This window comes from Subsaxibacter sp. CAU 1640 (assembly GCF_023156585.1).
GTDB lineage: Bacteria > Bacteroidota > Bacteroidia > Flavobacteriales > Flavobacteriaceae > JBPOFM01.
In genome coordinates, this window is sequence record NZ_JALNMI010000003.1 from 57,672 (window position 1) to 173,014 (window position 115,343).

A 115,343-nucleotide genomic window follows, 5' to 3' on the forward strand; every position below is an offset into this window, starting at 1 on the left:
GAGGTAAAACAAAGTGCAACAAATGCCACGGAAAACGTCTTCGACCTGAAGCCAATTATGTGAAAGTTGGTAATGCGACCATCACCGATTTGGTGGGAATGCCATTGGATAAATTAACAGCATTCTTCAATCAGTTGGAATTAAGCGACCACGATACAAAGATTTCAGAGCGTTTACTTAAAGAAATTACCAATCGTTTGAGTTTCTTGTCAAATGTTGGTTTGGATTATTTAACACTGAATAGAAAGTCGAATACCTTATCAGGCGGTGAGAGTCAGCGTATCAATCTTGCTACATCATTGGGTAGTAGTTTGGTGGGCTCAATGTATATCTTGGATGAACCAAGTATTGGCTTGCATCCTAAAGACACTGAAAAGCTGATTGTAGTCTTGAAAGCTTTGCGCGATTTGGGTAATACGGTGATTGTGGTAGAACACGACGAAGATATTATGAAGGCTGCCGATGAAATCATTGATATTGGTCCAGAAGCTGGAACGTTTGGTGGTGAAGTCGTGGCTGCTGGAACTTATGAAGACATCTTAAAAGCAGATACCTTAACAGCCAAATATCTCAACGGAGAGATGGAAATCACAGTTCCTAAAAAACGTCGCACTTCCAAATATCAAATAGAGATTGTTGGCGCACGCGAACACAATCTTAAAAACGTTGATGTCACTTTTCCTTTGGAAATGTTGACGGTCGTGACAGGTGTTTCCGGTAGTGGGAAGAGTACTCTAGTAAAGAAAATCCTCTATCCTTCCATTCAAAAGCACTTAACTGGTTTTAGTGATAAGGCTGGACAGTTTTCTGAAATTAAGGGCAATTACAAAAACATTCAACAGATTGAGTTTGTTGATCAAAATCCAATTGGTCGCTCATCGCGTTCCAATCCGGTGACGTATATCAAAGCTTACGATGATATTCGTGCATTGTTTGCTAATCAGAAGTTGAGCAAGATTCGGAATTATCAAGCAAAACATTTCTCTTTCAACGTCGATGGGGGGCGCTGCGAAACTTGTAAAGGTGATGGTGAAGTCACCATTGAAATGCAGTTTATGGCAGATGTGCATTTGGTGTGCGAAACCTGTAACGGCAAACGTTTCAAAAAAGAAATCCTTGAGGTTACTTTTGAGGATAAAAACATTGACGACGTTCTCAATATGACCATTGATGATGCTGTGGCGTTCTTCGACAAGCACAATCAATCGAAAATTCAATCAAAATTGCAGCCTTTGCAAGATGTTGGTTTGGGTTACGTCACGCTTGGACAAAGCTCTTCTACCCTTTCTGGTGGTGAAGCGCAGCGTATCAAGTTGGCAACGTTTCTTGGGAAAGGTTCAAAAAGTGATAATGCCTTGTTCATTTTTGATGAGCCTACCACTGGTTTACATTTTCACGATATCCAAAAGTTATTGAAATCCTTTCAAGCCTTGATAGAACAAGGTCATTCAATTATCGTGATTGAACATAACCTCGACCTAATCAAATGCGCCGATTATATCATCGATTTAGGTCCTGAAGGTGGTGAACGTGGCGGACACCTGGTAGCAAGCGGCACACCAGAAGAACTGGTAAAAAACAAGAACTCTGTTACTGGGAAATATTTGAAGGAAAAGCTGTAAAGCTTTAAGCGATATGCTTAATGCAATAAGCATCCATTCTTGATCTTTAACCTTTGCGTCTTTGTGAGATACAATCTAAAAGCTAAAGGCTAACAGCTAATAAAACAAAAACGCCATGATCCCCACAATTACGGCTGCAGATGGAATGACAAACGACAGAAACAAAAACGAAATCACGCTACTCTTTATAAAACTCAAAAAGATACCTTGCTGATAGAAGTTTTTGACACCTATCAACAAATAAAAGAAGGTGGATAGCATCGTAATTGCAATGATCCAAGAGGGAAATTCATCCCACAGTAAGGATAAGGCAACCAACAGAGAAAACACCGTAAACAAAAACGAAAAGAAGTAAAACGTAAACACCAAATGGTAGGCAAATCGGCCTTTGTTGAAATAAAAGATCTTCAATATCAATGCAAATATTGGCAACAGAATAAACATTGCAATCGGTATACTGCTGTAAAAAGCCTGTAAGATAGAACCACCGCTTTTGTTTTTGTAAAACTTCAATGCCTGACGGTAAAAGCGCTTTTTAATAGCTCCTGCATCATCCTCCATACCAATATGCTTCAAGATATCATCATCGGTAGCACCAGTTTCTAAAAGTGAGTCTATTTCTGTTTGATTAAAATTCAATCCAGCGATCGAACTGTTCATTCCTCTATCTTGTTTTTTTTTGGCTTCAACCAACGAGGAATCCACTTGCATTATTTGTTCATCTGTAAGCCCCAACTGCTTCTGATTCTTCTTTAAAGGACTTGTTATATTTGCATCTATAATAGAATCTTGCAGATGCTTCAACGAGTCTTGCTCACGCTCTTGAATGGAATCCCTAACAGCCTCTACTTTATCAAACTGCTCTTTTAAGCCTGTGTCAATACTTTGCGCCTGTTGCCTCGAAATGAATGACAACAGAAAGAAAAACACCACCGAAATAAACAGATACATCTGTGCAGGATGTAGATATAACAAGCGCTGACCACTCACAAAACGTTTCGGCAAATAGCCTGGCTTCGTCATCAACGGAATAAAGCTTTTGAAAAATCTGGCGTCTACAGAAAAGTAGTTGGCAATGGTATTATGAAACAGTACGCCCAGCGTCAGCTTGTCTTCTGCCTGCTGTCCACAATACGGACAGTACGGATAGTGTGCCTCAAAGCGCTGATTGCAATTGGAACATTCGATGGTTGGCTTTCGCATAGCGGTTGGTCAGTGATTGAAGATATAAATGTACTAAAAATCATCAATAGTTAGAATCGCCTACAAAATTCTTTCAAATTGAATAACTAATTGCTACACAGGCGCCAACATCACACTTCTACCTTCTCACTTTGAGGCATTTACATTTTTGGCACGCATATTGGATACTCATAGTAGTATAGCGTAAGCCGAAAAGCTTTTAACCAGAGTAGGCACAATCTTAAATCCTTTAATTATGAAAACAACAGTACTTTTTACAGCAATGGTGTTAATGGGATTAACATCTGCTAACGCAACAAAAACCAACGTTGCACCACAAGGTGAAGATTTCAATTATTCAACACGCTATCACTATGCAGAACCTATCTTGTTTATGGAGCGCGGTGTTGAATTCCTAATCTTTCCTGACGGAAGTTTTGATTTCAATACCAATGCCGGCAATTCTGCAAACTCGTACAATGATGATAGCTATTACTATTACAGAGGCAACAGCGCTGTACGTGGCGGTGTCAACACCACACAAGGTGCGCCTGGTACCGTAAGCAGAAGCAATTACTACACACCTAGCTATGGTGGCGTGCTGATACAACACGACTTTGATGGTAAGGTAAGACGTATCGGTAACGTGTTTATCAACTATGATAGCGTAGGCCGTGTAAAACGTGTGGGCTCTGTATATATGAGCTATAACCGTGGCGGTATGCTTACCCAAGTGGGTGGCTTGCGAATCACTTATAACAGCTGGGGCGAAATTATGCACAGCGCTGGTATGGTGAACCACAGCAATAGCCAGTATAACATACAGTTAGGTCAAAACTATGGCAACAGTTATAACAACTATGGTGGTTTTGATGATGCTGATGACTATTACTACTACCGTCAAGGAGATAAAGTAAAGAAACAAAAGAAAATAAAGAGATAACATCTACTTATTGTTGAACCGAAAACCCTGAAGTCCTTCCCCAAGGCTTTGGGGTTTTTCAATTTTTATGTTGAAGTAATAAAACCAAAAAACCACCTCCTATTAAATAAGAAGTGGTTTTTTCTGAATATCAACACTACTTGTCCGAAAGCCTGATCAGTCCAACTCTCCAACAAGTCTAAAAGCTAACAGCCATTAAAGATATTTATGGTTAGGGCATTTTCTAAATGATAAACCACTGATTTCTTTATACTGAAAACTTCTACTACCGAATAATGATAAAAACACATTCTTCACCGCGTAAGCCCTATCCACTAATCCTGTGATATCCTTATACATAATCACATCACGCGCTATACGTGCATTTCTAGTTTCGGTACGCATCATCTCCACAGCACGATATTTATCTACCATTCGTGTATGCTTGTCTCTCAAAGCATTTGGTTTCAATTTTATCGCACCAGGAGTGTAAGCGGTTTGCTGTTCTAAAAACTGTATAAACGCTTCAAAGTAAATAGCCAACTGGGCATAACTTTGGTGGCTCACACTATTAAGGTCTAAATCATCAGCTTTCGCTTTAATAACACGATACCCTTGTATCACAGCGTTCAAGTTCTTTAATTGTGCGATGGCCATTGCAGACACACCACAAGTTGTAAAAAATCTCACCGCTTGCGTACAAGTTGTTTTCAAATCAGCATACTCACTCACCTGCGCTTCAACAGCTACATCCAGCAACGCTTGTTTGTTAGACAATGTAGAGATAGACTGTGTAGCGGCGTCATAAACGTCGTGCAAAGCATCCGGGTCTAGCAATGGGTTGGTGTTAATGTAGTCGTCTCCTTGCGCATCAACAGCGTTAGAGATACGCCCAAAGTTTCGTAGATTGATACCATGCCCAGTCTCCTCGGTACGGCCTTTCTTTTTCGCTTTAGGTACATCCGCTTCCTGTTTGGCAGCAGCAACTTTTTGAGATTGAACATTCACGTTTGGTTCAACTGTAGCCGGTGCTACAGGAGCCTGTTTCACAACGGCATTCTGCCCGTTGTGTGGTACAGAGCCATTAAGCACTGCACCGTTAGTAGGATATGGATTGTCGACCATATTGATTTGGAATAAATTAATAAATAAAACGTTACCCATAATGCACTTACATCACATACACATATAGTGTAACTATCGGCATTATTTATTGAATCCCTACGGGACTATGGACAACCGTGTCCATCACTCAATAAAAAATAAAATTGAAAATCACTCTACATAAATCGGAACTCGAAGTCATTTGTCCCTTGAGCGAGCTACTGATCATTTAGCAGCTTGTAGCCATTTGACTATCATGTCACTGATATAGCATCAGTTACACAATGCAATACTACAAAATATTTCAATACATCCGACAAAGCGCAATAAAATCCGATAAAAAACATTCAAAAATAAGAAGAAACTGTAATACAACCACTTATCGCAACACCGCGCCACTGCTCACAAATCTTGACATTTTGATGATAGAAAAATATTTTGAAAAAATTTTGAAAATAATTAGTGATAGATACTTTCTTTAACATAAAAACTTATCTTTACCACAAGCCGTAATAAGTCAGTGAGGTTGGGCCAACCCTGTGGATGAATGGTAGCGCAACCGTCTTTAAAGAGCGTTATTTTTTACGGTCAGTCCATAAAACCCTAACATTAATTTGGTAGGGTTTTTTAAATAGGAATATACAAAGCGGAAAATCTTAAAAGCAGGTTACTCCAAAGAGCATAAATAAAACACCAAAGCCATTGCCTTGACGGATTCAGTCCGTTAGGAACTACACTTTGGTGCACTCGGTGATTAACTTTGTTACGGATTGTCAATGCCACCGAATTCATAAAGGTATCAAAATTAATATAATATAGATAATTTGTCCCTTTACGGTTTTCCACATTCACATTATCAGAAATATCCCTACATTTACAAACACTCCAAATCTCTTTGGCATGCTGAATTTATTTCAGCATCTCATAAATCAAATTCTTAATATTAAACCTTTAAAACAAAATTCATGAGATTCCGTATCATAACTATTACGTGTCTATCAATTCTAATTTTATCCTGTGGTAAGACTAAAGAAGAAATTAAACTGGAACAACTACAGACTGAACACAATAAAGAAATCGAAAGGATTCATTTGGAAAAGATTGAGGTGGGAAAGTCAAAGATGAAAATGGAATTAACCAAGGAGTTGGAAAGATTAAACAAAATAATGGAGCAAGAAAACAAAAAGCTTGATGAAATTAATGAGTTTAAATTAGGACGTTCTAGCTCTACAAAAGACAAAGAACTTTCCGAACAGAATAAAAGAATATACTTTTTAGAAACAGTTATTTCTAAAATAGAAAATGAAATTTCAGAGCTTAATTTAACTCAAACATATGATTTTCAAGATAGTCCAAAACAATTAGTAAATTATCTATTTGAAATGGCTCAAAACAAAGATTTCAGTAAGATGAGACATTTGTGTGACCCTTATGGCGAAGGCGACAATGAATCCAGATCTCTGTGCTTGTTAGAAATACATGAAGCGGGTTCACAACAGAGATATATAGAAACCTTTCAGAATGGCAGAATTATTGGAAACCCAATACTTGAAGATAATGAAGCGATTGTGGAAATTGCCACAGGTCCAAACTCTGACAGGTTGATTAAAATAAATTTAATTAATAGAATGGGTAAATGGTATGTTTATAGTCTTTAACTAACCTTTATAATGTCAGGAAATTATCAAGAATTATTTAATAGAGATAATCTTGAGCTATCAGAAAATGAGGCTATTGATTTAATAATTGATTGGCGCGATAAATCGAAAAAATTAGATTTAAGACACCTAACTCATTTTGTAACTCCTGATTTAGAATTAGAAGAATATTTTGAAATTAAAGGATTATACATTGCTACTAATATATTGCGACAAGAATATGATTTTGAAAAAGATAGTAAACCAGGAGATTTTGATGTTGTCGTAATACCATTTTCAGACTCGAACATTCATTTTGAAAGAACGGGTGTATTAGAGGTTAAAATTGTTAGGCCTACTAGAAAAAAACCTTTAAAAAATTCAAATTCTCTAGGCGTTACTCAATTAAAAGGCTTGATCAATGATGGTTTTCCATTTGTAGGTCTCATGCATCTATCACTAACAGAACCGTTGAATGACAATGAAAAAGGGATAATTGATTTTTGCACTTTACCGGTCGGAGATAATGTAAAATTTGAGAAAGGAAAAAAATTTGAAGATTATTTAGTCAAAATTAAATTTGATGGTTTTCAAGGGTTTTCGGTCGAAAAACAAATTCAACGATTGATTTCAAATGATATCCCAAAATATGCTGCATTAATATGTTTAGGGATAACTCAAAAGCCTGATAAATCAATTTGGTTAGAGACCGTCTCACGCAAATATTCATGTTTTGAAACAGGTTATTTTAATCCGCACGCTAAAAAAGAAACAATCCAAAAAGTTAAGAATCATTTCTTGGTAAATCAATCAAAATATATCAAAAAATCATTCAAATAAAGTATAAATCTTAAGAAAACGGTATGTCTAATTTGTTAAAATAAATGAAATCAGAAAGTCCTATTTAAACATCGGTTAAGGGTAAATCCTACTGTTTATAATTACATTGATAGCATCGGTGAAGATGGAACATTATCCATTGAGTGAAATAAACATAAAAAACTGACTTTTCCCAGCATATTTGACTATGAGACAATTTATATTTTATGAGATACAAACTGCAGCAATTTGTCCATATAAACTTCTTTTTTTTGATCAATTTATAGTACCTCTAAAAGAATCAAATCAATTCAAGTTTTCTAATATTTATGCTTTTGCAAAAGTCAAAAAACTGCGATTTGATTTGACAAATACTTTTGTGAAAAACAAAAGACAATTAACCACCACGGTTGTATTTGATGACAACTTAACAAAAGAACTCACCGTATCATTTTTTGACACGGCACCTATTTTTAAATCAGTTTACAAGACTCGTGAAAATTTTGAAGACATGCTTTCCGATGAAGATGATTTTTGGAGTTGTGAGTTAGATAATGAAAGATCTTCTAATGAGAAATTGCATTTTTTTCAAAAAGCCAAAACGGGGCAAGTCTTTGAGTTTTGGATGACACCCGAAAACATTGAAAGTGCTTCAGAAATAATTGATGATATCAAATTTGATAATCGTCCAGAGATTGTTTATATAGGTCAATCTTTTAGAATGATAGATAGAATTTCTTCACATAAAACTCTACACAAAGCAGTTTCTGAATTATCAGATTCGGAAGATCTTCGTATTTATTTCTTGACTTTCAAGTATGGTTATGGAGGCCATAAAAAATATGCTGATTTGTTAGGAAAAGTAAGTCAAACTTGGTTAAGCAAGCACGGTAACTCTAAAGAATATAAAAGTAAAATAAATCTTGTTGAAAGATTTCTAATACATTTTTTTCAACCAACTTATAATACTCAACACATACATACGGAAATTCAAAATGATAAATATGTAAATGAAATTATACACAAAAATAACATCGATGTTATTTCTATTAATTATGGGATACATGGTAAAGCATTTGAATTTTGGTCACCAAATCAAAAACTAAATTCAGAAATAGTTTCATTCAATTTTTTTAAGCCTGAAGATGGATATCAAACAGGATTAGTAACCAATCTTCCATAAAATGGATAATTAATAATCTTTATACAATAAAAATTTTTCATCCAAAATATGTCATTTGAAAGGACAATAAAGGTTGCGTTTGATAAAATATCAGGAATGATTCTTGAGGCTAATGAAGTTTTTGAAACTTATGAAAGTGCATTTGAAATTCGGAAGCAATTTCATAAAGACGAAGTTGAATTATATTGCTGCGAATGTTCACAAAAGCTAAATGTTTCCACAAGTAAATATGATAGGCTTCATTTTAAACATCAGCCAAATGCTGAATATTGTCTTTTAAAAGACTCAAAACTGTTGCCAAAAGAAACAGATGAATTAATTCGAATTTATAAGTCAAAAGAAAGTAATAGACATAAGGAGTTAAAAAACAAAATTGCTCGAACCCTTTCAAAAGTAAATGACATTTCATCAATTAATTTAGATGATAGATATATTATTGATGAAAAACACAAACGTAAACCAGATGTTTTTTGTATTTATCAAGACAAAAAAATAGTTTTTGAAATCCAACTTTCAGATTTATCTTTAAGATATATAATTAGTCGTTACGAGTTTTATAAACGTAATGGAATTTATCTGATATGGATATTGGATAATTTTGACGTACAAGGTCAAAATCAAACCGAAAGAGATATAAAGTATTTGACCGAATATCAAAACTTCTTCAAGTTGGACGAGGACACAAATGATTTTAGACTTGTGTGTACCTATAAATATCCTTTTTTAGTTAATGAAAATATATTACTAACTAAATGGATCGAGAAATCAATCGGTCTTACTCAATTGAAATTCGACAATGAACTATATCAAGCATATTTTTTCGACTATAAAAAGAAACTTGATCAAAAAGAAAAAGAAAGATTTATCAAAATTGAGAAAAGTAAGAAATTAGAAAAAGAAAGAATTAAAGCAAGAAAGTTAAATGACGCATTAGAAAAAACACAAGAAATAATTGAAGATTTAAGAAATTTATGGAAAACTAAAGCTCTTAATTTCAACCCTGTAAAAAACAAGATTTCAGAACTGGATGAATATGAGTTAAAAATACTTAATGAATCAAAAGCATTTGAAGACGAAGAAAATGAACCTAAAATTCACAAATGGTTTTCAATTGCAAAAAAAAATAATTATGCATTTTTGGAATTTATGCTTAATTGTCACTCAATTGAATTTGACGTTAATAAAAAATCTAAAAAACAGAAAAGTCTTTTTCAAACCATATTTAATAATAAAGAATTGGAATATGGAAAATATTTAACAAGACTAATACTTAAAAGAGGTTATATTTTCACCAAATTAGACGAGGAAATACTTCAAGAATGGTATCCAATAAAGAAGGAAAAGCAATCCGAAATATTACTTCATTATTTATCTAACAAACTTAACAACAGACATCTGATAGATAAATTATTTGAACATCGTAATTTAATATGCACAATCGAAAGTGCAAAAAAAAATGAAATTATAGGATTCGGATATAAATCAAATCAATGGCTTGCCTTTGCAAACAATGCAGTTCATTCATATAAGGAATATTGGGATTATATAGAATTGGCATTTAAACATTACAACATTTGGAATAAATTAATTGAGTTAGATAAAAAAGGAACATTTAGGAAAAAAGTAACCGCTTTTTATAAAGAAAGGCCTCATGCTAAATATGATTGTGATTTATTAATTAAAATTCTATATCCAGAATTGCATGATGAAAATTATTGTGTCTAAAAAATTTCATGATTCCAAATCGGGCAGATTTAGCTTTGCTTAATTCGGCTTTCAGCCTCAAGCGTAATCCCTTCTCTTAACCTCAAGCTCTTTTCTCATAAACAAAATCTTCCAAGATCGTAACAAAATCTCTCGAGGTCGCAACATATTCTTGCATGGTCGCAACATATTCTTGCATGGTTGCAACATATTCTTTCATGGTCGCAACAAATTATGGCATGGTCGCAACAAAATATGGCTCGGTTGCAACAAATTATGGCATGGTTGCAACAAAATATGGCATGGTTGCAACATATTCTTGCATGGTCGTAACAAATTATGGCTCGGTTGCAACAAAATATGGCTCGGTTGGAACAAATTATGGCTTGGTTGCAACATATTCTTGCACTGTATAAACACAAAACCCCAAAAGCTAACAGCCAAAAGCCAAAGGCCAAACACCCACCACAGACACTAAAACCAACTTTGGCACGTTGTTTGAATACTAACAATACATGTTAAATATAATTCAAGCACTCATGAAAAAATTAGCTTTATTTTTTACTGCAGTGTTCCTTGTAGGGACCACGGTAAACGCAAAAACCACCAACGCTCTTAAAGATAATTCATCTGCCAATGCTTTCAACAGAGGCTATGGCAACTCCTTCATCTTTACAGAAGGTGGTATTGAGTTTTCTGTATTCCCAGACGGTCAGTTCGACTTCTACGCTCCTAATTATGGGCCAGACGTCAACGTATCTGTCAATACCCCAAATGTATCCTTCAGTTTCAACACAGGCTATGACTATAATCCGTACGTACAGTACGATGATTTTGGTGCCATCATTCAGATAGAGAACATTCCTATCTATTATGACTTCTATGGCCGTGTCACGCAAATAGGCAATGTAGATATCAACTATAACAGTTATGGTCGTGTAGCACGTTTGGGTGGACTTTATGTGCACTATAACAGCTACCGCACATTTACGCACTGCACTGGGTTTATCAATGTGTATAACCGCCACTATGTGTACCGTCCTTGGCACGTGTATTACGCAGTGCCAGCACCAGCGTTCTGCATCGTGTATGCACGTCCGTACCGCCAGTACTACACACCAGTGAGACATCACTATTACAGACCTTACGTCAATAATTATAGAGCACCTGTAAGATATACCTATCACAGCTCACCACGAGCTACATCAGGACGTCGTAATACAGGAGTGGCCACAAATAGAGCCAGCGATAGATATCGTCAGGATGCGTCGCCTAGAGCCAATAGTTCTGTTGCTACTAATGGCAACGGACGTAACACACGTAATGCAACCACAAGAAGCACTACAAGACAAGACAATGTAGGACGCCCTGCAGGTAATGCCAGATCTACTGAAACCGTAAGAAACTCTAATGGCAGAAATACTACAAGAGCAAACAGTTCAGTAAACCAAGGAAGCAGAGCTGTTTCTAATGATAGAAATGTACGTAGCAATACACAGCGAAGCAACGTTAGAAATGAAGGAGTTCGAAATAATTCAAGTTCTAATGTGACCCGTAGCACCAAAGCTGTGTCTAACAATACGAGAAGTGTTAAATCTATGCCAAAAGGAAAACCGAGCGCTTCAAATACACGTATATCTAATACAAAGCAACAACAACGAAGTAGTGCTCAAAGAAGTAGCACTTCTAGAGCAAGCAAACAACCAAGTGCACGCTCTAGTTCCAGAAGAGGAAACTTGTAAACATATATAAATTTTTGGTTGGTTAGTTGGAAAGTCCCGCTCTTAATATGCCTCAAAGCATCTTGCGGGGCTTTTCTTTACATCCCCACGAAAGTGGGGATCTCTATTTGATCACTAACTCAAATTTAAACCTCATAAGAAACCTACGGCAAACCGCCCACTGCTCAAAAAACATTAAACAATCTTCAAATACTTCCTGATCATCACAGAAATATCTTCGGATACATTCAGCTTTAGAATCACAAGCACATAAAAAACAGTCAGTAAGATGGATTTAAGGGCAATGTTGACAATTGGATGAAACGGAAACTCCCAAAAGTAGAAGATGCCGACACTCACGATAAGAATAACCAATACTTTACCCGTCTCTACATTAAATGGCATCATATTGAACTTTCGCTTTACAAAGTAAATCTTGATGGTATTATAAATAGAAATCGCCAAAAATGTCGCTAATGCCGACCCGTTGATGCCATACAAAGGAATCAAAAGGATGTTGAGAATCACAGCAAGAATGGTCAACATCACACCAAACACCAGCACCATTCGATAATAATCACTGTTAAATAGTACCACATTGTTGCAACCCATAAGATTGTCGTACAGTTTCGCAATACTCACTAAAAACACTACAATCAAACCACCGCTAAATTCTTCTGGAATCAATAAGTACATTTGGTTGATGTTCAAAACAATCAACAAGAAGATAAAACCACCAATGACAAATAAGGTCTGTGAACTTCGGATGTACAAATCCTTGAGCGCTACCATATTTTTGGCATTGAGAAAATTGGCAGTCAAAGGTTGAAGAATCTGCTGCATAGCCCTTGAGGGCACAGCAATAACCGTCGCAATATAAATGGCAACGCCGTAATACGCCACCTTTTCAATATCCATATAAAAACCAAGCATAAACGAATCGATATCCAGAATCACTGTGGCAATCGAACCTGCAATGATAATCAATGAGGAATACTTAAGGATGGCACTTACATTCTCAATACGGTTGAATTTAAAGACAGGCAAGCGCACACTAAAGGCGTATAACATCATCACAACCATCCGAAGCACATAAACCAGCACCACACCCACTATAAACTCCTGAACGTCAATCCAACCAAAGTTGACCGTAAACAACAACACCATCACTCCCACTCTATGAAAAACTTCCTTCATAAAATTGCCAAAGACCGTAAGCATTTGAGTCTTTGACCAAGCAAAAAACAGCTCGAAATATGCCATTGCAATCGCTGATGCATAAATGTACCAAACATAATCTGCAATGATATCATTCTTTTTTGAAAGCAATTCGCCAATGACATCATAAGAAAACACACCAACAATCCCAACAGGAATAATGAGTGCCAAAGGCAAAAAGAGCATCAAGGTGAGAAAGCTATTAAGAGAATTTTTAGTCTTGAATGTGGAATAAAACTTCACCAAGGTATTGTGAGCTCCAAAGGCCATCAATGGCATCATTATGTTTGCCGTTGAAAGAATGTAAGCCACGAGCCCATAATATGTATCTGAAATAAAATATGTGTAAAGAAATAAAGTATTGATGGCACCAATGCCAAAACCTAGATAGGTCGTAATCGTGTTCTTAAAGGATTGGCTGGTAACAATTCCCATTAGATGAGCTCTGACAGTGTTTTGGTTAGTTCTTTTCTGCTGTAAGGCTTTAAACCGATTGGATACGATTGTAAATTGCCCTGTTTATACGCCTCAAAATACGTCAAAATTTGCAATTTCAGTTCCTCTGCCGCATCATAATAGAAATAATACCCTGTATTGGTGGTTTTAATAATATGTTCCACATCACTTTCTCGAGGACCAATGGCGAGTATAGGTGTTTCCGAAACCATATATTCAAATAGCTTCCCAGGTATGATGGCTTTGGTGTCTTCAGAATCAATTTCGACCAACAAAAGCACTTGCGATTGTCTTTGTTGCATCAAGGCCTCGTCGTGACTCACATAACCCACAATGTTGATATACTTTTTTAATTGATGTGCGTCGATATCTTTCAAAACATCTTCGCTTACCACACCTATCAACTTCAATTGAAAATGTGCTGCAAAATCAGGATGGCTTGCAACCAATTCTTCCAATACCTTCCAAAGATTTTTAGGATTGCGTTCTGATAACAGCGAACCAATATGCGACAAGGTGAACTTATCATCTTTGTGAGCCTTTGGTAAGTGCTCTATGTCATAGCCGTTTGTAATAACTTTGATGGATTGATTCGTTTTTTCAACAAACTCTTTCTTGGTATTGTTGCTAGTCACAATGATGGTGTCAGCAGTTTCCAAGACTTGCTTTTCCAAATTCTTATGTTTTGTTGCAGACGATTTTGTGAGCTTCAACTTTTTATGATAACCGATGGTCGTCCAAGGATCTCTGAAATCTGCAATCCATTTAATAGTTAAGGTTGCTTTTAACCGCATACCAATCAAGTGCAAACTGTGTGGAGGTCCAGTAGTGATGACAGTTTCAATATTTTCCTTTTGAATATAATCAGATAAATAGCTCACCGAAGGTGCCACCCAAGCTTTACGTGCATCTGGAATGAAATAATTGCCCCGTACATACAGCATCAACCGTTGAATGAGCGTTTGCTTTTTTTTCTTCGGAATCACACCAGAACTAATGGCATTTGCAGACTTCTTTGATAGGAATTTCGCCAATCCGTAAGGCTCCTTTATCTTCTGACTAATGACAGTAACATCCTTCGGAATCTCTGACTTCAAGCTTAAATCAACAATAGGATAACTGGGATTTTGTGGAATATAAACAACAGGATGAATATCAAAATCAGGAAGATACTTCACAAATTTTAGCCAACGCTGCACTCCAGGACCTCCTGCTGGTGGCCAATAATAGGTAATGATGAGCACTTTTTTTGGCATTTTTGACTGTATTTCCGTTGGAAGAAATTTATTCTTTAGGAGAAACCTTTTTCTTTTTGAATTCAAAAAACAATCCAGCAAGTATCAACAATCCAAAAACAACTGAACTTGCCAAAGCTATTGAGCTTCCTGTTTTGATGACTTCAGGTTCAAATTTAAATTCAATGGTGTGTTGACCTTTTGGAACTTCCATTCCTCTTAAAATATAATTTACGCGATAGTGAGGTGCCTCTTGTCCATCAATAAAAGACTTCCATCCTTGACCATAATACACTTCAGAAAAGACTGCAAAACCATCATTTTTATTGTTCGATTGATACTTCAGGTAATTTGGTTTATACACTGAAATATTGATAGTTGCAGTTGAGTCAATAGTATAATTTTCATTTGAAAGAGATTGAGTAGTTATCGCCTTTACTTTGGTATCTAAACTATCCAATGCTTTGATTTCTTCATTGGCAGAATTCAGTTTTTCAACCTTGCCTACAAACCAGGCATTGCCATTCGCATCTGTGTTTTCATACGGAAAGATGTTGCCTTGATCATCATCTGCAATGATGTATTTTGTGTTCAGCATATTGAGCACGTTCATATTGTTTCTTGCGATATGAAAATCAAAAAGTTCGTCATATCTCCCCAATTTTGCAGCGTGGTATCCAGACAACGAATTATGATAATAGGCCGCTTTACCTGGTTCTCTAGAAACAACATCAAAAACCCTGAAATGTGTGGTATCCTTTAAGATTTCTAAATCGGCACCATTAGGTTGATAAGGTTTATTAACTTGAATAGATGGAATGAAGTTGTCATTATTGACATAACGTTTGTTGACACCGATTAGATCAAACAAAATCAAAGCCGCAAAAACGACTAAAACCAACTTTTCCGATAGTTTTTTCTTTAAAAGCATAAACAATGCTCCAGCTGCGAGAAGCACTAAAATGAGACTTCTTAAAGTATCTTGCGTGAAAAATGCCTTTCTATCTTCTTTTACAGCATCAATAAAATTTGGTCCGTAATTCTGACGATAGAATCCATCATTGACGCCAACAAAATCAAAAGAAGACTTAAACAATAAAAACAACAGCGCCAATCCACCAACAATAAGTGTTGAGAATTTTAAAGCCTTCATCTTCTTCTCCTCTGATTCAAAATCATTAAACATTCTGTACAATCCAAAAATGGCAAGCACAGGAATACAAAGTTCCAGAATGACCTGAATAGAACTAACTGCTCTAAACTTGTTGTATAATGGCACAAAATCAATGAAAAAGTCTGTCAGAAAACCTAGATTTTTTCCATAGGATAACAACAAGGATAAAATTGTACCACCGACAAGCCACCATTTGAGTCTACCCTTAACCAAAAACAATGCGAGCACAAATAGAAAAATAATCACTGCACCGATGTAAGCAGGAGCTTCTACAATCGTTTGGTCACCCCAATAAGTCGGCGTCTGTTTAACTTCCTGCATTGCTTGTACTGGAGTTGCTCCCATAGCAATGTAAGCTTTATATATAGCCGAATCTTTGCCGACATCTTCATAACTGCCACCACCTAAAAAGCGAGGAATGAACAAATTAAATGTCTCTAAAACACCATAACTGTACTCTGTAATATATTCTTTGCTTAAACCTGTCGTGACCTCTTTTGGAGTTCCGTCAGCGTTGATAGTCAGTTCACTTTGACCACGCGTGCTTTCCTTGACATACTCTTGCGTTGCCATAATGTTGGTGGCGTTCAAACCAATTGACAACACTACTGCAAGCACCAATAATCCCACTGATTTAAAATAATGAGGAAGCAATTTCTTTCTAAAAGCATCAATCAAATACGCAATGCCCAAAACCATCACGAGCAACATCAAATAATAGGTCATCTGAAAATGATTGGCACCAATTTCCAAAGCCATTGCCACTGCTGTGAGTAAAAATCCGGCAATATATTTCTGCCGAAACGTGAGAATGATACCACTCAACACCAACGGCATATAAGCGATGGCGTGTGCTTTGCTGTTATGTCCAACGCCAAGAATGATGATGAGATAGGTCGAAAAACCAAAGGCTAATGCACCCAAAGCCGCCAGTTTAAAATCAACTTTTAAGCACAACAATAAAATATAAAATCCGATGAAATAAAGGAACAGATAATCAGCAGGTCTTGGTAAAAATCGTAGAACAGAATCGAGTTTTTTAATGTAATTGTGTGGGTAATGCGCGCCTAATTGGTACGTTGGCATACCTCCAAAGGCACTATTGGTCCAATAGGTTTCTTCACCTGTGGTTTCCCTGAAATCATTTTGCTGTTTTGCCATACCAATATAGTGTTTGATATCGCTTTGGAATATCTGTTTTCCGCTCAAAACAGGACTAAAATATAACAGAGAAATCACCACAAAACCAATAACCATCAGTAAGTGTGGAAGAATTTTTTTTACAGACAAGTGCATTTAGTTAGTTTCTAAAATTGATTTGGAAAATTAATCAATTTCTTCGTAATCGATGTATTCGCCTACGGTTTTATCAGAAGATTTTTGTTGTTTCGGCATTTTGTCGATGACTGTTTCACCCACTTCAGGCTGATTTCGACCAGGCCTTTGAGGCTGTTGGTATTGTCCGCCAAAACGTTCCTGCATTTTCTTTGACATATACTGAACCAGATAAGGAGCCAATAGTCGCATCAATATTTTAACACCATAATAAACCAATAAAATGATCAATATGGTTCTTAAAAACCCTTGAAATGATGCCGTTTGTAACATTTAAAAATAATTTTTCCAAAAATACAATTCTCACAGCTTAAAAACAGTTATTAATACTTAAAAAAAATATAAAATCTCTATATTTGATGCTTAATTCACCACTTATGAAGAAGATGAAAATCTATTTGCCCTGCCTTATTTTTATGCTTTCATTTACAGCATTTGGCCAATATACAGACGTAATCAATAGCAATCGTCCTGGCCAATCACAAAGTGCTTTTGCAGTGGGACCTAACGTCATACAATTGGAGGTTGGTCCCAACTATATCAAACAAGAACACACACCTTTAAAATATGAAGTCAACGGGTTTGGTGTTGATTTTGCCGCTCGTTACGGATTGCTTTTTGAACCATTGGAGATTAGTGTCATTGGTTCATATCAAAATGATAAAATCACAGATAACCGTTCTGCCATTCCTATTGAAGACAAACGTGCTAACTTTAGAAATCTGACTGTTGGAGCAAAGTATTTGATCTATGATCCTTATAAAAATGCTGAAGATGATAAACCGAATCTTTACAGTTGGAAAGCTAACCATTCTTTCAAATGGAAATATTTGATTCCTGCAGTCGCTATTTATGCTGGTGCTAATTTTGATATCAAAAACAATCCTTATACAGGACCAGGAATTGAAGGATTCAGTCCAAAAATCGCAGTGATTTCACAAAATAATTTCTCTGGTGGATGGGTTTTTGTCATCAATCTGATTAAAGACCGCATTGGTACTGATTATTCGGACTTCCAGTACATTTTGACATTGACACATTCATTTGACCCAAAATGGTCATTGTTTGCAGAAACACAAGGCATACAGAGTGATTTTTATGCTGATAACCTTATCCGTTTTGGAGGTGCTTATTTGTTTGGCGATGATTTTCAATTGGATGCAGCTTTGACGTTTAATACCAAGGATACTCCTTCGGTATTCAACTTTGGAATAGGCGCTTCTTATCGTTTCGATTTTCACGAGGATACTATTATTGAAGATGATGGTACTTCTGCAAAAGAAGAAGGCAAACGTAAGGAACGTGCCAGCAAAAGCAAGAAAGACGTCAATTTTGATGATGGCAATGATGATGGTTCCAACTAAACACACTTTATGATTACAATAAAAGAAGCTGTTACGAAAAGCGAACTCAAAACGTTCGTGAAGTTTCCGTTTAACCTTTATAAAGATTCCAATTACTGGGTGCCTCCTATCATTTCGCAAGAACTGGAGACTTTCAATAAAAAGAAAAACCCAATTTTCAACGATGCAGAAGCCAGATTTTTCCTGGCATATAAAAACACAGAAGTCGTAGGTCGCGTGGCTGCAATCATTAATTGGCTCGAGGTCAATAATCAAAAACAGAAAAAGATGCGCTTCGGATGGTTTGATGTCATTGATGATATCGACGTGACAAAAGCACTGCTTGATAAAGTTCACGAAATAGGCAAAGCGAATAATCTCGATTATGTTGAAGGTCCAGTTGGATTTTCAAATCTAGATAAAGTAGGTGTTATGACCGAAGGTTTTGAATATTTGGGCAATATGATTACTTGGTATAACTATCCTTATTATGTCGAACATTTTGCAGAATTGGGTTATAAAGATGAAAAACTATACTCCGAAAGTCGATTTCCATTCTCTAATGTGGAGCCGGATTTTTTCTTAAAGGCAAATGAGCTGATTAAAAAACGTTATGGATTGAAATCTTTGGGTTTTAAAAAAGCTTCAGAAGTGATGCCTTATGCAGATAAAATGTTTGATTTGTTCAATGAATCCTATTCATCTTTGTCGTCATTTGTGGCGATTACAGATATCCAAAAGGAATATTTCAAGAAAAAGTTTATTCCATTCGTGAATCCAGAGTACATAAAGTTTGTTGTGGATGCAGATGATAAGCTAATTGCATTTGCTATTGTGATGCCATCATTCTCTAGAGCATTACAGAAAACAGGTGGTAAATTGTTTCCTTTTGGTTTCAGACATATATTGCACGCCAAAAAGCATAGTAAAGATGTTGTTTTTTATCTTATTGGAATACATCCAGAATATCAAAATAAAGGGGTTACTGCAATGATTTTCAATGAATATTATGATGTTTTCAACAAAAAAGGAATTCAAAACTGTATTAGAACTCCAGAGCTTGAAGACAATGTCGCGATTCATCAAATTTGGAAACATTTTAAACCAGAAGTTTTCAAACGAAGAAAAACGGTAAGGAAAAACATCGAATAGCTATAAAATAAAAAATCCCAAACTCCAATTGAATCTTGGAATTTGGGATTTTTAATAACTTGAACTTTTTACTATTGTCCCATAGCTGCTGCTACTGCTGCAGAAAGACGCTTGTAAGTTCCGTTTTCCAAACGTGTTCTAATGGCATCGAAAGCATCCAGTGTTTCGTTGACATCTTCCATGGTATGTGTTGCTGTAGGAATCAAACGCAACAAAATCAATCCTTTAGGAATGACTGGATACACTACAATTGAGCAGAATATCCCGTAATTTTCACGTAAATCTTTCACTAAAGCCATTGCTTCAGGGATACTTCCTTTCAAATACACAGGTGTAACACAACTTTGTGTAGTTCCAATATCAAATCCTCTCTCTTTTAATCCAGATTGAAGGGCATTGGTGTTTTCCCAAAGCTTTTCTTTCAATTCCGGCATTGTTTTAAGCATCTCTAAACGCTTACGAGCACCTACCACCAATTGCATTTGCAATGATTTTGCAAACATTTGGGAACGTAGATTGTATTTTAAATAGTCAATGATTTCTTGGTCTGCTGCGATGAATGCACCTGTACTTGCCAATGATTTAGCAAAGGTTGCAAAATATACGTCAATTCCATCCTGAACACCTTGCTCTTCACCTGCTCCAGCACCAGTTTTACCAAGTGTACCGAAACCATGAGCATCATCCACCAAGAAACGGAAATTAAACTTTTTCTTCAATTCAACTATTTCTTTAAGCTTTCCTTGTTCGCCACGCATTCCGAATACACCTTCTGAAATCACAAGAATTCCTCCACCTGTTTGTTCTGCCATTTTTGCAGCTCTTTCCAAATTTTTCTCAAGACTGTCGATATCATTATGCTTGTAGGTGAAACGTTTTCCCATATGAAGACGCACACCATCGATAATACAAGCATGTGCATCGACATCATATACGATGATATCATCTTTAGCCACCAAAGCATCGATTGTTGAAACCATACCTTGATAACCAAAATTCAATAAGTAAGCTGCTTCCTTTTGTACAAATTCGGCCAATTCTTTTTGTAGTGTTTCATGCAAATCTGTATGGCCAGACATCATACGGGCTCCCATTGGGTAGGCAGAACCATAATCGATTCCAGCTTGTGCATCCGTCTTGCGGATTTCAGGGTGATTAGCCAACCCTAAATAATCATTAATACTCCAGGTGATAACATCCTTACCCCTAAATTTCATTCGGTTGGAAATCTGTCCTTCCAATTTAGGGAACACAAAATAGCCTTCGGCTTGTGAAGCCCATTTACCAAGTGGCCCTTTGTCTTTGTAAATCTTATCGAATAAATCCTTCATGCGTTACATTTAAAATTTTAGGCGGTCGCATGTCACTACAGCATCCTCTTCATCATTCCGACGGTCTTTGCAGTAGGGCATTTAACTTGAATTAGTCTTATTAGTTGGGGCAAAATTAATTAATTATCCGTTGATAGCATAATTTAATTATAAACCAATGTTTATAACATTTTAGCCCACAAAAAAGTCCTATTGTATCATCAAAAAGACACAATAGGACTAGTATTTTTAATTTTATTTACTTTATATACTCTATGGTCTCGATCTTTGCCGTGCTTTTACTGTCAAGAAATCCTTGCTCTTCCATCCACTTGTCGCTGTAGATTTTACTCATATATCTTGAACCATGATCTGGGAAGATAACCACAACTCTATCCGTAATTTTAAACTCCCCTTCTTCATTCAACTGTTTCACAGCTTGCATGGCAGCACCACTTGTATAACCTACAAAAAGACCTTCTGAACGAGAGATCTCTCTTGCGGTGTGTGCACTATCTTCATCTGTAACTTTGATGAATTTATCAATAAGATCGAAATCTGTAGCTGTAGGGATTAAGTTTTTACCCAGACCTTCAATTCTGTAAGGATAAATTTCCTTTTCATCAAATTCTTTGGTTTCATGAAACTTCTTCAACACAGAACCATAAGCATCTACACCAATAACCTTTATATCAGGGTTTTGTTCCTTTAAAAACTTCGCAGTACCAGAAATGGTACCACCTGTTCCACTACAAGCGATTAGATGTGTGATTTTGCCATCAGTTTGAGTCCAGATTTCTGGGCCAGTAGTGTTGTAATGTGCATCAATATTCAATTGGTTAAAATATTGATTGATGTAAATAGAACCTTTTATTTCCTCGTGCAATCGTTTGGCAACTTGATAGTAAGACCTAGGATCATCCGCACTCACATGGGCAGGGCAAACGTATACCTTTGCTCCCATCGATTTTAGCATATCTATCTTATCGGCAGAAGATTTTGAACTCACAGCCAAAATACACTCATAACCTTTGATTATACTAACCATAGCGATACTAAACCCTGTATTGCCTGAAGTGGTCTCAATAATAGTATCACCTGATTTTAGAATTCCTTGCCTCTCGGCCTCTTCGATAATGTGTAACGCAATTCTATCTTTTGAAGAATGACCTGGATTGAAACCTTCCACTTTTGCGTAAAATTCACCATCGAAACCAGAGGTCATTTTGTTTAATTTGATAAGAGGGGTTTTGCCAATAAGCTGCAAAACATTATCAAATACCTGAATGTTTTCTTTCATAAATGCTATTTATCAGTTCCAATTTAAAAAAATGTAACCTAAAACCTCGCAAAAATACAAGAAATTTTTGAATTAGACAGAAATATTCTCCAAGTCTAGTAAAAACGCATATTCTTCAGCATCTTCGCGCAATGCTTCAAAACGTCCTGAAGCGCCGCCATGACCAGCTTTCATATTGGTTTTTAGTAACAACTTATTAGAATCAGTTTTGTAATCACGTAGTTTTGCCACCCATTTTGCAGGTTCCCAATATTGTACTTGAGAATCATGAAGACCGGTCGTTACCAAAATATGTGGGTAATCCTGTTTTTTTACATTGTCATAAGGTGAATACGACTTCATATACTCATAATATGTCTTGTCATTCGGATTTCCCCATTCGTCGTATTCTCCTGTGGTCAATGGAATGGTATCGTCCAACATGGTGGTCACAACATCAACAAAAGGCACCGCCGCGATGACACCGTTAAACAGTTGAGGTGCTTCATTGATAATAGCTCCAACCAATAGTCCACCTGCGCTTCCTCCAAGGGCATATAAATGTTGGGCAGATGTGTACTTTTGTTCGATCAAGAATTTTGCACATTCAATAAAATCGGTAAACGTATTTTTCTTTTTAAGAAGTTTTCCATCTTCATACCATTTCCTGCCCAAATACTCGCCGCCTCTAACATGGGCAATAACATAAATAAAACCTCTATCCAATAGACTCAATCGAATACTTGAAAAATATGGGTCAATGGTATGTCCGTAAGAGCCATAAGCATAGAGCAGCAATGGATTTTCACCATTTTTTCTGATGCCTTTTTTGTAAACCATAGACATTGGTATTTTAGTACCATCAGAAGCTGTTGCCCAGACACGCTCGGACTCATAATTATCCTTATCAAAATTTCCACCCAAAACTTCCTGTTCCTTTAAAACTGTTTTTTCTTTAGTCACCATATTAAAATCTATGGTAGAAGCAGGTGTGGTCATGGAATTATAACCATAACGAAGAATTTCAGTATCGAATTCCACATTAGTACTTGTGTAAGCTGTGTACGTTTCGTTATCGAATGGCAAATAATAATCATCCCTTCCATCCCATCGTTTGATTCGAATGAGATTTAAACCATTGTTTCGCTCACTAATCACCAAAAAATCTTTAAAAATGTCAATATCCTCCAATAAAACATCTTCTCTGTGAGGAAGGACCTCCACCCAATTATCAACTTTTGTTTGACTTTCTGGAGTTTTCATTAATTTGAAATTGGATGCTCCGTCTAAATTGGTAACGATATAAAAATGGTTTTCAAAATGAGAAATACTATATTCCAAGCCTCTTATACGCTCTTGAAACACATTAAAAGATTGGTCAGGAGTATTAGCATCTAGGATATGATATTCATTGGTAAGCGTGCTGTAGCAGGCAATAATCAAGTACTTTTGGGATTTTGATTTATAAATGGCCACACCAAACGTGTCATCCTTTTCATGAAAAACCACCTTGTCGCTTTTATTACTAGCCCCAAGTTTATGCTTGTAGATTTTGTCTGAACGCAGGGTTTTTAAATCCTTTTTTGTGTAAAATAGCGTTTTATTATCATTGGCCCATGTTGAAGAACCCGTTGTATTCTTTATGACATCTGTCAAAATTTCTCCTGTGATTAAATTCTTAACCTGCAATTGATAATTTCGCCTTCCCACAGTATCTACACCGAAGGCTATCATTGTATTATCTGGACTCACGCTTAAACCGACCAATTTGAAATAGTCATGACCTTCCGCCATTCGGTTGCAATCAAAAAGCAACTCTTCTGGATTGTTCAAGCTATCCTTTTTTCTCACATAAATAGGATAATCCTTGGCGGTTTCATACTTTACGATGTACCAATAACCGTTATATTTATAAGGAACAGATTGATCATCTTCCTTGATTCTAGCTTTCATTTCTTCAAAAAGAGAATTTTCAAAAGCCTTGTATTTCGATGTCATTTTATCATAATATCTGTTTTCTGATTTTAGATAATTAATGACTTCTTTGTCTTTTCGGTTGTTTAACCAGAAATAGTCATCAATCCTTATATCATCATGAGATTTAAGCTCAACAGGGACTTTATTAGCTTTTGGAAGTTGAATTTCTTTTGCCATGGAATCGTTATTTTAAACGGATTGCAAAATTAAGGTTTATTTAGATATGAGAACGCTTCGCTTTTAGAATCAAGAATAAAGAATTTTTAAAAGCGCCAAAATTAATTCCTTGAACTTTATTAATATTGTATTGTAATTAGAAAAAACAAGAACTATGTTTGGAGATATGATGGGTATGATGAACAAGCTAAAGGAAACCCAAAAGAAAGTTGAAGAAACAAAAGAGCGTCTGAATCACGTTTTGGTTGATGAAAAAAGCAGTGATGGAAAGCTTCAAGTGACGTTAACAGCTAATAGAACCATCAAATCGATTGCCATTGATGATGAATTAATGAATGATAAAGAAATGCTTGAAGATTATCTGATATTGACCTTAAACAAAGCGATTGCGAAAGCCACAAACGTCAATGAAACCGAACTTGCCGCAGTTGCTAAAGATGGTATGCCCAACATTCCTGGATTGGATATGTTTAAATAAGGATTTATAATCCCTGTCGATTCGAGCGCAGTAGAAAACTTTTTTTATAAGAATTTCTCAACTACGCTCGAATCGACTGGGCTAAAATGTCCTTTTTTTCAATTCTTTCAATAAAAACTCATGCATCGCATCTGAATAATCCAAGTGTGTGACCATTCGGAGCTTTCCGCCACCCATACTGATGATGTGGATATGCTTTTCGTTTAAACTGGTCAAAAATACTTTTTCATCAACATCTTTGTTCAATTCAAAAATGATGATATTCGTCTCGATTGGTTCCACTTTTTTAATAAATGATTGTTTTTCAAGAACTTCACCTATTTCTTTTGCCTTTTGATGATCTTGTTTTAATCTCAAGATATTATTATCCAAAGCATACAAACCCGCTGCCGCCAAATAACCCACTTGACGCATATTGCCTCCGAAAACCTTGCGGTAGCGCACAGCATTCTTCATAATCTCCTCATCACCAATCAGCACTGAACCAACAGGACAACCCAGACCTTTGCTCAAACACACGGAAATGGTATCAAAAATACTATATTGTTCTGTCGATTCGTTCTTTGCAACTAAAGCATTCCAAAGTCTGGCACCATCAAGGTGAAAACCCAGTTCATGCTCATCACAGATGTTCCTAATTTTCTTGATTTCATCGAAGTCCCAGCAGGCACCTCCACCCTTATTGGTAGTGTTTTCAATTTCTACAAGCCTTGATTTACTGTAATAAAAATCACTAGGATTGATGGCTTCCAGCACCTGTTCCGCTTTAAACATACCTCTTTGTCCATCAATCAATTTGCACGAAACACCACTGTTGAATGATGCACCTCCAGCTTCATAATTATATATATGGGCGTATTTATCGCAAATTACCTGCTCACCTGGTTGCGTATGAAGTTTGATAGCCGTCTGATTTGCCATGCTTCCAGATGGAAAAAACAACGCTTTCGGCTTTCCGAACATGTTTGCCAACCGCTCTTGCAATAAATTTACCGTTGGGTCTTCACTAAAAACATCATCACCTACTTCAGCAGACATCATTGCCTCCAACATTGGTTTTGTGGGCTTTGTAACCGTATCGCTTCTTAAATCTATTATCATTCAATTATATTTAGGCTCTAAAACTAATCAAATTTGCAAAAAAATTGATACATTTGAGCGTTGACGACTTCTAATTATTATTCCTCATGATAAGCTTCAAGAATACCTGCTAGTCAGCACTAGCATAATTCAATGTGACCTTTTTACATTTTTTGCGTCCATATTGTTAAATAACCCTAGAATTTAATAGTGAATATAAAATCTCCCATCACTCGTTTCCTAGAGAAATTGAGTGTTATAGCACTGCTTATAAAAACTGGATACATTAAGACAATCTTCATTGCCTTAAATACTCGTTTCTATTCCGACAAAACCTCATTGGGTGTGATTAGAAATCTTAATAAGGAATTTTCTCCTTTAAAAGCTAGGATTGAATTAGAAATTAGATTGTTCGAAGATGCCGATTTGAATGAGATGAATGAAAAATTTAGGCATATTGGATTTATAAAACAAAATATACCTCATTGTTACACTGGCGTCACTGTAGATAATATTCCTTGTTTTAGAACCTGGTTTATGAAATCAGAACAAAATGAACAAATACAGAATTATTTCGGTGATTTATTTCCGTTACTTAAGGAAGATGAAGCACTTATTGAAGGTGTTTTCACAAATCCCAAGTTTAGAGGACAAAAAATTATGCCATATGTTATTGATAAAATATCGAAACAAGAACATTTCAATGGTATAAACAAGGTCATGGCCTTCGTTAAAATATCCAATGTTCCCTCATTAAAAGGATTCAGACAAGCCGGATTTTCACCGTTTATAATTAGACATGAAAAATGGAGATTCTTCAAGAGGACTATCATTTTTGAACCGTTGAACGAAATCTTTAAGACGGAATATGAGCAAAAAACAAAAAAACATATTTCATCTATAGCAGTTGATTCTGAAGGTGTGTTTTATCTGTAAAAATAGTTTTAGCTAATAATTAAAAGTAGTATTTTCGCATCAAAATTAACTACTATTATGACTACATCTGATCAAATCAAGGATCTAGTAGAACGCCTTGGAGCGTTGAGGAGGTATCTTTGACGTTGATGCCAAAACTATTGAAATAAGAAACGAGGAAGAAAAAACCTTCGACCCAAATTTCTGGAATGATCCCAAATCGGCCGAAGCCACCATGAAATCCTTAAGGGAGAAAAAAAGTTGGATTGAAGGCTACAATACTGCCAAGACACTTGTTGAAGAACTGGAAGTTTTTCAAGAATTTTATAAAGCTGGTGATGTTTCTGCGGAAGAATTGGACACTCAATATGATAAAGCTGAAGAACAACTGGAAAATCTTGAGTTTAAAAACATGCTTTCTGATGAAGGTGACAACTTAAGTGCGGTTTTGCAGATTACCGCTGGTGCCGGTGGAACAGAATCTTGCGATTGGGCAAGTATGCTGATGCGTATGTATCTAATGTATGCAGAAAAAAGCGGCTTCAAGGTCAAGGAATTGAACTATCAGGAAGGTGATGTCGCTGGTATCAAAACAGTGACTTTTGAAATTGAAGGTGATTTTGCTTTTGGTTGGCTCAAAGGAGAAAATGGTGTGCATCGCTTGGTGCGTATTTCTCCATTTGACAGTAATGCAAAACGTCATACAAGTTTCGTGTCTGTCTACGTATATCCTCTGGTAGATGACACAATCGAAATTGAAGTCAATCCTGCCGATATTGAAATCACAACAGCGCGTTCAAGTGGTGCTGGAGGGCAGAATGTCAATAAAGTTGAAACAAAAGTGCAATTATACCATAAGCCAACAGGTATTCAAATTTCCTGTTCAGAAACTCGTTCGCAGCATGACAACAGAGCAAGGGCTTTGCAAATGTTGAAATCTCAATTGTATGAAATTGAACTTCAGAAACAATTGGCGCAACGCGAAGATATTGAAGCAAGCAAGATGAAAATTGAATGGGGAAGCCAGATTCGCAATTATGTGATGCATCCTTATAAATTGGTGAAAGATGTTCGCACTGGACACGAAACTGGTAATGTGGATGCTGTAATGGATGGTAATATTGATGAGTTCCTGAAATCATATTTAATGATGATGGGACAAAAAGAAGAAAACAACAATGAACTCTAACAATATTGAAAACATCATCTTCGACCTTGGAGGTGTTTTGATTGATTGGAACCCAGAATACGTATTTCTTGATGTTTTTGACGGAGACCGTCAAAAAATGAAATGGTTTTTTGATGAGATCTGCACGAATGATTGGAATGAAAACCAAGATGCAGGCTACCCCATTGCAAAAGCCACCGAAGAACGCATTGAAATGTTTCCGGAACACGAAAAATTGATTCGTATGTATTACGGACGCTGGGAGGAAATGCTTGGAGAGGCAATCGATGGTACCGTGAAAATATTGAAACATTTGATTGATTCCAAAAAATACAGAATTGTTGCATTGACCAACTGGAGTCACGAAACCTTTCCAATCGCGTTACAACGTTTTGAATTTCTCCATTGGTTTGAAGGAATTATTGTTTCAGGCGAAGAAAAAACGAGAAAGCCATTCAAAGAGATTTATGAACTCACATTGAATCGTTTCGACATGAAAGCTGAAAACTCACTTTTCATAGACGACAATTTGAGAAATATTGATGCCGCGAAGAAATTGGGAATTCAAACCATTCACTTCACGTCTTCCGAAAAACTCAAAAACTCATTGATTTCATTGCATATTTGTTAAGCCTTTATTTTCTATTAATCAACTTTACTTACTATGGTTGACATGTAATCGATTAAATTGTTGTACTTGTCATAAAAAATAGTAGATTTGGGCATCCCAATAAATTAATAGCAAGTAAATGATCGTTATTTACCATAACCCTAATTGTAGTAAATCTCGCGAATCACTAGAAATTCTCGAAACAAGCAAAGAAGACATCCAAATCATCAAATATCTCGACGAGACCCTTAAAGTTGAGAAATTGAGAAAAATTGTCAAATTACTCAATATAAAACCCATTGAGCTTGTTCGCCAAGATGAAACGCTCTGGAAAGAAAATTTTCAACATCTTGAATTCTCTGATGAAGAGTTAATTGAAGTGATGACAAACTATCCACAGCTCATTGAAAGACCAATTGTCATCAACGGTGACAAAGCTGTAATAGGTAGACCTCCTACAAAAATTCTTGACATTTTGTAGTATTTACCTTTAACAGAACTTTAACCATTAGTGCTTAAACCTAGACTTACTTTTGTAGTCTTAAAACCGTAAAGCACTAACTATGTTTTTTAGAATCTGTAAAATTGCTCTACTCTTTTTGATATTTTCGACGCCTGTTTTATCCCAAACACAGGATGATGTTGAAAAACAAAGGGCTGAATATGAAAAAAAAGCACTTGAAGAATTGGAAAAAAGAGTTCAAACTTTTGTTTTCGATCTAAAAGCAGATGATTTTCAAAAAGAAATTATCAAACAAAAGCTCTACTCCTATTTTGAGAAAAAAAAAGAACTTTACCTCAATCAGGATTTAAAATATTTTGAGCGAGACGAACAACTCCTAGTCCTTAACAATTCCCATTTTACAGATTTAAAGCAAATGGTCTCTGAAGAAACAATGGAGCAAATAAACACGTTCATAAAAGATGCCGGTACCACGTTAGCAAAACAGAAGAAGAAAGAAAAAAAGAAAAAGAAAAAAAACTAAACTATTAATTACCAATGAAGCACTTTTTAACGTTAACAACGGCCTTAATACTATTTACATTTTCAACCGCCTTTTCGCAAAAAGAGGTTACCATAACCGGGAAAGTAATCGACAAAGATGTCAATCAGCCATTAGAATATGCTACCGTCGCATTTTTCAGTAAAACAGAGAATAAAATTGTGACCGGAGGCATTACCGATCTAGAAGGGAATTTTTCCATTGCAGTCCCAGTAGGAACTTACGATATAACTGTAGAATACATTTCCTATAAGAAACTAACGCTTACTGACCGCAATCTAGATAAAGATACAAACCTCGGCACTTTAGGAATTGTAATTGATGCACAATCCTTAAATGAAGTTACAGTTGTGGCTGAACGTACCACAGTTGAAATAAAACTCGACAAAAAAGTTTACAATATTGGTCAAGACCTTACAACTTCTGGAGGAACTGTCAGCGATGCTTTGAACAACGTTCCATCGGTATCTGTCGATATTGAAGGAGCCATAAGTTTAAGAGGTAATGAAAATGTAAGGATTCTTATCAACGGAAAACCTTCTGCAATGGCTGGTTTTGGAGATACTAACATATTGAGCCAATTACCTGCCGAGGCTATTGAGCGCGTCGAAGTCATCACCTCACCTTCTGCCAGATATGATGCTGAAGGAACAGCTGGTATTTTGAATATCATTTTAAGACAGAAAGAAACTCTTGGTTTTAATGGCTCTTTGAATATAAATATCGGTGACCCTGACAATTATGGGGTTTCTGCAAATTTAAATTTACGCAAAGAAAAGTATAATCTCTTCACTAATTTAGGATGGAGGTATTTTGATGCACCTCGTACAAGTTTCAGTGATGCCAATTACTTTGATCGCATCAACGACGATGGTGAATTGGTTACTCCAGAATTTGAAAGAATTCGGGAAGATCAATATGTAGAAAGACTAAACAGAAATTACAATGGAAACATTGGATTGGAATATTTCATCAACGATAAATCCTCCATTACTGGTAGCCTTTTTTATAGATACGGTGAGGATGCTGATTTGTCTTTTAATAATAGCGACCGATTCAATAGTGGTTCTTTAGTTGAACAAACCTTCAGACGTGAAAAACAAACTGAAAAGGATAACAGCTATCAGTTTTCATTGAACTACATTAATAAGTTTGATGATGCTGGACAAGAACTTAAGGTTGACTTTCAATATGGTAAGGATAAGGAGATTCAAGAAACCGGTATTTCAGAGGATTATTTGTTAACCCAGCAATCAAACCCTGACCCTTTCCAAAGAGAAGAAGTGTATACCACCGAAAAACAAAACGAATATCTTTTTCAAGCAGATTATGTTCTTCCAATAGGTGAAGACAGTCGCTTTGAAGCTGGATATCGTGATAATTACGAAAGACAAAAAACAGATTATGACCTTTTTCAAGAGGAAATCGCTACAGGTAGTCTTTTCTTGAATGATACCATCTCAAACTTATTTGATTACACCGAGCACGTAACTGCCATCTATTCTCAATACGGAACAAAATGGGGTAAATTCTCTTTCTTGCTTGGTTTAAGACTTGAAAATACCCGATTGAAAGGTGATATCGATTCTAGATTGACAGAGGAAGAATTAAATGATGCCTTTGGTTTTCCCATCCAAACAGATTTTGATAATAATTATTTAGGTCTGTTTCCAACAGTGAATTTAATCTACAATCTTGCTGGTGAAGACGACAAAGAAGAAAGTGTAACCTTTGGTTATAATAGAAGAATCAACAGACCTAGAGGATGGTTTATCAATCCATTTCCTTCACGTTCTAGTCGTACAAATGTTTTTCAGGGGAATCCTAATTTGCAACCTGCGTTTTCAAGTGCATTTGATATCGGGTACCTCAAACGTTGGGATGATCTTACCTTGACAACTTCAGTATACTATCAACACGAAACGGATTCATTTGAGCGTGTAGAAGAAAATACAGGTCAACAAACATCTGATGGAATTGACATCATCAGAACAATACCTGTAAACTTATCTACCAATAAAAGAACTGGTGCCGAACTAGGTCTTTTGTATAATCCTGCAAAATGGCTTCGTTTGAACTCAAGCTTCAACTTCTTTCAGTTTAAAACAGAAGGAGATTTCAATGGTGTAGATTATGGTGCAAAAAACACAAGCTATTTTGCGCGTTTTAGCTCTAAAGTAACACTTCCTGGTAAAATTGATTGGCAAACAAACGCGAACTATAATGGTGCTCGTGAAGATGCCCAGACTAAAACCGATGGCATCTTCTCTATGGATTTGGCATTTAGTAAAGAAATTTTCAAAGACAAAGCAACGGTTTCTTTAAATGTCAGAGATGTCTTCAATTCAAGAAAAAGGCAATCTCTTACTACTACAGAGTTTTTTAGTCGATACAGCGAAAATCAATGGAGACAAAGACAAATCACACTTTCTTTAATGTTCCGTTTTAATCAGCAAAAGAAACAGCAACGCGACCGTAATCAAAATGGTCAAGGTAATGGTGATGAAATGGAATTTGAAGGATAAATTAAGCTTGAAGTGGCAAGTTTAAAGCTTGAAGAATAGAAATAAAAAAGCTGTTTCATTTGAAACAGCTTTTTTTATATATAACTTAAATGCTACTATTAGTGAGCACTTGCTTGTCTTTTTGCCTTGCGCTCTTCTCTTATTTCTTTGAGACGCTCCATTGAAGAACCGAAAATCCAATAAGGGATTACGAATGTGATTAAAAATATCATCAACCAGAAACCAATGGTCAAAATGGTTAAAAACGCTAAAAATCCTAAATATTGGTCAAATTCAAACATATTGTATGTGCTTTGTTCTTAATTATGGCAAAGATAATAGAATCGTTTTTGTTACACAATACCAATATTCACATTTATTAACAGGGTTTTCAAGAATTAAAAACTCCTAATTCTCCTCAACATGCTTCTTGTAATTGTCTAGTATCGCCTGCCACCCTCCTTTTTGCATCTCTACAGGATTTTGATTTTCAGCATCAAACACGGTTGTAATCGTTGTTTTACCTTTTTCTTCTTTAAAATCTGTTCTTACCTGTCTTCCATCTGGCATTGTGTAGACTAATGCTTTTTGATTTTCGACCTTATCATAGGTAGCTTCAAAATCAAAACCCATACTGCCATCTTTGGCTTCCATCCTCGATTTCATCTTTCCGCCTACACGCACATCGTTTTCTGCTTTAGGGCAGCACCAATCATCACTGGCAAAATTCCATTGGGTGATGTGTTCTGGCTGTGTATAATAATCCCAAGCTTTTTGTGGCTCGGCGTTTACAGTTGTTTCTACAGTTACTTTTGTTGTTTCCATTTTATTTATATGTGTTGTTATTCTAATACTTCGCAATAAAATCCGTGTTGTGTGACCAGTTGAACGACTTTATGACTTTCAACCTTGCAGTTTTCAATTCGCAAAATGTTATCGCAGTCTTCTAAATCAAAGTTAATGATTGATTCCGGTAAATGCTGCATCAGTTGCTGCAACAAACCTTTGGCAGTGCTTTCTTCTGTGATATTGGTCTTGAAAACTTCAATCATAACAGCGAGATTCTATGAGCTTACTTGCGTTTTATGAGCTTGAAGCTTATGATAATATACGTATGAAATCATCAAAACTGCCAAGACTATCAATGGAAAAAACGTCATACCGCTCAAACCATCTACTGCCCAAATGCTGATAAACGCAAACAAGAAATCAAAAGTAAATCCTGCGTAGGCCCACTCTTTTAATCGTTTTGGTACTTGCGGAATGATAAGCAGTAAGGCGCCTAATACCTTAAACACTGCCAAGGCGGTTCCAAAATAATCCGGGTACCCTAAATGCCTGATGCCTTCTTTCGCCATTTCACTTTGAGACGTCAAGGCTGGCATAACACCTTCAAATAAAAAGATAAGGCCTGTGGCAATCCAATAAATGATTTTGTGTGATTTCATAGTGACTGTTCGTTTATGATTGTTGCTGAAATTTACTAATATCGCTGAAGAAGACTTCCCATTGGTGACCGTCTAAATCTTCAAAACCATGCTGATACATCCAGCCGTGATCTTGTGGTTCCATGTAGGTGTTGCCACCTGCCTCCACCGCTTTTTTGACAATAGAATTCACTTTTTCAATAGATTCTACTTCTAAAGCCAATAATACTTCGGTAGATTTTTTAGCATCGGCTACTGGTTTTTTTGTAAACCCTTGAAACATCGGTTTTGTGAGCAACATTGCAAAAATGTTGTCGCCTATCTCCAGACAAGCTGCCTTTTCATCCGTAAATTGCTCATTGAACGTAAAACCAAGACTTTTAAAAAAGTCCATAGATTTCTTTAAATCTTCTACAGGAAGATTTACAAATATTTGCTTCACCATTGTGTTTGCTGTTAAATGTTATTCTTTTCCGATAGCTCTTTGACAATGCCTAAAGCTTTCGGGAAGGTTTTATCAAAATACTCTTTGTGCTCATCAGTACTGTCTAATGACACATGTACTTCAGTAACGCCGTTTTGCTCTTTCAATTGGTAATCTTCAATAGAACCACTCCAGGATTCTGTTTTGTCATCTATCGGAAGTTCCTTGCCGTCTTTGAGCATTCCCATGTGTTTAAACGTCATTTGCTCATTCGGTTTGTTTTTGGCAATCTTGCCGTACATGCCACAATCTGTGCCATCGGTAAACCAAACGGAACTTCCCTCCTGCCAATCGGTTTTTACGTTAGAATCTGGGCTGAAGGGCTTTGTCCAAGCTTTGTAGCTTTCATCTCCCCATAAAACATCCCAAACACGTTCTTTTGGTGCGTTTATTTTCTGTGTGAATTTTAGTGTTTTCATTATTGTAAGCTTTATGCCTTAAGAGTTATTCTTTAGGCGATTTGTTCTTTAAAAGTAGTGAAAGTTTCTTGTTTTTACTTCATCGAATGGACTCCAAACATCGTTCCTTCTGTGTCATAAGCAAGAACAATAAATCCGTAGTCACCAATTGGGAATTTCGACTTGAAAATTTTTCCGCCGGCCTTTTCTATTCTGCTTTCTTCATTGGCGCAATCCTCACTACTAAAATATATAATAGTGCTGCTCATTCCTGCTTCAAAACCTTGCATATATACTAGACTTCCGCCAGCACCTGGTTTATCTGGATGTCCTGGGAACATCACCATCTTTAAACCCCCTTCCATATTGTCGGGCGTTGGTAATGGTTCCATCTTTATCTGTAAAACGGTTTCGTAAAATTGTTGAGCTCGGTTTATGTCTTGTACATAAATTTCGAACCAACCTACTGCATTTCTTTTATCCATGATTTTTAATGTTTAATTGTTTATTCCAAAGATACTCAACGTTTTTCGTTTGATAGATGTGCAAATACGTCATAGTAAAGGGTTGATTGCGACATTATAATGGCGTACATTTACATCAAAAGATATATCATGAAAAAAGTAGCGATTTACGTCCCAAAAGGACATTATAGTATGGTGAATATTGAAGGGACGCACCATATGTTTAGTTGGGTGAACGGGTATTACCAACAGATGGGCAAAGAACCCTTATTTGATATCACGCTGGTGGGTATTGAAAACGTGGCGACACAAACCAATGGCCTGTTTAGCATTACACCGCAAAAACATATCGATGATGTCCATGACACCGACCTTATTGTGGTGCCAGCGGTGCATGGCGATGTGCATCAAAACCTTAAGAATAACGAAGCGCTACTGCCTTGGCTGGTAAAACACTATAAGAATGGTGCCGAACTCGTGAGTTTGTGTATCGGTGCCTTTCATCTGGGCGCTGCGGGCCTTCTGGATGGCAAACCGTGCAGCACGCACTGGGGCTATGCCAATGAGTTTAGGGCGATGTTCCCCAAGGCGATTTTGATGGACAATAAAATCATGACCGAGAGCAACGGCATCTATACCAGTGGCGGTGCCTACTCCTTTACGCAACTGCTCCTCTATCTGGTAGAAAAGTTTGCGGGCCGCGAGGTGGCTATTATGGCGGGCAAAGGCTTTATGATTGATATCGATAAGAGTAGCCAGTCGCCTTTTATCATCTTTACGGGGCAAAAAGCACATGAGGATATTGAAATACTCGAAGCACAGCAATATATAGAAGACAATTTTGCCGAAAAAATAACCGTTGATGAGCTGTGCGACCATAGCAAAGTGGCGCGCCGCACCTTTGAACGCCGCTTTAAAAAAGCCACCTCAAACACGGTGCTTGAGTACATACAACGTGTGAAGATTGAGGCCGCCAAAAAAGAACTGGAGAAAGGCCGCAAGACGGTGAACGAGATTATGTACGAAGTGGGCTATAGCGATACCAAGGCGTTTAGGGATGTGTTTAAAAAGATTACTGATATGACGCCTATTGATTATAGGAATCGATATACGGTGGAATTAGCGTCATAATTAATAATGAATAATTAATGATGAACGATTAGTGATTAATGATTATTGATGAAGAATTACATACTACAAATGATTGACTTTTGAGAGTGTGTTTTTGATGCCTTTTTTGGAGTGTTTTTGAGGTTTTACTGGGGTTTCAGAGTGTTTTCCTAGACTACAGTTTACTACTGTTAGGCCACAGTTTACTACTGTTAGACTATAGTTTACTATTGTTAGACTACAGTTTACTACTGTTAGACTACAGTTTACTACTGTTAGACTACAGTTTACTACTGTTAGACTACAGTTTACTACTGTTAGACTACAGTTTACTACTGTTAGACTACAGTTCACTACTGTTAGGTGACAGTTTACTAGTGTTAGGTGACAGTTTACACTTATTTGGCAGGAAAAAACCATTGATTGGCAGAAGAAAACCATTGCTAGATGACATTTTACAACTGTTTGTCATGACTTTACAATTGTTAGGCTATAGAAAACTTTATTTGGGATTGGAGATACTGCTATTAAAAAAGAGCACGGATTATAAATCCGTGCTATCGAGGTAGAATATTTTAAGTTCTAAATATATAGACTCATCTACTTCGTCAACTCATCAAGATACCCCTGCAAGTCCTGCATGTTATAAGCGACTTCACCGTTATTGATAACCACTGGAAAAGCAAAACTCTGAAGCATAGGAGTGTCCTTTCTTAAGATTTCCCATAACAGTTGGTCATGTTTGGCATCCCTACTAATGTTCACAATTCTAAAATCTACACCATTCTCAATCAAGTGCTTTGCGGTCAATTGACTCCTAGGACAACCGTCTTTAATAAACACTACCAAGCCTTCATTATAGTCACCTACATCCCTAGTGGTTTTTTCTATCATCAACCGCTTTAGCATATTCATATCCGTAATAACAATGCCATTAGGTTTCGAATCATCGACAGAAACAGGTTTATACGTATAGTTGGATGTATAAGAGTACTTCTTGTTCTTCACTATCAAAACTTTCACCATTTCCAGCGTGTCATTGGCAGGCACCGTTTTGGTTACGGGTCGTGTATAGCCTCTTAAGTTTAGAACCTTAAGCGTCAAGGTCACTTCTTGGTCCACATCGCTATGGTTTATGGCATTAAACGCAATGTCGCTGTCAGTTTTCACGGTAGCGATTTTCACATCTTTTTGTTGAGCTTGACCTATGTAAATGGAAAGTAGCGCAAATAGAAATAAGATTTTATTTTTCATAAAGTATGATTCAATTTTATAGTTTAGACTTTATTCTTTGCCTGCATACGACAAAAAAACTTCCTTAATAATAATTAACCCATCTTTGGAATCATCTTTGTCTATCATAAATATATGCTTCGCCTTTTTGAATATACTCATTGTTTTTTCAAAACCTAAATCCTGCATATCATTCAAATCAATAATAATTCCTGCATTATTTTTAAGAAACTTTTCATTCACTCTAAAGGATGGAATTGGATTATCCGAATTCATATCATCAAAATCCCTGTAATTACGATACGAAAAGGAAATCGATTCGTTCAATTGCGGGTATTTATTTGAATCATGAAGTAAATACTGATAAATGGCAATCGAATAATTTAAAGTATCTTTAATCGGCAACCTTATTTGATTAATGCCATCTTTTTCAAAGTAAATTAAAAGAGTCTCATCCTGTTGATAAGAAATATTCTGTGCCTTACAGCTCAATATCATTATCATAGCTATGATGGTCATTCTAGCAATCATCTTCTTGTGCATTTTCAGTATAATCTTGTTCATTAAAGCATAAATTATTTAGTCCTTCAAAATCATTTCCCTTCTGCCGCTGCTGAAAGTCGATAGCCACCATCCGATAGAACCTCCAATATCATGCCGCCATGAATGTTATAAACCTCATCTCTAAAATTACTGTCATCAATAACCACTTTTCCGTTAGCGTCTTTTGCAACAACATGCTCTTTCGGACTTAAAAATTGCTCTATTTTCTTTATAAGCATTTTTTTATCCTTTTCTGAAATTTGATGATTCACATTTATAACATCAGAGTAGATTAAAACCAATTTATTAGATACATAAGCATATAATGAGGGGAATGTATGGGACGACTTTAAGCCAACAAATTGCTCTTTTATCCTGTATTTTGATTTTGTGTCAGGATTGGAACTATCAAATGAAAGTAATCGAATTTCGACATACCCATACCTTGAAAATTTCTCATTCTCAACTTTAGTTTTTTGTATAAACTCCTCTATGCCGTTGTGTAATGTTGTTTCACTTAAGTCTATTTCTTGAATCTTAAAGTTTTGCGCGTTACATGATAATACGCATAAAAATGCTATTAGAAATATTGGTTTCAAAGTTTGAATAATCATTGTTTAATCATAAGGTATTCCCCATAGGGTACTCTTAAACTAGTTGGAGAGTTGTCGTCCGGTATGATGACACCTCCATTAGATTTAATAGTTGCAGTCATTTTTTCAGGATTTGCTTCATCCGTGAGATATCTTAACACTAATGAAACAGAAAGATATTTTCTTTCTGAATCTGTAATGAACAGTTTGACTCTTCTCTCACTTGGTAAACAGTCATCGCACTTAACATACATATCATTTGCGATTATTCGCCTTCCATATATATTGTGTTTGGCAGAATTTGAGTTGTTTATATTTGCTAATGTATTTATTACTTCATTACCATTTTCCACATACTTATACTCTCCGATTAAAATGTCTTCATAGTCCTTTCCATTGAATACCATAGTTTTCTTCAATATTTTAATTGTAAAAGTCATACCTGAAATATTGCAAACCCAAGTTCCTTCAAATTTATTGAGTTCATTATTAAGGTCTTTAAAATATGCTCCATCTACAGTATTATGCCTGTAAGCATCTAAACCTACTACTGGGCTTTGCGATTTGCATGACAACACGGTAAAAAATGCTATTAGAAATATTGGCTTCAAAGTTTGAATAATTATTGTTTCGTCATTAAGTAACTACCCAATGGTACCCTGGGCGTTGTTGGTGAATTTTCCGATGGCACTATCCCACCATGTCTTGAGTAAATAATAACTTGTATCTGTTCTGGGCTACTTCCTACCATATATCGTATCACCATATTCAGGTTTAGATAGTCTCTTTCAGGATCCTTAAAAAATAATTTAATTCTTCTCTCATTGGGGCTACAATCATCACAGGATAAGAAATTATTATCATCAATAATATAAGAACCACCTACATTATTGTCATTTGATGAAAGATTTAAAGGCAATGTATTAACCAACTCTGAACCATTTTCAATATAAGAGTATTCTCCCTTTAAATAATCCCTATAGTCATTCATTATCTCCATCTGTTCAATTTTTCCCAAAACCATGTTGAATTCAGAATTATTTCCAGTAAACTTCCAAGTGCCCACAAATTTATCCAGCTCGTTGTTTAAATCTTTATAATAAGCACCATCTGGAGTATTATACATTCTTGCGTCTAAACCCACTATTGGGCTTTGCGATTTACATGATAATATGCAAAAAAATGCTATTAGAAATATTGGTTTCAAATTTTGAATACTCATTGCTTAATCATAAGATATTCCCCATAGGGTTTTTCTCTGTTTTACATTTTAGTCATCTCGATATTATTGCTTAATAAATAAAATATTGTGCATTTGGCTAGGCATTGTTGGTAGAGGCGTTGGGACACCCTCATAGTTTTCCCCAATATAACCAATGTCAATCATTGCTTTTAGGGCCTGTTGCCCACTGACCGTTCTTTTGTGCAAAATTATATTACCACTGTGATTATTTGTCACTGGGTCGAAGATTGCCAATATCAATCTTTTCTCTCCAAGGACACAGTCGTCAACAGGTATATAAAAACAATTATTGTGTATGCTATTTCCCCAGATAGAGCCACTATATCCAATGTTCAGATTATTTGCATCCGAAAGGGTGTTTATTTTCTCAACGCCATTCTCTACGTATTGGTAACCACCTACCATTAAATCTTCGTAGTAGTCACCATTATAGAACATAACGCTTTTTACCAGGACAATTTTTAAGGAAGTATTGCCACTGGTATATAGCCAAGTGCCTTCAAATCCGTTCAGATCATTATTGATATCTTTGTAATATGCATTGGGAGTTTTATGCATTCCCAAACTGTCCATATGTATGATTGGAGTTTGTGCCCTACAGTTGTATAAACAGAAAGCTAAAAGTGTTATTAGAAATATTGGCTTCAAAGTTTGAATAATCATTGCTTAATCATGGGGTATTTCCCATAGGGTTTTTCTCTGTTTTACATTTTAGTCATCTCGATATTGTTAGGGACACTAAAATAAGGCTCGTTGGGGTGCTGGTCGTGATAAGTGTTTTTGGTCTCAAACTTACTCAATTCAAATTTCAGTTTATTGTGCTCATTTACACCAGTAGACACCAACTTGAGATCCAAACTAAACGACGAATCGTTACGCTGGTAATCAGTAAATGATATCTGCAGCTTGCCGAATTCCTTTATTACGGAAGCTCCTTTCTTGACACTAGAATTAAAAATCAATACACCATTCTCATATTTTTGGTATTGAATGGTTAGATCATCTGTATAATAATCTATGTTTGCTCCAGGAAAAACCACATGGTCCATCGTAATTTTAGCCAATGATATCCTAAATTCATTGTCACTATCTATGTATCTCCAGGTGCCAACATATGGCTGCATATAATTGTTGATATCCTTTGTGTAGTATTGACCGTTCTTTGTCTCGTTTAGCACAGATGTTCCGGCCATATCAATGGTAGTTTGGGCTGACACCCTTAAGCAGAGCATTAAGAATAAAAATGTGGTATATATATATTTCATGATTTCCGGTATTGTTGGTGTTTTTTACGAAAAAAACATTAACAAAATTCAAACTACAATAAAAAACTAATATTCAGGACATCCTTACGGAAATCCTCAATTTGGTAAAATTTTTCAATAAAAAAACCACAACCCATTTAAGAATTGTGGTTTTTAAAGCCCTGCCACCATAACAGAACCAAATCATTAAAATTCTAATCCTCCGATATTCCAAAAACTGTTTTATGACATACAACTTTCCACGTGCCATTTAATTTTTTAGCAACGATTATAGATTCGCCTTTTAATCCACTTCTTTTAATAATAGCGTAATTGTTGATGATAATTGGCTGCGAAATAGAACTAACGGTTTTGTAAGATTTACCTATCGGCTCAAAAGAATCTTCTAAAGTAATATGAGCATTCAACCTCTTTCGGTCGAGCTCTAAAGGTGTTGAATTAATAATTTTTTCGATGATAGACTTAAAATCTTCATCAGAAAAAATTTCAGACCATTTTATTAGCTTATTACCGTCATTGCATGGAGGCCCCATCAAATTATCCAATTGGTTCGGACTCATCAAATACATCCATGTTTTTGAGAAGTCGGTAAGTTTGTAAATTCCAACATCATCCTTGGAATCAAATAAGTTATTGATCAATTCGTACGCCTCATCACTCATAACATTTTGATTTTCATTCTGTCCAATCAATCTGTTGCTTATAACTAATAAGCTCAAAACAATATAAACAAACTTGATTTTCATTTTAATTACAGTTTTTTTGACCTTTTGCTGTTATTGCATTATAGCCTCCATTATTTCCAGCCTGACCTTCAGCAGCATTAGCATTGAACACATTTTGTTGGAAAGATGCTGATTTATTCATAAAAGTTGTTGTTGATGTCATCCCTCAGGACCAGCTAATATAATCATAATAGTTCCAATCTGTGATTGAATTTTCGTCCCAATTTCTCAACGAATTAGACATTGCATTCACAAATCTATCTACCATTAGTTGATGCTGCGCTGGATTATCATCTTCAGGCATACCCGCTGCCGTTAATAAGGTCATGAATGCTTGAGATAAATCAGAGAATATCTCTGTTTGATAGGTATATAAAATATAAGCGTGAACGGATTCGTGAATTATAGTTCTAGCTATCGCCAAATCTGTTGCATTTGAAATATAGCTTGAATCAATTGTTATATTTATGAAAAAGTTACCTGGACTTCCATAAATAGGACCTCTATCAGTTTTAGCATTAAGAATATCACCATTTGCATTTGGAGGAATATTTTCTGTTTTAAATGTAAGTTGAAAATTTTCCGAATTATTAAACAAATCTAATATATACCCTGAAAGATTTAATTCTTGTTTAACCTCATCTGGCATATCGCCTAAATCTAAATAAGCATTATCGTTTAATAGATCAGTTATAATGGATTTAACACAATCGGGAACAGTATTGCCTATGATTATTTCTCTTTCAAAATCCACCTCACCGCCATCCTCTAAAGCCTCAATAGCAGCTATGGCAAATTCCACAGCTTCTGCACTGTACCCTTCAAACTCACCGTCAATATCATCACTTGTCAGAGTACTTTCAAGATAATCAATTATCGCCTGCTGATCGTCAAGATGCAACGCTAGAAAATGAGCTCTTTGAGTATCTAAAAGTTGATTTCGCTTAAAATATTTTCCTCTTTGATATGCGGGCGACGTGTTATCTGTATAGTATGTTACGTTTGAATTTTCGCCTGGCGTGTTAGAACCGCCTGTATTGCTTCCGTTAGCACCACAATTATTGCAGTTGTTGTCAGGATCCCCATCAGGATTGGTGCCACCAGTATCTTCTGGCCCCGCTGGGTCAGTATCTGCCGGAGGCCCTGAACCGGCTGCCGGAGGACAATATTGAGTGTACGTCATTTGGTAGCCCGGACACTCCGCTCCACTATATTCATGCCCATCTGGGTGGTTGTCGTTTCCGTAGGAACAACTTTCTGTAAAAGACCAAGTGCACTCTGCCGACTGTTTGCTCATTACATTATCAACGAGCTGCTCGGCATTTATTTCTGTAGAGATAAAGCGACCATCGATATTAACGTAAAGACCATTGTTAAGGTCATCACGCTCCTGCTCGGTGAGGTCATAAGATACAATAAATGTTTTGTAGGTACCGTCTGGTTTCAAAGAGAAAAGAATGTTCTCAAACAATCCATTATCCTCAAGTCGCCATATCGGAAATGTATAAGAATGATAGGTGCCGTCTTGGCTTTCAATGTACGTAGCGTAATCTGTTTCTATAAAAAAGTCGTGCTGACTTGAGTAAATGGACTTATTCTGAATATTGCCTTTAGCGGACTCTTGTTTTTGGTTGATATTATGTATTTTATTCAACAAGGAATTGTTTGTTGATATTTTATCCCTACCAACTTTCGCAATAATAAATGGATTTTGATGAATCTCTATTGATTCTTGTTCTTCAATGACTAGGTTTTAATCTAACGATGCATTGCTCCTTTTTAATTTAAGCTTAAACTCTATTAATCTTTATTAATTATGTTTAACAAAAAGTTAAATAGGTTAAACAAAATGATTTATTAATGTAACTTTATGTTATCGAAACAAATAAAACAAAAACGTTATGAAAAAACTGATTCTTATTCTGACCATTACAATGTCTGCCGCCCTGTCGCAGCAAGCCATTGCACAAAAAACAATCGTAGATGTTGCTGCAGGCAATGACAACTTTTCAACTTTGGTAACGGCTGTAAAAGCTGCTGATTTGGTAAGTGCCCTGCAAGGCGATGGGCCTTTTACTGTGTTCGCTCCTACCAATGATGCCTTTGCAAAAGTGGATAAGGCCACCTTAAACACATTGTTACAACCTGAAAATCAAAAGGCACTTTCTAATATACTTACGTATCACGTAGTGTCTGGTAAGTTAACAGCAAAGGATGTAACAGCGGCTTTGAAAAAAGGTAACGGTAAAGTAGAATTGACATCTCTGAATGGTGAAACATTAACAGTGATGCAAAAAGATGGTAAAATTTGGTTAAAAGACCAAAAAGGAAATTATAGTGAAATTACTGCCACCGATGTTATGGGCAGCAACGGTGTGATACATGTGATTGATAGTGTAGTGATGCCGAAATAGTGATTGTGAATTGCTATGAAAAAGAGAAAAAGCATCTACTTATTTAGGTGCTTTTTCGATTATTATCAATACACAATAGAAAACCCCTCGTAAATACGAAGGGTTTTTGTTTAAATTATTATTTCTATTTAATCTTGAATGCACCTAATAGCACTTCCCACAGTTCTTGAATTTGAACCAGTAGATAAATTAGAATTATCTGAAGAGGTAAAATATGTCCAAGAATTAAAAATTGTGATTGAAGTGCTCGTCCAAAAAGAAGCAAATTGGCCTTGATATATATCACCACCACTTATGTTAGCCAATCCTCCTGGAATTGCTGAAAAACCACTTTCATTGGTAGCACCTGTATTAGGGGCATCCCATCCATAGGTGGTTTTCATTTTTCCACCGGCTACACTATAACCACCTAAAAATTCTCTTAAAGTTAATACTTCATCATAACTTGCCACGTGCCATCCTTCTGGCGCCAAACCTCTGGGGTCATTAACGGCATACCAATTATAAAGTTTTCCGTACATCTCGCCGTTTGCAGGATCATCATTATAATAACGCCATGCACCTGTTGTTAAATTTGACCAAGCGTTAGGGTCCTGTACCTGTGGAATCTCATCTCCATTTCTATAATGGCTCACGTTAAGGTTGCTTTGTAGCCAAACTTGGTCGCCAATGGTTACTTTTGCATAGGTATTGCCATCAATATCGGTCACAAAAATATCCTCACAATCGGTATCACTCACAAAACTACCCTGTGCACCAGGCGAAGCGCCATAGGTAGGTGCCATCCAAGTACCAGAAATGGATGAACAATCTCCAAACGTACCATAAGTGTGTGTGCCACTCCACGTTACGTCGTGTCCAAGGATGCTAAAATCGCCATTGATGTCGCATTCAGTCGTGGCAGATGTTTCGTCACAGTTCTCTTGTGTATTGGAGCTTCCTGTATACACACGACCACCGTAGGATACTTGAGTCATATAGTTTTGCGAATCGCCTTCGCCAATTGACATCATATTCCAAGTCAAGTTGTTTGTTGGAAAGCCAACGCCTATGGCGTTACAGTTATCGCAGCTGTAAGTTCCTGTAATTGGAGTTACAGGCGCTGTTGCGCTTTCTCTTGCCATCAATACGGAAGCTTCTTCATTTGCCACCCGTACATCAGTCACTTGTGGGTTGCTTCCGTCTTCATCGGCAGAGAAATTCCAAGAAACATCTTGTGCACCCATACTTTGAAAATGCAACGTAGTGCCTTCTGTAAATAGTGGCGCATCGCTTCGCAATTCTATAGATTCACCACTTTGCAACCTCAATATGGCAGTAGCCATATGGGTATTGTCAACGGTCATTGAAATCGTACCGCGTTTAGTACCTTCAACGGTTGTAAAAATGCCTTTGTACGACATACGTTCTTGAACAGAAGTCGTTGGGGTTTGTTCTGGAGTCGTGTCCATTTTGTCTTCTGAACAAGAGACAATAACGAACAATGTCAAACAAGTAAAAAGTAATCGTTTCATTATAATTATTGGGTTTAGGGTTTAAGCCTGCAAAATAAAAATCGTGTGTACATGGCGCATCGCCCAAAAGAGGTATTTTGAAGAAAATTCGCTATAAAAATATGCTTCATAAATTTTTTTTATCTCTTGTGTTTTGACTATCAGGCAGCTAAAAAAAGGTCTTTAGGAATTAACAGTTATAATTTGTAAAATGTTACTTTGATGCGTATTTTGAGCCGTTATCTTATTGATAACACCCTACCCTTAACCCTAATAAACTGTGAGAATTCATGTCGAATAGCTTTAACCAGATTGCCGAATATTGGCGGTCTGAATACTCTAATAATGTCAAAAAGTATCAAGAATTTAAAGCCAAAGAGCAGTTTCATCAAATAGCTCAACTTTTTTCGTTGGGCCATTCATATTATTATGTGATGAATATGCATAACCTAGAGTTTGATTATTTATCTCCATCTGTAAAAGAATTTACAGGAAAAGAGGCAGAAGATCTAGATATCGGTAAGCTGTTGAATATGGCCCTGCCCCAAGAATTAGAATATATACAGTTAAAAGAACGAATCATCAAGGACTTTTTTTTGAATTTTTTAAAGCCTGAAGAACGACTGAATTATAAAATAGTATACCCTTATAAAATGGAAGACCATCGCGGCAATATACGTACAATGGTATTGCAGGCTACTACATTATCATTGACAGAAGATGAAATGATAAAGCATGTGTTTAGCGTGCACACCGACATCAGTCATTTAAAGGTCACTAAAACAGATCGCGTTTCTTTTATTAATTTAAAAGGCGGTAAATCTTATTATAATTTAGATATACATGATGGGGTTTTCCGTTCAAGCAGTGCAGATTCTATGACGCCTGATACGCTCTATTCCGATAGGGAAAAAGATATTATAACAGCTTTAGCCAAAGGTCAAAATACCGAAGAAACAGCAGAATTCCTTAATATCTCCAAACATACGGTGAAAACACATCGAAGAAATATTCTTTCAAAGAGCGGTTATACTAATACTGCCGAGTTGATTGCTCAATGTGTTTTAAATGATGTTATCACATTGGAATAAGAGCAATATTTAAGCCTCTTCTCGTAAAATGCTTTCAAATTTACTATCTTGGTTTTTAATTAATTAAATCCAAAGTTGCATTAGTGCCTAACTCCTACTTGTGGCCCAGTGTGACGCACCGCTTATACATGATAAAACTATTCAGGAACGTTCGCAGGCGACTACTTAAAGAGAACAGGTTTTCGCGCTATCTTATCTATGCCATTGGCGAAATCATTCTTGTGGTCATCGGTATTTTGATTGCCTTATCCATCAACAACTGGAACGCCAACCGAATCAACCGTCACAAGGAATCAGTGTACTTAAGCAACATAGAGCGCGATTTAAAGGAACAGTTAGCCTCCATCGATGCGCAAATGAAGTACGAACACAACGTTATTGAAATTGCAGAACCGATGATTTTAAATTATAAATCCACTCATGAATTTAAGGTGGATAGTACATTTACCGCTTCCATCGGGCGGCTTACAGGACGTAGGACCTTCGTAAAAAACAATCCCACGTATGTTGAATTGCTCTCCTCTGGAAACATAGACATCATCTCCAAGGACAGCTTAAAAAACGCCTTGGTAAGTTACTACCAGCAAATGGAGCTTATGGAACAAATTATCAATAAGAACAATAACCTTTTTACCGATGCTGTATTTATTCCCGAGGTGCTTCCCCTTACGGAAGTTCAGTTAACCTCTATTTATAATACCGATTTATCCAAAGGATTATTTTCAAATATTCCAGCACACATCTCAAATAGCATGACCGACCTCAACGAAGAGAACTTAAAAGACATTACAAGCTCACAGTTGCAAATTCCGGAAAAACAGCTCTTACTGATAAACGCCATAAATTTTAGGTATCAGCTGTCCATCATCCATTATACCCTATTGATACAGCAACAAAAAAGAACACAAGATTTATTAACTATAGTGAGTGACCATGATTAAGTTTTTCAAGAACCTTAGACAGCGAACACTTCGGGAGAACAGGTTTTCAAAGTATCTGCTTTACGCCATTGGGGAAATCATTCTTGTGGTGATTGGGATTTTGATTGCTTTGGGCATCAATAACTGGAATGAAAAAAGAAAAGAACAGCAGATTGTACATAATTATTATGAGCAACTGTTGCAAGATATGAACGCTGATATGATATATACTAAAAATAGAATTGAGATTATCAGTAAGCATAGGAATGAATTTAAAACTTACGAAGAGGGATTTAAGCAATCCAACTTACAGCCTTCTGACCTTGGTAGTCTTCTTGAACAATACACCTATGAACAATTGGATATTGAATATCAATCAAGCACCATCGAAACCCTTATAAGTACTGGAGAAATAAAACTATTCAATCCTCGACTTCGTGAGTTGCTCTCGATGTACAGTAAGGAAAAAGCGCAGACCATTGCTTTGAATCGACAAAATAACAACGACGTTTCCGATTTACTCAAAGAGGTGATGTTAAGAGGCGGTGTTCTCACCGTCTTACAGTCCAACAGGCTCCAAAACCAACCCTATTTAGTAGAAATAATAGATATGGGAAAACGTTTTTCTGATTTTTATTTAGCCCTTGAATCCTATTTTTTATGGAGAGATCATATAGAAGAGACTATGATTGAAGGACTTAATAACAATATCAAATTGGCCGAAACAGTCGTGGAGCATATAGAAAATGAATTAAACAAATGATCAAGTTCTTTAGAAATATTCGACAACGCTTGTTAAAAGAAAACAGATTTTCTAGATATCTGCTTTATGCCATTGGAGAAATAATCTTGGTGGTGATTGGCATTTTGATTGCTTTGGGCATTAATAATTGGAATTCAAATAGAAAGTTGACAAAAGACAACCAAATCTATGTTAAAAAGATGATCAGTGATTTGGATGTTACCAACGCTCGTTTTGAGTTGCTCCTTAACCAAACAGACCCAGTCTGGCCAAGCTTTAGACAAGCCGTGAAAAATGCCGATACACTTCTGAAATTAAGTTATAGAGGATTTAAGGAAGCTGATTTTGAATTCATTATGACAACAGAACCTTTTCAAGGTGGTTCTATGCTGAATGTTACGAACAATACATATAAAGAATTGTTGAATACGGGCAAACTCTACACTTTGGGGCCAGATTCTCTTACCAATGCCATTGTAAGGTATTACACCATTTGTGAGCGTGAAGAAGCTTATAATAGGCTGAATGTGGAGCAGCTATGGCATGCGATACAGTTGATGGAAATGGGTTTTGGAAAACTAAAGATTGACCATAAAGAGAATGGAGAACAGATTAATTTAGAAGATTATCCCTTTTATTTTGATATTAAATCTGACGAATATCAGAAATACCAAGTGGCACTTACCTATTTTAGGGATGGACAAGGAATAAATATGCAAAAAATAGAGATGCTGGTAGAGGAAACCAATGCATTAAAACAGCAACTTAAAGATATTCTGGAATGACTACTTGATTCCATCAATCATCTCATAATATCGGTATCTACAGGAATATAACCCAAATGTCTACTCAATGATAACACTTGCCCTTTGTGGTGATATTCGTGTGTAAATACGTGAGTCACAATTTTAAATATTGAGGCCTTTCCTTCCACTTTATTGATTTCGTAGGTTCGTTCTTCAAACAAATTGATGTCATCGGCTGATAAAAGGGAATAAACTGTTTCATCAACAGTGGCAAAGTGAGCCAAAATATCATCCATATTTTTGATATCACCATATTCTAAATAGGTTAAATTGCGATGTAAACATATCTGTCCAATCCAAAATAAATAGGTATTTCCCATATGAGCCAACAGGTTTGCGATGCTTCCTCTGCCGAATGAACTGTTTTCCAGCAAAAATTTATCATTGGAAATTGAATGGCAATAATTAAACAGCACACTTCTGGATTGTTTGATGTAATCGTACTGGGTGCGCAATAGGTAATGTTCGTTGTCCATAATTTAGCTCATTGATTTTCGCTGGAGCAGCTCTTGACATTGCTGTTCATTGTGTTTAGAAAAATAAAACCCTTCCGAATTTAAAATAGCCTTGTGATTGTTGTGCTTCTTAATATATGGAATTATTTTATTGGTCATTTGGTCTATCCATATATCGGTGTTGGTGTGGAGTTCTTCGAGACTTCTCGCTTTAATGGTAGGTTTTTTTATTAAGGCAATGGTCAGATAATTACCGCTATCTTCATCGCCCAACTCTTCGTCATAATAAGCGATACTAATATCATAAAACCCTGAACCAAAATTTTTAAATTCAAAATAGATGGCTACCGATAAGCCTTTATCTAATGTTTGAAAAACTTTTTTGGAGGTTTTTGAAGGTTGTACAAATCCTTCCCTTTCTAAAAATGGGACAATTCGTTGCTTGAAAATCTTGTCGAATTCCTTTTTTCGTTCTTTGGTGGTAAACTCTTGATTCATACAAAGAATTTTATTGACTTCAAGTAAACACTTGATATTAAACATCTGTGAAATTAATGATAATCACTACATAATTGAAAAAACTAAATACAAATAATTATGAATTTCTTCTCATCAAAAAATCCTAACTTTGTGTGTTAATTAATTTTTCAAAAACCTTATGGAATTCAGAATAGAAAAAGATACGATGGGCGAAGTACAAGTGCCTGCCGATAAACTTTGGGGTGCACAGACGGAGCGTTCCCGCAATAATTTTAAGATTGGTCCTTCGGCCTCGATGCCACTCGAAATTGTATACGGCTTTGCTTATCTCAAAAAAGCAGCGGCTTTTACAAATTGCGAATTGGGCGTACTGCCAATAGAGAAACGTGACTTGATTGCGAAGGTTTGCGATGAAATCTTGGAAGGCAAGCATGATGATCAATTTCCATTGGTGATATGGCAAACGGGTTCTGGTACGCAAAGTAATATGAATGTGAATGAAGTGATTGCTAACCGCGCACAACAATTGGCAGGGAAAACCATTGGTGAGGATGAAGCCGTGATTAAAGCCAATGATGATGTGAACAAATCGCAATCATCAAATGACACCTTCCCTACTGGAATGCACATTGCCATCTACAAAAAGGTTGTTGAAAATACAATGCCTGGAGTTATTCAATTAAGAAATACGCTTCATAAAAAAGCCGGAGAATTTAAAAATGTGGTTAAAATAGGAAGAACGCACCTTATGGACGCCACTCCTTTGACACTAGGTCAAGAATTGTCGGGATATGTGGCACAATTAGACCATGGTTTGAAAGCATTGCAAAACACCTTGCCTCATTTAAGTGAATTGGCACTTGGTGGTACCGCTGTAGGAACAGGTTTGAACACTCCTAAAGGTTATTCTAAACGTGTGGCAGAATACATTGCAAAATTCACCGAATTGCCATTTGTAACAGCACCTAACAAATTTGAAGCGCTTGCCGCTCATGATGCGTTGGTAGAAACACACGGAGCTTTAAAGCAATTGGCTGTTAGTTTGAATAAAATTGCAAACGACATCCGTATGATGGCTTCCGGACCGAGAAGTGGTATTGGAGAAATCATTATTCCTGCCAATGAGCCAGGAAGTTCCATTATGCCAGGTAAAGTAAATCCAACGCAATGTGAAGCATTAACAATGGTTTGCGCCCAAGTGATGGGTAATGATGTCGCTGTGACTGTAGGTGGTACACAAGGACATTATGAATTGAATGTCTTTAAACCAATGATGGCTGCAAACGTTTTGGAATCTGCACAATTATTGGGTGATGCCTGTGTAGGTTTTGATGAACATTGCGCGCAAGGTATAGAGCCTAACCATAGTGTTATAAAACAATTGCTGAACAATTCCTTGATGTTGGTGACTGCCCTGAATACCAAGATTGGCTATTATAAAGCTGCTGAAATTGCGAACACCGCACACAAAAACGGCACAACTTTGAAAGAAGAAGCTATCAATTTAGGATACGTGACTGCGGAAGAATATGATGAGTGGGTAAAACCAGAAGATATGGTTGGCGGATTAAAATAAATCCACCAACTCAAATTAAATCAATATATTAGCAATAAACAAACCACATATTATGAAAAAAACTTTACTCTTATCTTTTATCGTTGCGTTAATTAGTCATTTCAACTGGGCACAACCCTTTGCTGCCGCACAAAATATTGATCCTGATACTGGTGATGAACCGTATGAAATAGCTTCTGGTGACCTTGATGGTGATGGAGATATCGATTTGGTAATGGCTACTTATTTCTACAACAGCAACTCACCCACCCAAGATTACATTAAATGGTATAGTAATGATGGAAATGGTAATTTTACGGTTGAAACTACCGTTTCTTCAACCATACAATGGGTAGATGGCCTGGCCGTAGCTGACATTGATGGGCAATTTGGTTTAGATATCGTTGCTACGTCAGTAAATCAGGATAAATTAGTCTATTTTTTAAGTGATGGAGCTGGTGGTTTTGGTCCAGAAACTTCTGTGGATAGTGCAATCGCAGGTCCTGGCGAGGTAGTTGTATCTGATATCAACAATGATGGAAATGATGACTTGATTACAATGTCTTACACTAATAACACGACTGTTTGGTACGCTGGTGATGGCGCAGGCAACTTTTCTACTGCCAATACAATCGAAAGCGGTACAACCGATGGACCATATTACGTAGACGTTGCAGATTTTGATGGTGATGGGGATTTAGATGTGGTAGTAGCATTTGTAAACTCTCAATCCATCGAACTTTATTATAACCAATATGTAGAAAGTGGAACGATGACAGTATCTTGGATTCAAGATACCGTACCTGTTTCAACTGGTAATTCTTTTTTGTTCAACATTGGTTTTGGTGACATTAATAATGATGGCGTCATGGATATTTATAAAGTGGACTTCACTTCTGGTGATGTAGCATGGTATAATAAAACGGTAAATGGTCCTTCTGTCGAAAATATTATTTCTGATGATAACATCATCACTAATCCAGCAAGAGCTTATGTGATAGATTTAGACAATGATATGCTCAATGATGTTATCTTGACCGATGGAGGAGTACAAGACGATGCCATTATTTTTTTTAAAGGCGCAAGCAACGCGCCGCCAAGTGCAACTCCAACTTTTATTGCTAACAACAACAATATTATGTATGACATTAGTGTAGAAGATTTTGACGATGATGGCGACATGGATGTGGCGTCAATTGGAAATACTAGTGATACGGTTTTTTGGTTGGAAAACCAATTAATTGTTTTAGGTCTGAGTGACAGTAATTTCGAAGAACTAAATATTTATCCAAATCCAACAAACAGCATCTTACATTTTGATGGATTGACAGAGGCCATCACCATTTCTATTTATGATAATTTAGGAAGGAATGTAATGAATACTACATTGACAATGCAGCAGACTTTAGATGTGTCTCATTTAAATAATGGCATATATTTGATGAAGTTTGAGGGAAGCAATTCGACAGTGAAATTCATCAAAAAATAAGTAACACCAAATAATTCTCAAAAGCAGGTGGCAACATCTGCTTTTTTTATAACTTATCTATTTATTATCATGATCAGAACTACGTATTTCAGTCTTTTGTTATGTTTTTCCTTTACCATTGGTCAATCTCAAACCACATTTGTGAAAACACAATCTATAGCACTCCCACTTCCTCAAGGCAATGCACCATATAATATTAAAGCAGGTTTGGTGGATAATGACACCTTTACAGATTTGGTAGTTAGTACGACCTTGGGAAACACAGTTTTTTGGTTAAAAAATGATGGTAACGGAACATTTATTTTACAAAACCCTATTGCCACATTAAACAATGCGGGTGGTGTGGCCATTGGAGACATCAATGGAGATGGATTTAATGATGTAGTCTCTACTTCTTATGACGACAACAAATTGGTGTGGTTTGCAAATGACGGCTTGGGAAATTTTGGAACAGAACAGATCATTTCCTCAGCTTTAACCGGTCCAAGTCAAGTTTATATTAGAAATATTGATGGAGATGCGACCTTAGATGTAACGGTGTCATCTTTTAGTGGTAATGAAGTGGTATGGTTTGCAAATGATGGTAATGGAAACTTTGGTACTAAAAATATCATCAATAATACGATTCCAAGTCCTGGTGCCTACGCGATGGATGACATTGATGGCGATGGCGATATAGACAGCGTCATTGCAAATGCTGTAGGATATGGCACACCCAATGATTGCAGGGTTGAAGTGTTTTATAATGATGGAAATGGTGTATTTACAGCTGATACAAATCCCGTTTCCGTGAACACTAAAGATTATATTTTTAGCGTAATGGCTGAAGATATCAATGGTGACGGAAGCAGAGATATTTTGGTGACCGATTTATTGGGCAGCCCTTCTTACTTTATGAGAACTGAAGTGAGTCCTGGAACTGCAACCTATACAGAAACTACCCTTACGACAACTATTGCCAACCCTGCTTGTTTAGATTTGAGAGATTTAGACAGCGACGGATTGCCAGATTTTGTACTCTCCAGCGCAACATCAGGAAACGGAAATGACATTGTTTGGTACAAAAATAATGGTGTGAGCGGATTTGCTTCTGAAGTGGTCATTGATGCAACACAAAGGCAGGCGTATACCTTTACTTTTGCCGATTTTGATAACGACACAGATTTGGATATTGCTTCCATTGCTTATGCTGACGATCGAGTGAATGTTTTCAATAATCAATTGATAACATTGGGCGTTGAAGAATCTAATTTTTCAGAAATTTTGATGTATCCTAATCCTGCAAAAAACACATTGAACTTTAAATGGCTAACCACTGCGCGCTCCTATTCCATCACAGATATTTTGGAAAAAACTGTTTTATCATCAACTTTGGAAATTAACGAATCCATCAATATTTCATCTTTAAAATCTGGATTATATATATTAAAATTTGAAGGCTCAAACAAAACCTTCAAATTTATAAAGGACTAAAAGTGAATTAAAATCCTTAAATTCGGATTTTTAACTACCAACTATGTCTTTACTTATTACCAATATCAAAGAACTTCTGCAAGTAAGGGAATCCAATGTAACTATCGTTAAGGGTAGCGATATGAAAATCCTGCCGACATTAAAGAATGCTTATGTTCTTATTGAGCACGACACAATCGTAGAGTATGGAAGTATGGATAATTTTCCAGATTATGATGTCGAAGAAACCATTGATGCTACAGGAAAAATTGTGTTACCAGCTTGGTGCGATTCTCATACGCATATAGTGTATGCTGGTGATCGTTCGCAAGAGTTTGTAGACAGAATCAATGGGTTGAGTTATGAAGAAATTGCCAATCGAGGTGGTGGAATTCTCAACTCGGCGCAAACGCTTCAAAACACAAGTGAAGACGAGCTTTATGGGGAATCCTTAAAACGATTAAACGACGTCATTAAACTTGGCACAGGCGCCATAGAGATAAAGTCTGGTTACGGATTGACAGTTGAAGCAGAACTTAAAATGCTTCGAGTTATTAAACGACTCACAAAACAATCAAATATAAAAGTAAAGGGGACGCTATTGGGAGCTCACGCCGTGCCAAAAGAATTTAAAGGTAATACCTCTGCATTTGTAGATGTGGTGGTCAACGAACTAATACCAGCCGTAAACAAAGAGCATTTAGCTGATTATATTGATGTGTTCTGCGAAAAAGGTTATTTCTCTTTGGAAGATACGGAGCGCGTTTTAAAGGCCGGAGTTGAACACGGATTGGTTCCAAAAATACACGTCAACCAATTTAATGCTTTTGGAGGTGTCGCACTTGGTGTAAAGTATGAGGCTCTATCAGTTGACCATTTAGAGGAATTAACTGATGAAGATGTAGAAGCTTTAAAAAATTCGGATACAATGCCAGTTGCTCTACCTTCTTGCTCCTACTTTTTAAGCATTCCTTATACACCTGCAAGAAAAATTATTGATGCTGGCTTACCTTTGGCCTTGGCAACAGACTATAATCCTGGCTCTACACCAAGTGGGAATATGAATTTTGTGGTGAGTACTGCTTGCATCAAGATGAAAATGACACCTGAAGAAGCCATCAATGCTGCCACCATAAACGGAGCTTATGCAATGGGAATTTCAAATCAATATGGAAGTGTTTGCAGAGGAAAAAAAGCAAACCTTATCATCACTAAAGAAATTGCTAGTTATTACAATTTACCTTATGCTTTTGGTGATAATTTGATTGATAAAGTCATCATCAACGGTCAAATTGTTCCATAAAAAAACCCGAAAGCAAAACTTTCGGGTCTTCAATTTTATATATGACTCTGATTATTTCAACGTGAATTCGGTTGTAGAAACCAATTCTTTAGAGTTATAAACATTTACAACATAACGTCCTTCAGCAAAATCGCCACTAGGAGATACAAATTCACAAATATTCAAACTTCTGTTTTCGTAGTTAAATTTGCTTACCAAACTATAGTTCACAGATTCAGAACCAACAGTAATTTGCTCATTAGCACCTAAAATGTTTCCTTTAGAATCAGTAACCTGTACATATAATTCTTTATCACCAGCACCTACAAGTGAATTTTTAGCAACTGTATAGCATACTCTAATTTTATCACTTCTACTAGCTCTTTCAGTAGGAATCAGTTTCCCTGAACTTCTCTCAATTACACCAAAAGCTTTCAATCCTACAGTTTGAAGAACCGCAGCATTTTCAAGTACATTTGAAATCTCTGTATTTTGAATCAACAAAGAATCGGTAAACATTGTACGTTCGGCCAATTTGACGTTTGTACTATCCAATGACGTTGCCAATAACGAATTTTCAATTTTCAGTTTGTCGTTTTCAGTCAACAACACATTCATTTCTTCTTGTAATGACAAATATTTCTTTTTATACTGCCACAAGCTAGCCACACTATTTTGAGATACTTTCAATGAATCCATCAAGCCTTGGATACGTGCTCTTGCCTCCACCAAGTTTTGATTAGCAGTTTCATTTTCTCCAATAACAATATCGTATTGCTTTGCCATATTGTTCAAATCGGTCATCACTTGTTGTTTTTCTTTCACAAGTGTCGCTTCGGTTTCTTTTTTCTCGTTGTAAAGTTTAGAGGTATAGAACCCAGTACCTAAAAATAACACTAGTAATATACCCAATGCGACTTTTAAACCTGTACTTTTACTGTTTCCATTATTTTCCATAAGTTGTTTCTTTTTAGTTTTAAAATGGTTTTTTTTAATCTAATTTTTTTGAAGTTGGTTACAATTCACTGTATTTTTATGATCGCAAAGCTAATCAAATTCCTCGATGGATAAACTTACTCTTTTTACTGAAGATGATTTAAAATCACTTCTAAAAAACCGAATCAATGAATCCAAATTTGGAGAACACGTACAGTTAGTTACTGACTTCACCAATATATACGATTTGTTAACAAATTTGGACGTTGAGTATGTTATATTCGGAATAAAAGAAGATATTGGAGTCTTTGCAAACTACGGAAACGCAGGCACAGCAAGGGCTTGGGAGGCAACTCTAAAAGTTTTGTTAAATATTCAGAGTAACTCGTTTACCAACGCAAATAAAGTTCTGATTCTTGGTCATTTGGACTTTTCAAAAGAGATGGAAAAGGTAAAATCTTATGACCAAAGCAATAAAAAGGACATCAGTAAAGCCCGAAAAAAAGTTGCTAAAATTGATACTTATGTCACACATTTGGTACAACAAATTGTAAGTGCTGGCAAAATACCAATTGTTATAGGAGGTGGTCATAACAATTCTTACGGCAATATTAAAGGGACTGCTTTGGCATTGAAAAAGCCTATTAATGTAGTTAATTTTGATGCCCATTCCGATTTTAGACGTGAAGAAGGCAGACACAGCGGCAACGGATTTAGTTACGCTTACGCCGAAGGATTTTTGAAGAACTATTTCATTTTTGGTTTGCACGAGAACTATACACCGGACATTATTTTTAAAACGTTGAATAAGTTCAAAGCCATAAAATACAATACATTTGAAGCTATTTCCATAAGAAATGAAAGCTCCTTCAAATCTGAATTGGACAGAGCATCAGAGTTTGTGTCCTCAAAACCTTTTGGCATTGAAATAGATTGTGATGCCATCAAGAATATTCCGAGCAGTGCGATGACGCCAAGTGGTTATAGTGTTAAGAAGGCTAGAAGTTTTGTGAATCATTTTTCAAGACTTGAAAAAGCGAAGTACATTCACATTTGCGAAGCGGCTCCTAATCCAGAATCTGAAACGCGTGTTGGTAAGCTTGTAACTTATTTGATTACTGACTTTATAAGAGCTAAACAATCAACAAATGGAACAAAATAAAGAATACAGAAAAGATCTTTGGCTGTTTTTGGGCAGCGTAATCGTCTTGTTATTTATTTTATTTACAAACTATGTTCACGTCAACAATTGGGATAATGAGGTGTTATTGAAGATGATTGACATTTTGACTTTTCCAATGATTATTATTGGAAGCATAGTACCGTTGATAGTAGTTTACCGCTTTATGATTAAGAAAACCCAAAGCAGAACACTTTCAATGCTAACATTGTTTTTTTCATTGTTCACAGCTGTGATAATGGGCTATACTTCGTTTTGAGACTATGGAAATTGTTTCATTCAATAGCTTATACTCCAAAGATTTCTATGATTTAAATATCGAATGGTTGCAGACCTATTTTTATGTTGAGCCGTTTGATGAAGAAGTATTGAGCAAGCCTGAAATCTATATTGTTGATAAAGGTGGAAGTATATTCTTTGCAAAACTCGAGAATGAGATTGTCGGAACGGTTGCATTGATGCCAACAAAAGATCCCAAGATATTTGAATTGACCAAAATGGCTGTGTCTCCAGAAAAACGTGGGCATCAAATAGGTCAAAAATTGATGCAACATTGTATTGATTTTGCCAAGCAAAAGAATTGGAATGGATTGATGCTCTACTCAAATACGAAACTCGAGAACGCCATCTATATTTATCGAAAGTTTGGTTTCAAGGAAATTCCAGTCGAAGAAAACTCACCTTATAAACGAAGTAATATCAAGATGGTTTTGGATTTGTCTTAACTTAATTATTTCCATTCGATTTCAATGAATCTATTTGACGCTGCAATTTCTCAATTTCATCAGCATTTTTATTGACTTTTGGTATGCTGTTGATGGAATCCATAGATTGCTGCATTACATCAATATCCTTTGTTTCCTCAACATAATAATAACCGATGCCTTCACTGGCACGCCACGCTTCATTGAGTTGGTCATAAACAGATTTATCCCACTGACTTGGATGTTTGACGTCAATCCAAACCACATCTCGATATTCGCTATCCACCAAAGCCAGATCTGGAGTTGCAGAGCCATCGAACTTTGACGAATCATCCCTTACCGCTGAAACAGTTCCCAAAAAGAACATACGCTTACGACCTGCAATGTCCTTGATATATGGCCTAAACTCCACAGGTTTGTTTACTGACCAATCAAACTCCTTACGAGATTCTATAATCTTTAAAGGCATTGCCGAAACGCCAGCGTAGCCCTGTTTTTTTGCCGCGTGGTCGTAATAAAACAATTGGTCTGTACCATCTGCCGGTATAAAAACACTGTAGGTCAAACTAGTGCGCTCATCTCCTATAGGCTCCAAACCAAACCAATGGTATAAACCGTTATAAGCACCAACGTTGGTTCCGTTAAAGTCAAAATCAGTCACAAATGGTTGCTGGTTTTGATCGTCTGGCAAATCTGGAATTTTTACAGCAGTTTCCATTTTCCAAGGCAACGGATCTGTGAAACCTCCCAAAAACTTCAGTGATTCTGCTTGTAGCCTAGAAACTTTTTCAGATAAGGTATTTTGCTTTGTCAAAAACGGATGATTTTTCATCTCTTCTGGGCTGATGTAAGTTCCTTTTCCTATCAAAACTCGCTCTACATAATCATTAAAATCGTGTGCGCCACTATCAATAACCATCACACCGCCGAAAGTGGGATATGGAAAAAAGAAGCCTTTCCACTTGATCAAACTGACCACTTCAACCCATTGACCTGAATCGTTTTTCATATAGAACGTATCACTAGGTTCCATAGTAAACAATTGAAAGATATTGAATCGTTGAACGACAGCATTGTAAGTATTTCTACTGAATTTCAATGATTCTCCAATTGAAAAAACAACCGGAATTCGGTTTTCGCTCGAAAAGCGCGGAAAAGGAGATGTACTCGATACGGCAAACACCTCTTCTGTATTATCACTTATTTGCTGCAAAGTATATTTTTCTGATGGTTGTATGGCCATCGTCCACTTATTCTCGCCATCTACTCTTACCAAATGTGGCAAAGACACATCTTTTGTCTCACCTACAGATTCATTCGCCATTGAGAAAATGTTTTGCAACGGCTGTATTCGTTCATTTTGGGTTAACGGCAATTCATTGATTTCAACTCTATTCAAATGATTGAAGACGTTGTAGGTCTTCATATAATCGTACATTTTAAAATGCCAACCCACTACATAAAGCAATCCAAAAAAAGCAATCAACAAACCTAAAATTCCTAATCGTCGCCCTGTGCTGGCGGAATTTCTAAACACCTTCAATCCAAAAAACAATACTATTCCGCCCAACAAAATGACGAAGATGTATTTTCTAACGAATAATAAAAACGGCTGATAATCATCTCGAAGAAAAAACAACAATAACAATAAGATGAAACCAACAATGATGGAGATTGTCTTTTGTTTCCGTCCTCTATTCCAATATTTTTTTATCATAACATTTCAGTTGGTTGATAGTTAACAGTTGATTGGTTATTTCATTAACTACATCAACCCTTTGTCTTTCAAACGTTCGCGAGCACTTTTTTGATTTGGATCTTTCTCAATTTCCTTTTCGGCTTCTTCTATAACTTTGGGCTGACGCGTTGTAATATCTTGAATAAAATCCTTTCCTTGTTCGATAGCGTGATCAAATTTTTCCTCCAATGATTCACTTTGGGCATCTATGACTTTTTCAGATTTCAATACAAATCCACCAATGTAAGTTCCTACCAACGTACCAACAATCACAGAAGCGAACACCGAAATCGTAGCAATGTCAATAGGAATCAAAAATCTGGCAATGACAATTCCGACCAATACAATCGCAGTGATGAACACCAATCTCAAAATAAATTTTTGTTGGTACAGAAAGCCTGTTGGGTCATTTGGCGACATCTGCAATTTTTTGGAATACATCAATTTATTAAAAAAGCGATACAAACCATTACCAGTTGATTCTCTCCAATAAAGTAACACACCAAATAAAATAGAGCTGATAAATACTATGAGTTCTAAAGTCATCTTGTTTGAGTTTTCAGATTAGAATACCTATAAAATTAGTCTAAAATTATCATATATTGTTACTTATTACCTCAATCACCCATTCTTTAAGTGATTCCTCCCAAGATTCGTAATTGATGTAAAACTGCTCTTTGTCAAACCAATACAAATGCAGAACATCCAACATAGACACATTTACCAACAACATCCAAATCAAATCTTGGTGCTTTGCTTGCAATGATGAATGCGGTTCTTGAAGCGAATTGAACAATTCGGCATCAACAATATCTCCGATCTTATATTGATTGCTAACTTCCAATTTTTCAAGATACAACTCCACTCCCATCAGTTTTTTGCGAGATTCGATGTCGAGTTTATTCAAATAACTTTTGAATAGCACGGAATCGTTCAAAATATCTATTATGGGATGCTGCGTATCCTTCAGCAATTTGGCAAACATAAATTTTTTGATGCGCTCGTAGCGTTTACTCTTCACAACATCTTCCAAATCATATTCTATAATGACGTGATCGCGGAGTTTTTCCATCAATTCTGGTTGCGAAATGTGAAAGATAATGACCTCGTGAACAGTATCTTTTATAGCCTCTTTATACCATTTTTCATCTTCAAAAACCACGATGGGCGAAATAAAATCTCTCAACAAATACACGCCATTGAAAGCCTTGGTATAAAAAGAATCCGTTTGAAATTTCAGATTGTTCAATATCAAATCACGATTGCGCAAATCACCATATTTTTTTGCTGATGACAGTAATTGTTGATGTAGTTTTTCATCAATGAAATTATTTCCTTGCTTGAATTTATCAACCAATGCCATTTGTTCCTTTTGGACTTTGTCCAAATCATTGATTAAATGAAACTTAATGGTAATGCTTTTATATTTCAAAACATCCAAAGGCTCATAAAACGCGTCAATCTGTTGGTCAAAATCCAAACAGATGGCACAATCGCGAGTGATGTCGTTGATTTTCTGACCATATTCAGCAAAAACCAATTTCATCATATCTCTATCGAACGTATGAAATGGATTGTACACAGGTTTGCCTTTTTGTAAGGGAGAAATAATGATGCCGTGAGGATTGGCTTCACCATTGTTCAAATAATGGACGACCTTCTTTTCTTCAGCAATTTCTGGGCTCCAACCAATGCCATCGATAGAAAAAGACGTCAATTCAGTTGGTGCAAAACCAAGTTTCGACAAACATTGATTATAACGCTCCACCAACTTTCCACTGATTGGAATGAGTTCACTTCTATATAAATTGGCTGCCTTTAGTTTATCCATTTGATTTCATTAAACTATGAATTTGAGCATATTGAAGCAAAATGATGGTCTTGGTATCTTTTATTTCTCCAGTTTCTATCATTTTGAGCGCCATTGAAAATGGCAATTCGAGAACCTCAATTTCTTCATTTTCAGAAGCAACGCCTCCTCCACTATTCACCTTCATATCTTGAGAATATTCACCAACAAAAAAATACATTTTTTCCGTCAAGGCTCCTGGCGAACTGTAGGCTTCCATAATGTGCTTGACGTTTTGAATGCGATAGCCAACTTCCTCTTCTGCTTCTCTGATGACAGTAGCTTCGGCAGATTCATTTTTGTCAATGGCACCAGCACAAACCTCAATGGACATTCCATCTTTTTCGTCATTATGATAGGCTGGCATTCGAAATTGTTTGGTCAAAATCACGGTTGATTTTTGTGTGTTGTAAAGCAAAATGCACGTACCATTGCCTCTGTCATAACTTTCTCTTGACAACCTTTTCCAACTACCATCTTTAAATTGAAAGTCATAATCAATCTCATACAAGGTTGCCCAAGCTTTTGAAAGGACTTTTTTAGTGATGTTTTTTACTGAATTACTGTTCATTTTCAAATATCTTTCTCGCTTCCAGTTCCACATTCAGTTGGTCTACTCTTGCTTCCACTTTTCGTTTGAAATCGGTATCGGCAATGGTTGCCACATTATCAATATATCTCACCACTTCTTGTCGTCTGATTTCAGAAAAATCCAACCCTTTCATGTTGGCACGCATCAACTCCTGAAGCATATTGAATTTGGTTTCATAATTCTGTTTGAAATAAATTTCGGGTTTGCTGAACCAATCTTCTTCCAAATCAAAATCAGTAAGTCGCAATGAAATTGCCGATTGAATATTTCTCACATCACGAGATGAAAAGAATGGAAACACCTTTTGCATATACTTATAAAGATTGGCATAAAACAGATGTTCATTGGTACTGAACTGTTTCTCAACTCTATCATAAATATCGTGGACACGCTCTTCGGAAGGCTTATCAACCTTATTCAAAATTTCACCCATATTCTTCGCCAAACCTTGATTTTGCAAGTAGCTGTAATTTTCTGGGTTTTTCATATTGACGAAATTTGGCACTGTATCATCCAGTTTTCGCCACCAAAGATGATCTTGATCTAAAAAGTCGTGTTCTGTACGTGCACCATCAATTTTAAAGCGGCCTTGTACACGTGAAATTACCGCCTTATCTAACATTTCCGGCAAATTTGTAAACAACCCGATGGAACTATTACCATAATTGACAGCGTAAGCACCTTCGGTATATCTCAAAAAGACACCTATCACTTCCTTTACACCAGCTGATACACCTTGAGCCGTTCGTTCCTGAAGATTATTTTCGGCATCATCAATAGGTGCAAAAATCAATTTTGTGGGATCTTGCAACGGCTTCATCCATTCCACCATTTTTTCTGCAGAACCACCTTGAAACGTCGAAATCAAGGTGTCTGGCATTGGGTGAAACAAAAACGGAATTTCCAACGTATCGCAATGTTCCTTCAGCTTGGTGGCTATTGCTGCAATGAGCATACTTTTACCAGTTCCTGGAATTCCGTAGCCCATAAACACAGGCATAAATCCGCCCAGTTCCTGAAACGGATTCTTCTTTGCGGCGAAATCATAACTCAACAAACGTTCGGTCAATCGACGTGCAAAGTGTTTTGCATCTCGGTTACCAACGATTTGTTCAAACCTAATTTTATTGAATTCGACACTTTTTGCAGCACCTGAAAATACGTTGTTCCAACCTGAAACTGCAAAATCAGTTTTTTCAAGCTTGTAGGTTCTATCCAAAATGGATTCCTGATATTCCAATGTGCTTTTGCGCATTTGGATTTCGTCAATCAAAGCTTCAAAATAAACCACTGTAAAATCAACAACATCCTTATCACTTTTGATGATGTCTGGATGACTCAAATACTTATCGTAATAAAACAATGTACAGGCAATGCCCTTAAGTGGAGACAGTAAGGAAACCTCTGGAATTCCAGCAAACTTTTGCTTCATAACGCTTAAATCATCCGAAGCAATTACTTTTAAATTATGAAGAATATTATAAGCGGTTGAAAAAAGCATAAACGCGGTAGCTGTGTGCATTTTGCTTTCATATTCACGTTTTCCGTTTGAATCGAGTGTCGATTTTCGTTCATTCAAACTGGATAAACCCGAAGCATCATAATAACTATCCTTTATCCAAATACCAAGCGTGATGCCTTCTTGAACTACATAAAGCGTTTGATTTAATAGGACTGGAATCGCAATGGATTCTGGCAACAATCGTTTTTTCAGTTCCAAAATGGTCTTGGAAACCGACGTAATATCAGCCGAATTTGAACCATTATTGGCGCGAGACAAATACAATAAAATTGATTCGTCCTTGGCGTCTTTATCTCTGTTTTTGGCACGTTGGCCTTGTTCCCATTGAACACTTTTTAAGTAAGATGTTGCCTCTTCACGAAGCATATCTAGTTCTGATTGTTTTATTGGGAATGTTGAATTGTGTTCCATATTTTTTTAGTGTTCAGTTGGCAGTTTGTAGTCGACAGTACTGAAAACTGTGACTGCGACTGCATACTGTATTTCAAACTTTCAACTCCGAAATTTGAATAGGCGGTTTTGCCAAACTGTTCATAATCTCTGGCGTTTTGCTGTATAATAATTGAATGATGCGATGTGGTGCAAAAACATATTTTTGTTGAATGATTTTACTCCAATTCTGAAGTGTTTGCTTTGAAAAATAGCCTCCTTCCCTGAATTCGCTACCTGAAAAAACTTCATCAACCTGTAATGACAATACATAAGATTCCAAACCTATTTCCTTTTTACCAATACTCTCCAAAATGGTATGCGTAATGATGTTTTCATCTTTGGCAAATACATTATGAAATGGTCCCAAATCGATGCGTTTGATGTGTTTTGGATGAATGTCTGGAAGTTTTCGGTCGATGGAGTATGCCATTGCATCAAGAGACATTTCTCTATCAGCAACCGTTTTTAAAACATCATATATAATTTCCTTATCCTTTACAGCATCTCGACCACTGTAATCAAAATACATAAAGCAGACAAAAGGTCTGTTGCTTGCCACATCAAAAAAACTCCAGCTAGTCATATATTGCACACCTGTTCCTTCTGGTGCATCAATGATTTTTCCTTGCACAAATCTGTTGTAGATATATTTTTGCTCAACTGAAGTATAATAGACGATCGATGCTGCCTGAAATAATTTGTTTCTTTTGACAGGTTCCTTCGCTTTCATCAACCTATCAAGAAATTCATTTTGCAGTTCGCTCACATCCTTGAGTTTGCTGATATAATTTTCTCGAAGTGACAAATCGTTGAACAAATAACGAAACTCTAAATAGTTTGGAAATCCAGAATCCGTTAAATCGACTTTCATATTATCCTCATCGTCATACATATATTTAATACGCATAGCCTCAATGGAATACAAAAGCAAATCACAATATTGCTTGAGAAAAACCACCTCCTTTGAAGTACAAATTTCCTGTTGTTGTACGCTCACAATCAATTCTTTTAGAGCAAAATCTACCATTTGATGATAGAATACATAATGCTCTTTGGAATCGAGATAAGCTGAATCTAAAGGTGTTACAATCATTTTAAATAGGAAGTTTTCTTCGGGAATTTGGAAATATCAAGCAAGAATGACAATTGCGTACGCAAATTGTATGGAAAAACCTCACAGGTCTTCCGAAACCTGTGAGGTTTGAATCCATCTTATGAAAGCAAATCGTCAGGACCTGTCGAAGGTTTAGTGTTACCAGAAGGTTTACCTGAACCGTCGCCAGTTGGCTTTGCAGCATCAGCCTTATAATAGTCCTCAAAAATTTCTTTCATATCGATACCGTAACGCTCTGCAAAGTTTTTCTGGATATCAGCATCTTTGTTGCGAATTTCCTGCAACGCTTCAGCATAACTGCTGTAAACGCCTTGCATCACTTTTTCGTGAACAGGAATATTGTCCATCATTTCCTGACGCGCTTTGGCACTAGCCGTATGCATAGCTGCAAGGGTTTCTCCAATGTGCTCATCGGTTTTGACGCCTAAATGTTCCAGGATTGCGGCAAACTCTTGATCTGTTCTAGCTTTTAATGCCACCACATAACCGTCGTAATATTTCAAACGCTCTTCTGTATCCGATTTCAATTTGGCACGATGCGTTTGAAGATTACTTCTTAAAGATGTCAACACTTTAATAGTTAGATTATGTTTATGAACGAAACTGTCCTTTGACGCTGCCAAAGTTGTATAAGCATTCTTAAGACCTTCCAATTCTTCAACCTTTTGTTCCAAAGTTGTTACTTTCCCAACAGCTTGAGCGTAATCTGCCGATTGCTTGTCTGCAATTTCCTCCAATTCTTGACGCGCTTGCTTTAACAATGCATAGTTTTCTTCAAGCTTTGCCTCGACCTCTTTTTTCTTCTCCAGAGCTTTTGTGTGATTTTTCGTTGCTTCAACAATGGCATCCTGAAGTTTATCTTCAACTTCTTTGATTTCGACTTCTCGGTTTTTCAAACGTGTGACAGCAGCTTGAGATTTGAAAGATAATTCGCCCAGAAGTGTTTGAACATCTGCTTTTTCAATTCGCTCCTGAAACATCGCTTTGGCCTTATTATCTGCTGCAGCTCTTACTTTTTCGGCTTCTTTCAAAGTTTCTTCTGCCTTTTTAATTTTGGCTTTTCTTCCCCAAAGATTGTTCCACCAAGTATCTGGTTTGTTTCTGGCATCTTCCAACTCAATTTTGGCACGATCCAATGCTTTTTGGGCATCATCAATTACTCGTTGCTCATCTGCATTCAGTGAAGAGAATTTCTCAAATAGAATACCAACTTCATCTTGATAATCTGTTAAATCCTTTACAGCATCTAAAAGTGTTGTTCTGTCTTTTTCAGCCATCCCAACCACATCATCCAAGGTGGCATTAAGAATCTTTTGACGGACTTCTGGGTCGTCTTCCTGTGCCAGTTTGGACTTCATAGTGTCAATGGCTTTTCCCCAATTGACGTCAACTTTTTCGTTTTTCTGGTTAGAATTGGTTTCTAACAAATCAAAATCTTCAGACATAATTTATGGTCTATTTAATTGTGTTGAACTAATGTTATGTGCGTAGCAATTTCGTTAAAAATTACGAGTATAAAAATTATTAACGACTAAATTATTGGTAGTTTTTGTTATAAAAATGTTACAAGTTTTAGAAAAGTCTTTTCAAGTGATTATCTTTAAGGAACTACAAATTTTAAATTATGAAAATCACAAAATCTTTAATTGTCTTATGCGTTATAATGACTTTTGCTTGTAAAGACAATACCAAAAAAGCAGTTGAAATTGCTTCTGAAACGGCTGAAGAAATGCACCAAACCACAGTGCCAGATTCTTTGGAAATCATCCCAATTGAACACGCCACGATGATTTTGGCATATAAAGAAACTGTTATTTATGTTGACCCTGTGGGAGGAATTGGTTCATTTAAGGATCAAGAAAAACCGAGTTATGTTCTGGTGACAGATATTCACGGAGACCATATGGATCCTGCAACCTTGAATGAAATGGATCTAACCAATACTATCTTGATTGTTCCTAAAGCCGTAAAAGATAAGCTTCCCGCCGAACTTAAAACAAAAGAGACAGTTGTTTTAAACAATGGTGAGTCAAAAAGCTTTGACGATTTGAAAGTTGAAGCAATTCCGATGTACAATTTAAGGAAGGAGGCATTGAAATTTCACGAAAAAGGACGTGGTAATGGCTACATAATTACTTTAGGTGATGAACGAATTTATATTTCTGGCGATACAGAAGATATTCCTGAAATGAGGAATTTAAAGGATATTGATGTTGCGTTTGTTTGTATGAATTTGCCTTATACTATGACTGTGGAAAGTGCTGCAAGTGCTGTTTTGGAATTCAAGCCAAAGAAAGTTTATCCATATCATTATAGAGGAACTGAAGGTTTGAGCGATGTTGATAAATTTAAGTCGATTGTAACCAGTGAAAATCCTGATATTGAAGTGGTACAATTAGATTGGTACGAATAGATTTATACTATAAAAATATTCGACGAAATGCGCAATTCTTCATAACTTTTTTAATATGAAATAGTTACTGAAACAATTAAAAGTGTATATTTGGAGTCCAAATCAATTATAAAAAATTAAGTCATGCTTAATATAACTAACCTAAACCTTATGGTCAGTACAATGCAGCTGACAATAGTTCTTATCATTACTGCTGCGATATTTCTTATTTTTATAGTCATTGCTATCATAAAAATGTACAAATTAAAAGCTGAAAATAAGCGTTTATTGGAATCTGATGCTTTTAAAGCAGATGTTGATGAAAGCTATAAGGATTTCACGGATGGACATCTCTACGACAACAAATAAATTATAACCATAAAATAAAAAAAGGGCTAAATTGAATTTAGCCCTTTTTTATTGCAATCGATTATCTCACCAGTTTCTTATACTTGATACGTTTCGGAGCTACATCTCCTAGACGTTTTTTCCTATTTTCTTCATAGTCACTGAAACTACCTTCAAAGAAATAAACTTCAGAATTACCTTCAAATGCCAAAATGTGCGTACAGATTCTATCTAAAAACCATCTGTCGTGACTAATGACCACAGCGCAGCCAGCAAAGTTTTCAAGACCTTCTTCCAGAGCCCTTAAAGTGTTCACATCTAAATCATTGGTAGGCTCATCTAAAAGCAATACGTTACCTTCTTCTTTCAGCGTCATTGCCAAATGCAAACGGTTTCTTTCTCCACCAGAAAGCAATTTTACTTTCTTGTTTTGCTCGCTTCCACTGAAATTAAATCGACTTAAATAAGCACGAGAATTCACCTGCTTTCCTCCCATCAAAACCAATTCCTGTTCATCACTAAAGTTCTGCCAAATTGATTTTTCTGGATCAATATTAGAATGGCTTTGATCGACATAGGCAATCTTGGCAGTATCACCAACAATAAACTCTCCTTTATCTGGCGATTGTTCACCCATTATCATCCTAAAAATAGTGGTTTTACCAGCGCCATTCGGACCTATCACACCAACGATTCCGGCTTGAGGTAGTTTGAAATTCAAGTTTTCATAAAGCAGTTTATCATCGTAACCTTTACTTACTCCGACGGCTTCAATGACATTTGTTCCTAACCTCGGACCGTTTGGAATATAGATTTCCAACTTTTCGTCTAATTGTTTTTGGTCTTGGCTTAACAATTTATCATAATTGTTCAAACGTGCCTTTTGTTTGGTTTGACGACCTTTTGCACCTTGTCTCACCCACTCAAGCTCACGTTCCAATGTTTTTTGACGTTTGGAAGCCGTTTTGCTCTCTTGCGCCAATCGTTTTGATTTCTGGTCTAACCAAGACGAATAATTTCCTTTCCAAGGAATGCCTTCACCTCTATCCAATTCAAGAATCCATCCGGCAACATTATCCAAGAAATATCTATCGTGCGTTACTGCGATAATGGTTCCTTTATATTGTGACAAATGCTGCTCTAACCAATGCACCGATTCCGCATCCAAGTGGTTGGTAGGCTCATCGAGAAGCAACACATCTGGCTCTTGTAACAATAATCTACAGAGTGCCACGCGGCGACGTTCACCACCTGAAAGCACTGAAATCTTTTTATCTCCGTCTGGTGTACGCAAAGCATCCATCGCGATTTCCAATTTTGTGTCCAGTTCCCAAGCGTTAGAGGCATCAATTTTATCTTGAAGCGCAGCTTGTCTGTCCATCAACTTTTGCATCTTGTCTGGGTCAGAATACACTTCTTCCAAACCAAACATATCGTTGATTTTATTGTATTCATCAAGAATGGCAACCGTTTCAGCAGCACCTTCTCGAACTACCTCCATTACCGTTTTGTTATCGTCCAATTGAGGCTCTTGCTCCAAATATCCAACCGAATAATCCTGAAGAAACGTCACATCACCTTGGTAATTTTTATCGATACCAGCAATGATTTTTAGAAGGGTAGATTTTCCTGAACCATTGAGTCCGAGAATACCAATTTTGGCTCCATAAAAGAAGCTCAAGTGAATATTTTTTAAAACAGGTGCATCTGCACCTTTAAAGGTCTTCGTGAGACCTCTCATTGAAAAGATTACTTTTTTATCGTCAGACATAATTATTTATGATTGTAGATTTTGATTTTGAATAAGTGTTAGCCTTTGAGACTCAATTAAACACGACCTTTCAAGGCATTGAAAACCCAAGCTATGGCAAAAAAGCCAAAGCCCACTGTTGCAAATCCCCAACCAGCCACATCATCGTAACGGTAAGCACCCATTAATATTAAAACAACCCCCATTATGATCATTAAAGTGGTAGCCCAAGCCAGCACTGTATTTTTGTTCATCGCCATAGTTATTCATTTTTTGGACTACAAATATCGTGTTTTTCGAAATATTAAAACAACTCTGAGGTATTCAAATTATTGAACATTATAAGCATAATAATTTTTATGCCCTTACATCAGCATAGTCATCAGCTTTTTTATCAAAAACAGCTTTTGCAAATGGACATAATGGAATTGCTTTCAAATTGTTTTTCCTCATAAAATCAACAGTTGCGTCCAACAATTGATATCCAACACCCTGGCCTTTCAGTTGCTCACCAACCTCGGTATGATCAATAATGATTTTATCGGACCCAGCGTGTGTATAGGTCATTTCAGCTTCTTGCTCGCCTTCAATTTCAACATAAAATGAGCCTTTTTTGCCAGTGCTGCGATGCTTTACCTCAACATCCATTAGAGTGAGTTTTGAAATGAGTTAATAGCTTCTTTAAGTTCGTCATTAAGTACTTCATTGACAACTTTTCCGTCCGAAAAATTGTCTTTGAACTCTGGCAAAGAAAAGGTTGACACGATGTTGGCACCATGCCTTGGAAAACGCATTTGACCATACTCAAAAGCCAATTTTGCGGCTCTAGCACCATTACACGTTGACATCAATAGCATAGGTTTTTCAAAAAACATTTTTAATTCCATACGAGACGTCCAATCCAAAAGATTCTTAAAGGCAGCAGTGACATTCCCATTATGTTCTGCTAAAGAAACAATAAAACCATCCGCTTTTTTCAATTGATCCAAAAACATTGAAACTTCTATTGGAAAACCGTTCTTTTCAAGGTCCACACTGAATACTGGCAACGGATAATCATTCAAATCCAAAATTTTTGTTTCAACATTTTGAAGCAAACTTGCGGTATATATTACCAATTGTTTATTGATAGATGTGGAACTTGTACTACCAGCGAATGCAATTATTTTTTTCATATTATATTTTCATAAATTTTTATCACAAGTTACATCAATAATTATAATTTTCTGAAAAAACACGTGGATTTGTAAATGCTTGTTTTGTTAACACGTGTACTTTTTACAAAACCATATTTAGTTTGTATTTTAGCCCAAACTAAATGAAAAGTAATGGATTTAAACTTCAACAAAAACGAAGATCACAATAAACTTTTGGTATCAGATTTAAAACAACGCTTGGCGAAAGTAAAACTTGGCGGTGGACAGAAAAGCATTGATAAGCATCATGAAAAAGGTAAAATGACTGCAAGAGAACGCGTCAACTATCTTTTTGATGCTAAATCGAAAACGATTGAGATTGGAGCTTTTGCTGCGGAAGGAATGTATGAAGCCCACGGAGGATGCCCTTCTGGAGGCGTGGTAGTGAAAATAGGTTATATCAAAGGAAAGCAGTGCATAGTGGTTGCCAATGATGCCACTGTAAAAGCTGGCGCTTGGTTTCCCATTACTGGCAAGAAAAATCTGCGTGCACAGGAAATAGCTATCGAAAACAAGTTGCCAATCATTTATTTAGTGGATTCGGCTGGTGTGTATCTGCCCATGCAAGATGAAATTTTTCCAGATAAAGAACATTTCGGGCGAATTTTCAGAAACAACGCTATTATGAGCAGCATGGGCATTACCCAAATAGCAGCAATAATGGGTAGCTGCGTAGCAGGTGGAGCTTATTTGCCAATTATGAGCGACGAGGCTATAATTGTTGAAAAAACTGGAAGTATTTTTTTGGCAGGAAGCTACTTGGTAAAAGCAGCCATAGGAGAAAGTATTGACAATGAAACTTTAGGAGGAGCTACAACTCATTCTGAAATTTCTGGAGTTACGGATTACAAAGCCAAAGATGACAAAGATGCTCTTGACACTATTAAAAATCTGATCGATAAAATTGGTGACTACGATAAAGCAGGGTTTAACAGAGCCAAGTCAATAAAACCAAAGGAAAATCAAGATGATATTTATGGAATTCTCCCTCGAAATAGGGCTGACCAATATGATATGTATGAAATCATCAAAAGATTGGTTGACAATTCAGAATTTGATGAATACAAAGCTGGTTATGGAAAAACCATCATCACTTGTTACGCTAGGATTGATGGCTGGGCTGTGGGAATCGTGGCCAACCAAAGACAAATTGTAAAGACTACTGGCGCTAAAACCAAATCAAGTGAAATGCAGTTTGGAGGTGTCATTTACAATGATTCAGCGGACAAAGCAACAAGATTTATTGCAAATTGCAATCAGAAGAAAATTCCTTTAGTGTTTTTACAAGATGTCACCGGTTTTATGGTTGGAAGCAAGAGTGAGCATTCAGGTATTATAAAAGATGGTGCCAAAATGGTCAATGCAGTTTCCAATTCGGTGGTTCCAAAATTTACAATTGTAATCGGGAACAGCTATGGAGCTGGGAATTATGCGATGTGCGGTAAAGCTTATGATCCAAGGTTAATTGTAGCCTGGCCAAGTGCAGAATTGGCTGTAATGAGCGGAAATTCTGCTGCTAAAGTGCTATTGCAAATTGAAACAGCATCCTTAAAAAAGAAAGGTGAAACCATTACTCCTGAACAGGAAGAAGCGCTTTTCAAAAAAATAAAAGATAGATATGATGAGCAAGTATCGCCATATTACGCAGCTGCAAGACTATGGACTGATGCTATTATTGACCCATTGGATACACGTACTTGGATAAGTATGGGCATAGAAGCTGCGAATCATGCTCCAGTTGAAAAACAATTTAATATGGGTGTGCTGCAGGTTTAATGTTTATTTTTTTGTATCTTAATGGTTGAATTTCAACACATTTAGCCATGGGAACCATAAAAACATTAAACAAGTGGGCTAACGCCCATACATATTACCCTCTCGACCTTTTAAGATTTGCCTTGGGTGTTTTTCTCTTTATTAAAGGCATACACTTTTTGAATCATATGCCTGCGCTGATTCAAATGTTTGAACCAATAAAGAACATACCTGGTGGAATGATATGGTTACACTACGTTATGCCAGCGCATTTCATCGGTGGGATTTTGATTGCTTTTGGTCTTTTGACACGATGGGCCATTATTGCTCAAATACCAATTCTTGTTGGAGCCATTCTCATCAACTTTTTAGGTGAAATGAACGGCACCAATTTACTAGTAGCTACTTTAACCCTATTAGTCTGTGTTTTTTTTCTGTTTTATGGTTCAGGAAAACATTCAGCAGATTACTATTTTAAAATGCAGCAGTAGAGCCTAGTCTTTTATCATTTTAAGAGTTTCCAATCTTTTTATCTTCCCAGTTGGAGTCATTTTAAACTGCTTAACATTGTATATTTTTTTGGGTGTTTCATACTTATCCAAAACTTTGAAATTTTTTTTATCGACCGTATTAATGCTGCTTTCAATTACCATTACCAATCGTTCTCCTAAAATTTTATCAGGTTCAGAGGCAATAAAAAATTGGTATGGTAGCTTTCCTTTGAGCTTCTCCTCTATTTGTTCTGGAAATAATTTGACACCTCCCGAATTAATGACATTATCGATTCGTCCAAGCCATTCAAACTCTGTTTCAGAATGTAACTCTACCAAATCGTTGGTAACGACTTTTTCTTTGGCAACTTTAGGAGCATAAATTACCAGACAACCACGTTCATCTTGAGAAATTGAAACTTTGGGCAAAACCTTAAAGTATGGTTCTCTCGACTTATTGTTCAAAGGTTTCAACGCAATGTGTGAAGCCGTTTCTGTCATTCCATAAGTGGCATAAACTTTTGCCTTGACAGATTGTGTTAAATCAATTAAATGTTTTGATACGGATGAGCCTCCAACAATGATGGTCTTAACATTGTGCAGATATGATAAAGTTGATTCTAATTGCATAGGAAGCATCGCCGTAAAATGATAGGTCTTATCGTAGTCAAAAATCGGTTGGGACGTTGGTTCTACCAAATCCATTTCCAGACCGAGAATCATAGCTCTTACAAGCATCATTTTACCAGCAATGTAGTTATTTGGTAAACAATGCAAAGCGGTATTTCCTGATTTTAATTTAAGATAATTGCCTGTAGCAATGCTTGAGTTAACCATTGCTTGTTTGCTTAATTTCATTATTTTAGGCTTTCCTGTAGAACCAGAAGTGTGAACTCTAACAAAATCATTATCATCAAGCCAATCGAGCAAAAAATCACCAGTAATTTTTTCGTAAGGCTCACCTTCTTTAATCAAACTATAAGCAACTTCCTTTAGCTGATGATGGTCATATTTGTTACCATTGAGCTTGAATTTATTATGAATTTTATCAAAAGAAGGTGTCATAATTGGTATGGTATTGGATACACAAAACTAAAATATTTAAAATTTTTTTTCTGATAAATATCTATATATTTGAAAATAATGCCTTGATATATGAAAAACCTGTTATTTATTCTTTTCGTTATGCCCTTTTTGCTTCAAGCTCAAGATTTTTCTGATGAAGATTATATTTATTTGAAGCGTCACGAACATATCAAAATAGGTTTATCAAAACAAACTTTCGACATTACCAAGCAAGTGTCTGAACAAGCGGAATATTTAACCGCGAAGAAACTCTATTTTGCCAATGAAGCTATGCATTTTGACAGCTTTTCTTCTATTGAAGATATAGACGCTTACACATATTTGCCAGAACGCGATAGCAATGTTAAAGTAGATTATATTGAAACCAAGCGAGAGTTTGATAATGGCATTTTTTACAGCGACCAAGAATCAAAGATTTTTACTTTTCCAGCCGTTACCAAAGGTGCCATTACCAATTTGAATTATAAAGAAGTCATCAAAGATCCTCATTTTTTGGGATTGTTTCGATTTGGAACCTTTGTACCTACTAAAAGCGCTCAATTGTCTATCGAATTCCCAACAAATGTCTCAATTGGTTATGTAGATTTCAATACAAAAGATATCGCTTTGGATTTCAAACAGGAAACTAAAAAGAATACTACCACTTACACCTGGACAGCCAGCAACGTCAAGGGGTTTCAAAGTGAAGACGATGGTGAATCTGTTTTATATTTTATGCCACACATAATAGTATATGTTAAAAGTTATGAATACAAGGGTGAAACCATCAATGTTCTGAACGATGTGAATGATTTGTACAAATGGTACGCTTCCTTGGTCAATCAAATTGACAATAATGACCTTGAGAAAGTATATAAAATTGCTGACGACATCACTAAAAACCTTCAAACTAAAAAGCAAAAAGCAGAAGCTATTTTTGATTGGGTTCAAAACAATATCAATTACGTTGCTTTTGAGGATGGCCTTGGCGGATTTATTCCACGTGGTGCGGCAAGTGTCTGTGATAAACGTTATGGTGACTGTAAGGATATGGCAAATTTGCTCTATGAAATGCTCAACCACGTTGGAATTGAAGCTTATAGAACGTGGATTGGCACTCGAGACAGACCGTACAGCTATAAAGACGTTCCAACGCCTATGGTTGATAATCATATGATTACAACAGCAATTATTGATGGTGAAACCATTTTTTTGGATGGAACCGATAGTTATGTTCCGTTTGGTATGCCAAGTTCATTTACGCAGACCAAAGAAGCTCTTTTGGGAATTGACGAAAACACCTACAGATTGATTACGGTTCCTGTTCAAAAGGCCGATAAGAGCGTTGCGGATGTCACAAGTACCATCACCATTGAGGACCATATGTTCAAGGTCAATGAAAAGCGTTTGCTTACAGGATATGAAAAGGTAGATTTCATCACAGATTATCTTTACAAACGAGATTCAAAATCTGATGAAGAATTCCTGAACACAACGCTCGCTCTTGGCAACAACAAAACCAATTACAACAATATTAAAAAGGAGAATTTTGACAATAAAAATGAGGCTTTGGAGCTTTCATTTGATTTGGAAATAGATAGTTATGTCAAAAAAGTTGGTAATAAACTTTTCATAAATTTGGATATCGACAGAGTGCTTTCAAAAAGTAAAATTGATATTGAGGACAAAAAGTATGACAAGAAAATTGATCATACCTACACAAAGAACTATGTCACAACTTTGACAATTCCGGAAGGTTATCACGCTAGTTTTATTCCTGAAACGTTGTCATTTGAAAATCCAAATTATGGATACACAATCACTTATACTCAAAAAGACAATACTATCATTCAACATAAGAATATTTACATCAACACTTTAAGTATCAAAAAACAAGATTTTGAATCTTGGAATGAATTCATCAAAAGCTTAAACAAAGCCTATAAAAAAAGTATCATTTTAGAACAAAACCAATGATAAAAAACACCATTTACATCGTTCTCCTGCTTATTAGCACTAATTGCTTTTCACAATACTATAAATCTTACGATTGGGCTAAAAAGCCAAAATTGCACGACATTTCAGCTGATGAAGCAAAAGAACATTCACTAGCTATCTTAAAAAAGAGTATTGTAGAATATTCATCGGCCGCATTGTCTACAGATTTAAAACAGTTTGAAACAACACACACCATCATTAGAGTCAATGACGAAAAAGGAATTGGCGAGCACAACCGAGTGTATATCCCAATGTATGACGTCAAAAATCTAATTGATGTAAAAGCAAGAACGATCAATTCTGATGGAAAAGTGACGCTTCTCAACAAAGACAATATCAAAGAAGTAAACAATGTAGAAGAATATGGTGATTTTAAAATTTTCGCCATTGAAGGCGTTGAGAAAAATTCTGAAATTGAAGTATTGTACACGGTTGAAAAAGAAGCTGATTTGTTCGGTAGTGAAACATTGCAAAGTGATTACTTCATTAAAAACGCACAGTTTTTATATATCACAGGTGATTTGAATTCCGTTGTGAAAGCGTACAGAACGACTGCCAAATTTGAAAATGTCATTACAGATGGCAAGGCTTCGAGGCTTTTGGACATCAAAAACATTCCAGCGATGATTGAGGAAGAATATTCTACGCCAAATGCCAACAAAATTGCTGTAGTTTATCAATGTTTTCCAAAAGGACAAAACATTACACAAGATATGTTTTGGAGCAATGTAGTGAACAATGTTGGTGGTAAGATAATTCCAAGCAGTACAAATAGCCAAGCCAAAAAAGATGTTGAGGCAATGTTGAAAGACAAAAATGCCTTGACCAATTACGACAAAGCTGTTTTGGCGGACAATTATATCAAAACAAATTTTACCGTTGTAAAAAATAATAATGCTGAACTTTCAGACCTAGATTATATTCTTAAAAACAGATCTGCAAGTGATTTTGGTATTCTAAAAGTCTATACCAATTATTTCAATGAGTTGAAAATTCCTTATGAATTGGTGATTACTTCAAACCGCTTCACCTATAAATTCGATCCTGATTTTTTCATTCCGAATATGTTGAGAGATTTTCTGATTTATCTGCCAGAGGAAGAAAAATACATTGCTCCTGATAGAATTGAGTATAGAGTTGGTGAGGCTCCTTTCAATATTTTGGGAAGCTATGGTTTGTTCATAAAGCAGGATGGCTCACATTATTTCAGTAAAATTGTTCAGTCCGATCCTAATTACAGTACTATCAGACGTAAGGTTGATATTACTTTCAATGATGATTTTGAAAGCGCAACCTTGAAACAACATCAAGAACAGACAGGTCATTGGGCAGTTACAAGTAGAGCCATAATGAATTTGTCTACGGACCAATCCATCAAAGAATATAAAGATTATCTTACTGGTTCAGGCATTGAGGACAAAGTAGTTGAAAGCTATGATGCCGAAAATACAGAGATGAATCAATCTGAATATAATGTGCCTTTTATTACCAATAGTACCATCACTTCAGAATCTATCATTGAAGATGCTGGCGACAGTTATTTATTTCAAATAGGAAGAGTGATTGGCACACAAAGTGAATTGTATCAGGAAAAAGAACGTGTAAACCCTATTGAGATGACGTATCCTAATCAATACGACTACACCATCACAGTCGATATACCTGAAGGTTATACGGTTGAAGGCTTAAGCAGTTTGAATATTGATAAAAGCTATAAATCTGATTCTACAGGAGAAAAGCTATGCAAGTTTGAATCGAGCTACAAATTGGAAGGTAATAAGGTCATCGTTACCATTCAGGAGTTTTATAAAACGAATGAATATTCTTTGAACAGATACGAAGAATTTAGAAGCGTCATCAATGCTGCTTCAGATTTCAACAAGGCCTCCATCCTATTTAAAGCAAAATAAATTTAAAGGCTTCGGCATTATTCAATAGTGCCGATGTCTTCCATAATTTTGTAATCTTCTTTTGGTGGTTCTTCGACGTTACCAAATAATTTTTCTTTCCAATCCGTCCATTTGTACACTTTTGAAAAGATGAACAACAATATTGGGAACAGTACAAAAACAGGTAGAATCAAATCAATAAAACCAAGTTCTGGTTCCGAAATATCTTTTAACACAGAATGGGTCTGAAAAGCAGTCCAATCAGCAGTAACCAAAAGTGCAGTAAATAAGTTATTGGCAGCGTGAAACCCAAGTGCCAACTCCATTCCTTCATCCATCAAAGTCATAATCCCTAAAAACAATCCCGTCCCGATGTAATAGACCATAATGCTATAACCAAGCGTCTTCACTTCTGGATTGAATAGATGTAATCCACCAAAAATCACAGACGTCATAATCAGTGGAAACCATTTATTTTTTGCCAAGGTACCAAAACCTTGCATCAAATAACCTCTAAAAATGTATTCTTCCAAACTTGTCTGAATCGGAATCAACGCAATGGCAATAACCGCCAAGATTGCAAATCGTTCCAACTGAAAATTAAAGGCATAATCTTCTGGTGACATATAATAATCAGCAATTACCAAACCAGATGATAAAATTCCCCAAAAGAAAAAAGCAAACCAAATACGTTTCCAATCGATCTTTTTTCTGGAAGTTGTCACAGATGTCATTGTTTGTTTATGAAGGAATTTCACCACCAAAACAAGGCCAATCATTCCTGCCACAAACGAAATTAGCATCAAAAATAGAAACAGATTGGACTCCAACAGAGAATACATTGTTTGTTCATCGATCTTGGTCATATCTAGACCTTCATTCATCGCTTCGATAAAAACAGCAAAACCCAATGGCAATTGACCAATGATTGATGCTATGATAATGACCACCGAACCAACGATATATCTCCAAAATTCGTGTTTGACCTTAAAAGCTTGAGCTATAAACATATATTTCTTTATAAATTAAAATTCCATTTTATTGAACTATCGTAACGCAATGTACCATTTTTTACCAATAATGGTGAATCAAAATTATTGGTGAACAGACCACCTGTACCAAGCCCTTGAAACATTGGATTTTGAAGCTTGTATGTCCATTGAGAAATGGCATTCAAACCCACATTACTTTCCAAAGCACTTGTAAACCACCACCCTATTTGTTGCAGTTCTGACAACTCTATCCATTCATTACTTCCTGAAAAACCTCCAACAAAACTTGGTTTCAAAATAATAAATTGAGGTTTGATGGTTTGTAGCAGTTCTTTCTTTTTTGTTACATCAAAAACACCTATCAGTTCTTCGTCCAAAGCTATTGGAAGTGGTGTTTTCTCGCACAAATCAGCCATTTCTTGCCATTGCCCTTGTTTAATCGGTTGTTCTATGGAATGCAAATCAAAATCTGAAAGTCGTTTCAATTTTTCCAGAGCTTCATCAGGCATAAAAGCGCCATTGGCATCCACACGAAGCTCGATATCTGATGATGAGAACTCTTTCCGAATGGACTTCAATAAACTTAATTCTGTTTCAAAATCAATGGCACCAATTTTCAGTTTGATGCATTTAAAACCATCCGAAATTTTATCCTTGATTTGCTGTTTCATAAAGCTTTCACTTCCCATCCAAATCAATCCATTGATGGCAATGCTGTCTTCGCCTTTCGTGTATTTTGATGGAAATAATTCAAAGGGATTTTCGCTATTTAACGACTTAAAAGCCATTTCCAAACCAAATTGAATACTCGGAAATTCAACAAGTTTCTGCAATAAAACTTCAAGACCAAGTTCAATATTATCTACTGTCCAACGCAAAGTATCTTTATAATCCGAGCGATCATCAGCAGATAATCCTCTTAATATGCCACATTCACCAATTCCTTTCTTACCGTTATTTTCAAGTATGATGAACCAGGTTTCCTTTGTTTTTAAAATACCACGCGAAGTGCCACTAGGCTGTTTGAAGTTGAGAATATATTTACGATACGTGGCTGTCATATAAGTGCCAAAAATAGGCAAATAATTTTGTATTTTTAGGTCGCAACGCAACTCGAACTCTTTGAATAAACAGTAACATTTCTAAAATGCCAGAATTCCCAAATATCATTCATTTTGCCATTCCATTTTTCATTATCGCAATGCTGTTGGAGCTGTATGTGACTACAAAAGAAAACATCAAAACCTATGAAGCCAAAGATGCGTTTTCTTCAATAGCAATGGGTCTTGGTAATGTTGGTCTGGGTTTTTTGAGTAAAGCATTGGTATTGCTGGCATTTATGTACATCTATGAGCATTTCAGGTTGTTCACAATCCCTGTAACTTGGTGGTCATTCGTGCTGTTGTTTTTTGCTGATGATTTTTCATACTATTGGTTTCATCGTATTTCTCACGAATGTCGCTTGTTTTGGGCTTCTCACGTTGTTCATCATTCCTCCCAACATTACAATTTAAGTACAGCATTGCGACAAACTTGGTCAGGTGGCTTCTATTCATTCATTTTTTGGCTTTGGTTGCCTTTGATTGGATTTCATCCAGGGATGATTTTATTGCAAATGTCCATCAGCTTGCTTTATCAATTTTGGATTCACACGGAAGCCATCAACAAGATGCCGAAATGGTTTGAGGCTGTAATGAACACGCCATCGCACCACAGAGTACATCACGGCAGCAATCCGTTATATTTAGATAGAAATCACGCTGGAATTTTGATTATTTGGGACAAATGGTTTGGTACATTTCAACCAGAACTCGAAGACGAAAAAGTGATATATGGTTTGACGTCGAATATCAACACCTACAATCCTTTGAAAATTGCGTTTCACGAATGGATTTCGATGTCAAAGGATAGTTTTACGGGAAAAAAATCCGTGGCCAGCAGGATCAAATATCTTCTGAAACCACCTGGCTGGCGACATGATGGCACAGGGAAAATAAGTACTGACTTGAGGAATGAGTGGCATAAATCAGTTGGCAATAAACAGAAGTCTGTAAATAGTTGATTTTAGTTATTTGATTGTCAATTAGCTTTGAAAGCTCTATTGTCTAACTTCAGGGTATTACTTTTAATTCTGTTGTAAAATCCCCAATCGTTATGTATAATTCTCCTGAAACCTGATTTGCCGTACCGGATCTTCCTCCAAAATCCCTGACAAAAAATCTAAAACTAGTAGATACTGTGGTATTAGGTCCACTATTTCTTGCAACAAAATCCCCCGTTAAAATCATACCGCGAATGGGATTAACCCCATCCCCTTGCCATTCTATCATCCTGTTGGTAGAGGAAATATCCCTTATTGTCCATTCACCACCAGGAAAATCATCATCAAATTCGATGGTTTCATTTTCCCCTAATTGCCATTGCAGCAAGGCCATACCACCTGCATCGTCTCCCGTAAACACAAAAGAATAGACTTTATTGGCTCTTAAATTCAATTGCATTCTACTGAAATCATCATCTTGTGTAAAGGTTCTGCTAAAACCATCACCCTCAATTTTAAACGAAAAGCTGGGTGGTGTTGTATCTGTTTCAGGGATTGTTACCCTATCTATGCAGGCATAATTACATATAGAAAGTATGACTAATAATGCTGCTTTTAAAACGATTGCTTTTTTCATAATATTATTTGTTTTAGGTTATACTTATTTTGAAATGAATTTTTTCAACGCTTCGAGGCTTTTTTTGACTTTTTTGTTTTCTTGAAAAAGCTGTTTCATTGTTCGGTTTTCATTTTTAAGTTCTTCAATTTGTGCTTGTTGTTCTTGAATGGCTTTTATTAATACAGGGATTAATTCTTGGTAACTCATCGCTTTATATTCTGAAGGTGTTACCATACGCTCTCCTGTATCTGGGTTGATATCGACATCCTCATTAATAACTACCTCCGGAATAAGGACTTCCACTTCTTGTGCAATCAATCCTAAACGGGTTTTAAGAGGGTCTGCAATTCCTTCATTATACCGAAAACTAACTGGGTTTAATTGTAAAATTTCTTGTAAACCATAGTCCAATTGTTGGATATTGTTTTTGGTTCTTTTATCTGAAAACGTGATAAAGGCGTTGGCAACTACATAATCCCAGTGCTCGGCAATATCATTTTTCCCTAGATCGTATGAGGTATTATTGTAAGGTATTACATCCCCATCCAAGCCTAACTTATTATTACCTAAATTTGCGATTTCTAGATACGAAGTTGTTGTACCAACTTGCCCTATCTGTAAGGTAGCATTGAAACGAAGAAGGTCATTATCAAACTCACCATAAATAAGGGCACCATGTTCAGTACTAAAAGACGGGTCAATATATAATTTATTACTTCCAGTTTCATAAAATCCTGAATAATAACCTATAGCTATGTTATTATAGCCTTTGTTATTTGAGCCTAAAGAATTATATCCAATGGCCACATTACGGTAACCCGTAGTATTGGAGTACAAGGAAGCTCCTCCAACAGCAATATTACTAGTTCCACCACTATTTGAAAATAAAGAATTCACTCCAAAAGCAATATTATCATCACCTGTAGTGTTTGAATATAAAGATCGGTATCCAACACCTATATTTCTATGCCCTGTGGTACTATTAGAAAATAAGGATTGATAACCTATTGCCATGTTGTAATCTCCTGTAGTATTGGAATATAATGCTTGAATTCCATTAGCTATATTGTCATGCCCTGTAGTATTAGAATATAAAGCTTGATACCCTTGGGCTATATTTCGATAGCCTTCGGTGTTTAAATACATAGCTTGATAACCATTGGCTATATTGTCATATCCTGTAGTATTGGAAAATAAAGCACGATACCCATGCGCAATATTGTTAGAGCCCGTAGAATTAAAATATAAGGCTTGAGAACCATTGGCCACATTGTCATCTCCTGTAGTGTTAGTATTTAAAGCTTGATAGCCTAGTGCAATATTATTAGCTCCTGTGTTATTTAAGTATAAAGCCCTATTACCAAATGCAATGTTACTGCTTGCCGTAGTATTGTTATACAAGGCTTGGAATCCTTGGGCAATATTATGGTCTCCAGTAGTATTTGAGTATAGAGACTGACGACCAATCCCTATGTTATAGTGCCCAGTGGTACTATTCGAGTATAAAGATTGATACCCAATGGCTGTATTATTCTCTCCTGTGGTATTGGAGTTTAAAGACCTATAACCTAACGCGATATTAGATTCTCCGGTAGTATTAGAGAATAAGGCTCCATAACCATGAGCAATATTATTAGAGCCTTCTGTGTTATCATACAAAGCTTCGCGGCCATTAGCAATATTGTTTTCCCCTATAGTATTTGAAATTAAAGCAGCACTACCTATAGCAATATTATCATTGCCTCCTGAATTAAATCCCAAAGCTCTATAACCAATAGCAATATTCTCTCTACCAATGGTATTTGCATACATTGTTCTATAACCAAAGGCAATATTATTAAATCCAGTAGTATTATTATATAAAGCCTCACGGCCATTAGCAATATTATCATCTCCTGAAGTATTCCTGTTTAAAGATTGATACCCTAGTGCAACGTTATTTTCTCCTGTAGTATTTGTGTATAGTGCATTTCTTCCAAGCGCAATATTGTAGTGACCACTATTATAATATAAGGCTCGTGAACCTAAAGCAACATTGTCTTGTCCTGCAGTACTTGAATACATAGATAAATTACCAATTGCTATATTTCTATGGCCAGATGTAACGTTAGAAAACAATGCTTGATTACCCATTGCTATATTACCAGAGCCAGTAGTATTAGAGAATAATGCTTGATACCCTATACCAATGTTTTTATTATCACTTTCATCATCATCAACACCAGCATCCATGCCTAAAAACACAGAAGACCCATCGTTTGTACCATCGTTATCACTTTTACCATCCAGCAAATCGTCTATTTTTTCTACTCCTGTGCCAGTAATGGGCATCCATTGTACCCCGTTAAAAAAATAAAAACCTACTCCGGTTCCTCCAGTGGTAGCTGCATTAGTATTCCAAACCAGCAATCCTGTTGCCGGAGTTGCCACGGGAGTAGTGGTATTGGTTACATTGGTCAAACTCACTCTGGGTACCAACACTCCTTTATCTGTGGCAGTAACATCCAATATAGAAGAGGCATCTGGAGTTGTGGTGCCAATACCTACTTGTGCCAGTAAGGTGTTACATAATAAAATAAAACCGATAATTGTAAGATACTTGTTTTTCATGATACTGTCCTTTTACCTAAAGGTAGTATGCATGTGTACAAATCGCTATAGATTAGTTATCAAACGGTTGGGTTAATTATCAAACGGTAAAAAGAAGTTAACCCTATTCATTTTTATTCAATTTTACTAAAATATCTTTAAGCAATTTAGTAGAGTTTAGATAGTGGGTGTTTGCTGCGTTAAAGTTGTCAATTATGTTGTTTATAGTTTTATTATGTACAGCTTCTTCAATTGTAGCTAGTGCATCTTTTAATGATAGAATTCCCATAAACTCTGCTTGTGGCTTTAGGGAATGGGCGTTGATACGCAACTGCTCCCAATCTTTGTCTTTAAGATTCTGTTTCATATCTGCAAAGGTTTGTGGTGCCACATCTAGATAGAGTTTAATGTAACGTTGCATTTTTTGGGTGTCGCCCTTGGTGAATTTCTCAAGAAAACCTAAATCTACCATTAGACGTTAGCTTTTATAAGTTGGTAGATTTCCTGAAACGCATCTTGCCCTTTGATGACATAATGCACAGCTCCATACATGATGGTTTGTGATGCTGTTCCGTAGCTTTTTTGGCTAGAGAGCATTATTACAGGTAAATTTTTGTTTTGATGCTTAATATCTTTAAGAATGTCAATTCCGTTGGAAGCTTCCTTTTCTTTGGAGTTCAAATAATAATCCAACACAACAGCATCTGGGTTTTCGTGCAAGTGCTTTAGACAGGCTTCACCTGTCGGAAAAGTCTTGATTTTGAAACCCGAATAGTGTTCTTTAAGATAATCTGCTAACATTTCGGTCAATAAGGGCTCATCATCTACTATAAAAATAGTGGGATTGGTGTTTCGCATGACTATTGTTTTTTTGTGAGTTTATATATTTTATGAAGTAATTGTTCAGTATTGAATGGTTTCCCGATAAAATCGTCCATGCCTGCTTCGTAACATTTATCCACTTCCTCCTTGAGCACATTGGCGGTCATGGCAATTATTGTTATGTTAGCTTTTCCATTAGACAATGACCTAATTTTTTCGGTGGCTTCATAACCATTCATTATGGGCATTTGCACGTCCATAAGAATGACATCATACTCTGAAGATTTTACTTTCTCTACAGCAATGGCACCATTTTCGGCTACATCAACAGCAACATTTTCTATAGCATCTTCCAATTCTTCTTGGGCCACTACAGCGTTAAATTGATTGTCTTCCACCAACAACACTTTAATGCCTTTTAATTGATGAGCAATATTGTTTTCTGAAGATGTGGTTGTTTTATTTTTTGGCGAAACGCTTTCAGCTATTTCATACGGAATGGTGAAATGAAATGCACTCCCCTTACCCTTCTCGCTTTCTACCCAAATTTTTCCATTGTGCAGCTCGACCAGTTTTTTGGAAATGCTCAATCCCAAACCTGTGCCACCAAACTTCCGTGTGGTATCGCTGTACGCTTGTTCAAAGGATTTAAAGATTTTTTCAATACGTTCTTTATCAATACCAATGCCAGTATCCGATACCGTAAAATGCAACTTCAACTTATCGTTTTCTGCTTTTGAAGTCACTGTTATGTTTACCATTCCTTTTTCGGTAAACTTGATGGCATTCCCAATTAAATTAATTAGGATTTGTTTTAAACGTGTGTCATCGCCTTTGACCATTACTTCTTGCTGTGGCAAGTTGGTTTTCAACTGCAAGCCTTTTTCTTCTGCCTTGAACTGCATAATGGTTTGTACATTGTTCACGACCTCGTTAATTGAGAATGGTTCATGTTCCAATTCAATCTTACCCGCTTCAATTTTTGAAATATCCAAAATATCATTGATAATTACCAATAACGAATCCGACGATTGTTTGATGCCATCCAAATATTCGGTTTGGTCTTTTCGCGGTTTTCGACGCAGTAGAATATCCGTCATCCCTTTTATGGCATTCATAGGTGTTCTTATTTCATGACTCATATTGGCCAAAAATTGATGCTTTGCTTTTTCTGAAGCTTGGGCTTTTTCTTTTTCTTTCTGAATGATTTTTTGCGTTTTTCTGATATGTTTTAAGCGATAATACAAACCAAAAGCTAAAAGAGCTACTAAAATCCCCAAACCAATTAAAATGTTTTTGGTTGTTTTTTGGTCATTGATTTCCGATTGTAAAACCAGTTCACTTTCCAGTCGCTTTTGCTCCATGCTTAAGCTGTCTGCCAACCGTTGTTTTTCAAACTGAAAACCCAGTTCCTTACGCAATACCTCATGACTGTTTCGCAAGTGTGCCACCGAATCGTTCAACGTATTGTATCGCACATAGGATTGTAAAGCATTTTTGTACTGCCCCATAGCTTCTTGGGCTTTAAACAACACATCATAATTGCGCAAACGGTATATGACATCTCGTTTATTGCTAACATGGATGCCTGTTTTAGCATTTTCAATGGCTTTTTGGTACTGTTGCAAACCAAGGTACGCTTCTGCCATGGCAAAGTAATAGCGTTCCACATTTATAGACCCGGATTTACTAACAATATCATAAGTATTAGGTTTCAAAGGCAATAAGGCATTTATAGCTTGTTCATAGTTGCCCTTTGAGTTCATTATAAGGGCTTCTACCACATAAGCACGCCCCATACAAGGCTCACACTCGGGCATGTTTGTGTAATACTTAAACACATTATCTATATAAATTTGTGCACTATCCACATGCTTTTCCAAGGCAAAGGTTTGGGCAAGGTTTAAATCCAACGACATTTTAAACGATTCATTATTCAAACCATCATAAACCTTTTTGGCCCTATGGTAGTAAATCTTTGCTTCTCCAAAATTTTGTAAGTCTTGGTGTATCAAACCAATCCTAATTAAAGTAGTTCCATAAATGTTATCCTTAACCATATTGTGGGAGTCATAATATTCGATAATCGTTTGAAACATTGGTAGTGCTTCCGAATATTTACTTTCCCTAAAAAATTTAGTTGCCACCTGTTGCGAAAACCCAATTTTCAATTTAGGATCTGTAACCTTTTGTTGCAGGTCTAGCAAAATGTCTTCAAACCTCGTTATGTCCTTGGCCGTAAATTCGATATTTCGTTGGTAACAAAATTCCCATATAAAATCGTAAGCCAAAAGCAGTGTTTCATAATCCTTTTGTTCCAAAGCCATATAAAATGTCTCTCTGGCTATTGGACAGGCAGTTTCCAAATCATCCAATAAAAAGTATTTTCCGTATTCCAGTAATTTAAGGAAGGGCAAATAGTCTGTAAGTCCTGCTTCTTTGGCCATGTCCTGTAACTTTTCGCTACCCTTTACCCAGCGCATTACTTCAGGAGATGCAACTTCATTTTGCAATGGGTAAAACCTATGGTAATAGGCATTCACACGCTCTTTAGGCGTGTTTGAGGTATCGCTCCAAACGGCAAATAGTGAATCTTTGTTTTTTTCTTGAGAAAAAAATGGAAAAGATATCATTCCTAAAAATAAAAATACCAGTATTGATTTGACATTGACCATAAGTTGTGCAATTATGATAGAAAGATACCATAACAAGGTGTAAAAAGCTAACAATCAATTATCCGATGGTCATTTCACTTATCAAACGGTAGCAAATAATTATGTATCTTTCACATAATATGATGAAAATACTTAAGGCCTTAATAGTAGAAGACAATGCCTTTATGGCAAATGCGCTACTAGATATGCTACAGTCTCATACCGAGAATATTTCGGTGTTGGGCATTGCCCATTCTGGAAATGAAGCTTTGAAAATGATTTCAAAAACCCAACCCAATGTAGTGTTTTTGGATATTGAATTACCAGATATGACTGGTTTTGAATTGCTAAATCAATTACCCGAAATTACCTTTAAAACCATTTTTACCACAGCACACAGCCATTATGCTATAAAAGCTTTTAGGTTTAACGCCTTAGACTATTTGGTAAAGCCGATAAAAGAACACGAACTAAACGAAGCTATAAAACGTTGTTTGAAATCAACTGATAATAGTACTGAAATACAAATTGCATTAACCAACCTCGAAACCAAAAATGTATCAGATCAAAAATTAATTTTGCCTACACAAACAGGTACGTTGCGATTTTCTTTAAAACAAATTACCCTTATTGAAAGCGAGCGTAATTATAGTTATATTCATTTAACAAATAATACCAAAGAGCTATCGTCTAAAAACTTGGCCTATTTTGAAGATATTCTGGAAGATAAAAGTTTTTTTAGATGTCATCGTTCATTTTTAGTCAACAAATTCTTTGTTACTGAATTGAAAGAAGACTTTTTCATTTTGAAAAGTGGTGTTAAAATCCCTATTTCGAGACGGAAGAAGCGAGATGCCAAAGACTGGTTGTTAAACCAAAAGAACCATGAATCTTGAAAACAAAACCATCTGGATTACTGGTGCCTCAAGTGGTATTGGAAAAGGTTTGGCATTAGAACTTTCAAAGTATCCATGCAATTTGATTTTATCTTCAAGACGAAAGGAAGTGTTGGAAGAAGTCAAACTTTTGTGCAGCAACCAAGAACGAATTGCGATTCTTCCTCTTGATTTGACCGATTTTGAAAATCTCAAACCGATTGCAGAAAAGGCTGTCAGTTGTTTTGGAAAAGTGGACATCCTCATCAATAATGGTGGTGTCAGTCAACGTTCGCTCGTTATCGACACAGACATAAGCATAGATAAAAAATTGATGGAAATCGATTATCTAGGAACCATTGGGCTTTCCAAAGCTATTTTAAAACATTTTGTGGAAAATAAATCAGGTCATTTTGTAACGGTTTCCAGTTTGATGGGCAAATTCTCTTCGCCTTATCGCTCTGGTTATTGTGGTGCCAAACATGCCTTGCACGGCTTTTTTGATGCCTTGCGAATGGAGCACGAAAAAGACCATATCAAAGTCACAATGATTTGCCCAGGCTTTGTTAATACAGATGTGGCAAAAAATGCCTTGACAGGTGATGGTTCCAAACAAGACTCCCAAGACAAAGCCACCGAAAACGGACTAACTGTTGAAGAATTCTCAAAAAGGGTGATCAAAGCCATTCAAAAGGAAAAATTTGAAGCTTACATAGGCAAAAAAGAAGTTCTCGGTGTCTATCTCAAACGATTTTTCCCAAAACTGTTGCACAAATTTGTTATGAAAAGTCAAGTCCGTTAAAACAAGGAATATTAATATTTTTAATCACAAATATTATCACTTGGCTTTATTTTGAGTAGTGTTTTCCATATTTCTGTGTCATAATCACTTGGCGAAAATCTAAAAAACACAAAGGTTTTCTCAAGGTCTTCACAATAAAAAACACTAACCAAAGCATTTAAGGTCATCATACGCTTGGTATGAAACGAATTAAACAATCGTACTTTTCCTTTATAACTTGTATAACTGGTTTCAAGATTTTCCACAAATACTATGGTTGATTTTGGCACTTCAAAATCTTTGTCTTTATTGACAACATTCATTAAACCATCAAAATAAAACTGTAGGTTATGTTCCAAAATGGCTTCGTTTATGGGTGATTTCCCTTCAATATTCCATACAAATACATAAGACCAATAGTCTGGACTGTTCTGGTCTGACCAATCCTTTGGAAAATAGGCCTCTTCAAATCCTATATAATTTAATTCTGGCGCAAAATGGATTGGAAATTTAAAAATCTCTTTTGCCCATAAACTGTCAACTACCAATAGACTAGGTGTTTCCTGCTGCTGTGCAAAACAAAATGGAAACCATAGAATAAAAAATATAACTGTAATCAATTTACTCATTCTTATTAGTTTAAATAGACTTCAACTTCAAGCTCAATGGCATCAGAAATGGCATAATCTTTCACCTGCGCAACTCCTTTGGAACTGTAAGTAATTCCAAAATCAGTTCGGTCAAATTTAAATTTTGTGCTGATTTTGTTTTGTCCAGGATCAAAATCAACATTGAATAATTCTATACGTTTTGTAATCCCTTTAATGGTCAAATCTGCATCTATTTTTTGTCGATTCTTATCAACTCTTTCGAACTTTTTAAATTCAAGCGTGGCTTCTGGGTATTTGTTCACTTCAAAAAAGTCTTCATTCTTCAAATGGTCAACCAAATCTTGACTGTAATCACCATCTGTATTGACAATGGTATTCATATCTACAGTAAAACTTCCGCCAACTATTTTATCATTATCTAATTCCACAAAACCATCCTTGAAGTTGACGTTTCCGTAATGTTCGCCAAAGCTAAATAGCATTGTACCTCTCCAAAAAATACTGCTCTTTTGTGTATTTATGACAAGTTTTCCGTTTATCAATGGGTTGACGGTCATCACTTCAACCGCATTGCTTTCGTTTGATAATAAGTTTTCTGACACTTCTTTTTTGTCTTCGTTTTTACAACTACTGAAAATGTACGTGCTAACTAACACAAATAAAATAACTGTTCGTCTCATAATTGATTTATTTTTGATTTGAAACCAAAACTATCCGGAACGCTTGTAAAAAGTGTCAAAAAAGTGTAAAACAATTGTCAAGCCTTGTAAAAAGTGATTAAAATGCTGTTCTTTACTGTAGTTATGAAAAAATTAAATCTGTATTTGATTGCTCTCAATTTGGCGCTTTTCTTTTTGAGCTGCTCGGAACCCTATCAAACTAATCCTGATGAAATTAGGGTTTCATTGCGAAGTGTTGGCCATCAATTATTAATGTCGCAACAGGATTCTACTTCTTTAGTTCTTCCTATTGAAACTATTGATGAAAATAACTATCGTATCAAATTTGAAAATGAACTGTCCATCGAACCTGACAGTTTGGTCAACACCGTGAAACGAGCTTTTGATAAAAGTTCATTGGCTTCAAATTACATTATTGAGGTTGAAAAATGCAGTACTGAAGAGGTTGCTTATAGCTATCAAATTGTGGAAAGCCTGGAGACAGACATCATTCCTTGTAAAGGACGTACACTGCCAAAATCCTGCTATGAATTATTGGTTAAGTTTCAGAAAAAAGATACTGGTAAAAATCTGTTAATCTGGATTATAACAATTGTTATTTTAAGTGTTTTTTTATATTGTTTTTTAAGGAGAAAAAAGATTGACCAAAGTGAAATTCCTATTAGTAACGAGGTGACATTAGGAAGTTTTATATTTTATCCTGAACAGCACAAATTAGTGAAACAAGCCAAAGAAATAAGTCTGTCCAAAAAGGAATGTGAAATACTTGAAATGTTCACGGAAAAACCCAACGAAGTTATTTCAAGGGATGAACTCACCAAACGTATTTGGGAAGATAATGGTGTGATAGTTGGCAGAAGTCTGGATACTTACATATCCAAACTCCGTAAAAAGCTGAAAGATGACCCGAACATTAAGCTAATCAATGTTCATGGTATTGGTTACAAACTGGAAATAGGATAAATTACAGTTCTATACTTTCGCCAATTTCCAAAATCATTAAATCTTTGTTTTTATCAAAAAACTTACGCTTTGCCTCTTCGTGATCGATTTCGATATACCCAAACGTATCAAAATGATAGCCCAAAACCTTATCGCATTGAACAAAATCACTTGCCAAGATAGCATCATCAATTCCCATTGTGAAGTTGTCACCAATAGGCAGAATAGCTAAATCGAGCTGCGTTTGCAAAGGAATCAGCTTCATATCAAATGTCAAGGCTGTATCTCCTGCGATATAAATGTTCTTACGTTCACCTTCAATCACAAATCCACCTGGTTGTCCGCCATAACTTCCATCAGGAAAGGATGAGGTGTGAATGGCGTTCACATATTTTACATTTCCGAATTCAAAATCCCAAGAACCTCCGTGATTCATAGGATGCGTCTCAAAACCTTTTTGCTCGAAGTATGTAGCGATTTCAAAATTGGACACAATCATTGCGTTTGTTCGCTTTGCAATTGCTTCAACATCCAAAATATGATCTTGATGCGCGTGCGTCACCAAAATATAATCTGCTTTCAGACTATCGATATCGATGTTTGAAGCTTTGTCATTTCCAGAAATAAAAGGATCAACCAAAATATGTACGTCGTTGACCTCGATTCCCAAACTTGCGTGTCCGTAAAATGTGATTTTCATAATGTTTTCATTTGATGTACAATTTAAAACAAAATTTCAAATTTAGAATTTGTTTTAAACTGAAAAAACTCGAGCAATTTCTTCAAATCTGCTCGAGTTTTTAAGCCCCAAATTTTTTAACCAACTTAATAGCAAATTTGTGTTGGTATCAAATTCAATATCTAATTTAGACATTAAATATTTGATTTGCAAATATTTAACACTTTATTTACAATATGTATCCTATTCCTAATAATATAGAGAACAGAAACGTGGTCAAAGCAAGAATTTTCAATTGTGAGTCAAAATCATTGGGTTCCTTCGCTTTATTTATCTTTTTCAGATGCACAATTAGAGGAATGTAAGTTATGTAAAACAGGAAATTCCAAAAAGACGTGTAGTATAAAATTGAAAAGCAAAATGACACTACAATTGCAGCAAAAATAAGGAATACATGATATTGTTTAGCTTTTACCTTTCCCAATTTAACTGCCAAAGTTATTTTGTTTGAAAGCTTATCAGAGTCGATATCTCTCATATTATTGAGGTTCAAAACACCTACACTTAATAAGCCAACAGAAATGGCCGGAAGTATGACAAAATGATGCAATTGTTTTGTAAACAAAAAATAGCTACCGATGACGCTCACCAAACCAAAAAATATAAACACAAACACATCACCAAGACCTTTGTAGCCATAAGCGGATTCGCCCATAGTATATGACATTGCTGAATATGTTGCGATGACTCCTAGAATAATAAATATCAAACCATATAGAAAGTATTTAGTTCCAAAGGCGGCAAAAATCAAGCCTACAATCAAGAAAATAACAATGAGAATATTCTTTTTTATGGCTTCCAACATTTGTTCCTTGGAAATTTTCCCACTTTGAATAGCACGTTCAGGTCCTACTCTATTCTCATTGTCTGTACCTTTCACACCATCGCCATAATCATTAGAAAGATTTGATAAAATTTGAAATCCAATGGTAAGTGCAATTGCTATGATAAACACCAACCAATCAAATTTACCATCGTAATGCCCAAAACAAGCACCAATAATAATACCTGAAACCGACAATGGCAGCGTGCGCAAGCGCATAGCAGAAAGCCAAATCTTGAAATCGCTCATAGAGGTTTAACGCTTATGGAATCCACTTTTTTTCGAAGTTGGGCTTACGCTTTTCCAAAAACGCATCGCGACCTTCTTTGGCTTCATCCGTCATATATGCCAAACGTGTCGCTTCGCCCGCAAACACCTGTTGACCTACCATACCATCATCCGTCAAATTCATTGCGAATTTTAGCATTTTAATGGATGTTGGCGATTTTGCCAATATTTCCTGTGCCCATTGGTACGCAGTTGATTCCAATTCATCGTGAGGAATCACAGCATTTACCATTCCCATTTCATACGCTTCCTGTGCAGAATAATTTCTTCCGAGGAAAAAGATTTCACGAGCTTTCTTTTGTCCAACCATTTTTGCCAAATAAGCCGAACCATAACCACCATCAAAACTGGTAACATCAGCATCAGTTTGCTTAAAAATCGCGTGTTCCTTACTTGCCAATGTCAAATCGCAAACCACGTGCAAACTATGGCCTCCACCTACAGCCCATCCTGGTACAACTGCAATAACAGCTTTTGGCATAAAACGTATCAAACGTTGAACTTCCAGAATATTTAAGCGATGGTAGCCATCTTCACCTACATAACCTTGGTGTCCTCTGGCTTTTTGGTCTCCTCCACTGCAAAAACTCCAGATACCATCTTTGGTCGATGGACCTTCCGCAGATAATAGAACAACGCCTATGGTAACATCTTCATTTGCATTATAAAATGCATCATAAAGTTCACTTGTAGTTTTTGGCCTGAAAGCATTTCGCACATTTGGTCTGTTGAAGGCAATACGCGCAACACCATCACATTTTTGATAGGTGATGTCTTCGTATTCCTTGACAGTTTTCCATTGTATATCACTCATATAAAGTAGAAATTTTGACGTAAAAATAAGGCATATAACGAACTAAAAAAATTAGATCATATAAATACCATCATCCTTTAATTCGATAAGTTTTTGTTTATATAAAGAACCGACAGCTTTTTTAAAACTTTTTTTGCTCATTTGAAGAACATCCTTGATATCATCTGGATGTGATTTATCGGTTAGATTCAAAAAACCTCCATTGTCTTCAAGTTCGTGCAAAATAGTCTCTGCATTGGGTTCTATATTTCTGTAACCAATTTTCCCTAGTGAAATATCAAGTTTATTTCCAGAGCGAATCTTTTTAACGGTTCCTTTCATCTTGTCACCAATACTCAAATCCTTGAATATTTCATCATTGAAAATCAAGCCAGAATGAATATTGTTCACGATGACATTCATACCAATATCCGAAGGATGAGAAATAATCAAATCAACTTCATCAAATTGTTGGACAGTCAATTCTTTATTATCTAGAAAACGTTTGGTTTTGCTGGAAGCTACTAGTCTGTTAGTATCTTCATCAAGATAGCAATACACCAGATACCAACCTCCGCGTTTCATTTTGAAAGCCTGTTCTTTAAATGGACAAAACAATTCTTTAACCAATCCCCAATCCAAAAATGCTCCAAAAGGAGCCACTTCACTGCAACGCAACATAGCAAATTCACCTTTGGTAATGTATGGTCTATCAGTGGTTGCCACAGGACGTTCTTCATTATCGAGATAAACAAAAACTTCCATTTTATCCCAAATCATAAACTCCTTGGGCACATATCTATTAGGCAAAAGCACTTCCTCGCCTTCTCCATCGCCCAGATATAATCCTTGCTCGGCTTCTCTAATAATTTCTAAAGTATTGTATTCTCCTATGGTTATCATATTGCAAAAATAAGGATAAAAAAAGCGTTACAACACCTTGCAACGCTAATACGTTCTATCATTTTGACTTTTACTTTATAAATTCAAAATAATTAAGAAGTATTTCATCATTTTGAACTCTTGGTGTGAATACCTCCAAAATTTTTGGTGATTCTGATTTTTTATAGAATCCTTTAAGTGAAGTTTTTAATTCTTCCTCATTGGATGCCTTTTCATATTCAAATCCATACATTTTAGCCAGATATTCACCAGTTAAATTATGTTTGGTCTCAAAATAAGTGTCAAAATTTTCAGTGTTTTTATGTCCTGGAAGAATTCTGAAAATACCACCACCTTGATTATTAATGATGATAATCCTGAAATTCTTCGGTATATAATTGTTCCAGAGTCCGTTGCTATCATAGATAAAACTCAAATCACCTGTGATGAAAACGGTCTGTTTTTCTTTGACAACAGCACAACCTACAGCTGTGGATGTACTTCCATCGATACCACTGGTTCCTCGGTTGCAAAACGTTTCAATGGTAGGGTCTATATCAAATAACTGCATATATCGCACAACTGAACTATTTCCTAATTGCAAAACAGTATTCTGCGGAAGTGATTCATTGACAACTTCAAAAGCCTTCAAATCACTAAACGGAATCTGCTTTAAATATTCGATATGTTTCAATTGACGTTTTAACTTAACTGGACGCCACGTTTTTTGATAATCACTTTTGATGACGTGCGTTATTCTCGGCAAAAACTCTGAAAAAAATTGGTTTGGAGTTGCTTCAATATGTTTTTCGAGAACAAAAAATGTGTCGTTTGCCGTTTTTTTGTCGATATGCCAATGATGTTTTGGCTGGTATTTTCGAAGAAAAGATTTGATTTTTTTCGAGACAATCAAACCTCCAAAAGTGATCAAAATATCTGGCTGTAATTTCTTGAATTCTTCATCTGTCAAAGGTGTAATAATCTTATCGATGCTTGGAAAGAATTCGTCGTCGTGAATATTAGAAATAGTCTCGGTAAATACAATAACACTATTATCATTGGACAATTCATCAACCCATTTTTGATCTAGATGATTTGGAGGATTGGCGCCTACCAAAATCATTTTTCGAGTAGATTCATTCCAATCGACCAAACATTCTTCAATGATGAGCTTCTCTATCTTTTTCTTTTCTTTTGCTTCAAACTTTTTGACCTGTGGTTTCACCGTCATTTTTTCGGTCAATTCATACAAAGGCTCATCAAAAGGCACGTTGATATGTACAGGACCACTTTTATGAATGGCCAGATTGATGGCTGTATTGATTTCCTCTTCATTATGAGACTGAATATCATCTTGAAGCCCAAGGAAACGTTCTAATTTATCTTCAATATTCTTAAAAATTGGTAACTCTTCTTGTTCTGAAAGATTCAGTTCATCCTTTAAATCCAATTTTAAATTGGCTGAATGTAGAATATGATTCGCAAATACATTCTTTTGATTGATAGTCTGTCCATCTCCAATGCCTACCAAATGTTTAGGTCTGTCGGCTGACAAGACCACCAAAGGAATATCACTATAATAAGCCTCCGAAATTGCTGGATAATAATTGAGCAAAGCGCTACCTGAAGTGCACACTACAGCGGTTGGTTGCAATAACTGTTGTGCCATACCAAGCGCAAAAAAACCTGCAGAACGTTCATCAACGATACTGTAACAACTAAAAAAAGGATCGTTGGTAAAGCCGATAGTCAAAGGAGCATTTCTACTACCTGGAGAAATAATGATATGTTTTATGTTTTTAGCTTTGAATAGCTGAACGACGGTTTGGGCAAGCGGTATTTTTGAAAACTTCATAGGATTAAATCTAATTCAAAAATACTCAATATTTCAAAATAGAAAAATATTATAGATTGATAAATTATATTGAATTTTTAAGTCAATTCTAATTAATAATCAATAGATTTGTTTTCTAAAACAATCGTTAAAATGAAATATAGTTGCATTTTTATGGTGCTCCTTTTTGCTTCAGTTTTTTACTCATGTTCCAGTGATGACAGTGATTCTCAAAATCCGTCTTTAGGTGGTTGCATAACAACCATACCATTTTTAACATCCGATAGAACAATGACTTATTCAGTAAATGGAAATTCTGGTGGAGCAGTTTTAGAATTTGGCAATTGTGATGAGAATGGATATTATATCACCCGAACAATTGGTTCAAGCACCAGTACAGATCTTTATAGACAAAATGGTGACTTTTTAGAGGTTGATTCTCAAAACAACGGGGATTACTTTGCAAAGGTCTATAAGCTGAATTCACAATTGGGTGAATCTTGGACCCACACGCAATCTGATGGCACCATAAGCACACATGAAGTAGTGTCTGTAGACTCAACCATAACAGTTCCAGCTGGTACTTTTAACTGCAAGGTTTTCTCTTATACAACGAGTAGTATTATAAATACATCTTACATTTTCTGGGACGATCAAGTTGGACAGATAAAAGAAGATGCGGGTTTCTTTATAATCGAATTAGAATCTTACTAAAATATAAATATTATTAAGAATTTAAAAAGTTAGAATTCTTTTCATAGTCTCACTTTTTATAACGGTTTCCTCCCATTCTTTTTCAGCATCCGAATCTTTGGTGATTCCTCCACCAACATAAATATAGGCGTAATGATTCTTTAATTGCATACAGCGCAAATTGACAAAAAGGTTCGACACTGTCTTGATGACTGCATAAGCATCGTTTTCAACGTTTTGCCTGTTTGGATTTCGGCTTTTCTTCTCCATCAAATTTAATTCACCTAAAAATCCTGTATAAAATTCTCGATGATAGCCTTCATTTTTTAAAATAAATTGCTTCGCTGCGTTTTTCGGAAGACCACAAACCGCAGGTGTAGGATGCAAATCTTGCAACAATTCTTTTAAGTTTGATTCTTTATTTGATAGACGAGCTGTAATAGTAGTTTTAAGGTGCAGTAAATTTCCGGCTCTGACGGTTTCTGTGTTGGAAATTGAAACATTTTCAGTCAAACGCTCAAGTGAATTCACGATGAAATCTGTGACAAATTGTTGCTCTTCTCGTTCTTTTTCTTGCCAATCCACATTGAGTATTCCATCAAATTTTTGTGTACCTGCAAGTGACATTGTCGTTAGTTGATTGCCTTCAATTTTCAATAGCGTTTCTGGTGTAGCACCAAGCCAAAGACCTACTTTTGGATGAAAAAATAAGTAAACGAACGCTGTTTCATATTTGTTCAGAAGCTTCTTGAATATTTCAATTGAATTGGCTTCCTCAACTTTGATTTCTTCCTTTCGGGAAAGCACTACTTTTTGAAATTGATCAGAATTGATCGCATCGACACCTTTTTGAACCAGTGAAATATGATTTTTTCTGGCTTCCTTCTCTTCTGAAATGATTGATTTATTGGTCTCTTTTACAGCTGAAGTATTAAATTCACATTGCAACAACTCACTTTTAGAAATTGGAATTAAAATGGAATCTTTATCGCTATCAAATGGTGCAAAAACAAAACCGCTTTCTGAATAACCATTGATTTGATACATTTCATCTGAAGTTTGAAGCAAGGCTTTCAAAGTAGTCTCATTCGGTTTTCTGTAAGCAACAAACGGTAAATCCGAATCCAATTGAGATTGAATGTTTGCGAAAAAAACTTCAGAGGTCATCATTAGCTCGATTTTGGAAGCGAAATGGTTGACAGTCTGCAAATGGATACCAAATTCTCCTGCTCGTCAGTCACTCTAATGTCCAATAATTGCGTGGTTCTTCCTTTGTGCAAAAATGTGGCCTTGGCATAAATGTAGCCTTCTTTGACACTTTTTAAATGATTGGCTGTTATTTCCAAACCTCGAATCATTAAGTTCTGTGAATCCAAAAAAATATGTGATGCAAAACTGCCAACACTTTCTGCCAATGCCGCTGTAGCACCTCCGTGAAGTACACCGTCCGGTTGATAGACTCTTGAAGTCACTGGCATTCGTGCCACCAAGAAATCGTCACCAAAATCGACCATTTCGATTTCAAGGGTTTCCATCAATGTGTTTTTGCTTGCCATATTGGCTCTAGACAAAACCTCTTCTTTAGATAATTGCATAGGAAAAAATACTATTTTTAATGTCGACCGTAAAAATACAAAAGAATAAGAAGTATGACCGCACCTCATCTTGAAAATGACGCCGTAAAACTTGCATTGTTGGATTTGAGCAATTACAAGCATCTTTCTGAAGTAGCGAGCCAAAAAGATCTATTGAGATACTCACCTTCCGACATTACCACACCTGAAACATTAAAAGCATATGTGGAAACTGCTGTAGATGGTTATTATCACAAAACGACCATACCATTCATCATTTTTGACAAGACACAACAAAAATATGCTGGTAGCACTCGTTTTGGACTCATCAATTGGCACAACAAAGTTTTGCACATTGGCTGGACGTGGATTGGTCGGGAATTTCAAGGCACTTCCCTTAACAAGAATGTGAAATTTTTGATGCTTCACTATGCTTTTGAATCACTGAATTTTGAAAAAGTTGAATTTCGGATTGATGAACGTAACATTCGTTCACGAAAGGCTGTGGAGAAAATTGGCGGAACATTTGAAGGCATCTTGCGAAAAGACACTTTGATGCTCGATGGATACCGAAGAAACACTTGTTGTTATGGCATTTTGAAAGAGGAATGGAGCCATATCAAAAGCACCATTTTTTCGGAGTTTAAGTAGTCAGTATTTTTTCAAAACAAACACTGTTCTCTACACCTTCATATTGCCCATAATTTGGAATGATTTGATAACCGCTTTTGGAATAGAGCGCAATGGCTTCAGGCTGCTTTTTTCCAGTTTCTAGGATGCATCGGTTAAATCCAAGTTCTTTAGCCCATTGTTCCAATTCTGACAATATTTCAACGGCAATCTTTTGTCCTCTAAATTCTGGCAAGACATACATACGCTTAACTTCCATAGAATTTTCATCAAACTTCTTGATGGCACCGCAACCAACAGCAATCTCATTTTGATATGCAACAATGCAATGTTTGATATTGACAATCGCATTAAACTGATGATAAAAATCGTGCTCCTCGCCATCCCTTACTTTCAAATCAGTATCGAGACGTTTTACCAAGTCAACAAAATCTATGTTGGAAGAGCCAGTGCGACTTAAGCGTATCATTAACAATCAATGTATCAATTTTGAAATAATATCTTTTACAGGCAAAACCGCTTTTGTATGTTCAATACTTGGTCCAGCAACCCAAACGGTTTTGTAGGTCGCTTCCTTTGCAGCTTTTTCGGTCGCTTTCATTCCTATGGAAAAACGAACCATCTTAACCCATTTTTTGAGTTTCTTGTTTTTATTGAGAATAGATTCCAACCAAGATTCTTTCGTGCCGATTTTTTGAACATACGGTGTATTGATGACGGTACAAGGCGTACCAGAAATTCGTTGCGTCATTACAATATCCTTTGCGCCATAATCAACACACGCTTGTTTGTATTCGTCAGTAACGTTAGCCTCTTCTGAAGCAATAAAAGGGCTTCCCACAGAAACTCCGGATGCCCCATAGCTCAACATTTCATCAATATCAGCTTTGCGACCTACACCACCAGCAGAAATAATAGGAATGGAACAATGTTCTTTCAAAAGTTTTATAAGATTTTCTGGTGATAGATTACCACGATGGCCACCCGCTTCATTATTGACAGCAATAATGGCATCGGCTCCTAAACCTTCAACTTTTTTTGCAAAATTTAAATCTGTGACATCACAAAATACCTTGATACCAGCTTTATGAGCTTGATTTATGGTTTCTTCCGGACTTCCCAAAGAGGTAATGATAAAATCACATCCTTCTTCGCACAGCACTCGTAATTGCTCTTTATACTTGATATTTGATTTATTGACAATCAAGTTAAAACCAAACGAACCACCATCAACTTTTGCTGCCTTTAATTCTTGAATAGCTGCTTTTAATTCTGCTAATGTTCTATAGTTCAACGCAGGAATGCAGCCAGCGATTCCACTCTTCATCGCTTCTATGACCATCGCTGTATTGGAAACCAAGAACATTGGCGCTTGAATGATAGGATATTTAATGTTGAGAAGTTCGGTTAAGTCGGTTTCCATAGATATTAATGTTATTCATACAAATATAACTATTATTATGCATGCATAATACACCAAGAGTATCAAATAGCAATTTCTTACAACAGTTCTAAATATTTCCTAAAATTATCACAAAACATTCTTAATGAGTTCGTTGCTTTGCAAAAAGATAAGTAAATTCAGAAATAATTTTAAAAGGAGTAAACTTTTAATTCATCAATCAAAATCAAAAATCATCAAATCATCATCACCATCAATTTTTGTGTTTTAATTGTTTTTGCACCATAACCATCTTTTAAGATTAGAGTTTTAATATGTAACCTTTAAAATTTCTAATATTATGAGAACACAGTTAATTGGTTTAGTATTTCTAGGATTAACCAGCCTAACACAAGCTCAAAAAAGCATCGAGACAGATGTTGAAACTACGAGTGTAGACCTTAAGGATGTCATTATTTCTACTAACAGCAAATATATGAACAAGGTCTATGACGAGAACTCTTCTGAAGTGGTCAAAAACTTCGAACAAATCATTGCTGGATATGATATCAAATCGAATGAAATATATAGTGATGAGTATGATAATTATTCGGTAAATTTTAAGACCTCATCATCTTCCAAGATGAATGTTACCTACGATAAAGACGGTACCATTTTAACTTCGAAAGAGCAATATGATGACATTTTGTTGCCTTATTCGATAAGACAATCACTGGTTAAGGACTATCCTGGGTGGAAATTGCATAGCAACTCTTACAAAGTCGTTTACAGCCATCGTAATGATATCAAAAAAACATATAAAATTCAGGCGAGAAAAGATGGAGAACGAAAAAATCTCAAAATAAACCTTGATGGTAATATGGCAATTGTTTCAGTAGATTATGACTAGCCATATAAAAAAAAACGCAATCAAACTAATGATTGCGTTTTTTGTGTAAGTTATTATTACATTCTTGTGTAAGTTGCTAACAAATTTATGGTAACTGAATAATCTAATCCGTTTTGTGAAAGTTCTTCAACGGTTTGAATTCCCATTTTAAAAGTGCTATCAGTAAGCTCAACTATTGTATATATTCTTGTTTGGCCTTGAGATACTATTGTCAATTCATTTCCTGATCTTTCCCAAGTACCATTGGTGGCAAATTCTAAATTCTCAAGATTATCAACTTGAGTCTGTCCCATTGATGTGGTTGTTAATTCGATACTATATGTACCATCCGCCATTAATTCATTTGGATTTTCAGTAAATACTAAAGAGTAATTAACATCGTACGCTTCACCCACAAAAGTCGATGGAATTGTTTGACCTTGAAAAGTAGTGGTTGAGCTGCCATTATAATCAACATCAACAGCCACCCAGGTTCCTAACAGATTACCAGATGTATCAGAAGAATCATCACTGTCATCACTTGAACAAGAGAATATGACTAAACTGAAAGCCACAAAGAGTAAATTTAATTTTTTCATGTTTGTTAAAATTTTGTTAAGACGCTAAAATAGATTAATTTTCTTACGAAACAAATCTTAAAATAAAAAAACGCAATCAAACTAATGATTGCGTTTTTTAATATAAGGGACTTACGATTATTTCACTTCTTCAAAGTCAACGTCCTCAACATCGCTTCCTTCATTCGCGTTTCCGCCTCCTTGAGGAGCATCAGGTCCTGGTTGAGCTCCACCTTGCTGTGCTTCGGCTTGTGCTTTGTACATTTCCTCACTTGCAACTTTCCAAGCTTCGTTGATTTTCTCCAATGCTGGGTCAATCACAGCGATATCTTTGGTTTCAAAGGCTTTTTTCAAATCTTCAAGCGCTTCTTCAATTGGCTTTTTCTTATCATCAGATAATTTATCACCAAATTCTTTCAGCTGACTCTCCGTTTGGAAAATCATCGCATCGGCAGCATTCAATTTGTCTGCTTTTTCTTTTGCTTGCTTATCTGCTTCAGCATTTGCTTCTGCATCAGCTTTCATCTTTTTGATTTCCTCTTCAGTCAATCCAGAAGATGCTTCGATACGAATGTCTTGAGTTTTGTTTGTCGCTTTATCAGTTGCAGTAACGTGGATGATACCATTAGCATCAATATCAAATGTTACTTCAATTTGAGGTGTTCCTCTTCTTGCTGGTGGAATACCATCCAAGTGGAAACGTCCAATGGTTTTATTATCTGCAGCCATTGCTCTTTCTCCTTGCAATACGTGGATTTCCACTGAAGGTTGATTATCGGCAGCTGTAGAGAATACTTGTGATTTCTTTGTCGGAATGGTTGTATTCGCCTCAATTAATTTAGTCATCACATTACCCATAGTTTCAATACCAAGAGATAATGGAGTGACATCAAGAAGCAATACATCTTTTACATCACCTGTTAAAACACCGCCTTGAATTCCTGCTCCAACGGCCACAACCTCATCAGGATTTACACCTTTACTAGGTTTTTTACCGAAGAATTTCTCAACAGCTTCTTGTACTGCTGGTATACGTGTAGAACCACCTACCAAGATGATTTCATCAATATCACTTTTAGAAACTCCTGCAGCTTTCAATGCTTTTTCGCAAGGTTCAATAGTACGTTTTACCAAATCATCAATCAATTGCTCAAACTTCGCTCTTGTCAAAGTACGTACCAAGTGCTTTGGTCCGCTCGCAGTAGCTGTTACGTAAGGCAAGTTGATTTCTGTTTGCGCAGAAGATGACAACTCAATCTTTGCTTTCTCTGAAGCTTCTTTCAAACGTTGAAGCGCCATCGGGTCTTTACGTAAATCGATGTCTTCTTCTTTTTTGAACTCTTCAGCCAACCAATTAATGATTTTTTCATCCACATCATCACCACCCAAGTGCGTATCACCATCTGTTGACAATACTTCAAATACGCCATCACCTAACTCTAGGATAGAAACGTCGTGTGTACCACCACCAAAGTCAAATACAACGATTTTTTGGTCTTGACCTTTTTTATCAAGTCCATAAGCCAAGGCTGCTGCCGTTGGTTCGTTGATGATACGACGAACTTTCAAACCAGCAATCTCACCAGCTTCTTTTGTAGCTTGACGTTGAGAATCGTTAAAGTAAGCAGGAACTGTAATAACAGCTTCACTTACAGTCGTACCCAAATAATCTTCAGCAGTTTTCTTCATTTTTTGAAGAATCATAGCTGACAATTCTTGTGGTGTATATAAACGACCATCGATATCCACACGTGGTGTATCATTATCGCCTTTTACTACTTTATAAGGTACGCGCTCTGCTTCGTTTTTAGATTCAGAATATTTATTTCCCATAAAACGTTTGATGGAATAAACCGTTTTGGTTGGGTTCGTTACCGCCTGACGCTTTGCTGGGTCACCAACTTTGATTTCGCCTCCTTCTACAAAAGCAATCACAGATGGTGTGGTTCTTTTACCTTCTGCATTAGGAATAACCACTGGCTCATTACCTTCCATTACCGAAACGCAAGAGTTGGTTGTACCTAAATCGATTCCAATTATTTTACTCATAGTTTTTATGTTATTGTTGTGTATTAATTTTTAAAATTCTCTTTCTATATGTCAATGACTGTGCCATGACAAAAAATATGACATGATGACAGATTATTAAATTGTTACTGGTTTTTAACCTAAACCTTACCTAATTGTTAAGCTATTCTTCACGCTTAACAGTATTATAAAATTGGTATCGGTTTATTAATCTTTTGGAAAGTTTTAAAAATGATTGAGGTAATAAATTCGTGAAAACTTTTTAACGAAACTCAATTATGAAAAAACTTTTACTACTGAAAATCTTGTTGATTACAAATGTCATCTGTGCCCAATTGAACATAGGCGATATGGCTTTTGTATCCTTTAATGCCGATGGTGATGACGATTTCGCTATGGTGACATTTGTGGATATTCCTGCAAACACGACCATCTATTTTACAGATTCTGAATGGAATGGTACTGCTTTCGGAACTGATGAAAATGATTTCTCTTGGGAAACTGGCGCAAGTATCATTCCTGCGGGAACTGTCATTACATTTTACACCATTAGCGCCACACCTAACGTTTCTGTCGGAACTATCGTTGGAAGTCCTGGTGGAATTTCTACAGGTTCTGAAGCGATTTTTGCGTTTCTAGGAACGGCTCCACGAGTACCAACAACATTTATCGCAGCTGTGGCCAATGCTACTGGAGCGTTTGGTGACTTGTCAGGCACTGGTTTAACGAATGGCACCACAGCCATTACTTACAGTCCTGATGGTGTTGATATCGCTCAATATAATGGTCCACGAACTGGTTTGGACGCAAATGGCTATTTAATTGCCCTAAATAATATGACCTATTATAACATCCAAGACACAGGCAATGACGACCACAACGATGGCATTGCTCCAGATGTTCCTTTCAACACGACACCTTTCGTGATTTCCGCCAATGACACTACAGCACCATCAGTTGCAACGACCATTGTTACGAGTGCTACAACGTTAGACGTTATTTTCTCTGAAAGTGTAACGGAAGTTTCTGCTGAAGAGATGTCCAATTATAGCATCGCACCTGCTTTGAGTATATCCTCCATCGTTTATAATGATGCTACCTTAACCGCGACAGTGACGCATTCTGGGTTTGCAAACGGTATCGCTTATCAATTGTCTGTAAGTAATATTGAAGATTTGGAGGCAAACGTTCAAAATCCTGCATACACAAGCGATGATTTATTCTGGAACACCACCACTTCAGGTCTTATTATTTCTGAAATTATGTACAATGCACCTTCTGATGATTCCAATGCTTTAGAGTTTTTGGAGATTTACAATAACAGTGGTGCTTCTATTGATTTGGGTGGTATTCAGGTTAAGGATGAGAGCAACTTCACCTTTATTTTTCCTGAAATGATGTTGGCAAACGAAGGCATCGTTCTTTTGGCAACTGATAAAACTACTGCCGATGCATTCTACGGCGTATCATTTTTGGATATGCCTCAAGGTATTTCAAACGCTCTTGGAAATGGTGGCGAAGTGCTTCAAATATTGAATTCTGCCAATACATTAATCTTCGAAATGGAATATAGCGATGACGCTCCTTGGCCTACAGCTGCTGATGGTGATGGTCCTTCGCTGGAATTATTGAATCCTAATGGTGATTTCAACGATGGCACTAACTGGACTCCTGCTACCAACTTGGTCGGACAGTCTTTAGGTGAAGATGTTTTTGCATCTCCTGGAAGCTACGTGCCTGTTACCAACACCACGCCTCAAGTGAGTTTTGCAAGTGCTTACTATAATGTGTCTGAAGACGCAATGTCGTTGAATGTCGCTGTTGAATTATCCTCCATCTACTCTAGCGATGTGACGGTTGATGTGTCTTTGGTCAACGAACTATTGACTGCCTCGTCAACCACAGACTTTACTTTCGCCAATCAAACGATTACAATCTCTGCCAATACACTTTCAGCGCAGATAGACATTCCTATTCTTGATGATATGATGGCAGAAGCTGATGAAATATTCATTCTACAATTATCAAATCCTACCAATGCCAATATGGGCAGTTTCGAGCAAACAGGTGTTTATATTATAGACAATGATACTGAATTGTTCTTCCCGACTGATGGTTTGGATATCAATTATGCTACGAGTTATTTGGTAGATGCCTCTGGCTCTGCTGAAATTACTGCTTATGACACGGTTTCTCAACGTTTGTTTGTGATGAATTCCGTTGGAAAGAAATTGGAGATTCTTGACTTTTCAGACATTCAAGCTATTTCTACTATCAACACGATTGATTTGGCATCTTACGGCACTGAAGGTCCAACCAGCGTTACAGTAAAAGATGGCTTTGTGGCAGTGAGTGTGTCCAATGGCCCAACTGCTGATGGCGTCGTCGTATTTATGGATATCAATGGCGCGAATATTTCTTCGGTCACCGTTGGCAATCTGCCTGATATGTTAACCTTTACGCCAGATGGCACTAAAATTTTGGTAGCCAATGAAGGCCAACCAAACGCTGATTATTCCATAGACCCGGAAGGGACTATCTCTGTCATTGATGTCACTGCTGGTTTTGGCAACGTGACGCAATCAGATGTTACAAGCATCAACTTCAATGCCTTCGATTCTCAAATCGCTTCGTTAAGAGCTGCCAATGTCAGAATCTTTGGTCCTGGCGCGTCTGTGTCTCAAGATTTGGAGCCGGAATACATCACTGTGTCTGCCGATTCTCAAACGGCTTGGGTAACGCTTCAAGAAAACAATGCTGTGGGCGTAATTGATTTAACCACAAATACCATTACCAACATCATTCCACTTGGCTTAAAGGACCATTCCTTACCAGGGAATACCTTGGATGCTTCAGATGATACTGATTTCATTTTTATGGCTAATTGGCCTGTCTTCGGAATGTATATGCCAGACGCTATTGCCAACTACACTAATGGTGGCACTACATATTTGGTTATGGCAAATGAAGGCGACGCAAGAGAATATGATACGTTTGAAGAGGAAGAACGCGTCAGCGATTTGCCATTAGACCCAACCGTTTTCCAGAATGCCGATTTATTACAATTGGATAGCAACCTTGGAAGATTGACCGTAACTACTGCTACAGGAGATACTGACAACGATGGTTTGTTCGAAGAAATCCATGTTTTGGGTAGTCGTTCGTTTAGCATTTACAACGCTAATACTGGTACACAGGTGTATGACAGTGGCGATGATTTTGAGCGCTATACTGCTGCAGACCCAACTTATGGTACTTTGTTCAATGCAAGTAATAGCAATAACAACTTCAAAAACCGAAGCGACAATAAAGGTCCAGAGCCAGAAGGTATTACAGTGGCACAAATTGGCGACGAAGTTTACGCATTCATCACTTTGGAGCGTGTGGGTGGTTTAATGGCTTATAAAATTACTGACCCTTTCAATCCTACCTTTGAAAAATACGTCAACAATCGCGATTTAGGTGAAAATGAAGGTGGCGACCTTGGTCCGGAAGGCATCATTTATTTAAGTCCGGAGGACAGCCCAACTGACACCGCTTTGATTGTGATGTCAAACGAGGTTAGTTCAACCATCAGTGTTTATACGATTGATAATGTGACTTTGAGTATTCCAGAAGTGATTGCAAATAACAACACATTCAAGGTATATCCAAATCCTGCCAAATCAAATCAAACACTATATTTTAATCAAGAAGCAAACGTAGCCTTATATGACCTACAAGGAAGAGCCATTTTGTCTCAAAACAATGTGATGAACATCACACTTCCTACTTTAAGCACAGGAACCTACTTCTTGAAGAACAATAAAGGAGAAACTCACAAAATAATAGTAGATTAGTTTTTTTTAAATTTTGAGTTTTCAGGAGGCTGTCTCATCATTAGGCAGCCTCTTTTTATTTTTAATGGTATCATCTTTCGGAAATCATCAATTGAGATATCACTTTTGAAAAATAACAACCTCGTAACTTATTGATATATAAGCAATATCGAGTCCGGAACGCTTATTATCAGTTTGGGAATGCTTATTATCTATTCTAGAACGCTCATTATCAATTCTGGAATGCTTATTATTAATTCTGGTACGCTCATTATCAATTCTAGAACGCTTAATATCTAGCCTAGAATGCTTGTTACAAACTTTGGAATGACTCTTACAAACTCTTGAATGCCTATTACAGAACTTGGAACGCTCATTATCAATTCCAGAACGCTTATTCACAAATTTGGAACGCTTATTATTAGTTCTAGAATACGTATTCACAAAACCTCAATCCATAATCTTCCAACGCATACTAATCAATCCCCAACGCTTACTAAAACATCACCTTATATCGCAAAGCTTCATACTACTTTAGAGGTAAATAATTTATAAACCTTTAAAATCTTATAGATATGAAAACCTTAAAAAACAGTATCGCAATAATCCTACTTCTTTTCGCCTGTAATGCTGGGGCTCAAAACCAAGAAGTACAATTCGACATCTACACCACATCGGCTGCCAAAGCCTCACGCTATCTCTTGGCAGATGACGTCGCCCTACGCGATTGTCCATCTGCGCAATGCGAACAGCTTACAACTTTAAAAATTGGTACCTACGTGCGTTTGCTTGCCAAAAGCGAAACACCTCAAACCATTAACGATGTGTGCAGCAGATGGTACAAAGTAAAAATGGGTCCGCAAGTGGGCTGGATATGGGGAGGCCTCATCGCTCAAACCGCACTGACAAGCACTACCGACCCAGAAGTGAAATTCTTCTTCGGAGAAGCTGGCAACACCATCGGTTCTCAAACCCAGTATCAAATCCGTGCTGTAAAAGGCGGCGAAGAGTTAGACCGAATTGTATTCACATCATCAACCGTGATGCCCAATGCTGTCAGTTTGGCTTATGACGAAGTAATGTATCCTACGCAAGACCTCATTGAAATAAGCCCTGCATATACCGATAATTTGATGATTGTATTTGAAAACGGCTCTTTAAGTCTTTTAGAGAATGAAACGGTATCGCTCACCAAAGCTGCCGATGCCTACTTCGCCGATTTGACCGAAGACTAATTTTGTTTTAATTGTTAGGGTTGAAAACCTGCAGAAATGTAATGTTTCTGTGGGTTTTTATATTTGATAAGTGTTATAAATAAAACTGACGATTCAATAAAAGAAGTAACCAAATAATAAACCCAAACCAAATGGCAAGTCCAAGATAAAGTTTCGCCATATAAGATTCTGCTTCATCGCGCTTCCCTTGTGTTTTCAAGAGTGCCAAATGTCTAAAATGTCTATTGATGGCAAAAGCAGTAAAAATTGGATTCCACGTAGGTTTTTCTATTTCAGATTTAAAACCCGATTGATTCATTTGATACTTTTGTTCAAGTCTTTTCAATTCATCATCAGAAAGTTTTCTTGAATCAAATTCAACATTCAACCTTCGGCTAGTCTCCTTATCCAGAGCCTTATTTTGCATCAACAGATAAAGTTGATAATTGTCTAAAAGTTTTATGTTATCCTTATCAAGCATCTCAACCTCGTGACAACAGTCTCTCTCTTTTATATGAAAAATAGATCAAAATTGACATTAACATCCCTCCAATCAGTGCAACATACATCCCTATTCTATGCCTTTTTTCAAATTCTTCTTTATCTAAAATAACACCAGTACTGTTTTCTATTTGAATAACATCGGTATTTATGGATTCAGTAGTGGATTTGTCTATTAAATAGACTGAAACAGAATCACCTACTTTAATACTGTAAAGTAAATTTTGATACCTTTTAGAGGTTCTATAAACTCCCAATTTTTGTTTATAATTCACCAGCGAGAATTGAAAGCTTTTGTACCCACTGTCATTATCTCCTACACCTGTTTCACTTACTAATCCAGAAATTTTGGTATAATCTCTTAAGTCGATGTCTTGCTTTGTAAAATCTATATACGAATTCAAAAACATAATAAAAATCACAAAAAGAAAAACTGCAGCAGTAAGTATTTCCTTGATCTTATTTTTCATTTGATTTATCAATCAATATCTCAAAAGAACACCAAACGTCAATAATATCCAAAATAAATCTACCGTTTCTCCCACAACTCCTTCCCAAGATAAAGTTGCTTGGTCAGCAGTTCTTCATAAATAGCATTGACATGATCTCCATTTAAGAAAATCAAATAACCATTTTTAGATTTAGGAAACCAAATGGCTAATGTGCTTACCCCTGGATCCTTACCTGTATGTAATAGTGCTTCTTCGGCATCACTAAATCCTGTTAATATTTCCCATCCCAAACCAAAATAATCTTGTTCTCTCAACTTAACCTGATGTTTTATAAGCTCTTGATACAATGTTTCAGAAAGCCCAGCACCATTGATAAGGTATTCCAGAAACGTACCATAATCTTCAACAGTGGTCAACAAATTCGCAGCAGCATTGGCGTCATAATACTTTTCTGTTGGTAGTGGTGCACCGTTTTCATCAAAATTTTGTGCATAACGAGATGCATCCATCTTTTCATCCCACCAAAACCGTGTATCGTTCATTTGTAGTGGGTCAAATAGATAGGTCTTTGCCAAATCTTCGATGCTCTTGCCCAACTTATTTTCGATGGCTTTTCTCAAATACTCAAAGCCCTCTCCCGAATATTGATACTTTGTACCAGGCTCAAACTCAAAGGCTAGCTTGTTGCTGTCGGTCATATAGCGCCAATTCGGAAAACCTGTTTGATGGGTCAAAACAATTTTTGGTGTCAGTTTTTCATATCGCTTGTCGTTCTTAATATCTGGGTCTATCCAATGGTTGTGCAAAGGTTCGTCCATATCGAGCATACCGTTGTCAATCAATTTTAAAACAGTGAGTGCAAATACAGGTTTGGTCAGCGATGCCACTTTAAAGATGGCATTATAGGGTGCTGTTTGTTTTGTATCTAATGTGCCATAAACCTGCACTCTAGTTAGTTTTCCGTTATTGATAACGCCCAATCCCAAAGCTGGTACATGGTTATCTTTCAATAACTTTTCGATAGGATGCACGTCAGATGTCGGGTCATGATGGTCATAACTCAACACTTCACTCAATTGCCAATCGTCATTCTTTTTGATCCAAATATGCGTAAATCGCGCCGTGCTGGTCTTCACATCTGGCTTTCCTTCTTCTCTCAAATAAAAATGATGCACACCACTTTGTATCGCAGCATACAACTTTCCATCGTTAAACAGCGGAAACACTTCAAGACTGCTTGCATCTACCTCTCGGATGGGTTTTTGTGCACCGCCAGAGCAGATATATTTTCTAGTGTTTTCAAAGAAGGTTTTCTTATCCTGAAAACCGCCTTGGTCGTGATAAAATTTTAAATCTTCTGAAATATGGGCTTCGAGATATCCCAAATCACAACGATTAAATCCTCTTTCAAAAAAGATACTATCTTGGGTTTTAAGCTCTTTATACAGCGAAGATTGTTTGTCTATTTGAGCCTTCGCAACAATGCTGCAAGTAAGACATAAGATGATGATTGATGAAATTTTTAACATGATGAAATTTTTCTGCAAAGATGGAAAACGCAATGGTCAAACACCTAAAATTTCACCTGACAATCACCCGACAATTGCACGCCAATACAGAAAAAGGCATCAAACAAGACTAAAACCAAGCTTAAAGTATAGCTGTCCTTTCTTATCGATTTCTGCGGAATTTTTAAGGATGATGACAATGTTTGAAAAGACCAAAAGAATCATCATGATTAAGATGGCGTTGTTACCAAGCGACAAAGCATTCTTCAATAAAGAAACGCTCATAAAAATAATGGCTGCCGCAATTAGCCAGACTATCTGCACAGAGACTATTTGTTTCGTTAACGGATTGAATTCCTTTTTGAGGTACATAATCAATAAAGGAGCAATGATATTAAGCGGTGGCATAACAGAAAATGGCAGTGACGATAAATTAATCATCTTTAGTAATGTGTCATTAATTACAACCTCCGTAACTGTCTTTTCCTGTAATTGATGCTCCTCAATGTTTAGCGCCTTTGCCAGTAGTTTAAGGGTTTTCCCTTTCGGTATCATACCCGATTCGATACGTTGTATCGTACGGACAGATATTCCAGAATCTTCCGAAAGTTCTTCTTGGGTTAGATTGCGTTGCTCCCGAATAGTTTTTAATAATGACATAGCCTCAATTACGGTGGACTAAAGATACTATTTTTGAAATGTTATGGAACTTTTTACTTCAGGTCATTAGTATGAATTACCACTCAAATTCCAAAACGTTAATAATATCCAAAATAAATCTACCGTTTATACAAAAGCCTTATTTTTAAAATCTTTGAAAATTCAAACCTTTAATAAATATAATAATCATGAAAAACGTACTCAAATTAGCATTCCTACTCCTACTCTTTACAGCCTGCGAAGGCGATCCAGGACCTCCAGGTGCTGATGGCATCACCATTGTAGGACAATCTTTTGAAAGAACTGTCAATTTTACGGAAGCCAACGGTTATGAACAATACATTCAGATTCCGCTTAACATCGAACTTTTTCCTACTGATATGATACTTACCTACATCTTATGGGAACAAGATCCTGTTACAGGTAACGATGTATGGAGGCTAATTCCTCAAACCGTCTATACAGATGCTGGCGAAGAATTTATGTATAATTACGACTATAGTTTCGATGAAGTCCGTTTGTTTATCGATGCGCCTGTCAGTTTTGATTTCAATAATCTCTCTACAGCAGCTACGTTAAACCAAACATTTAGAATGGTAGTATTACCTGTAGATTTCATCAACAGCAGCACTCTAGATATATCCAATTATAATGATGTAATGCAATACGTACCTCAAGAGTAAAAATCAATAATAATAAAAAAAGCCTAAAATTAGTTTTAGGCTTTTTTCATATAATTAGTATAGCATAAGCTTAAAGCCTACAGTATAAAGCTACTGTTTCACAAACCTCAAAGTCTGAACACCGCTTTCTGATGAAACTCTCGCATGATAAAGTCCTGCGGCTAATTGCGACACATCTATACGCACTTGGTTCTCACCAATAGTTCTGGTCAACACTTCCTGTCCAAGATTATTATAGATCACAACAGACTGCATCGCTGTTTCTTGAGCAATGTTCAGTTCATCTCTCACAGGGTTTGGATATAGTTTAATGCTACTGTTTGCAGCCACTTCACCTGTAGATAAAGTTGAGCAACTAATGTTTATGAATGAACTTTTATTTGCATTCGTACCATCACCCAATTGTCCATACTGATTATAACCAGTAACATATAAATAGCTATCAGCATCCATATATAGAGAAAAGCGGTTTCCATTGACAAGTTTCACAGGGTCACTTAAAGTTGTCACCGCAGTCGGCACATACTGGTTGTTAGTATTTCCTAATCCTAGCTGTCCATAATTATTTTGTCCCCATACATAAAGATCATTAGTACTCAATATGGCGCTAGTATGAGAAAATCCTGCTTCTGCAACCACTACTTGATCCATAATTTCCACAGGGACCATCGACATATTAGTGGTGTTATCTCCCAATTGCCCATAAATATTAATTCCCCAAGTGTACATAACACTGCTTGTTTTTACTGCTACAGAATGATTGCCTCCAGCTGATATGAAGTCCCAATCGGTATCAGTACCTATTTGTTGAAAGGTAGCTCTGTCAAAAGTCATGTTTAATCCCA

Annotated in this window: 113 protein-coding genes (2 of these 113 cut by a window edge); 46 read left to right on the top strand and 67 right to left on the bottom strand. The window is 36.3% G+C overall.

The window, feature by feature from the left end:
• On the top strand, positions 1–1,622 hold the 3' portion of the coding sequence (gene uvrA / locus M0G43_RS07775) for an excinuclease ABC subunit UvrA (protein ID WP_248024871.1). It extends 1,162 nt beyond the left edge of the window; 1,622 of the gene's 2,784 nt are visible here — the last part of the coding sequence; its start codon lies beyond the left edge, outside the window; the stop codon is at positions 1,620–1,622.
• A gap of 96 nt (positions 1,623–1,718) precedes the next feature.
• On the opposite strand, the gene M0G43_RS07780 is transcribed toward uvrA, so the two are convergent.
• Positions 1,719–2,825 carry a DUF3667 domain-containing protein gene (locus M0G43_RS07780; protein ID WP_248024872.1) on the bottom strand — a complete coding sequence of 369 codons (1,107 nt, stop codon included), beginning with the start codon at positions 2,823–2,825 and terminating at the stop codon, positions 1,719–1,721.
• A gap of 235 nt (positions 2,826–3,060) precedes the next feature.
• Between M0G43_RS07780 and M0G43_RS07785 the strand changes: the two genes are divergently transcribed.
• A complete protein-coding gene (locus tag M0G43_RS07785; protein ID WP_248024873.1) occupies positions 3,061–3,747 on the top strand; it encodes a hypothetical protein in 687 nt (228 codons plus the stop codon).
• 195 nt (positions 3,748–3,942) lie between these two features.
• Here M0G43_RS07785 and M0G43_RS07790 read toward each other — a convergent pair whose 3' ends face one another.
• Positions 3,943–4,851: a hypothetical protein gene (locus M0G43_RS07790; RefSeq protein WP_248024874.1), complete on the bottom strand. Its 909-nt coding sequence runs from the start codon at positions 4,849–4,851 to the stop codon at positions 3,943–3,945.
• 944 nt (positions 4,852–5,795) lie between these two features.
• Here M0G43_RS07790 and M0G43_RS07795 point away from each other — a divergent pair.
• From M0G43_RS07795 to M0G43_RS07820, 6 genes are all read left to right on the top strand, one after another.
• Complete coding sequence (locus tag M0G43_RS07795) at positions 5,796–6,488, top strand: hypothetical protein (protein WP_248024876.1); 693 nt, start codon at positions 5,796–5,798, stop codon at positions 6,486–6,488.
• Positions 6,489–6,500: 12 nt separating this feature from the next.
• Positions 6,501–7,307: a hypothetical protein gene (locus M0G43_RS07800; protein WP_248024878.1), complete on the top strand. Its 807-nt coding sequence runs from the start codon at positions 6,501–6,503 to the stop codon at positions 7,305–7,307.
• Between the two features lie 187 nt (positions 7,308–7,494).
• A complete protein-coding gene (locus M0G43_RS07805) occupies positions 7,495–8,469 on the top strand; it encodes a hypothetical protein (RefSeq protein WP_248024879.1) in 975 nt (324 codons plus the stop codon).
• A gap of 48 nt (positions 8,470–8,517) precedes the next feature.
• Entirely contained in the window at positions 8,518–10,194 is a 1,677-nt protein-coding gene (locus tag M0G43_RS07810) for a DUF6035 family protein (protein WP_248024880.1), read from the top strand.
• A 197-nt stretch (positions 10,195–10,391) separates the two neighbouring features.
• On the top strand, positions 10,392–10,589 hold the full coding sequence (locus M0G43_RS07815) for a hypothetical protein (RefSeq protein ID WP_248024881.1): 198 nt from the start codon (positions 10,392–10,394) through the stop codon (positions 10,587–10,589).
• Positions 10,590–10,712: 123 nt separating this feature from the next.
• A complete protein-coding gene (locus tag M0G43_RS07820) occupies positions 10,713–11,915 on the top strand; it encodes a hypothetical protein (protein ID WP_248024882.1) in 1,203 nt (400 codons plus the stop codon).
• Positions 11,916–12,089: 174 nt separating this feature from the next.
• Here the strand turns inward: M0G43_RS07820 and M0G43_RS07825 are convergent, their stop codons facing one another.
• Genes M0G43_RS07825 through M0G43_RS07840 form a run of 4 tightly spaced genes read right to left on the bottom strand, consistent with a single transcriptional unit; the run spans position 12,090 to position 17,585 of the window.
• A complete protein-coding gene (locus tag M0G43_RS07825) occupies positions 12,090–13,547 on the bottom strand; it encodes an oligosaccharide flippase family protein (RefSeq protein ID WP_248024883.1) in 1,458 nt (485 codons plus the stop codon).
• A complete protein-coding gene (locus M0G43_RS07830; protein ID WP_248024884.1) occupies positions 13,547–14,824 on the bottom strand; it encodes a glycosyltransferase family 4 protein in 1,278 nt (425 codons plus the stop codon). The genes M0G43_RS07825 and M0G43_RS07830 overlap by 1 nt, the downstream gene beginning before the upstream one ends.
• 28 nt (positions 14,825–14,852) lie before the next feature.
• On the bottom strand, positions 14,853–17,273 hold the full coding sequence (locus tag M0G43_RS07835) for a YfhO family protein (protein WP_248024885.1): 2,421 nt from the start codon (positions 17,271–17,273) through the stop codon (positions 14,853–14,855).
• A gap of 30 nt (positions 17,274–17,303) precedes the next feature.
• The gene (locus M0G43_RS07840; protein WP_248024886.1) at positions 17,304–17,585 is read right to left on the bottom strand and encodes a DUF4834 family protein; all 282 of its coding nucleotides are present in this window, start codon (positions 17,583–17,585) and stop codon (positions 17,304–17,306) included.
• Between the two features lie 104 nt (positions 17,586–17,689).
• Between M0G43_RS07840 and M0G43_RS07845 the strand changes: the two genes are divergently transcribed.
• Positions 17,690–18,676, top strand: coding sequence for a transporter (locus tag M0G43_RS07845; RefSeq protein ID WP_248024888.1), 987 nt, complete (start codon positions 17,690–17,692; stop codon positions 18,674–18,676).
• A gap of 9 nt (positions 18,677–18,685) precedes the next feature.
• Positions 18,686–19,807, top strand: coding sequence for a GNAT family N-acetyltransferase (locus M0G43_RS07850; RefSeq protein WP_248024889.1), 1,122 nt, complete (start codon positions 18,686–18,688; stop codon positions 19,805–19,807).
• Positions 19,808–19,878: 71 nt separating this feature from the next.
• Here M0G43_RS07850 and M0G43_RS07855 read toward each other — a convergent pair whose 3' ends face one another.
• From M0G43_RS07855 to M0G43_RS07865, 3 genes are all read right to left on the bottom strand, one after another.
• Positions 19,879–21,138, bottom strand: coding sequence for an aminotransferase class I/II-fold pyridoxal phosphate-dependent enzyme (locus M0G43_RS07855; protein WP_248024890.1), 1,260 nt, complete (start codon positions 21,136–21,138; stop codon positions 19,879–19,881).
• A 238-nt stretch (positions 21,139–21,376) separates the two neighbouring features.
• Positions 21,377–22,417: a PLP-dependent cysteine synthase family protein gene (locus M0G43_RS07860; protein WP_248024891.1), complete on the bottom strand. Its 1,041-nt coding sequence runs from the start codon at positions 22,415–22,417 to the stop codon at positions 21,377–21,379.
• 72 nt (positions 22,418–22,489) lie between these two features.
• Positions 22,490–24,550, bottom strand: coding sequence for a S9 family peptidase (locus tag M0G43_RS07865; RefSeq protein ID WP_248024892.1), 2,061 nt, complete (start codon positions 24,548–24,550; stop codon positions 22,490–22,492).
• Between the two features lie 154 nt (positions 24,551–24,704).
• Between M0G43_RS07865 and M0G43_RS07870 the strand changes: the two genes are divergently transcribed.
• Complete coding sequence (locus M0G43_RS07870) at positions 24,705–25,028, top strand: YbaB/EbfC family nucleoid-associated protein (protein ID WP_248024893.1); 324 nt, start codon at positions 24,705–24,707, stop codon at positions 25,026–25,028.
• Between the two features lie 81 nt (positions 25,029–25,109).
• Here the strand turns inward: M0G43_RS07870 and M0G43_RS07875 are convergent, their stop codons facing one another.
• Entirely contained in the window at positions 25,110–26,129 is a 1,020-nt protein-coding gene (locus M0G43_RS07875) for a threonine aldolase family protein (protein ID WP_248024894.1), read from the bottom strand.
• Positions 26,130–26,453: 324 nt separating this feature from the next.
• Here M0G43_RS07875 and M0G43_RS07880 point away from each other — a divergent pair, with 324 nt between their 5' ends.
• The 6 genes from M0G43_RS07880 to M0G43_RS07905 all read left to right on the top strand — a co-directional run bounded on the left by M0G43_RS07880 (position 26,454) and on the right by M0G43_RS07905 (position 32,330).
• A complete protein-coding gene (locus tag M0G43_RS07880) occupies positions 26,454–27,044 on the top strand; it encodes a hypothetical protein (RefSeq protein ID WP_248024895.1) in 591 nt (196 codons plus the stop codon).
• A gap of 57 nt (positions 27,045–27,101) precedes the next feature.
• Positions 27,102–28,212, top strand: a protein-coding gene (gene prfB, locus M0G43_RS07885) for a peptide chain release factor 2 (RefSeq protein ID WP_248024896.1) whose coding sequence is annotated in 2 segments (ribosomal slippage) — positions 27,102–27,164 and positions 27,166–28,212 — 1,110 coding nt in all. Because the reading frame shifts where the segments join, the coding sequence is not laid out codon by codon here.
• Positions 28,202–28,822: an HAD family hydrolase gene (locus M0G43_RS07890; RefSeq protein ID WP_248024898.1), complete on the top strand. Its 621-nt coding sequence runs from the start codon at positions 28,202–28,204 to the stop codon at positions 28,820–28,822. The genes prfB and M0G43_RS07890 overlap by 11 nt, the downstream gene beginning before the upstream one ends.
• Before the next feature lie 118 nt (positions 28,823–28,940).
• Positions 28,941–29,282, top strand: a complete 342-nt coding sequence (gene arsC / locus M0G43_RS07895; RefSeq protein WP_248024899.1) for an arsenate reductase (glutaredoxin) — start codon at positions 28,941–28,943, stop codon at positions 29,280–29,282.
• An 82-nt stretch (positions 29,283–29,364) separates the two neighbouring features.
• Positions 29,365–29,787 (top strand): hypothetical protein, encoded by a 423-nt coding sequence (locus tag M0G43_RS07900; RefSeq protein ID WP_248024900.1) that lies wholly within the window; start codon positions 29,365–29,367, stop codon positions 29,785–29,787.
• Between the two features lie 14 nt (positions 29,788–29,801).
• Positions 29,802–32,330: an outer membrane beta-barrel family protein gene (locus M0G43_RS07905; protein WP_248024901.1), complete on the top strand. Its 2,529-nt coding sequence runs from the start codon at positions 29,802–29,804 to the stop codon at positions 32,328–32,330.
• A gap of 98 nt (positions 32,331–32,428) precedes the next feature.
• On the opposite strand, the gene M0G43_RS07910 is transcribed toward M0G43_RS07905, so the two are convergent.
• The 7 genes from M0G43_RS07910 to M0G43_RS07940 form a co-directional block, all read right to left on the bottom strand.
• A complete protein-coding gene (locus M0G43_RS07910) occupies positions 32,429–32,611 on the bottom strand; it encodes a hypothetical protein (RefSeq protein ID WP_248024902.1) in 183 nt (60 codons plus the stop codon).
• 106 nt (positions 32,612–32,717) lie between these two features.
• The gene (locus tag M0G43_RS07915) at positions 32,718–33,134 is read right to left on the bottom strand and encodes an SRPBCC family protein (protein WP_248024903.1); all 417 of its coding nucleotides are present in this window, start codon (positions 33,132–33,134) and stop codon (positions 32,718–32,720) included.
• A gap of 17 nt (positions 33,135–33,151) precedes the next feature.
• Positions 33,152–33,361, bottom strand: a complete 210-nt coding sequence (locus M0G43_RS07920) for a hypothetical protein (protein WP_248024904.1) — start codon at positions 33,359–33,361, stop codon at positions 33,152–33,154.
• 12 nt (positions 33,362–33,373) lie between these two features.
• Positions 33,374–33,757, bottom strand: coding sequence for a DoxX family protein (locus M0G43_RS07925; RefSeq protein ID WP_248024905.1), 384 nt, complete (start codon positions 33,755–33,757; stop codon positions 33,374–33,376).
• Positions 33,758–33,770: 13 nt separating this feature from the next.
• Positions 33,771–34,181 carry a VOC family protein gene (locus tag M0G43_RS07930; RefSeq protein ID WP_248024907.1) on the bottom strand — a complete coding sequence of 137 codons (411 nt, stop codon included), beginning with the start codon at positions 34,179–34,181 and terminating at the stop codon, positions 33,771–33,773.
• Positions 34,182–34,192: 11 nt separating this feature from the next.
• On the bottom strand, positions 34,193–34,639 hold the full coding sequence (locus M0G43_RS07935) for an SRPBCC domain-containing protein (protein ID WP_248024908.1): 447 nt from the start codon (positions 34,637–34,639) through the stop codon (positions 34,193–34,195).
• A gap of 74 nt (positions 34,640–34,713) precedes the next feature.
• The gene (locus M0G43_RS07940) at positions 34,714–35,103 is read right to left on the bottom strand and encodes a VOC family protein (protein ID WP_248024909.1); all 390 of its coding nucleotides are present in this window, start codon (positions 35,101–35,103) and stop codon (positions 34,714–34,716) included.
• 129 nt (positions 35,104–35,232) lie between these two features.
• Between M0G43_RS07940 and M0G43_RS07945 the strand changes: the two genes are divergently transcribed.
• On the top strand, positions 35,233–36,213 hold the full coding sequence (locus M0G43_RS07945; protein WP_248024910.1) for a GlxA family transcriptional regulator: 981 nt from the start codon (positions 35,233–35,235) through the stop codon (positions 36,211–36,213).
• 579 nt (positions 36,214–36,792) lie between these two features.
• Here M0G43_RS07945 and M0G43_RS07950 read toward each other — a convergent pair.
• The 9 genes from M0G43_RS07950 to M0G43_RS07990 form a co-directional block, all read right to left on the bottom strand.
• On the bottom strand, positions 36,793–37,446 hold the full coding sequence (locus M0G43_RS07950) for a glutaredoxin domain-containing protein (RefSeq protein WP_248024912.1): 654 nt from the start codon (positions 37,444–37,446) through the stop codon (positions 36,793–36,795).
• Positions 37,447–37,476: 30 nt separating this feature from the next.
• The gene (locus M0G43_RS07955) at positions 37,477–37,989 is read right to left on the bottom strand and encodes a hypothetical protein (protein ID WP_248024913.1); all 513 of its coding nucleotides are present in this window, start codon (positions 37,987–37,989) and stop codon (positions 37,477–37,479) included.
• Positions 37,990–38,018: 29 nt separating this feature from the next.
• Positions 38,019–38,582, bottom strand: coding sequence for a hypothetical protein (locus M0G43_RS07960; RefSeq protein ID WP_248024914.1), 564 nt, complete (start codon positions 38,580–38,582; stop codon positions 38,019–38,021).
• The gene (locus M0G43_RS07965; protein WP_248024915.1) at positions 38,579–39,139 is read right to left on the bottom strand and encodes a DUF6705 family protein; all 561 of its coding nucleotides are present in this window, start codon (positions 39,137–39,139) and stop codon (positions 38,579–38,581) included. Before M0G43_RS07965 ends, M0G43_RS07960 begins: the two co-directional genes overlap by 4 nt.
• Positions 39,140–39,183: 44 nt before the next feature.
• Positions 39,184–39,768 (bottom strand): DUF6705 family protein, encoded by a 585-nt coding sequence (locus tag M0G43_RS07970; RefSeq protein ID WP_248024916.1) that lies wholly within the window; start codon positions 39,766–39,768, stop codon positions 39,184–39,186.
• Positions 39,769–39,846: 78 nt separating this feature from the next.
• Entirely contained in the window at positions 39,847–40,377 is a 531-nt protein-coding gene (locus M0G43_RS07975; protein ID WP_248024917.1) for a DUF6705 family protein, read from the bottom strand.
• Positions 40,378–40,508: 131 nt separating this feature from the next.
• Complete coding sequence (locus tag M0G43_RS07980; protein ID WP_248024918.1) at positions 40,509–41,069, bottom strand: DUF6705 family protein; 561 nt, start codon at positions 41,067–41,069, stop codon at positions 40,509–40,511.
• Positions 41,070–41,263: 194 nt separating this feature from the next.
• Entirely contained in the window at positions 41,264–41,815 is a 552-nt protein-coding gene (locus M0G43_RS07985) for a hypothetical protein (RefSeq protein WP_248024919.1), read from the bottom strand.
• A gap of 145 nt (positions 41,816–41,960) precedes the next feature.
• Positions 41,961–43,448, bottom strand: coding sequence for a hypothetical protein (locus M0G43_RS07990; protein WP_248024920.1), 1,488 nt, complete (start codon positions 43,446–43,448; stop codon positions 41,961–41,963).
• 247 nt (positions 43,449–43,695) lie between these two features.
• Between M0G43_RS07990 and M0G43_RS07995 the strand changes: the two genes are divergently transcribed.
• Positions 43,696–44,208 carry a fasciclin domain-containing protein gene (locus M0G43_RS07995; RefSeq protein WP_248024921.1) on the top strand — a complete coding sequence of 171 codons (513 nt, stop codon included), beginning with the start codon at positions 43,696–43,698 and terminating at the stop codon, positions 44,206–44,208.
• Between the two features lie 128 nt (positions 44,209–44,336).
• On the opposite strand, the gene M0G43_RS08000 is transcribed toward M0G43_RS07995, so the two are convergent.
• Positions 44,337–45,722, bottom strand: coding sequence for a fibrobacter succinogenes major paralogous domain-containing protein (locus M0G43_RS08000; RefSeq protein WP_248024922.1), 1,386 nt, complete (start codon positions 45,720–45,722; stop codon positions 44,337–44,339).
• Between the two features lie 269 nt (positions 45,723–45,991).
• Here M0G43_RS08000 and M0G43_RS08005 point away from each other — a divergent pair, with 269 nt between their 5' ends.
• From M0G43_RS08005 to M0G43_RS08020, 4 genes are all read left to right on the top strand, one after another.
• Positions 45,992–46,792 (top strand): response regulator transcription factor, encoded by an 801-nt coding sequence (locus tag M0G43_RS08005; RefSeq protein ID WP_248024923.1) that lies wholly within the window; start codon positions 45,992–45,994, stop codon positions 46,790–46,792.
• Between the two features lie 128 nt (positions 46,793–46,920).
• A complete protein-coding gene (locus tag M0G43_RS08010) occupies positions 46,921–47,733 on the top strand; it encodes a DUF6090 family protein (RefSeq protein WP_248024924.1) in 813 nt (270 codons plus the stop codon).
• Entirely contained in the window at positions 47,726–48,475 is a 750-nt protein-coding gene (locus M0G43_RS08015; protein WP_248024925.1) for a DUF6090 family protein, read from the top strand. The genes M0G43_RS08010 and M0G43_RS08015 overlap by 8 nt, the downstream gene beginning before the upstream one ends.
• Complete coding sequence (locus M0G43_RS08020) at positions 48,472–49,239, top strand: DUF6090 family protein (RefSeq protein ID WP_248024926.1); 768 nt, start codon at positions 48,472–48,474, stop codon at positions 49,237–49,239. Before M0G43_RS08015 ends, M0G43_RS08020 begins: the two co-directional genes overlap by 4 nt.
• Before the next feature lie 17 nt (positions 49,240–49,256).
• On the opposite strand, the gene M0G43_RS08025 is transcribed toward M0G43_RS08020, so the two are convergent.
• Together M0G43_RS08025 and M0G43_RS08030 are read right to left on the bottom strand one after the other, a co-directional pair.
• Complete coding sequence (locus M0G43_RS08025) at positions 49,257–49,736, bottom strand: DinB family protein (RefSeq protein WP_248024927.1); 480 nt, start codon at positions 49,734–49,736, stop codon at positions 49,257–49,259.
• A 3-nt stretch (positions 49,737–49,739) separates the two neighbouring features.
• Entirely contained in the window at positions 49,740–50,213 is a 474-nt protein-coding gene (locus M0G43_RS08030) for a hypothetical protein (RefSeq protein ID WP_248024928.1), read from the bottom strand.
• 160 nt (positions 50,214–50,373) lie between these two features.
• Here M0G43_RS08030 and fumC point away from each other — a divergent pair, with 160 nt between their 5' ends.
• The 4 genes from fumC to hutI all read left to right on the top strand — a co-directional run bounded on the left by fumC (position 50,374) and on the right by hutI (position 55,994).
• On the top strand, positions 50,374–51,771 hold the full coding sequence (gene fumC, locus M0G43_RS08035; RefSeq protein WP_248024929.1) for a class II fumarate hydratase: 1,398 nt from the start codon (positions 50,374–50,376) through the stop codon (positions 51,769–51,771).
• A gap of 52 nt (positions 51,772–51,823) precedes the next feature.
• The gene (locus M0G43_RS08040) at positions 51,824–53,239 is read left to right on the top strand and encodes a T9SS type A sorting domain-containing protein (RefSeq protein WP_248024931.1); all 1,416 of its coding nucleotides are present in this window, start codon (positions 51,824–51,826) and stop codon (positions 53,237–53,239) included.
• Between the two features lie 141 nt (positions 53,240–53,380).
• Positions 53,381–54,712 carry a T9SS type A sorting domain-containing protein gene (locus M0G43_RS08045; protein WP_248024933.1) on the top strand — a complete coding sequence of 444 codons (1,332 nt, stop codon included), beginning with the start codon at positions 53,381–53,383 and terminating at the stop codon, positions 54,710–54,712.
• 43 nt (positions 54,713–54,755) lie between these two features.
• Positions 54,756–55,994, top strand: coding sequence for an imidazolonepropionase (hutI, locus tag M0G43_RS08050; protein ID WP_248024934.1), 1,239 nt, complete (start codon positions 54,756–54,758; stop codon positions 55,992–55,994).
• 51 nt (positions 55,995–56,045) lie between these two features.
• Here hutI and M0G43_RS08055 read toward each other — a convergent pair whose 3' ends face one another.
• A complete protein-coding gene (locus M0G43_RS08055) occupies positions 56,046–56,930 on the bottom strand; it encodes a chromosome partitioning protein ParA (protein WP_248024935.1) in 885 nt (294 codons plus the stop codon).
• A gap of 106 nt (positions 56,931–57,036) precedes the next feature.
• On the opposite strand from M0G43_RS08055, the gene M0G43_RS08060 reads away from it, so the two are divergent.
• Genes M0G43_RS08060 through M0G43_RS08070 form a run of 3 tightly spaced genes read left to right on the top strand, consistent with a single transcriptional unit; the run spans position 57,037 to position 58,814 of the window.
• Positions 57,037–58,071, top strand: a complete 1,035-nt coding sequence (locus M0G43_RS08060; RefSeq protein WP_248024936.1) for a formimidoylglutamase — start codon at positions 57,037–57,039, stop codon at positions 58,069–58,071.
• Entirely contained in the window at positions 58,058–58,348 is a 291-nt protein-coding gene (locus tag M0G43_RS08065) for a hypothetical protein (protein ID WP_248024937.1), read from the top strand. The genes M0G43_RS08060 and M0G43_RS08065 overlap by 14 nt, the downstream gene beginning before the upstream one ends.
• Before the next feature lie 4 nt (positions 58,349–58,352).
• A complete protein-coding gene (locus M0G43_RS08070) occupies positions 58,353–58,814 on the top strand; it encodes a GNAT family N-acetyltransferase (RefSeq protein WP_248024938.1) in 462 nt (153 codons plus the stop codon).
• 1 nt (position 58,815) lies between these two features.
• On the opposite strand, the gene M0G43_RS08075 is transcribed toward M0G43_RS08070, so the two are convergent.
• The 7 genes from M0G43_RS08075 to M0G43_RS08105 all read right to left on the bottom strand — a co-directional run bounded on the left by M0G43_RS08075 (position 58,816) and on the right by M0G43_RS08105 (position 67,485).
• Positions 58,816–60,510 carry a hypothetical protein gene (locus M0G43_RS08075; protein ID WP_248024939.1) on the bottom strand — a complete coding sequence of 565 codons (1,695 nt, stop codon included), beginning with the start codon at positions 60,508–60,510 and terminating at the stop codon, positions 58,816–58,818.
• A gap of 48 nt (positions 60,511–60,558) precedes the next feature.
• Positions 60,559–61,077 carry a hypothetical protein gene (locus M0G43_RS08080; protein WP_248024941.1) on the bottom strand — a complete coding sequence of 173 codons (519 nt, stop codon included), beginning with the start codon at positions 61,075–61,077 and terminating at the stop codon, positions 60,559–60,561.
• Positions 61,078–61,126: 49 nt separating this feature from the next.
• Positions 61,127–62,362, bottom strand: a complete 1,236-nt coding sequence (locus M0G43_RS08085; protein WP_248024942.1) for a DUF6638 family protein — start codon at positions 62,360–62,362, stop codon at positions 61,127–61,129.
• A complete protein-coding gene (locus M0G43_RS08090; protein ID WP_248024943.1) occupies positions 62,355–62,951 on the bottom strand; it encodes an NUDIX domain-containing protein in 597 nt (198 codons plus the stop codon). Before M0G43_RS08090 ends, M0G43_RS08085 begins: the two co-directional genes overlap by 8 nt.
• The gene (locus M0G43_RS08095) at positions 62,941–64,905 is read right to left on the bottom strand and encodes an AAA family ATPase (protein WP_248024944.1); all 1,965 of its coding nucleotides are present in this window, start codon (positions 64,903–64,905) and stop codon (positions 62,941–62,943) included. The genes M0G43_RS08090 and M0G43_RS08095 overlap by 11 nt, the downstream gene beginning before the upstream one ends.
• Before the next feature lie 73 nt (positions 64,906–64,978).
• Positions 64,979–66,019, bottom strand: coding sequence for a hypothetical protein (locus tag M0G43_RS08100; protein ID WP_248024945.1), 1,041 nt, complete (start codon positions 66,017–66,019; stop codon positions 64,979–64,981).
• Between the two features lie 119 nt (positions 66,020–66,138).
• Positions 66,139–67,485, bottom strand: coding sequence for a microtubule-binding protein (locus M0G43_RS08105; protein WP_248024946.1), 1,347 nt, complete (start codon positions 67,483–67,485; stop codon positions 66,139–66,141).
• A 179-nt stretch (positions 67,486–67,664) separates the two neighbouring features.
• Between M0G43_RS08105 and M0G43_RS08110 the strand changes: the two genes are divergently transcribed.
• Positions 67,665–68,453, top strand: a complete 789-nt coding sequence (locus M0G43_RS08110; protein ID WP_248024947.1) for an MBL fold metallo-hydrolase — start codon at positions 67,665–67,667, stop codon at positions 68,451–68,453.
• Between the two features lie 123 nt (positions 68,454–68,576).
• On the top strand, positions 68,577–68,801 hold the full coding sequence (locus M0G43_RS08115; protein ID WP_248024948.1) for a hypothetical protein: 225 nt from the start codon (positions 68,577–68,579) through the stop codon (positions 68,799–68,801).
• Between the two features lie 61 nt (positions 68,802–68,862).
• On the opposite strand, the gene ettA is transcribed toward M0G43_RS08115, so the two are convergent.
• The 4 genes from ettA to M0G43_RS08135 form a co-directional block, all read right to left on the bottom strand.
• A complete protein-coding gene (ettA, locus tag M0G43_RS08120; protein WP_248024950.1) occupies positions 68,863–70,551 on the bottom strand; it encodes an energy-dependent translational throttle protein EttA in 1,689 nt (562 codons plus the stop codon).
• A gap of 56 nt (positions 70,552–70,607) precedes the next feature.
• Positions 70,608–70,790, bottom strand: a complete 183-nt coding sequence (locus M0G43_RS08125) for a CAL67264 family membrane protein (protein ID WP_248024951.1) — start codon at positions 70,788–70,790, stop codon at positions 70,608–70,610.
• Between the two features lie 97 nt (positions 70,791–70,887).
• The gene (locus M0G43_RS08130) at positions 70,888–71,178 is read right to left on the bottom strand and encodes a GNAT family N-acetyltransferase (RefSeq protein WP_248024952.1); all 291 of its coding nucleotides are present in this window, start codon (positions 71,176–71,178) and stop codon (positions 70,888–70,890) included.
• The gene (locus M0G43_RS08135; RefSeq protein WP_248024953.1) at positions 71,178–71,705 is read right to left on the bottom strand and encodes an NADPH-dependent FMN reductase; all 528 of its coding nucleotides are present in this window, start codon (positions 71,703–71,705) and stop codon (positions 71,178–71,180) included. Before M0G43_RS08135 ends, M0G43_RS08130 begins: the two co-directional genes overlap by 1 nt.
• 153 nt (positions 71,706–71,858) lie before the next feature.
• Between M0G43_RS08135 and M0G43_RS08140 the strand changes: the two genes are divergently transcribed.
• Positions 71,859–73,502: an acyl-CoA carboxylase subunit beta gene (locus M0G43_RS08140; protein WP_248024954.1), complete on the top strand. Its 1,644-nt coding sequence runs from the start codon at positions 71,859–71,861 to the stop codon at positions 73,500–73,502.
• 47 nt (positions 73,503–73,549) lie between these two features.
• Entirely contained in the window at positions 73,550–73,972 is a 423-nt protein-coding gene (locus M0G43_RS08145; protein WP_248024955.1) for a DoxX family protein, read from the top strand.
• A 3-nt stretch (positions 73,973–73,975) separates the two neighbouring features.
• Here M0G43_RS08145 and M0G43_RS08150 read toward each other — a convergent pair whose 3' ends face one another.
• Complete coding sequence (locus M0G43_RS08150) at positions 73,976–75,037, bottom strand: AMP-binding protein (protein ID WP_248024956.1); 1,062 nt, start codon at positions 75,035–75,037, stop codon at positions 73,976–73,978.
• A gap of 90 nt (positions 75,038–75,127) precedes the next feature.
• Between M0G43_RS08150 and M0G43_RS08155 the strand changes: the two genes are divergently transcribed.
• Complete coding sequence (locus tag M0G43_RS08155) at positions 75,128–77,014, top strand: DUF3857 domain-containing protein (RefSeq protein ID WP_248024959.1); 1,887 nt, start codon at positions 75,128–75,130, stop codon at positions 77,012–77,014.
• A complete protein-coding gene (locus M0G43_RS08160; protein ID WP_248024961.1) occupies positions 77,011–78,945 on the top strand; it encodes a DUF3857 domain-containing protein in 1,935 nt (644 codons plus the stop codon). The genes M0G43_RS08155 and M0G43_RS08160 overlap by 4 nt, the downstream gene beginning before the upstream one ends.
• Before the next feature lie 17 nt (positions 78,946–78,962).
• On the opposite strand, the gene M0G43_RS08165 is transcribed toward M0G43_RS08160, so the two are convergent.
• On the bottom strand, positions 78,963–79,934 hold the full coding sequence (locus tag M0G43_RS08165) for a CPBP family intramembrane glutamic endopeptidase (protein ID WP_248024963.1): 972 nt from the start codon (positions 79,932–79,934) through the stop codon (positions 78,963–78,965).
• Positions 79,935–79,942: 8 nt separating this feature from the next.
• Positions 79,943–80,977 (bottom strand): o-succinylbenzoate synthase, encoded by a 1,035-nt coding sequence (locus tag M0G43_RS08170; protein ID WP_248024964.1) that lies wholly within the window; start codon positions 80,975–80,977, stop codon positions 79,943–79,945.
• 86 nt (positions 80,978–81,063) lie between these two features.
• On the opposite strand from M0G43_RS08170, the gene M0G43_RS08175 reads away from it, so the two are divergent.
• Complete coding sequence (locus M0G43_RS08175; RefSeq protein WP_248024966.1) at positions 81,064–81,978, top strand: sterol desaturase family protein; 915 nt, start codon at positions 81,064–81,066, stop codon at positions 81,976–81,978.
• Positions 81,979–82,027: 49 nt separating this feature from the next.
• Here the strand turns inward: M0G43_RS08175 and M0G43_RS08180 are convergent, their stop codons facing one another.
• The 5 genes from M0G43_RS08180 to M0G43_RS08200 form a co-directional block, all read right to left on the bottom strand.
• On the bottom strand, positions 82,028–82,594 hold the full coding sequence (locus M0G43_RS08180; protein ID WP_248024968.1) for a hypothetical protein: 567 nt from the start codon (positions 82,592–82,594) through the stop codon (positions 82,028–82,030).
• A 24-nt stretch (positions 82,595–82,618) separates the two neighbouring features.
• A complete protein-coding gene (locus M0G43_RS08185; protein WP_248024970.1) occupies positions 82,619–85,057 on the bottom strand; it encodes a tail fiber domain-containing protein in 2,439 nt (812 codons plus the stop codon).
• 232 nt (positions 85,058–85,289) lie between these two features.
• Positions 85,290–85,637, bottom strand: coding sequence for an Hpt domain-containing protein (locus M0G43_RS08190; protein ID WP_248024972.1), 348 nt, complete (start codon positions 85,635–85,637; stop codon positions 85,290–85,292).
• Positions 85,637–86,023: a response regulator gene (locus M0G43_RS08195; protein WP_248024973.1), complete on the bottom strand. Its 387-nt coding sequence runs from the start codon at positions 86,021–86,023 to the stop codon at positions 85,637–85,639. Before M0G43_RS08195 ends, M0G43_RS08190 begins: the two co-directional genes overlap by 1 nt.
• A gap of 2 nt (positions 86,024–86,025) precedes the next feature.
• Positions 86,026–88,620, bottom strand: coding sequence for an ATP-binding protein (locus tag M0G43_RS08200; RefSeq protein WP_248024975.1), 2,595 nt, complete (start codon positions 88,618–88,620; stop codon positions 86,026–86,028).
• Positions 88,621–88,763: 143 nt separating this feature from the next.
• On the opposite strand from M0G43_RS08200, the gene M0G43_RS08205 reads away from it, so the two are divergent.
• On the top strand, positions 88,764–89,537 hold the full coding sequence (locus M0G43_RS08205; RefSeq protein WP_248024977.1) for a LytR/AlgR family response regulator transcription factor: 774 nt from the start codon (positions 88,764–88,766) through the stop codon (positions 89,535–89,537).
• Positions 89,527–90,318 carry an SDR family oxidoreductase gene (locus tag M0G43_RS08210; protein ID WP_248024979.1) on the top strand — a complete coding sequence of 264 codons (792 nt, stop codon included), beginning with the start codon at positions 89,527–89,529 and terminating at the stop codon, positions 90,316–90,318. The genes M0G43_RS08205 and M0G43_RS08210 overlap by 11 nt, the downstream gene beginning before the upstream one ends.
• A gap of 20 nt (positions 90,319–90,338) precedes the next feature.
• On the opposite strand, the gene M0G43_RS08215 is transcribed toward M0G43_RS08210, so the two are convergent.
• Both M0G43_RS08215 and M0G43_RS08220 read right to left on the bottom strand, forming a co-directional pair.
• The gene (locus tag M0G43_RS08215) at positions 90,339–90,926 is read right to left on the bottom strand and encodes a hypothetical protein (RefSeq protein ID WP_248024981.1); all 588 of its coding nucleotides are present in this window, start codon (positions 90,924–90,926) and stop codon (positions 90,339–90,341) included.
• Positions 90,927–90,931: 5 nt separating this feature from the next.
• Positions 90,932–91,588 carry a YceI family protein gene (locus M0G43_RS08220; RefSeq protein ID WP_248024984.1) on the bottom strand — a complete coding sequence of 219 codons (657 nt, stop codon included), beginning with the start codon at positions 91,586–91,588 and terminating at the stop codon, positions 90,932–90,934.
• A gap of 123 nt (positions 91,589–91,711) precedes the next feature.
• On the opposite strand from M0G43_RS08220, the gene M0G43_RS08225 reads away from it, so the two are divergent.
• Entirely contained in the window at positions 91,712–92,551 is an 840-nt protein-coding gene (locus tag M0G43_RS08225; RefSeq protein ID WP_248024986.1) for a winged helix-turn-helix domain-containing protein, read from the top strand.
• A gap of 1 nt (position 92,552) precedes the next feature.
• Here the strand turns inward: M0G43_RS08225 and M0G43_RS08230 are convergent, their stop codons facing one another.
• The 5 genes from M0G43_RS08230 to menD form a co-directional block, all read right to left on the bottom strand.
• Complete coding sequence (locus M0G43_RS08230; RefSeq protein WP_248024988.1) at positions 92,553–93,230, bottom strand: metal-dependent hydrolase; 678 nt, start codon at positions 93,228–93,230, stop codon at positions 92,553–92,555.
• A 208-nt stretch (positions 93,231–93,438) separates the two neighbouring features.
• Positions 93,439–94,341, bottom strand: a complete 903-nt coding sequence (gene menA / locus M0G43_RS08235) for a 1,4-dihydroxy-2-naphthoate octaprenyltransferase (RefSeq protein WP_248024989.1) — start codon at positions 94,339–94,341, stop codon at positions 93,439–93,441.
• Between the two features lie 13 nt (positions 94,342–94,354).
• Entirely contained in the window at positions 94,355–95,194 is an 840-nt protein-coding gene (locus tag M0G43_RS08240; protein ID WP_248024990.1) for a 1,4-dihydroxy-2-naphthoyl-CoA synthase, read from the bottom strand.
• 51 nt (positions 95,195–95,245) lie between these two features.
• Positions 95,246–96,076: a S1 RNA-binding domain-containing protein gene (locus M0G43_RS08245; RefSeq protein ID WP_248024991.1), complete on the bottom strand. Its 831-nt coding sequence runs from the start codon at positions 96,074–96,076 to the stop codon at positions 95,246–95,248.
• A 70-nt stretch (positions 96,077–96,146) separates the two neighbouring features.
• A complete protein-coding gene (menD, locus tag M0G43_RS08250; protein WP_248024992.1) occupies positions 96,147–97,910 on the bottom strand; it encodes a 2-succinyl-5-enolpyruvyl-6-hydroxy-3-cyclohexene-1-carboxylate synthase in 1,764 nt (587 codons plus the stop codon).
• A gap of 132 nt (positions 97,911–98,042) precedes the next feature.
• Here menD and M0G43_RS08255 point away from each other — a divergent pair, with 132 nt between their 5' ends.
• The gene (locus tag M0G43_RS08255) at positions 98,043–98,603 is read left to right on the top strand and encodes a hypothetical protein (RefSeq protein ID WP_248024993.1); all 561 of its coding nucleotides are present in this window, start codon (positions 98,043–98,045) and stop codon (positions 98,601–98,603) included.
• Positions 98,604–98,624: 21 nt separating this feature from the next.
• Here the strand turns inward: M0G43_RS08255 and M0G43_RS08260 are convergent, their stop codons facing one another.
• Positions 98,625–99,752, bottom strand: a complete 1,128-nt coding sequence (locus M0G43_RS08260; RefSeq protein WP_317231452.1) for a chorismate-binding protein — start codon at positions 99,750–99,752, stop codon at positions 98,625–98,627.
• Complete coding sequence (locus tag M0G43_RS08265) at positions 99,752–100,177, bottom strand: PaaI family thioesterase (RefSeq protein WP_248024994.1); 426 nt, start codon at positions 100,175–100,177, stop codon at positions 99,752–99,754. Before M0G43_RS08265 ends, M0G43_RS08260 begins: the two co-directional genes overlap by 1 nt.
• Before the next feature lie 54 nt (positions 100,178–100,231).
• On the opposite strand from M0G43_RS08265, the gene M0G43_RS08270 reads away from it, so the two are divergent.
• Positions 100,232–100,807: a GNAT family N-acetyltransferase gene (locus M0G43_RS08270; RefSeq protein WP_248024996.1), complete on the top strand. Its 576-nt coding sequence runs from the start codon at positions 100,232–100,234 to the stop codon at positions 100,805–100,807.
• Here M0G43_RS08270 and M0G43_RS08275 read toward each other — a convergent pair.
• Positions 100,800–101,255, bottom strand: a complete 456-nt coding sequence (locus M0G43_RS08275; RefSeq protein ID WP_248024998.1) for a GNAT family N-acetyltransferase — start codon at positions 101,253–101,255, stop codon at positions 100,800–100,802. The genes M0G43_RS08270 and M0G43_RS08275 overlap by 8 nt on opposite strands.
• Positions 101,256–101,261: 6 nt before the next feature.
• The gene (locus tag M0G43_RS08280; RefSeq protein ID WP_248024999.1) at positions 101,262–102,209 is read right to left on the bottom strand and encodes an NAD(P)H-dependent flavin oxidoreductase; all 948 of its coding nucleotides are present in this window, start codon (positions 102,207–102,209) and stop codon (positions 101,262–101,264) included.
• A gap of 319 nt (positions 102,210–102,528) precedes the next feature.
• Here M0G43_RS08280 and M0G43_RS08285 point away from each other — a divergent pair, with 319 nt between their 5' ends.
• Complete coding sequence (locus M0G43_RS08285) at positions 102,529–103,077, top strand: hypothetical protein (RefSeq protein ID WP_248025000.1); 549 nt, start codon at positions 102,529–102,531, stop codon at positions 103,075–103,077.
• 56 nt (positions 103,078–103,133) lie between these two features.
• Here M0G43_RS08285 and M0G43_RS08290 read toward each other — a convergent pair whose 3' ends face one another.
• Both M0G43_RS08290 and dnaK read right to left on the bottom strand, forming a co-directional pair.
• Positions 103,134–103,631, bottom strand: coding sequence for a lipocalin family protein (locus M0G43_RS08290; RefSeq protein WP_248025001.1), 498 nt, complete (start codon positions 103,629–103,631; stop codon positions 103,134–103,136).
• 141 nt (positions 103,632–103,772) lie between these two features.
• On the bottom strand, positions 103,773–105,683 hold the full coding sequence (gene dnaK, locus M0G43_RS08295; RefSeq protein WP_248025002.1) for a molecular chaperone DnaK: 1,911 nt from the start codon (positions 105,681–105,683) through the stop codon (positions 103,773–103,775).
• A gap of 257 nt (positions 105,684–105,940) precedes the next feature.
• On the opposite strand from dnaK, the gene M0G43_RS08300 reads away from it, so the two are divergent.
• Positions 105,941–109,501 (top strand): choice-of-anchor I family protein, encoded by a 3,561-nt coding sequence (locus tag M0G43_RS08300; RefSeq protein ID WP_248025003.1) that lies wholly within the window; start codon positions 105,941–105,943, stop codon positions 109,499–109,501.
• 554 nt (positions 109,502–110,055) lie between these two features.
• A complete protein-coding gene (locus M0G43_RS08305) occupies positions 110,056–110,715 on the top strand; it encodes an SH3 domain-containing protein (protein ID WP_248025004.1) in 660 nt (219 codons plus the stop codon).
• A 73-nt stretch (positions 110,716–110,788) separates the two neighbouring features.
• On the opposite strand, the gene M0G43_RS08310 is transcribed toward M0G43_RS08305, so the two are convergent.
• From M0G43_RS08310 to M0G43_RS08325, 4 genes are all read right to left on the bottom strand, one after another.
• Positions 110,789–111,121, bottom strand: coding sequence for a hypothetical protein (locus tag M0G43_RS08310; RefSeq protein ID WP_248025006.1), 333 nt, complete (start codon positions 111,119–111,121; stop codon positions 110,789–110,791).
• 55 nt (positions 111,122–111,176) lie between these two features.
• Positions 111,177–111,665 carry a hypothetical protein gene (locus M0G43_RS08315; protein ID WP_248025007.1) on the bottom strand — a complete coding sequence of 163 codons (489 nt, stop codon included), beginning with the start codon at positions 111,663–111,665 and terminating at the stop codon, positions 111,177–111,179.
• 59 nt (positions 111,666–111,724) lie between these two features.
• On the bottom strand, positions 111,725–113,176 hold the full coding sequence (locus M0G43_RS08320; protein ID WP_248025008.1) for a class A beta-lactamase-related serine hydrolase: 1,452 nt from the start codon (positions 113,174–113,176) through the stop codon (positions 111,725–111,727).
• A gap of 99 nt (positions 113,177–113,275) precedes the next feature.
• Positions 113,276–113,815, bottom strand: a complete 540-nt coding sequence (locus M0G43_RS08325) for a helix-turn-helix domain-containing protein (RefSeq protein ID WP_248025009.1) — start codon at positions 113,813–113,815, stop codon at positions 113,276–113,278.
• A 188-nt stretch (positions 113,816–114,003) separates the two neighbouring features.
• Between M0G43_RS08325 and M0G43_RS08330 the strand changes: the two genes are divergently transcribed.
• The gene (locus M0G43_RS08330; protein ID WP_248025010.1) at positions 114,004–114,498 is read left to right on the top strand and encodes a dihydrolipoamide dehydrogenase; all 495 of its coding nucleotides are present in this window, start codon (positions 114,004–114,006) and stop codon (positions 114,496–114,498) included.
• 90 nt (positions 114,499–114,588) lie between these two features.
• On the opposite strand, the gene M0G43_RS08335 is transcribed toward M0G43_RS08330, so the two are convergent.
• Positions 114,589–115,343: the 3' portion of a T9SS type A sorting domain-containing protein gene (locus tag M0G43_RS08335; protein WP_248025011.1), read on the bottom strand. It continues 604 nt past the right edge of the window; the window shows 755 of its 1,359 coding nt (coding positions 605–1,359); its start codon lies beyond the right edge, outside the window; the stop codon is at positions 114,589–114,591.

What these genes read in the sequence shown, in the direction of transcription:
- M0G43_RS07780 (WP_248024872.1), bottom strand. Translation starts at nt 2,825, where the DNA reads ATGCGAAAGCCAACCATCGAATGTTCCAATTGCAATCAGCGCTTTGAG.
- M0G43_RS07785 (WP_248024873.1), top strand. Translation starts at nt 3,061, where the DNA reads ATGAAAACAACAGTACTTTTTACAGCAATGGTGTTAATGGGATTAACA.
- M0G43_RS07790 (WP_248024874.1), bottom strand. Translation starts at nt 4,851, where the DNA reads ATGGTCGACAATCCATATCCTACTAACGGTGCAGTGCTTAATGGCTCT.
- M0G43_RS07795 (WP_248024876.1), top strand. Translation starts at nt 5,796, where the DNA reads ATGAGATTCCGTATCATAACTATTACGTGTCTATCAATTCTAATTTTA.
- M0G43_RS07800 (WP_248024878.1), top strand. Translation starts at nt 6,501, where the DNA reads ATGTCAGGAAATTATCAAGAATTATTTAATAGAGATAATCTTGAGCTA.
- M0G43_RS07805 (WP_248024879.1), top strand. Translation starts at nt 7,495, where the DNA reads ATGAGACAATTTATATTTTATGAGATACAAACTGCAGCAATTTGTCCA.
- M0G43_RS07810 (WP_248024880.1), top strand. Translation starts at nt 8,518, where the DNA reads ATGTCATTTGAAAGGACAATAAAGGTTGCGTTTGATAAAATATCAGGA.
- M0G43_RS07815 (WP_248024881.1), top strand. Translation starts at nt 10,392, where the DNA reads ATGGTCGCAACAAATTATGGCATGGTCGCAACAAAATATGGCTCGGTT.
- M0G43_RS07820 (WP_248024882.1), top strand. Translation starts at nt 10,713, where the DNA reads ATGAAAAAATTAGCTTTATTTTTTACTGCAGTGTTCCTTGTAGGGACC.
- M0G43_RS07825 (WP_248024883.1), bottom strand. Translation starts at nt 13,547, where the DNA reads ATGGGAATTGTTACCAGCCAATCCTTTAAGAACACGATTACGACCTAT.
- M0G43_RS07830 (WP_248024884.1), bottom strand. Translation starts at nt 14,824, where the DNA reads ATGCCAAAAAAAGTGCTCATCATTACCTATTATTGGCCACCAGCAGGA.
- M0G43_RS07835 (WP_248024885.1), bottom strand. Translation starts at nt 17,273, where the DNA reads ATGCACTTGTCTGTAAAAAAAATTCTTCCACACTTACTGATGGTTATT.
- M0G43_RS07840 (WP_248024886.1), bottom strand. Translation starts at nt 17,585, where the DNA reads ATGTTACAAACGGCATCATTTCAAGGGTTTTTAAGAACCATATTGATC.
- M0G43_RS07845 (WP_248024888.1), top strand. Translation starts at nt 17,690, where the DNA reads ATGAAGAAGATGAAAATCTATTTGCCCTGCCTTATTTTTATGCTTTCA.
- M0G43_RS07850 (WP_248024889.1), top strand. Translation starts at nt 18,686, where the DNA reads ATGATTACAATAAAAGAAGCTGTTACGAAAAGCGAACTCAAAACGTTC.
- M0G43_RS07855 (WP_248024890.1), bottom strand. Translation starts at nt 21,138, where the DNA reads ATGAAGGATTTATTCGATAAGATTTACAAAGACAAAGGGCCACTTGGT.
- M0G43_RS07860 (WP_248024891.1), bottom strand. Translation starts at nt 22,417, where the DNA reads ATGAAAGAAAACATTCAGGTATTTGATAATGTTTTGCAGCTTATTGGC.
- M0G43_RS07865 (WP_248024892.1), bottom strand. Translation starts at nt 24,550, where the DNA reads ATGGCAAAAGAAATTCAACTTCCAAAAGCTAATAAAGTCCCTGTTGAG.
- M0G43_RS07870 (WP_248024893.1), top strand. Translation starts at nt 24,705, where the DNA reads ATGTTTGGAGATATGATGGGTATGATGAACAAGCTAAAGGAAACCCAA.
- M0G43_RS07875 (WP_248024894.1), bottom strand. Translation starts at nt 26,129, where the DNA reads ATGATAATAGATTTAAGAAGCGATACGGTTACAAAGCCCACAAAACCA.
- M0G43_RS07890 (WP_248024898.1), top strand. Translation starts at nt 28,202, where the DNA reads ATGAACTCTAACAATATTGAAAACATCATCTTCGACCTTGGAGGTGTT.
- arsC (WP_248024899.1), top strand. Translation starts at nt 28,941, where the DNA reads ATGATCGTTATTTACCATAACCCTAATTGTAGTAAATCTCGCGAATCA.
- M0G43_RS07900 (WP_248024900.1), top strand. Translation starts at nt 29,365, where the DNA reads ATGTTTTTTAGAATCTGTAAAATTGCTCTACTCTTTTTGATATTTTCG.
- M0G43_RS07905 (WP_248024901.1), top strand. Translation starts at nt 29,802, where the DNA reads ATGAAGCACTTTTTAACGTTAACAACGGCCTTAATACTATTTACATTT.
- M0G43_RS07910 (WP_248024902.1), bottom strand. Translation starts at nt 32,611, where the DNA reads ATGTTTGAATTTGACCAATATTTAGGATTTTTAGCGTTTTTAACCATT.
- M0G43_RS07915 (WP_248024903.1), bottom strand. Translation starts at nt 33,134, where the DNA reads ATGGAAACAACAAAAGTAACTGTAGAAACAACTGTAAACGCCGAGCCA.
- M0G43_RS07920 (WP_248024904.1), bottom strand. Translation starts at nt 33,361, where the DNA reads ATGATTGAAGTTTTCAAGACCAATATCACAGAAGAAAGCACTGCCAAA.
- M0G43_RS07925 (WP_248024905.1), bottom strand. Translation starts at nt 33,757, where the DNA reads ATGAAATCACACAAAATCATTTATTGGATTGCCACAGGCCTTATCTTT.
- M0G43_RS07930 (WP_248024907.1), bottom strand. Translation starts at nt 34,181, where the DNA reads ATGGTGAAGCAAATATTTGTAAATCTTCCTGTAGAAGATTTAAAGAAA.
- M0G43_RS07935 (WP_248024908.1), bottom strand. Translation starts at nt 34,639, where the DNA reads ATGAAAACACTAAAATTCACACAGAAAATAAACGCACCAAAAGAACGT.
- M0G43_RS07940 (WP_248024909.1), bottom strand. Translation starts at nt 35,103, where the DNA reads ATGGATAAAAGAAATGCAGTAGGTTGGTTCGAAATTTATGTACAAGAC.
- M0G43_RS07945 (WP_248024910.1), top strand. Translation starts at nt 35,233, where the DNA reads ATGAAAAAAGTAGCGATTTACGTCCCAAAAGGACATTATAGTATGGTG.
- M0G43_RS07950 (WP_248024912.1), bottom strand. Translation starts at nt 37,446, where the DNA reads ATGAAAAATAAAATCTTATTTCTATTTGCGCTACTTTCCATTTACATA.
- M0G43_RS07955 (WP_248024913.1), bottom strand. Translation starts at nt 37,989, where the DNA reads ATGAACAAGATTATACTGAAAATGCACAAGAAGATGATTGCTAGAATG.
- M0G43_RS07960 (WP_248024914.1), bottom strand. Translation starts at nt 38,582, where the DNA reads ATGATTATTCAAACTTTGAAACCAATATTTCTAATAGCATTTTTATGC.
- M0G43_RS07975 (WP_248024917.1), bottom strand. Translation starts at nt 40,377, where the DNA reads ATGGACAGTTTGGGAATGCATAAAACTCCCAATGCATATTACAAAGAT.
- M0G43_RS07980 (WP_248024918.1), bottom strand. Translation starts at nt 41,069, where the DNA reads ATGAAATATATATATACCACATTTTTATTCTTAATGCTCTGCTTAAGG.
- M0G43_RS07985 (WP_248024919.1), bottom strand. Translation starts at nt 41,815, where the DNA reads ATGAAAATCAAGTTTGTTTATATTGTTTTGAGCTTATTAGTTATAAGC.
- M0G43_RS07995 (WP_248024921.1), top strand. Translation starts at nt 43,696, where the DNA reads ATGAAAAAACTGATTCTTATTCTGACCATTACAATGTCTGCCGCCCTG.
- M0G43_RS08000 (WP_248024922.1), bottom strand. Translation starts at nt 45,722, where the DNA reads ATGAAACGATTACTTTTTACTTGTTTGACATTGTTCGTTATTGTCTCT.
- M0G43_RS08005 (WP_248024923.1), top strand. Translation starts at nt 45,992, where the DNA reads ATGTCGAATAGCTTTAACCAGATTGCCGAATATTGGCGGTCTGAATAC.
- M0G43_RS08010 (WP_248024924.1), top strand. Translation starts at nt 46,921, where the DNA reads ATGATAAAACTATTCAGGAACGTTCGCAGGCGACTACTTAAAGAGAAC.
- M0G43_RS08015 (WP_248024925.1), top strand. Translation starts at nt 47,726, where the DNA reads ATGATTAAGTTTTTCAAGAACCTTAGACAGCGAACACTTCGGGAGAAC.
- M0G43_RS08020 (WP_248024926.1), top strand. Translation starts at nt 48,472, where the DNA reads ATGATCAAGTTCTTTAGAAATATTCGACAACGCTTGTTAAAAGAAAAC.
- M0G43_RS08025 (WP_248024927.1), bottom strand. Translation starts at nt 49,736, where the DNA reads ATGGACAACGAACATTACCTATTGCGCACCCAGTACGATTACATCAAA.
- M0G43_RS08030 (WP_248024928.1), bottom strand. Translation starts at nt 50,213, where the DNA reads ATGAATCAAGAGTTTACCACCAAAGAACGAAAAAAGGAATTCGACAAG.
- fumC (WP_248024929.1), top strand. Translation starts at nt 50,374, where the DNA reads ATGGAATTCAGAATAGAAAAAGATACGATGGGCGAAGTACAAGTGCCT.
- M0G43_RS08040 (WP_248024931.1), top strand. Translation starts at nt 51,824, where the DNA reads ATGAAAAAAACTTTACTCTTATCTTTTATCGTTGCGTTAATTAGTCAT.
- hutI (WP_248024934.1), top strand. Translation starts at nt 54,756, where the DNA reads ATGTCTTTACTTATTACCAATATCAAAGAACTTCTGCAAGTAAGGGAA.
- M0G43_RS08055 (WP_248024935.1), bottom strand. Translation starts at nt 56,930, where the DNA reads ATGGAAAATAATGGAAACAGTAAAAGTACAGGTTTAAAAGTCGCATTG.
- M0G43_RS08060 (WP_248024936.1), top strand. Translation starts at nt 57,037, where the DNA reads ATGGATAAACTTACTCTTTTTACTGAAGATGATTTAAAATCACTTCTA.
- M0G43_RS08065 (WP_248024937.1), top strand. Translation starts at nt 58,058, where the DNA reads ATGGAACAAAATAAAGAATACAGAAAAGATCTTTGGCTGTTTTTGGGC.
- M0G43_RS08070 (WP_248024938.1), top strand. Translation starts at nt 58,353, where the DNA reads ATGGAAATTGTTTCATTCAATAGCTTATACTCCAAAGATTTCTATGAT.
- M0G43_RS08075 (WP_248024939.1), bottom strand. Translation starts at nt 60,510, where the DNA reads ATGATAAAAAAATATTGGAATAGAGGACGGAAACAAAAGACAATCTCC.
- M0G43_RS08080 (WP_248024941.1), bottom strand. Translation starts at nt 61,077, where the DNA reads ATGACTTTAGAACTCATAGTATTTATCAGCTCTATTTTATTTGGTGTG.
- M0G43_RS08085 (WP_248024942.1), bottom strand. Translation starts at nt 62,362, where the DNA reads ATGGATAAACTAAAGGCAGCCAATTTATATAGAAGTGAACTCATTCCA.
- M0G43_RS08090 (WP_248024943.1), bottom strand. Translation starts at nt 62,951, where the DNA reads ATGAACAGTAATTCAGTAAAAAACATCACTAAAAAAGTCCTTTCAAAA.
- M0G43_RS08095 (WP_248024944.1), bottom strand. Translation starts at nt 64,905, where the DNA reads ATGGAACACAATTCAACATTCCCAATAAAACAATCAGAACTAGATATG.
- M0G43_RS08100 (WP_248024945.1), bottom strand. Translation starts at nt 66,019, where the DNA reads ATGATTGTAACACCTTTAGATTCAGCTTATCTCGATTCCAAAGAGCAT.
- M0G43_RS08105 (WP_248024946.1), bottom strand. Translation starts at nt 67,485, where the DNA reads ATGTCTGAAGATTTTGATTTGTTAGAAACCAATTCTAACCAGAAAAAC.
- M0G43_RS08110 (WP_248024947.1), top strand. Translation starts at nt 67,665, where the DNA reads ATGAAAATCACAAAATCTTTAATTGTCTTATGCGTTATAATGACTTTT.
- M0G43_RS08115 (WP_248024948.1), top strand. Translation starts at nt 68,577, where the DNA reads ATGCTTAATATAACTAACCTAAACCTTATGGTCAGTACAATGCAGCTG.
- ettA (WP_248024950.1), bottom strand. Translation starts at nt 70,551, where the DNA reads ATGTCTGACGATAAAAAAGTAATCTTTTCAATGAGAGGTCTCACGAAG.
- M0G43_RS08125 (WP_248024951.1), bottom strand. Translation starts at nt 70,790, where the DNA reads ATGGCGATGAACAAAAATACAGTGCTGGCTTGGGCTACCACTTTAATG.
- M0G43_RS08130 (WP_248024952.1), bottom strand. Translation starts at nt 71,178, where the DNA reads ATGGATGTTGAGGTAAAGCATCGCAGCACTGGCAAAAAAGGCTCATTT.
- M0G43_RS08135 (WP_248024953.1), bottom strand. Translation starts at nt 71,705, where the DNA reads ATGAAAAAAATAATTGCATTCGCTGGTAGTACAAGTTCCACATCTATC.
- M0G43_RS08140 (WP_248024954.1), top strand. Translation starts at nt 71,859, where the DNA reads ATGGATTTAAACTTCAACAAAAACGAAGATCACAATAAACTTTTGGTA.
- M0G43_RS08145 (WP_248024955.1), top strand. Translation starts at nt 73,550, where the DNA reads ATGGGAACCATAAAAACATTAAACAAGTGGGCTAACGCCCATACATAT.
- M0G43_RS08150 (WP_248024956.1), bottom strand. Translation starts at nt 75,037, where the DNA reads ATGACACCTTCTTTTGATAAAATTCATAATAAATTCAAGCTCAATGGT.
- M0G43_RS08155 (WP_248024959.1), top strand. Translation starts at nt 75,128, where the DNA reads ATGAAAAACCTGTTATTTATTCTTTTCGTTATGCCCTTTTTGCTTCAA.
- M0G43_RS08160 (WP_248024961.1), top strand. Translation starts at nt 77,011, where the DNA reads ATGATAAAAAACACCATTTACATCGTTCTCCTGCTTATTAGCACTAAT.
- M0G43_RS08165 (WP_248024963.1), bottom strand. Translation starts at nt 79,934, where the DNA reads ATGTTTATAGCTCAAGCTTTTAAGGTCAAACACGAATTTTGGAGATAT.
- M0G43_RS08170 (WP_248024964.1), bottom strand. Translation starts at nt 80,977, where the DNA reads ATGACAGCCACGTATCGTAAATATATTCTCAACTTCAAACAGCCTAGT.
- M0G43_RS08175 (WP_248024966.1), top strand. Translation starts at nt 81,064, where the DNA reads ATGCCAGAATTCCCAAATATCATTCATTTTGCCATTCCATTTTTCATT.
- M0G43_RS08180 (WP_248024968.1), bottom strand. Translation starts at nt 82,594, where the DNA reads ATGAAAAAAGCAATCGTTTTAAAAGCAGCATTATTAGTCATACTTTCT.
- M0G43_RS08190 (WP_248024972.1), bottom strand. Translation starts at nt 85,637, where the DNA reads ATGGTAGATTTAGGTTTTCTTGAGAAATTCACCAAGGGCGACACCCAA.
- M0G43_RS08195 (WP_248024973.1), bottom strand. Translation starts at nt 86,023, where the DNA reads ATGCGAAACACCAATCCCACTATTTTTATAGTAGATGATGAGCCCTTA.
- M0G43_RS08200 (WP_248024975.1), bottom strand. Translation starts at nt 88,620, where the DNA reads ATGATATCTTTTCCATTTTTTTCTCAAGAAAAAAACAAAGATTCACTA.
- M0G43_RS08205 (WP_248024977.1), top strand. Translation starts at nt 88,764, where the DNA reads ATGTATCTTTCACATAATATGATGAAAATACTTAAGGCCTTAATAGTA.
- M0G43_RS08210 (WP_248024979.1), top strand. Translation starts at nt 89,527, where the DNA reads ATGAATCTTGAAAACAAAACCATCTGGATTACTGGTGCCTCAAGTGGT.
- M0G43_RS08215 (WP_248024981.1), bottom strand. Translation starts at nt 90,926, where the DNA reads ATGAGTAAATTGATTACAGTTATATTTTTTATTCTATGGTTTCCATTT.
- M0G43_RS08220 (WP_248024984.1), bottom strand. Translation starts at nt 91,588, where the DNA reads ATGAGACGAACAGTTATTTTATTTGTGTTAGTTAGCACGTACATTTTC.
- M0G43_RS08225 (WP_248024986.1), top strand. Translation starts at nt 91,712, where the DNA reads ATGAAAAAATTAAATCTGTATTTGATTGCTCTCAATTTGGCGCTTTTC.
- M0G43_RS08230 (WP_248024988.1), bottom strand. Translation starts at nt 93,230, where the DNA reads ATGAAAATCACATTTTACGGACACGCAAGTTTGGGAATCGAGGTCAAC.
- menA (WP_248024989.1), bottom strand. Translation starts at nt 94,341, where the DNA reads ATGAGCGATTTCAAGATTTGGCTTTCTGCTATGCGCTTGCGCACGCTG.
- M0G43_RS08240 (WP_248024990.1), bottom strand. Translation starts at nt 95,194, where the DNA reads ATGAGTGATATACAATGGAAAACTGTCAAGGAATACGAAGACATCACC.
- M0G43_RS08245 (WP_248024991.1), bottom strand. Translation starts at nt 96,076, where the DNA reads ATGATAACCATAGGAGAATACAATACTTTAGAAATTATTAGAGAAGCC.
- menD (WP_248024992.1), bottom strand. Translation starts at nt 97,910, where the DNA reads ATGAAGTTTTCAAAAATACCGCTTGCCCAAACCGTCGTTCAGCTATTC.
- M0G43_RS08255 (WP_248024993.1), top strand. Translation starts at nt 98,043, where the DNA reads ATGAAATATAGTTGCATTTTTATGGTGCTCCTTTTTGCTTCAGTTTTT.
- M0G43_RS08260 (WP_317231452.1), bottom strand. Translation starts at nt 99,752, where the DNA reads ATGATGACCTCTGAAGTTTTTTTCGCAAACATTCAATCTCAATTGGAT.
- M0G43_RS08265 (WP_248024994.1), bottom strand. Translation starts at nt 100,177, where the DNA reads ATGCAATTATCTAAAGAAGAGGTTTTGTCTAGAGCCAATATGGCAAGC.
- M0G43_RS08270 (WP_248024996.1), top strand. Translation starts at nt 100,232, where the DNA reads ATGACCGCACCTCATCTTGAAAATGACGCCGTAAAACTTGCATTGTTG.
- M0G43_RS08275 (WP_248024998.1), bottom strand. Translation starts at nt 101,255, where the DNA reads ATGATACGCTTAAGTCGCACTGGCTCTTCCAACATAGATTTTGTTGAC.
- M0G43_RS08280 (WP_248024999.1), bottom strand. Translation starts at nt 102,209, where the DNA reads ATGGAAACCGACTTAACCGAACTTCTCAACATTAAATATCCTATCATT.
- M0G43_RS08285 (WP_248025000.1), top strand. Translation starts at nt 102,529, where the DNA reads ATGAGAACACAGTTAATTGGTTTAGTATTTCTAGGATTAACCAGCCTA.
- dnaK (WP_248025002.1), bottom strand. Translation starts at nt 105,683, where the DNA reads ATGAGTAAAATAATTGGAATCGATTTAGGTACAACCAACTCTTGCGTT.
- M0G43_RS08300 (WP_248025003.1), top strand. Translation starts at nt 105,941, where the DNA reads ATGAAAAAACTTTTACTACTGAAAATCTTGTTGATTACAAATGTCATC.
- M0G43_RS08305 (WP_248025004.1), top strand. Translation starts at nt 110,056, where the DNA reads ATGAAAACCTTAAAAAACAGTATCGCAATAATCCTACTTCTTTTCGCC.
- M0G43_RS08310 (WP_248025006.1), bottom strand. Translation starts at nt 111,121, where the DNA reads ATGCAAAATAAGGCTCTGGATAAGGAGACTAGCCGAAGGTTGAATGTT.
- M0G43_RS08315 (WP_248025007.1), bottom strand. Translation starts at nt 111,665, where the DNA reads ATGAAAAATAAGATCAAGGAAATACTTACTGCTGCAGTTTTTCTTTTT.
- M0G43_RS08320 (WP_248025008.1), bottom strand. Translation starts at nt 113,176, where the DNA reads ATGTTAAAAATTTCATCAATCATCATCTTATGTCTTACTTGCAGCATT.
- M0G43_RS08325 (WP_248025009.1), bottom strand. Translation starts at nt 113,815, where the DNA reads ATGTCATTATTAAAAACTATTCGGGAGCAACGCAATCTAACCCAAGAA.
- M0G43_RS08330 (WP_248025010.1), top strand. Translation starts at nt 114,004, where the DNA reads ATGAAAAACGTACTCAAATTAGCATTCCTACTCCTACTCTTTACAGCC.